This is a genomic window from Actinomycetospora aeridis (assembly GCF_037400275.1).
Lineage (GTDB): Bacteria > Actinomycetota > Actinomycetes > Mycobacteriales > Pseudonocardiaceae > Actinomycetospora > Actinomycetospora aeridis.
On sequence record NZ_JBBEGL010000012.1, the window covers coordinates 1 to 115,011 of the forward strand.

General features: G+C 73.5%; 99 protein-coding genes, 1 tRNA gene and 3 pseudogenes (1 of these 103 only partly in view). 36 read left to right on the forward strand and 67 right to left on the reverse strand.

All coding sequences use genetic code 11. The features are described from left to right. Positions 1–741, reverse strand: a pseudogene (locus tag WCD41_RS27765) (IS3 family transposase); the annotation flags it as partial. 730 nt (positions 742–1,471) lie between these two features. Continuing rightward, a complete protein-coding gene (locus WCD41_RS27770; protein WP_337718488.1) occupies positions 1,472–2,395 on the reverse strand; it encodes a helix-turn-helix transcriptional regulator in 924 nt (307 codons plus the stop codon). A gap of 158 nt (positions 2,396–2,553) precedes the next feature. On the opposite strand from WCD41_RS27770, the gene WCD41_RS27775 reads away from it, so the two are divergent. From WCD41_RS27775 to WCD41_RS27795, 5 genes are read left to right on the forward strand one after another with little or no spacing between them, the layout of a single operon-like run. Then, positions 2,554–3,591, forward strand: coding sequence for a zinc-binding dehydrogenase (locus WCD41_RS27775; protein ID WP_337718489.1), 1,038 nt, complete (start codon positions 2,554–2,556; stop codon positions 3,589–3,591). Further along, positions 3,572–4,993, forward strand: coding sequence for an MFS transporter (locus WCD41_RS27780; RefSeq protein ID WP_337718490.1), 1,422 nt, complete (start codon positions 3,572–3,574; stop codon positions 4,991–4,993). Before WCD41_RS27775 ends, WCD41_RS27780 begins: the two co-directional genes overlap by 20 nt. Continuing rightward, positions 4,993–5,298, forward strand: a complete 306-nt coding sequence (locus tag WCD41_RS27785) for a carboxymuconolactone decarboxylase family protein (RefSeq protein WP_337718491.1) — start codon at positions 4,993–4,995, stop codon at positions 5,296–5,298. The genes WCD41_RS27780 and WCD41_RS27785 overlap by 1 nt, the downstream gene beginning before the upstream one ends. A 16-nt stretch (positions 5,299–5,314) precedes the next feature. Then, entirely contained in the window at positions 5,315–5,509 is a 195-nt protein-coding gene (locus WCD41_RS27790) for an SDR family oxidoreductase (protein WP_337718579.1), read from the forward strand. Between the two features lie 20 nt (positions 5,510–5,529). Next, on the forward strand, positions 5,530–5,934 hold the full coding sequence (locus WCD41_RS27795) for a (R)-mandelonitrile lyase (RefSeq protein WP_337718492.1): 405 nt from the start codon (positions 5,530–5,532) through the stop codon (positions 5,932–5,934). A 410-nt stretch (positions 5,935–6,344) separates the two neighbouring features. Here WCD41_RS27795 and WCD41_RS27800 read toward each other — a convergent pair whose 3' ends face one another. Together WCD41_RS27800 and WCD41_RS27805 are read right to left on the reverse strand one after the other, a co-directional pair. Further along, entirely contained in the window at positions 6,345–7,091 is a 747-nt protein-coding gene (locus tag WCD41_RS27800) for a methyltransferase domain-containing protein (protein WP_337718493.1), read from the reverse strand. Continuing rightward, positions 7,088–7,636: an ArsI/CadI family heavy metal resistance metalloenzyme gene (locus WCD41_RS27805; protein ID WP_337718494.1), complete on the reverse strand. Its 549-nt coding sequence runs from the start codon at positions 7,634–7,636 to the stop codon at positions 7,088–7,090. The genes WCD41_RS27800 and WCD41_RS27805 overlap by 4 nt, the downstream gene beginning before the upstream one ends. Before the next feature lie 90 nt (positions 7,637–7,726). Between WCD41_RS27805 and WCD41_RS27810 the strand changes: the two genes are divergently transcribed. Genes WCD41_RS27810 through WCD41_RS27820 form a run of 3 tightly spaced genes read left to right on the forward strand, consistent with a single transcriptional unit; the run spans position 7,727 to position 9,670 of the window. Continuing rightward, complete coding sequence (locus WCD41_RS27810) at positions 7,727–8,155, forward strand: ArsR/SmtB family transcription factor (protein ID WP_337718495.1); 429 nt, start codon at positions 7,727–7,729, stop codon at positions 8,153–8,155. Further along, the gene (gene arsB, locus WCD41_RS27815) at positions 8,152–9,264 is read left to right on the forward strand and encodes an ACR3 family arsenite efflux transporter (protein WP_373695209.1); all 1,113 of its coding nucleotides are present in this window, start codon (positions 8,152–8,154) and stop codon (positions 9,262–9,264) included. The genes WCD41_RS27810 and arsB overlap by 4 nt, the downstream gene beginning before the upstream one ends. Next, entirely contained in the window at positions 9,257–9,670 is a 414-nt protein-coding gene (locus WCD41_RS27820; RefSeq protein WP_337718496.1) for an arsenate reductase ArsC, read from the forward strand. The genes arsB and WCD41_RS27820 overlap by 8 nt, the downstream gene beginning before the upstream one ends. A gap of 544 nt (positions 9,671–10,214) precedes the next feature. On the opposite strand, the gene WCD41_RS27825 is transcribed toward WCD41_RS27820, so the two are convergent. The 4 genes from WCD41_RS27825 to WCD41_RS27840 are packed head-to-tail and all read right to left on the reverse strand — an operon-like array spanning position 10,215 to position 14,517. Next, on the reverse strand, positions 10,215–11,393 hold the full coding sequence (locus WCD41_RS27825; protein ID WP_337718497.1) for a low temperature requirement protein A: 1,179 nt from the start codon (positions 11,391–11,393) through the stop codon (positions 10,215–10,217). A 57-nt stretch (positions 11,394–11,450) separates the two neighbouring features. After that, positions 11,451–12,521 carry a zinc-dependent alcohol dehydrogenase family protein gene (locus WCD41_RS27830; protein WP_337718498.1) on the reverse strand — a complete coding sequence of 357 codons (1,071 nt, stop codon included), beginning with the start codon at positions 12,519–12,521 and terminating at the stop codon, positions 11,451–11,453. Beyond that, the gene (locus tag WCD41_RS27835; RefSeq protein ID WP_337718499.1) at positions 12,518–13,051 is read right to left on the reverse strand and encodes a cupin domain-containing protein; all 534 of its coding nucleotides are present in this window, start codon (positions 13,049–13,051) and stop codon (positions 12,518–12,520) included. Before WCD41_RS27835 ends, WCD41_RS27830 begins: the two co-directional genes overlap by 4 nt. A gap of 11 nt (positions 13,052–13,062) precedes the next feature. Then, positions 13,063–14,517 (reverse strand): aldehyde dehydrogenase, encoded by a 1,455-nt coding sequence (locus tag WCD41_RS27840; protein WP_337718500.1) that lies wholly within the window; start codon positions 14,515–14,517, stop codon positions 13,063–13,065. Between the two features lie 138 nt (positions 14,518–14,655). On the opposite strand from WCD41_RS27840, the gene WCD41_RS27845 reads away from it, so the two are divergent. The 3 genes from WCD41_RS27845 to WCD41_RS27855 are packed head-to-tail and all read left to right on the forward strand — an operon-like array spanning position 14,656 to position 16,815. After that, a complete protein-coding gene (locus WCD41_RS27845) occupies positions 14,656–15,564 on the forward strand; it encodes an alpha/beta hydrolase (RefSeq protein ID WP_337718501.1) in 909 nt (302 codons plus the stop codon). After that, positions 15,561–15,932: a DUF2255 family protein gene (locus WCD41_RS27850; RefSeq protein WP_337718502.1), complete on the forward strand. Its 372-nt coding sequence runs from the start codon at positions 15,561–15,563 to the stop codon at positions 15,930–15,932. Before WCD41_RS27845 ends, WCD41_RS27850 begins: the two co-directional genes overlap by 4 nt. A 4-nt stretch (positions 15,933–15,936) precedes the next feature. Continuing rightward, positions 15,937–16,815 (forward strand): alpha/beta fold hydrolase, encoded by an 879-nt coding sequence (locus tag WCD41_RS27855; RefSeq protein ID WP_337718503.1) that lies wholly within the window; start codon positions 15,937–15,939, stop codon positions 16,813–16,815. On the opposite strand, the gene WCD41_RS27860 is transcribed toward WCD41_RS27855, so the two are convergent. From WCD41_RS27860 to WCD41_RS27885, 6 genes are read right to left on the reverse strand one after another with little or no spacing between them, the layout of a single operon-like run. Beyond that, positions 16,806–17,897, reverse strand: a complete 1,092-nt coding sequence (locus WCD41_RS27860) for an NDMA-dependent alcohol dehydrogenase (protein WP_337718504.1) — start codon at positions 17,895–17,897, stop codon at positions 16,806–16,808. The genes WCD41_RS27855 and WCD41_RS27860 overlap by 10 nt on opposite strands. A 23-nt stretch (positions 17,898–17,920) precedes the next feature. Next, complete coding sequence (locus WCD41_RS27865; protein WP_337718505.1) at positions 17,921–19,039, reverse strand: CaiB/BaiF CoA transferase family protein; 1,119 nt, start codon at positions 19,037–19,039, stop codon at positions 17,921–17,923. Next, complete coding sequence (fabG, locus tag WCD41_RS27870) at positions 19,036–19,770, reverse strand: 3-oxoacyl-ACP reductase FabG (protein WP_337718506.1); 735 nt, start codon at positions 19,768–19,770, stop codon at positions 19,036–19,038. Before fabG ends, WCD41_RS27865 begins: the two co-directional genes overlap by 4 nt. Next, entirely contained in the window at positions 19,770–20,933 is a 1,164-nt protein-coding gene (locus tag WCD41_RS27875) for an acyl-CoA dehydrogenase family protein (protein WP_337718507.1), read from the reverse strand. Before WCD41_RS27875 ends, fabG begins: the two co-directional genes overlap by 1 nt. Then, positions 20,930–22,858 carry an AMP-binding protein gene (locus WCD41_RS27880; protein WP_337718508.1) on the reverse strand — a complete coding sequence of 643 codons (1,929 nt, stop codon included), beginning with the start codon at positions 22,856–22,858 and terminating at the stop codon, positions 20,930–20,932. The genes WCD41_RS27875 and WCD41_RS27880 overlap by 4 nt, the downstream gene beginning before the upstream one ends. A 3-nt stretch (positions 22,859–22,861) precedes the next feature. After that, positions 22,862–23,344 (reverse strand): MaoC family dehydratase, encoded by a 483-nt coding sequence (locus WCD41_RS27885; protein ID WP_337718509.1) that lies wholly within the window; start codon positions 23,342–23,344, stop codon positions 22,862–22,864. 95 nt (positions 23,345–23,439) lie between these two features. On the opposite strand from WCD41_RS27885, the pseudogene WCD41_RS27890 reads away from it, so the two are divergent. The 3 genes and pseudogenes from WCD41_RS27890 to WCD41_RS27900 all read left to right on the forward strand — a co-directional run. After that, positions 23,440–24,119, forward strand: a pseudogene (locus tag WCD41_RS27890) (MmgE/PrpD family protein); the annotation flags it as partial. After that, positions 24,105–24,839 carry an MmgE/PrpD family protein gene (locus tag WCD41_RS27895; RefSeq protein WP_337718581.1) on the forward strand — a complete coding sequence of 245 codons (735 nt, stop codon included), beginning with the start codon at positions 24,105–24,107 and terminating at the stop codon, positions 24,837–24,839. The pseudogene WCD41_RS27890 and the gene WCD41_RS27895, both read left to right, overlap by 15 nt. Then, entirely contained in the window at positions 24,836–26,014 is a 1,179-nt protein-coding gene (locus WCD41_RS27900) for a CaiB/BaiF CoA transferase family protein (protein ID WP_337718510.1), read from the forward strand. Before WCD41_RS27895 ends, WCD41_RS27900 begins: the two co-directional genes overlap by 4 nt. Positions 26,015–26,016: 2 nt before the next feature. Here the strand turns inward: WCD41_RS27900 and WCD41_RS27905 are convergent, their stop codons facing one another. The 10 genes and pseudogenes from WCD41_RS27905 to WCD41_RS27950 all read right to left on the reverse strand — a co-directional run bounded on the left by WCD41_RS27905 (position 26,017) and on the right by WCD41_RS27950 (position 41,259). Beyond that, positions 26,017–27,222, reverse strand: a complete 1,206-nt coding sequence (locus WCD41_RS27905; RefSeq protein ID WP_337718511.1) for an acetyl-CoA hydrolase/transferase C-terminal domain-containing protein — start codon at positions 27,220–27,222, stop codon at positions 26,017–26,019. Further along, positions 27,219–28,307 carry a CaiB/BaiF CoA transferase family protein gene (locus WCD41_RS27910; RefSeq protein WP_337718512.1) on the reverse strand — a complete coding sequence of 363 codons (1,089 nt, stop codon included), beginning with the start codon at positions 28,305–28,307 and terminating at the stop codon, positions 27,219–27,221. Before WCD41_RS27910 ends, WCD41_RS27905 begins: the two co-directional genes overlap by 4 nt. An 11-nt stretch (positions 28,308–28,318) precedes the next feature. Further along, positions 28,319–29,509 (reverse strand): acetyl-CoA C-acetyltransferase, encoded by a 1,191-nt coding sequence (locus WCD41_RS27915; RefSeq protein WP_337718513.1) that lies wholly within the window; start codon positions 29,507–29,509, stop codon positions 28,319–28,321. A gap of 31 nt (positions 29,510–29,540) precedes the next feature. Further along, entirely contained in the window at positions 29,541–32,525 is a 2,985-nt protein-coding gene (locus WCD41_RS27920) for an AMP-binding protein (protein ID WP_337718514.1), read from the reverse strand. A gap of 25 nt (positions 32,526–32,550) precedes the next feature. Next, positions 32,551–33,653: pseudogene (locus WCD41_RS27925) on the reverse strand (CaiB/BaiF CoA transferase family protein). Between the two features lie 35 nt (positions 33,654–33,688). Next, the gene (locus WCD41_RS27930; protein WP_337718582.1) at positions 33,689–35,272 is read right to left on the reverse strand and encodes a class I adenylate-forming enzyme family protein; all 1,584 of its coding nucleotides are present in this window, start codon (positions 35,270–35,272) and stop codon (positions 33,689–33,691) included. Between the two features lie 15 nt (positions 35,273–35,287). Further along, positions 35,288–35,548, reverse strand: coding sequence for a hypothetical protein (locus tag WCD41_RS27935; RefSeq protein WP_337718515.1), 261 nt, complete (start codon positions 35,546–35,548; stop codon positions 35,288–35,290). Between the two features lie 29 nt (positions 35,549–35,577). Next, positions 35,578–37,515: a hydantoinase B/oxoprolinase family protein gene (locus WCD41_RS27940; protein WP_337718516.1), complete on the reverse strand. Its 1,938-nt coding sequence runs from the start codon at positions 37,513–37,515 to the stop codon at positions 35,578–35,580. 7 nt (positions 37,516–37,522) lie between these two features. Then, entirely contained in the window at positions 37,523–39,631 is a 2,109-nt protein-coding gene (locus tag WCD41_RS27945) for a hydantoinase/oxoprolinase family protein (protein WP_337718517.1), read from the reverse strand. 50 nt (positions 39,632–39,681) lie between these two features. Next, a complete protein-coding gene (locus WCD41_RS27950) occupies positions 39,682–41,259 on the reverse strand; it encodes a class I adenylate-forming enzyme family protein (protein WP_337718518.1) in 1,578 nt (525 codons plus the stop codon). Positions 41,260–41,357: 98 nt separating this feature from the next. On the opposite strand from WCD41_RS27950, the gene WCD41_RS27955 reads away from it, so the two are divergent. Both WCD41_RS27955 and WCD41_RS27960 read left to right on the forward strand, forming a co-directional pair. After that, a complete protein-coding gene (locus WCD41_RS27955; protein WP_337718519.1) occupies positions 41,358–42,242 on the forward strand; it encodes an alpha/beta fold hydrolase in 885 nt (294 codons plus the stop codon). A gap of 51 nt (positions 42,243–42,293) precedes the next feature. Then, entirely contained in the window at positions 42,294–43,100 is an 807-nt protein-coding gene (locus WCD41_RS27960) for an alpha/beta fold hydrolase (protein ID WP_337718520.1), read from the forward strand. Here the strand turns inward: WCD41_RS27960 and WCD41_RS27965 are convergent. From WCD41_RS27965 to WCD41_RS27995, 7 genes are read right to left on the reverse strand one after another with little or no spacing between them, the layout of a single operon-like run. Then, positions 43,097–43,876 carry an enoyl-CoA hydratase/isomerase family protein gene (locus tag WCD41_RS27965; RefSeq protein WP_337718521.1) on the reverse strand — a complete coding sequence of 260 codons (780 nt, stop codon included), beginning with the start codon at positions 43,874–43,876 and terminating at the stop codon, positions 43,097–43,099. The genes WCD41_RS27960 and WCD41_RS27965 overlap by 4 nt on opposite strands. Before the next feature lie 13 nt (positions 43,877–43,889). Next, positions 43,890–44,687: an SDR family NAD(P)-dependent oxidoreductase gene (locus tag WCD41_RS27970; protein ID WP_337718522.1), complete on the reverse strand. Its 798-nt coding sequence runs from the start codon at positions 44,685–44,687 to the stop codon at positions 43,890–43,892. 1 nt (position 44,688) lies between these two features. Then, a complete protein-coding gene (locus WCD41_RS27975; protein WP_337718523.1) occupies positions 44,689–46,113 on the reverse strand; it encodes an aldehyde dehydrogenase family protein in 1,425 nt (474 codons plus the stop codon). Between the two features lie 9 nt (positions 46,114–46,122). Next, entirely contained in the window at positions 46,123–46,854 is a 732-nt protein-coding gene (locus tag WCD41_RS27980) for a hypothetical protein (protein ID WP_337718524.1), read from the reverse strand. A gap of 9 nt (positions 46,855–46,863) precedes the next feature. Then, positions 46,864–48,771, reverse strand: coding sequence for a hydantoinase B/oxoprolinase family protein (locus tag WCD41_RS27985; protein ID WP_337718525.1), 1,908 nt, complete (start codon positions 48,769–48,771; stop codon positions 46,864–46,866). Then, entirely contained in the window at positions 48,768–50,798 is a 2,031-nt protein-coding gene (locus WCD41_RS27990; RefSeq protein ID WP_337718526.1) for a hydantoinase/oxoprolinase family protein, read from the reverse strand. Before WCD41_RS27990 ends, WCD41_RS27985 begins: the two co-directional genes overlap by 4 nt. A gap of 10 nt (positions 50,799–50,808) precedes the next feature. Beyond that, positions 50,809–51,009, reverse strand: coding sequence for a hypothetical protein (locus tag WCD41_RS27995; protein ID WP_337718527.1), 201 nt, complete (start codon positions 51,007–51,009; stop codon positions 50,809–50,811). 174 nt (positions 51,010–51,183) lie between these two features. Here WCD41_RS27995 and WCD41_RS28000 point away from each other — a divergent pair, with 174 nt between their 5' ends. Further along, positions 51,184–52,173 carry an AraC family transcriptional regulator gene (locus WCD41_RS28000; protein WP_337718528.1) on the forward strand — a complete coding sequence of 330 codons (990 nt, stop codon included), beginning with the start codon at positions 51,184–51,186 and terminating at the stop codon, positions 52,171–52,173. Between the two features lie 42 nt (positions 52,174–52,215). Here the strand turns inward: WCD41_RS28000 and WCD41_RS28005 are convergent, their stop codons facing one another. Genes WCD41_RS28005 through WCD41_RS28015 form a run of 3 tightly spaced genes read right to left on the reverse strand, consistent with a single transcriptional unit; the run spans position 52,216 to position 55,559 of the window. Next, on the reverse strand, positions 52,216–53,109 hold the full coding sequence (locus WCD41_RS28005; RefSeq protein WP_337718529.1) for an HpcH/HpaI aldolase/citrate lyase family protein: 894 nt from the start codon (positions 53,107–53,109) through the stop codon (positions 52,216–52,218). 15 nt (positions 53,110–53,124) lie between these two features. Next, on the reverse strand, positions 53,125–54,201 hold the full coding sequence (locus tag WCD41_RS28010; RefSeq protein ID WP_337718530.1) for a hypothetical protein: 1,077 nt from the start codon (positions 54,199–54,201) through the stop codon (positions 53,125–53,127). Beyond that, positions 54,198–55,559, reverse strand: a complete 1,362-nt coding sequence (locus tag WCD41_RS28015) for a phenylacetate--CoA ligase family protein (protein WP_337718531.1) — start codon at positions 55,557–55,559, stop codon at positions 54,198–54,200. Before WCD41_RS28015 ends, WCD41_RS28010 begins: the two co-directional genes overlap by 4 nt. A 169-nt stretch (positions 55,560–55,728) precedes the next feature. On the opposite strand from WCD41_RS28015, the gene WCD41_RS28020 reads away from it, so the two are divergent. The 3 genes from WCD41_RS28020 to WCD41_RS28030 all read left to right on the forward strand — a co-directional run bounded on the left by WCD41_RS28020 (position 55,729) and on the right by WCD41_RS28030 (position 58,514). Then, positions 55,729–56,433 carry a GntR family transcriptional regulator gene (locus WCD41_RS28020; protein ID WP_337718532.1) on the forward strand — a complete coding sequence of 235 codons (705 nt, stop codon included), beginning with the start codon at positions 55,729–55,731 and terminating at the stop codon, positions 56,431–56,433. Between the two features lie 81 nt (positions 56,434–56,514). Continuing rightward, on the forward strand, positions 56,515–57,681 hold the full coding sequence (locus WCD41_RS28025; RefSeq protein WP_337718533.1) for an acyl-CoA dehydrogenase family protein: 1,167 nt from the start codon (positions 56,515–56,517) through the stop codon (positions 57,679–57,681). Beyond that, the gene (locus WCD41_RS28030) at positions 57,678–58,514 is read left to right on the forward strand and encodes an HTD2 family dehydratase (RefSeq protein WP_337718534.1); all 837 of its coding nucleotides are present in this window, start codon (positions 57,678–57,680) and stop codon (positions 58,512–58,514) included. Before WCD41_RS28025 ends, WCD41_RS28030 begins: the two co-directional genes overlap by 4 nt. Before the next feature lie 4 nt (positions 58,515–58,518). Here the strand turns inward: WCD41_RS28030 and WCD41_RS28035 are convergent, their stop codons facing one another. From WCD41_RS28035 to WCD41_RS28050, 4 genes are read right to left on the reverse strand one after another with little or no spacing between them, the layout of a single operon-like run. Beyond that, positions 58,519–59,181: a nitroreductase gene (locus WCD41_RS28035; RefSeq protein ID WP_337718535.1), complete on the reverse strand. Its 663-nt coding sequence runs from the start codon at positions 59,179–59,181 to the stop codon at positions 58,519–58,521. An 11-nt stretch (positions 59,182–59,192) separates the two neighbouring features. Beyond that, a complete protein-coding gene (locus WCD41_RS28040; protein WP_337718536.1) occupies positions 59,193–59,984 on the reverse strand; it encodes an enoyl-CoA hydratase/isomerase family protein in 792 nt (263 codons plus the stop codon). After that, complete coding sequence (locus WCD41_RS28045; RefSeq protein WP_337718537.1) at positions 59,981–61,162, reverse strand: acyl-CoA dehydrogenase family protein; 1,182 nt, start codon at positions 61,160–61,162, stop codon at positions 59,981–59,983. The genes WCD41_RS28040 and WCD41_RS28045 overlap by 4 nt, the downstream gene beginning before the upstream one ends. Next, positions 61,159–62,889, reverse strand: coding sequence for a CoA-transferase (locus tag WCD41_RS28050; RefSeq protein WP_337718538.1), 1,731 nt, complete (start codon positions 62,887–62,889; stop codon positions 61,159–61,161). The genes WCD41_RS28045 and WCD41_RS28050 overlap by 4 nt, the downstream gene beginning before the upstream one ends. Positions 62,890–62,908: 19 nt before the next feature. On the opposite strand from WCD41_RS28050, the gene WCD41_RS28055 reads away from it, so the two are divergent. After that, on the forward strand, positions 62,909–63,364 hold the full coding sequence (locus WCD41_RS28055) for a MaoC family dehydratase (protein WP_337718539.1): 456 nt from the start codon (positions 62,909–62,911) through the stop codon (positions 63,362–63,364). Positions 63,365–63,421: 57 nt separating this feature from the next. On the opposite strand, the gene WCD41_RS28060 is transcribed toward WCD41_RS28055, so the two are convergent. Further along, complete coding sequence (locus WCD41_RS28060; RefSeq protein WP_337718540.1) at positions 63,422–64,741, reverse strand: MFS transporter; 1,320 nt, start codon at positions 64,739–64,741, stop codon at positions 63,422–63,424. A gap of 180 nt (positions 64,742–64,921) precedes the next feature. Between WCD41_RS28060 and WCD41_RS28065 the strand changes: the two genes are divergently transcribed. Further along, complete coding sequence (locus WCD41_RS28065) at positions 64,922–65,779, forward strand: acyl-CoA thioesterase domain-containing protein (protein WP_337718541.1); 858 nt, start codon at positions 64,922–64,924, stop codon at positions 65,777–65,779. A 246-nt stretch (positions 65,780–66,025) separates the two neighbouring features. Here WCD41_RS28065 and WCD41_RS28070 read toward each other — a convergent pair. After that, positions 66,026–66,099: transfer RNA gene (locus WCD41_RS28070), tRNA-Pro, on the reverse strand. A gap of 119 nt (positions 66,100–66,218) precedes the next feature. Here WCD41_RS28070 and WCD41_RS28075 point away from each other — a divergent pair. From WCD41_RS28075 to WCD41_RS28115, 9 genes are all read left to right on the forward strand, one after another. Continuing rightward, positions 66,219–67,442, forward strand: a complete 1,224-nt coding sequence (locus WCD41_RS28075; protein WP_337718542.1) for a hypothetical protein — start codon at positions 66,219–66,221, stop codon at positions 67,440–67,442. 64 nt (positions 67,443–67,506) lie between these two features. After that, positions 67,507–69,006: a mannitol dehydrogenase family protein gene (locus tag WCD41_RS28080; RefSeq protein ID WP_337718543.1), complete on the forward strand. Its 1,500-nt coding sequence runs from the start codon at positions 67,507–67,509 to the stop codon at positions 69,004–69,006. A gap of 152 nt (positions 69,007–69,158) precedes the next feature. Continuing rightward, the gene (locus tag WCD41_RS28085) at positions 69,159–70,319 is read left to right on the forward strand and encodes a hypothetical protein (protein WP_337718544.1); all 1,161 of its coding nucleotides are present in this window, start codon (positions 69,159–69,161) and stop codon (positions 70,317–70,319) included. Between the two features lie 75 nt (positions 70,320–70,394). Further along, entirely contained in the window at positions 70,395–71,963 is a 1,569-nt protein-coding gene (locus WCD41_RS28090) for a protein kinase domain-containing protein (protein WP_337718545.1), read from the forward strand. A gap of 27 nt (positions 71,964–71,990) precedes the next feature. Next, positions 71,991–74,357 carry an FHA domain-containing protein gene (locus WCD41_RS28095; RefSeq protein WP_337718546.1) on the forward strand — a complete coding sequence of 789 codons (2,367 nt, stop codon included), beginning with the start codon at positions 71,991–71,993 and terminating at the stop codon, positions 74,355–74,357. Position 74,358: 1 nt separating this feature from the next. Beyond that, positions 74,359–75,186, forward strand: coding sequence for a CBS domain-containing protein (locus tag WCD41_RS28100; protein WP_337718547.1), 828 nt, complete (start codon positions 74,359–74,361; stop codon positions 75,184–75,186). Beyond that, complete coding sequence (locus tag WCD41_RS28105) at positions 75,179–76,165, forward strand: FHA domain-containing protein (protein WP_337718548.1); 987 nt, start codon at positions 75,179–75,181, stop codon at positions 76,163–76,165. The genes WCD41_RS28100 and WCD41_RS28105 overlap by 8 nt, the downstream gene beginning before the upstream one ends. After that, entirely contained in the window at positions 76,162–79,917 is a 3,756-nt protein-coding gene (locus WCD41_RS28110) for a hypothetical protein (protein ID WP_337718549.1), read from the forward strand. The genes WCD41_RS28105 and WCD41_RS28110 overlap by 4 nt, the downstream gene beginning before the upstream one ends. A gap of 102 nt (positions 79,918–80,019) precedes the next feature. Beyond that, the gene (locus WCD41_RS28115; protein ID WP_337718550.1) at positions 80,020–82,647 is read left to right on the forward strand and encodes a helix-turn-helix transcriptional regulator; all 2,628 of its coding nucleotides are present in this window, start codon (positions 80,020–80,022) and stop codon (positions 82,645–82,647) included. Between the two features lie 4 nt (positions 82,648–82,651). Here the strand turns inward: WCD41_RS28115 and WCD41_RS28120 are convergent, their stop codons facing one another. From WCD41_RS28120 to WCD41_RS28140, 5 genes are all read right to left on the reverse strand, one after another. Beyond that, positions 82,652–83,755 (reverse strand): hypothetical protein, encoded by a 1,104-nt coding sequence (locus WCD41_RS28120; RefSeq protein WP_337718551.1) that lies wholly within the window; start codon positions 83,753–83,755, stop codon positions 82,652–82,654. A gap of 12 nt (positions 83,756–83,767) precedes the next feature. Then, a complete protein-coding gene (locus WCD41_RS28125) occupies positions 83,768–84,016 on the reverse strand; it encodes a hypothetical protein (protein ID WP_337718552.1) in 249 nt (82 codons plus the stop codon). Between the two features lie 147 nt (positions 84,017–84,163). Continuing rightward, entirely contained in the window at positions 84,164–84,331 is a 168-nt protein-coding gene (locus WCD41_RS28130) for a hypothetical protein (RefSeq protein WP_337718553.1), read from the reverse strand. 831 nt (positions 84,332–85,162) lie between these two features. Next, positions 85,163–85,528, reverse strand: coding sequence for a hypothetical protein (locus tag WCD41_RS28135; RefSeq protein WP_337718554.1), 366 nt, complete (start codon positions 85,526–85,528; stop codon positions 85,163–85,165). Between the two features lie 36 nt (positions 85,529–85,564). Then, entirely contained in the window at positions 85,565–85,963 is a 399-nt protein-coding gene (locus WCD41_RS28140) for a hypothetical protein (protein ID WP_337718555.1), read from the reverse strand. A gap of 149 nt (positions 85,964–86,112) precedes the next feature. Between WCD41_RS28140 and WCD41_RS28145 the strand changes: the two genes are divergently transcribed. Then, entirely contained in the window at positions 86,113–86,847 is a 735-nt protein-coding gene (locus WCD41_RS28145; protein ID WP_337718556.1) for a hypothetical protein, read from the forward strand. 26 nt (positions 86,848–86,873) lie between these two features. Here the strand turns inward: WCD41_RS28145 and WCD41_RS28150 are convergent, their stop codons facing one another. From WCD41_RS28150 to WCD41_RS28170, 5 genes are all read right to left on the reverse strand, one after another. Further along, positions 86,874–89,759 (reverse strand): TIR domain-containing protein, encoded by a 2,886-nt coding sequence (locus WCD41_RS28150; RefSeq protein WP_337718557.1) that lies wholly within the window; start codon positions 89,757–89,759, stop codon positions 86,874–86,876. A gap of 20 nt (positions 89,760–89,779) precedes the next feature. Further along, positions 89,780–90,373, reverse strand: coding sequence for a TIGR03086 family metal-binding protein (locus WCD41_RS28155; RefSeq protein WP_337718558.1), 594 nt, complete (start codon positions 90,371–90,373; stop codon positions 89,780–89,782). A 39-nt stretch (positions 90,374–90,412) separates the two neighbouring features. Next, complete coding sequence (der, locus tag WCD41_RS28160; RefSeq protein ID WP_337718583.1) at positions 90,413–91,795, reverse strand: ribosome biogenesis GTPase Der; 1,383 nt, start codon at positions 91,793–91,795, stop codon at positions 90,413–90,415. Positions 91,796–91,825: 30 nt separating this feature from the next. Continuing rightward, positions 91,826–92,575, reverse strand: coding sequence for a (d)CMP kinase (cmk, locus tag WCD41_RS28165; RefSeq protein WP_337718559.1), 750 nt, complete (start codon positions 92,573–92,575; stop codon positions 91,826–91,828). A 139-nt stretch (positions 92,576–92,714) separates the two neighbouring features. Further along, on the reverse strand, positions 92,715–93,458 hold the full coding sequence (locus tag WCD41_RS28170; RefSeq protein WP_337718560.1) for a pseudouridine synthase: 744 nt from the start codon (positions 93,456–93,458) through the stop codon (positions 92,715–92,717). A 62-nt stretch (positions 93,459–93,520) separates the two neighbouring features. Between WCD41_RS28170 and WCD41_RS28175 the strand changes: the two genes are divergently transcribed. Further along, positions 93,521–93,967, forward strand: a complete 447-nt coding sequence (locus WCD41_RS28175; RefSeq protein ID WP_337718561.1) for a hypothetical protein — start codon at positions 93,521–93,523, stop codon at positions 93,965–93,967. On the opposite strand, the gene WCD41_RS28180 is transcribed toward WCD41_RS28175, so the two are convergent. Genes WCD41_RS28180 through WCD41_RS28195 form a run of 4 tightly spaced genes read right to left on the reverse strand, consistent with a single transcriptional unit; the run spans position 93,964 to position 97,791 of the window. After that, positions 93,964–95,436 (reverse strand): carboxylesterase/lipase family protein, encoded by a 1,473-nt coding sequence (locus WCD41_RS28180; RefSeq protein WP_337718562.1) that lies wholly within the window; start codon positions 95,434–95,436, stop codon positions 93,964–93,966. The genes WCD41_RS28175 and WCD41_RS28180 overlap by 4 nt on opposite strands. Before the next feature lie 14 nt (positions 95,437–95,450). Continuing rightward, positions 95,451–96,050 carry an SMC-Scp complex subunit ScpB gene (gene scpB / locus WCD41_RS28185; protein WP_373695210.1) on the reverse strand — a complete coding sequence of 200 codons (600 nt, stop codon included), beginning with the start codon at positions 96,048–96,050 and terminating at the stop codon, positions 95,451–95,453. Continuing rightward, positions 96,047–96,865 (reverse strand): segregation and condensation protein A, encoded by an 819-nt coding sequence (locus WCD41_RS28190; RefSeq protein ID WP_337718563.1) that lies wholly within the window; start codon positions 96,863–96,865, stop codon positions 96,047–96,049. Before WCD41_RS28190 ends, scpB begins: the two co-directional genes overlap by 4 nt. Beyond that, a complete protein-coding gene (locus tag WCD41_RS28195) occupies positions 96,862–97,791 on the reverse strand; it encodes a ParA family protein (protein ID WP_337718564.1) in 930 nt (309 codons plus the stop codon). The genes WCD41_RS28190 and WCD41_RS28195 overlap by 4 nt, the downstream gene beginning before the upstream one ends. A gap of 247 nt (positions 97,792–98,038) precedes the next feature. Between WCD41_RS28195 and WCD41_RS28200 the strand changes: the two genes are divergently transcribed. Then, a complete protein-coding gene (locus WCD41_RS28200; RefSeq protein WP_337718565.1) occupies positions 98,039–99,268 on the forward strand; it encodes an MFS transporter in 1,230 nt (409 codons plus the stop codon). Positions 99,269–99,318: 50 nt separating this feature from the next. Here WCD41_RS28200 and WCD41_RS28205 read toward each other — a convergent pair whose 3' ends face one another. Continuing rightward, positions 99,319–99,897, reverse strand: a complete 579-nt coding sequence (locus WCD41_RS28205; protein ID WP_337718566.1) for a TetR/AcrR family transcriptional regulator — start codon at positions 99,895–99,897, stop codon at positions 99,319–99,321. Between the two features lie 162 nt (positions 99,898–100,059). Between WCD41_RS28205 and WCD41_RS28210 the strand changes: the two genes are divergently transcribed. After that, complete coding sequence (locus WCD41_RS28210) at positions 100,060–101,451, forward strand: cytochrome P450 (protein WP_337718585.1); 1,392 nt, start codon at positions 100,060–100,062, stop codon at positions 101,449–101,451. A 45-nt stretch (positions 101,452–101,496) separates the two neighbouring features. Here WCD41_RS28210 and xerD read toward each other — a convergent pair whose 3' ends face one another. Together xerD and ald are read right to left on the reverse strand one after the other, a co-directional pair. Beyond that, the gene (xerD, locus tag WCD41_RS28215; RefSeq protein WP_337718567.1) at positions 101,497–102,423 is read right to left on the reverse strand and encodes a site-specific tyrosine recombinase XerD; all 927 of its coding nucleotides are present in this window, start codon (positions 102,421–102,423) and stop codon (positions 101,497–101,499) included. Then, a complete protein-coding gene (ald, locus tag WCD41_RS28220) occupies positions 102,420–103,538 on the reverse strand; it encodes an alanine dehydrogenase (RefSeq protein ID WP_337718568.1) in 1,119 nt (372 codons plus the stop codon). The genes xerD and ald overlap by 4 nt, the downstream gene beginning before the upstream one ends. 68 nt (positions 103,539–103,606) lie before the next feature. On the opposite strand from ald, the gene WCD41_RS28225 reads away from it, so the two are divergent. After that, entirely contained in the window at positions 103,607–104,500 is an 894-nt protein-coding gene (locus tag WCD41_RS28225; RefSeq protein WP_337718569.1) for an LLM class flavin-dependent oxidoreductase, read from the forward strand. A gap of 85 nt (positions 104,501–104,585) precedes the next feature. Here WCD41_RS28225 and WCD41_RS28230 read toward each other — a convergent pair whose 3' ends face one another. From WCD41_RS28230 to WCD41_RS28275, 10 genes are all read right to left on the reverse strand, one after another. Beyond that, entirely contained in the window at positions 104,586–105,263 is a 678-nt protein-coding gene (locus tag WCD41_RS28230; RefSeq protein ID WP_337718570.1) for an NUDIX domain-containing protein, read from the reverse strand. Next, complete coding sequence (gene pyrG, locus WCD41_RS28235; RefSeq protein WP_337718571.1) at positions 105,260–106,978, reverse strand: CTP synthase; 1,719 nt, start codon at positions 106,976–106,978, stop codon at positions 105,260–105,262. The genes WCD41_RS28230 and pyrG overlap by 4 nt, the downstream gene beginning before the upstream one ends. Positions 106,979–107,063: 85 nt before the next feature. Further along, positions 107,064–107,981, reverse strand: a complete 918-nt coding sequence (locus WCD41_RS28240) for a copper transporter (protein WP_337718572.1) — start codon at positions 107,979–107,981, stop codon at positions 107,064–107,066. Continuing rightward, positions 107,978–109,171, reverse strand: a complete 1,194-nt coding sequence (steA, locus tag WCD41_RS28245; RefSeq protein ID WP_337718573.1) for a putative cytokinetic ring protein SteA — start codon at positions 109,169–109,171, stop codon at positions 107,978–107,980. Before steA ends, WCD41_RS28240 begins: the two co-directional genes overlap by 4 nt. 96 nt (positions 109,172–109,267) lie before the next feature. Then, positions 109,268–111,217 carry a DNA repair protein RecN gene (gene recN / locus WCD41_RS28250; protein WP_337718574.1) on the reverse strand — a complete coding sequence of 650 codons (1,950 nt, stop codon included), beginning with the start codon at positions 111,215–111,217 and terminating at the stop codon, positions 109,268–109,270. A 144-nt stretch (positions 111,218–111,361) separates the two neighbouring features. Next, positions 111,362–112,315: an NAD kinase gene (locus tag WCD41_RS28255; RefSeq protein ID WP_373695211.1), complete on the reverse strand. Its 954-nt coding sequence runs from the start codon at positions 112,313–112,315 to the stop codon at positions 111,362–111,364. A gap of 34 nt (positions 112,316–112,349) precedes the next feature. After that, complete coding sequence (locus WCD41_RS28260) at positions 112,350–113,171, reverse strand: TlyA family RNA methyltransferase (protein WP_337718575.1); 822 nt, start codon at positions 113,169–113,171, stop codon at positions 112,350–112,352. A 5-nt stretch (positions 113,172–113,176) separates the two neighbouring features. Further along, entirely contained in the window at positions 113,177–113,371 is a 195-nt protein-coding gene (locus WCD41_RS28265; RefSeq protein WP_337718576.1) for a hypothetical protein, read from the reverse strand. 54 nt (positions 113,372–113,425) lie between these two features. After that, positions 113,426–114,418 (reverse strand): HAD-IIA family hydrolase, encoded by a 993-nt coding sequence (locus WCD41_RS28270; protein ID WP_337718577.1) that lies wholly within the window; start codon positions 114,416–114,418, stop codon positions 113,426–113,428. Next, on the reverse strand, positions 114,415–115,011 hold the 3' portion of the coding sequence (locus WCD41_RS28275; protein ID WP_337718578.1) for a hypothetical protein. It continues 294 nt past the right edge of the window; the window shows 597 of its 891 coding nt (coding positions 295–891); the start codon falls outside the window, past its right edge; it ends in the stop codon at positions 114,415–114,417. Before WCD41_RS28275 ends, WCD41_RS28270 begins: the two co-directional genes overlap by 4 nt.

A 115,011-nucleotide genomic window follows, 5' to 3' on the forward strand; every position in this document is an offset into this window, starting at 1 on the left:
CGGTCCGGTGCGGGCGGGTTGAACCGCGGCCCACCAGGTCGCGGGCCCGTGCTTGATCGCCGGGGATGGTGGTGCGGATCCGGCGTCCGGGGCGCACGCCGGCCAGGCCCTGGGCGCGCATGAGCCGCTCCACGGTGCAGCGGGCCACCGGGATGTCCTCCCGATTGAGCTGGGCCCAGACCTTGCGAGCGCCGTAGACGCCGTAGTTCTCGGCGTGCACCCGCGCCACCTCGACGGCCACCTGCTCGTTTCGCTGCGCGGCGGGCGACGGCGCGGCCAGTGCACGTCGAGCGTCGTAATAGGTGGACGGGGCAATCGACACACCGAGTTCTCCCAGCACGGTGCAGATCGACTCGACGCCCCAACGCCGCCCGTCCGAGGTGTGGGCGGCGTGCTGCTCGATGAACCTCACGAGCGTCGCGGTGGCCGGTCGATCTCGGCCGCGAAGAAAGCCGACGCCGCCTTGAGGATGTCGTTGGCCCGCTTGAGCTCGGCGTTCTCCCGGCGCAGCCGCTTGAGCTCGTCGGACTCCTCGCTCGTCGTCCCGGGCCGGACCCCACCGTCGATCTCGGCCTGACGGACCCACTTGCGCACCGTCTCCCCGGTGCCCACCCCGAGCTTCTCGGCGACCGCGTTCATCGCCGCCCACGACGACTCGTAATCCGCCCGAACCTCAGCGACCATGCGCACCGCTCGCTCCCGCAACTCCGGCGGATAGGGCGGCTGGGACCGACGTGTCATGACCAGATCTCCTCAGACGATCAGGTCTCCGGACACGCCGGGGCGGTTCAGCAAGCGACTCGACGGGCGGCGCGGAGCGTCCTAGCGTGGCGGCTGCAACCACAGTGTCGAGCGAGTTGCACCACCAAGCCAACGGCCGGTGGCGACCATCGACCCGCGAAGTGTGTGCGTCGGGATAACAGGATTAGAACCTGCGACCCCTTGACACCCAGGACGGCGGGCAAGCGGTTATCGCAGGTCAGGTCGTGTGTAGGAGTAGAACCGCGGAGTCAACTGCGCAGGTGCTTTGCCGTGCCGCGCAGGTCGTGTGGTCCCAAACTGGTCCCAAGAGGGCCAGCTTGGCCGTCAACGTCTCAGCGAGAGTTCGCGCACCGGTCGGAGTCAGTCCCCGTCTCGGCGAGTGGCGGACGAGCTTCCTTGCCGCGGCGTGGCTCTGAACATCGAGTCGTCGAGCGCCGACTCCACGGCGGTGAGGTCGCGACGCGCCCTCGGATTCCGAGGGAGCATCTCGCTTGCGAAGCAGCCCGCGGTGACCGCGTTGGCCCACATGCCACAACGGCCGACCTCACCGGAGGAGGTCGCACCGACCTTCAACTCGTGTGAAGGGCCGCTCTTCGCATCAGCCGAGTTCGGCTCGCGATCTCGTCGTCGCGAGACGTCCGACGAGCCGTACGACGGACCCGCAGGTGGGTCTGCCGACGTCGGTGGCCGGGAGCGGAGACCGTGAGGCTCAGCCTGTGAAGGGCTGCTCCGTGCCGACGGTGTCCACGTCGTGCGCAGCGTTGGTGGCCGCCCAGGCAGCGAGCAGTGCGAGGGCGTCGGCCGAGGGGCTGGCCGGTTCGGGGCTGTAGACGGTGAGCTGCAGGCCGGGGTCGGCGGTGATGGGCAGGGTCTCGTAGCCCAGTTCGAGCGCACCGACGACGGGATGGTGGAAGCGCTTGGTGCCGGTCCGGTGCAGCCGCACGTTGTGCTTGGCCCAGCCGACGCGGAACTCCTCGCTGCGGGTGGACAGCTCCCCCACGAGGTCCTGGATGCCGCGGTCGTAGGGGTCGCGCCCGGCGGCGGTGCGCAGGTTGTTCACCGCCACGTCGGCCATCCACTCCCAGTCGGGGTAGAAGTCGTGCGCGGCGGGGTCGAGGAAGCAGAACCGCGCGAAGTTGACCGGGTGTGACGGGTCGGGGCGCTGCGGGTCGGGGTAGAGCGGGGCGTAGAAGGCGTAGCCCAGCGCGTTCGCGGCCACGAGGTCCTGGCGGGCGTTGCCCACGATCCCGGGCACGCTCAGCGCGTCGAGCAGCCGCTGGACCATCGGCCGCACGGTCGTGGCCCGCTTCGGAGGACGGCGGCGCTGGGGACTGGTCGAGACGCTGCGGTGCAGGTCGGCGAGGTGCGAGCGCTCGGCGTCGTCGAGCTGCAGCGCCGCGGCGACCGCCTCGAGCACCGACTCCGAGACGCCGCCGACCTTCCCGCGCTCGAGCTGGGTGTAGTAGTCGACCGACAGCCCCGCCAGCGTCGCGACCTCCTGGCGGCGCAGCCCCGGGACGCGACGCTTGGCCGCGTCGTAGACCGGCAGACCGACCTGGTCCGGAGTGATCCGGGCGCGCCGCGAAGCCAGGAACTCCCCCAGCTCGACGCGGTGGTCGGAGGGCTGTGACATGCCTCGACGGTACGGGGTGGACGGCGCCCGTGCGGGGTGCCGATCAGGGGGGTGCTGCCGGCACCCCCCTCGCGGCACCCCCGCAACCGCCGCCTGCCACCGGCGGCGCGCGAGGCGTTGTGTGGGGCTCGCACCACCGACGGTTCTGAGAGGAAACGATGAAGGCGACCCTGATGTACGGCGCCGGCGACGTCCGCGTCGAGGACGTGCCCGACCCCGTCATCCAGCAGCCCACCGACGCGCTCGTGCGGATCACCACGTCCTGCGTCTGCGGCAGCGACCTGCACCCCTACGGCTCGATGTCCCCCGAGAGCGGTCCGGTGCGCATGGGCCACGAGTTCCTGGGCGTCGTCGAGGAGACCGGAGCCGAGGTGTCGACGCTCAAGGCCGGCGACCTCGTCGTCGCGCCCTTCGCCTTCTCCGACGGCACGTGCGCGTTCTGCCGCGAGGGCCTGCACACCTCGTGCGTGCACGGCGGCTTCTGGGACGGGCTCGAGCAGGAGGGCGGGCAGGCCGAGGCCATCCGTGTCCCGCTCGCCGACGGGACCCTGGCGAAGCTGCCCGTCGAACCCGACTCCGCGCTCGCGCCCTCATTGCTGACCCTGTCCGATGTGTTCGGCACCGGCTATCACGCCGCCGTGAGCGGCGGGGTGGACGCCGGCACGAGCGTCGCGGTCGTCGGCGACGGCGCCGTCGGCCTGCTCGCCGTGCTCTCGGCGAAGCTGCTGGGCGCCGAGCAGATCATCCTGATGGGCCGGCACAAGGTCCGTACCGATCTGGGTCGCGAGTTCGGCGCCACCGACGTCGTCGCCGAGCGCGGCGACGAGGGCATCGAGCGGGTCCGCGAGCTCACCCGGGGCGAGGGCGCCCACGTCGTCCTCGAGGCCGTCGGGTACCGTCCGGCCTACGAGCAGTCCTACGGCATCGTGCGCCCCGGCGGGACGATCAGCCGCGTCGGCGTGCCCCAGTACGAGGAGGCGCCCGTCGGGTTCGGCAGCCTCTTCGGCGGCAACATCACCCTCACCGGCGGGCCGGCCCCCACCCGCGCCTACATCGACACGCTGCTGCCGCGGGTGCTCGACGGCACCGTGGACCCCGGCAAGGTCTTCGACCGCACCGTCGGGATCGACCAGGTCCCCGACGGGTACCGGGCGATGGCCGACCGTGAGGCGCTCAATGTCCTCGTCACCCCCTGACACCTCGAGGAGAGCGTTCACCGCGGCCGAGCACCCGCGCGATGCGACGGTCGTCGTCGCGTCGGCCGGGGTGCTGATGACCCTGGTGGCGTTCACGACGCCGCTGGCGACGCTGGTCGCGACTGCGGACGGGCTCGGCGCGGACGCCGGGGCGCAGGCCTGGATCCTCAGCGCGATGAGCCTCGGGTGCGCGGCCGGGCTCATGGCCGCCGGCGCGATCGGCGACGAGCGCGGCCGGCGCCGGGTCTTCGTGCTCGGTGCCGCCGTGCTCGCCCTGGCCTCGCTGCTGGCCGGGCTCGCGCCCGGACCGATGTGGCTGGTGCTGATGCGCATCGCCCAGGGCCTCGGCGGCGCGGCGATGATGGCCTGCGGGCTGGGCCTGATCGGGCAGGCGTACCCGACGGGCCGGGCCCGCTCGCGCGCGACCGCGACCTGGGGCGCCGCGCTCGGGGCGGGCGTCGCTGTCGGTCCCGTCCTCGCCTCCGGGCTCGCCGCCCTGGGCGGGTGGCGGCTGCCCCACCTGGTGATCGCCGCCGCCGCGCTCGTGCTGGCGATCACGGGGCGGGCGCTGCTCGTCGAGTCCCGCGCGACGCACCCGCGCCCGCTGGACGTGCCGGGCACGCTGCTGCTCCCCCTCGGCGTCGCGGCGCTGCTCGCGGGGCTGGTGCAGGCGCGCAGCGTTGGTGCCTCGGCATCGACGGTCGCGCTGCTGGTCGCGGCGGTGCTGCTGCTCGCGGGCTTCGTGCTCGTCGAGCACCGCAGCCGCACGCCGATGCTCGACCTGGCGCTGTTCCGGCGCCCGGACTTCACCGGCGCCACGGTGGCCGCGCTCGGCGCCGGGGCGGGCGTGCTCGCGCTGTCGAACTTCGTGCCGACGGTGCTCGAGCGCGGCCTGGGCACGAGCGCGGTCCTGGCCTCGGTCGTCCTGCTGGCCTGGTCGGCGACCAGCGCGGTCACCGCCTACGCCGCCGGCTGGTTCCCCGACACCGTCACCCCGCGCGCCCTGCTCGTCGGCGGGCTCGTCGGCGTCGGCGTCGGGCAGTTCGCCCTGCTCGGGCTCGACGTCGACAGCTCGCCGGCGCGCCTCGTCCCCGGACTGCTGATCGCCGGCGCCGCCAACGGCGTGCTCAACGCCGCGCTCGGCCGCCAGGCCGTCGCCACCGTCCCGCCCGAGCGCACCGCGATGGGCTCGGGCGCCAACAACACCGCCCGCTACGTCGGCTCCGCGATCGGCATCGCCGCCTGCGCGGTGATCATCACCGGCGCCGGCACCGGCCCGTCCGCCGCGATCGCCGGCTGGGACGTCGCGGTCGTCGCCACGGGCGTCGTCTCCCTGGTCTGCGCCCTGATCGCGCTCGCCACCCGCGAGCGCACCCACCACCGAGGAAGGAAGACCACCTGATGGCCCAGCACCCGCTCGACCTCGCCCCGAAGCTCCAGGAGCTCAACACCGAGGTCCTCTTCGGCGACGTCTGGGAACGCCCCGAGCTGTCCAAGCGCGACCGCAGCCTGATCACCGTCGCGTCGCTGGTCTCGCAGTACCGGAGCGAGCAGCTCGGCTTCCACCTGAACCGCGCGCTCGAGAACGGCGTCACCCGCGACGAGCTGGTCGAGGCGATCACCCACCTCGCCTTCTACAGCGGCTGGCCCACCGCGGTCACGGCGCTCACCCGGCTGCAGGAGGTCCTCGGCGAGGACGCGTCATGAATCCGGCGACGACACCATCGAGACCCCGATGGTCACGCAGATGATCGACTCCGGGGACCTCGACCGCGCCACCGCCGAGGCCAACCAGCCCATCGCACGGCTCGGCACCGCCGAGGAGATAGCCACTGCCGTTCTCTGGCTGTGCGGTCCGGGCGCCTCGTTCGTCGGCGGCGTCGCTCTTCCCGTCGACGGCGGCTACACCGCCGTCTGACCATCCCGACAGGAGCACCCATGGAGCTCGAACCCGTCTCCCCCACCGCCAAGGCGCCGGCCGAACGCTTCACCGGCGACGTCTACGTCGACATCTTCCACACCCCCAAGGAGCCCTCGCGGCTGCTCGGGAGCCAGGTCCGCTTCACCCCCGGTGCGCGCACGAACTGGCACTCCCACGCGCTGGGGCAGCTGCTGCGCTGCACCGACGGCGAGGGGTTCGTCGTCAACCGCGACGGCACCGTCATCCGCATGCGCCCCGGCGACACCGTCTGGACCCCGCCCGGCGAGGAGCACTGGCACGGCGCCACCGAGGGCAACCTGATGTGTCACTACGCCCTGCTGGAGGGCACGGGCGACGGTGACGGGACCACCTGGCTCGAGCCCGTCACCGACGACCAGTACCGGCAGACACACCGCTCCTAGCGCGTCGCGGACGCGGCGGCGGCACCGTCCTCCGAGGCGCTCGAGGCCAGGCTGGCGCCGGAGCGGTCGCCCCGGACCGGACCTGGTTCGGCGATCCGGTCCCGACCGGCTACCCGGCCATGGTCGACGAGCTCCGGCTACTGCTCGACCGCGTCGCCGGCGCCACCCCGGATGCGGAGGTCGTCCTCCGCGGGGCCTAGGCAGCACGGAACGACGCATCAGCGGCGGCAGACCGGACGTGGTCGCCGGGACCCGCCGTGCGACGAGTCGACACGGGGCGCGGGGGCGCGGAGGAACTTGCCGCTAGGGAAGTACCGCGCGGCCAGTCCTGAGGGGACCTACGACGGATGTGGTGCACGGGCGCCGGCCGGTGGCGCGGCCAGATGCTTCCTTCGCCCATCGCTCGATCATCAGGTGCGCGAGGCCTGGATGATGGCAGAGAAGACACCGCCGGCGATCTCCTGGTTGACGGCGATCGCGACCTCGGCGAGGCCGGCCTGCCGGAGCTGGGTCACGTACTCAGCTCGAGGGAGGACCCCGGTGATCGCCCCGACCGATGCCGCCGCTTCGGCGACCGTCGCGTGGTCGGCATCGTCGTCCGCGACGAGGTCAGCGACGCCGAGGCGCCCGCCGGGGCGCACCACTCGCGCGATCTCACGGAACACCGCCGGCTTGTCCGTCGACAGGTTGATCACGCAGTTGGAGATGACGACGTCGACCGAAGCGTCGGGCAGCGGGATGGCCTCGATGTGCCCGCGCAGGAACTCGACGTTGGTGACGCCAGCGTCGGCGGCGTGGCCGCGGGCGAGGTCGAGCATCTCGTCGGTCATGTCCAGCCCGTAGGCGAACCCGTCGGGTCCGACGCGCCGGGCCGAGAGCAGCACATCGAGTCCGGCGCCGGACCCGAGGTCGAGCACGGTCTCCCCGGCGACGAGCTCGGCGACCGCGAGCGGGTTCCCGCACCCCAGGCTGGCCGCTCCCGCGGCCCCGGCGTCGGCGAGCTGGGCGGGATCGTAGGCGTCCCCGCACATGCCGGCCGGGTCGGACTGCGAACAGCTCGGGGTCTGGCCGGCGCGGACCTGGCCGGCCGCAGCGGCGTAGCGGGCCCGGACCCGCTCGCGCGCCACGGCCGACCCGTCCGCGGACTCGGTGGTCACGCGACGCACCCGCAGCCGGCGACGGTCTTGGCCTCGGTCACGGTCACGCCGGGTTCAGTGGCCTGCTCGTCGTGGGAGCAGCACGCGGTGACCCCACAGCACGCGGTCTGACCGGTCGCGGCCTCGGCGCCGGCGTCGTCGGGCATGGTCGTGATGATGCCGTCGGTGCCGTAGACCTGGGAGTCCTCCTTGACGGTGTAGACCTCCCACGGCTCCTGACCCGGTCCCTGCACCCACACCTTGTCCTGGCGCGCGTAGCAACAGGTGGTGTCGTCCTCGACCTGGGTGAACAGGCCCAGCTCGGACAGTCGTGCGGTGGCATCGTCGACCTCGGCGGTCGACGCGACCTCCACGCCCAGGTGGTCCATCACGGTCGGGCGGCCGGCCTCGCCTTCGAGCAGCACCAGCTTCAGCGGCGGTTCGGCGACCGCGAAGTTGGCGTAGCCGGGGCGGCGCTTGGCGGGCTCCACGCCGAAGAGATGGGAGTAGAAGCGGATCGAGCCCTCCAGGTCGGAGACCCGCAGGGCGAGCTGCACACGGGACATGGTGGTCCTCCTCGAACACAGCCGACACCTGTTTTGACGTCGGTCGAAGCAGAGGTTGCCTCGTGGTTCGACGAGCGTCAAGATAGACGTATGCCGAAGCAGGATCAGGTGCAGGAGCGGATGCTCGCCGACCTCGCCGCGGTCGTCGGGTGCTGCGAGCCGCTGGCCCGCGAGCCGCTCTCCGCCCAGCAGTCCACCGAGCTCGCGCGGGTGTTCAAGGCCATGGGCGACCCCGTGCGACTGCGCCTGCTCTCGCTCATCGCCTCCCATGCGGGCGGCGAGGCCTGCGTCTGCGATCTCACCGACGTGTTCGACCTGTCCGGCCCGACGATCAGCCACCACCTCAAGGTGCTGCGCGAGGCCGGGCTGATCACCGGCGAGCGCCGCGGCACCTGGGTCTACTACCGGGTGCGCCCCGAGCTGCTCGACCAGCTCTCGGCCGTGCTGGTGCCCGCTGCCCCCGACAGCCCCGCCGCGATGCCCGCCGACCGCGACGCGCTGCCGGTCGTCGACGCGTGAGCAGCGAGAACCTGACCTCGCGCGATCCCGCCGAGGCCGGCGTCGTCGCGAAGCTCTCCACTCTCGACCGGTTCCTGCCGGTCTGGATCCTCGCGGCGATGATCGTCGGTCTGCTGGCCGGCCGGCTCATCCCCGGCCTCGGCGAGGCCCTGGGCGCGGTCGCCGTCGACGGGGTCTCGCTCCCGATCGCGCTCGGGCTGCTGATCATGATGTACCCGGTGCTCGCGAAGGTCCGCTACGACCGCCTCGACACCGTCACCGGCGACCGCCGTCTGCTCGTCTCGTCGCTGGTGCTGAACTGGCTCATCGGGCCGGCGCTGATGTTCGCGCTCGCGTGGCTGCTGCTCCCGGACCTGCCCGAGTACCGGACCGGACTGATCATCGTCGGGCTCGCCCGCTGCATCGCCATGGTCATCATCTGGAACGACCTCGCCCGCGGTGACCGCGAAGCCGCCGCCGTGCTCGTCGCGCTCAACAGCGTGTTCCAGGTGATCGCCTTCGGCGCCCTCGGGTGGTTCTACCTCGCGGTCCTGCCCGGCTGGCTCGGCCTGCCCACCGCCGGGCTCGACGTCTCCGCCTGGGCCATCGTCCGCTCGGTGCTGATCTTCCTCGGCATCCCGCTGCTCGCGGGCTACCTCACCCGCCGGCTCGGGGAACGCGCTCGCGGCCGCGAGTGGTACGAGACCCGCTTCCTGCCCCGGATCGGGCCGTTCGCGCTCTACGGGCTGCTGTTCACCATCGTCGTGCTCTTCGCCCTGCAGGGCGACGCCATCACCAGCCGGCCCCTCGACGTCGTCCGGATCGCGCTGCCGCTGCTCATCTACTTCGCCGTGATGTGGGCCGGCTCCTACGCCCTCGGCCGCGCCGCCGGCCTGGGCTACGAGCGCACCACCACGCTCGCGTTCACCGCCGCCGGCAACAACTTCGAACTGGCCATCGCCGTCGCCATCGCCACGTTCGGCGCCACCTCAGGCCAGGCCCTCGCCGGCGTCGTCGGACCCCTCATCGAGGTCCCCGTCCTGGTCGCCCTGGTCTACGTCTCCCTCTGGCTGCGACGCCGGCTGTTCCCCACCACCGATCCCGCGCTCGAGGAGACCCGCCGTGCCTGACGTGCCCGAGGTGCTGTTCGTCTGCGTGCACAACGCCGGCCGCTCGCAGATGGCCGCCGCGCTGCTCGCCCACCGCGCCGCCGGAAAAGTCGCGGTCCGCTCCGCGGGCTCCGCCCCGGCCGACGAGGTCAACCCCGCCGTCCGGCAGGTGATGGAGGAGCTCGGCATCGACCTCTCCCAGGAGGTCCCCACCAAGCTCACCACCGCCGACGTCGACGCCGCCGACGTCGTCATCACCATGGGCTGCGGCGACGCCTGCCCGATCTTCCCCGGCAAGCGCTACCTCGACTGGGAACTCACCGACCCCGCCGGCAAGGGCATCGACGACGTCCGGCCGATCCGCGACGACATCGACCGCCGCGTCCGCGAGTTGCTGACCGAGCTCGTCCCCGCCACCACCCTGTGACCGCGGCCGATGCCGGTGTTCCCGTGCACATCCTCCGCAAGATCGTCGAGCACGGCTCGCGGCCACGACGCCGTCCTCCGGCGCCGGCGAGCTGCTGACCGTACGTACGCGGGTCCCGGGGCGGGCCGGCACTGCGGGCGGTGTCGCTCGTGCCCGCCTGTCTGGTCCCGAAGTGGTCCCGAACGATCGACAGGAAGATCCACTCGATGATCGGCACCCAGACAGACAAGGACCCCTCTGACCTGGAGGGATGCCCAAGTCGGAGGGGTCCGTCGTGTGCGTCGGGACGACAGGATTTGAACCTGCGACCCCTTGACCCCCAGAGGCTCGGATCGCGCCCACCACAGCTGCTACCAGCGACAACAGCGGCGCCCGACGCCGCAGAACTCGCACCACGGGCACCGAGCCGCAGGGTTTCGCACCACGACTCGCACCACGCCAGAGATCAACAAGTGCATGCCGAGAGCACCCAGCCGGATGGACTGGTGGCGTTCCGGCTGGCCGGGGTCGTCCGCGAGGTCTGCCTGGACGAGCCAGTCCCGACTCAGGCAGACGTCGAGGGACTGCTCGAGCTCAGCTCGGTGACGGCTGCGAGCGCGAGGACGACACCGAGCACCACGAGTCCGATGACCAGCGCCGGCAGGGCGTGCCCGACGAGCAGACCGAGCACGCCGACGAGGACGAGCACTCCGGCGGCGAGGTAGCGCGCGCGGGCCACCGCGCCGCTCCGCGATCGGAGGAACAGCACGTTGCCGGCGAGGTAGAGCAGCGGACCGCCGATCGAGGTGAGGACGAGTCCCGGCTCGGTCTCAGGGTGCGTGAGGTGCAGCTCGATGGACACGGCGAACAGGATCGCCCCCGCCACCATCAGGCCGTGGGCGTACGGGAACGCACCGCGCAGGGCGGCCGTGCTGCGGTCGCCGTGGCTGGCCGTGGTGTCGTCACCGGCGAGCGCGAAGTAGGACCACCACAGCCCGAACAGCCCGACGAAGCCGAGTACGGCGATCAGCACCGCGTACGCGTCGATCGACGGAAGCTCGGTGATGGTCAGCCCCATGATCAGGATCGACTCTCCGAGCGCGATGATGAAAACGAGACGGCTCCGCTCGGCGAGGTGCTCGGCGTCGGCGGGCCAGGTGTCCATCGGGGTGGAGCCCAGGCCCGGGACCCGGAACTCGACACGGGGTCCAAGGATGTCGATCGCCACCGCGACGGCCCACACCACGAGACGCGCACCGGCCGGCAGGAACGCGCCGGCGAGGAACAGCGCCGACGCGATCGCGCTGTAGACGAGCAGGTTGCGGTAGTTGCGCGACAGGACATGGCCGCGCAACGTGATCCACATGAAGGCTGGCCGACCGACCTGGGCGACGGCGTAGCAACCCGCGAAGACCAGACCCCCGCCACCGAACGCGGACGGCAGGGCCAGCGCCATGCCGAAGGCGGCCAGCATCAGCACCGCGTTGAGGATCCGCACCGCGCTGCGGCGAGGATCGAGGTAATTCATCGCCCACGTGGTGTAGTTCCACACCCACCACACCGCCGCGAAGAGCAGGGCGGTCTCAAGGGCGCCCAGGGCGGTCAGGTGCGCCAACAGCGTGTGCGAGACCTGGACGATGGCGAAGACGTAGACCAGGTCGAAGAACAGCTCGATCGGCGCCACCGTGGCGTGGCCCGCACCCTCCGGCCGCAGCAGCTGTGGCCGGCCTTCCTGCGTCGTCATCGGGCTCCTCGCAGCGGCGGTCCTGTGCGGGAGCGGAGAGTAGCGAGCACCACGGCGTCAGAACTCGATGACCGCCTTGCCTCGCTCCTGCTTGTCGAACACCCGGTAGGCCTCGTCGGCCTGGTCGATACTCCAGCGGTCGGTGAAGAGCTTGTCGACGTCGATGCCGTGGTCGGCCACGAACCGGGCGCATTCCGCGAGCCCGACGTTGGAGAACGTGTACGTGCCGTAGATCGTGATCTGCTTGATCACGATGTCGGGGGCGACGTCGAGGGTGAGCTCGCCGCCGAGGCCGACCATCGCGGAACGGCCCCACACGGCCAGGCACCGTACGGCCGCCGCCCGGGCGGGCGGCGCGCCGGAGCACTCGATCGACACGGTGGCACCACGGCCGCCGGTCAGCTCCTTGATCGCCGCGACGGCGTCGGTCTGTGCGGAGTTGACCACGTGGTGGGCGCCGAACTCGCCGGCCCGCTCCAGCTTGGCGTCGGCGACGTCGACGGCGATGACCGTCGCGCCCATCGCCGTCGCGAACTGCACACAGGACTGGCCGATCGGCCCGATCCCGAACACGGCCACGGTGTCGGCGGCCGTGACCCCGGTGCGGCGCAGCGCGCCGTAGGCCGTGCCGGTCCCGCAGGCGATGGCCGCGCCGGCCGAGAAGCTGATCGCCTCGGGCAGGTGCACCAGAGTGCGGGCCGGGGCGAGCATGTGGTGCGCGTGGCCGCCGTGCGCGGTGGCTCCGTAGATCGTCGCGCCCTGCGGGCACATCTGCGTCCAGCCGCTGCGGCAGAGGTCGCAGTGCCCGCAGCCGTCGTAGTGGAACTGCATGACACGATCGCCGACCTTGAAGGCGCGCGGGTCGACGTCGGCACCGACCTCGGCGACGACACCGCACGGTTCGTGGCCGGCGATAATCGACGGCACGCCCTCGACCCCGCGCTCGTCGAAGCTCTTGAAGCCCAGCGCCTTCAGCGCGGCACCGGGCGGGTCGCGGTAGAACTTCAGATCGCTGCCGCACAGGCCCGACGCCTTGATGTCGATCACGACGTCGTCCGGGCCCGGCTTCGGGTCGGGGAAGTCCATGACCTCCAGCTGCTTGTCGCCGGCGAAGACGACGCCCCTCATCGGGTGCCCGCCATCATGGTCGCGACGATCAGGACCGGCTCGTCGGTGCGGTTGCTCCAGATGTGTTTCACCCCGCGGGTCACGAACGTGTCGCCCTCGCGCAGCAGCGTCTCGCCCGTCTCCATCACGGCGTACAGCTCGCCCTTGATGACGGTCACGACGTCGACCGTGTCGGTCTCGTGCCACACCCCGGCCGCGCCGTCCTCGGCGCCGCCGTGGGAGTCGCCACCACCGAAGTCGTCCAGGGAGGCGGCGTAGGCCGCGGCGTCGAACTCGCTGTCGGGCGGGAAGCTCGCCAGCCGGACGACCAGGCCGCTCTTCGGCGGGTCGATGACCGGGTTCTCGCCGAGCGTGGACGCGGCGCCGACTTCGGCGGGAACGGCATCGACCTGCCAGGTGTCCATCACCGTGAACCCGGGGGCGGCGATCCGTGTGGCGGTGTTCCCGTCACTGACGATGGTCGACTTCCCGCTCTCGTCGAGTCCCGAGACGACGACGCGCGCCTGGGCTTCGAGGTGCTTGCCTGCCATGTCGGTCTCCTTCAGCTGCTCAGGATCAGGTCTCGCGGGAGACCCACGGACTTGAGCTCGACGTACGCGTCGAACCCTTCGGGACCGGCCTCCCGGCCGATCCCGCTGGACTTGAAGCCGCCGATGGGCGCGTGGAAGCCCACCGGGCTGCCGTTGACCTCGACGGTGCCGGTGCGCAGGCGGGACGCGACGGCGACGCCGCGGCCGGGGTCGGCGGTGAACACCGACCCGTTGAGCCCGTAGGTGGAGTCGTTCGCGATCGCGACGGCCTGGTCCTCGTCGTCGTAGGCCAGGACCGAGACCACGGGCCCGAAGATCTCTTCTTGGGAGATCGTCATCTCCGTGGCGACGTCGGCGAAGATCGTGGGCTCGACGAAGAACCCGTCGTGGAGTCCGGCGGGCCGCCCGCCCCCGGTGACGAGCCGCGCGCCCTGGTCGCGACCGGCCGCGATGTAGCCCTCGACCCGTGCGCGCTGACGCTCGCTCACCATCGGGCCGATCTGGGTGGCCGGGTCCATCGGGTCGCCGACGGGCATGCTCGCCACGACCGCCCCGAAGGCGTCGAGGAACTCCTCCTGGCGCGACCGGGGCACGACGACGCGCGTCTTGAGGCTGCACACCTGGCCGCTGTTGCGGAAGGAGCCGATGCGCAGCGACTCCGCCGCGGCCGCGACGTCGGCGTCGTCGAGCAACACTGCGGCCGACTTGCCGCCGAGCTCGAGCGTCACGCGCTTGAGGTCGTGCCCGCAGAGCGAAGCGATCCGGCGCCCGGCGGCGGTCGAGCCCGTGAACGCCACCTTGTCGACCCCCGGGTGCGTCACGAGGTGCTCGCTGACCTCGCGATCGGCCGGGACGACGTTGACGACCCCCTCCGGCAGCCCGGCCTCGGCCAGCAGCTCGGCGAGTAGGTAGGCGTCGAGCGGGGTCTCCGGGGCCGGCTTGAGGACGACGGTGCACCCCGCCAGCAGGGCCGGGGCGAGCTTCATGACCGAGATGAGCAGCGGCGCGTTCCAGGGCACGACCGCGGCCACGACGCCGACGGGCTCGCGCAGCACGAGCGCGCGGCCGGTGACGGCCTCGCGCTCGGAGCGCCAGGGGTAGTTCGGCGCGAGCTCGAGAAAGCTGTCGAGGAGCACCTTCGGCCCGGCGGCCTGCATCGAGCGCGACAGCGTGATCGGGCAGCCCATCTCGCTCGTCACGAGGCCGGCGATCTCGTCGGCGCGCTTGCCGAGGAGCTCACTGAGACGACCGAGGACCTCGGCCCGCTCGTCCACCGTGCGGCGTGGCCAGTCCCCGAGATCGAACGCCCGCCGAGCGGCCGCGACGGCGTCGTCGACGTCCGCGGCGGACGCCGCCGGCACGCGCGCGATCACCTCACCGGTGAACGGAGAGGTGACCGCGAGCAGGTCGCTCCCCTGCGGCTCGACCCACCGTCCCCCGATGAAGAACGTCGAGTAATCCTGCACCGCTTCATCCCCTCGCTGTGACCCGAACCACTGACGGCAACGTATCGTATAAAATACTTTGCGTCTAGGCATGGAGGTCCCGGCTCCGTGGAACCCCGTGCACGACCCACGTCAGACGACATCGAGGAGTGACCAGCCGTGGACGCCGTCACGTTCGCCAACGGATCGATCACGATGGCCGGCAACCTGTTCCGGCCGGACGGGTTCGAACAGGGACACCGGTACCCAGCGCTCGTCACCGTCCACCCCGGCGGAGGGGTCAAGGAGCAGACGGCGGGCCTGTACGCGGAGAAGATGGCCGCGCAGGGGTTCGTGACCCTGGCGTTCGACGCCTCCTACCAGGGCGAGTCCGGCGGCGAACCGCACTTCCTGGAGGACCCCGCCGCCCGGGTGGAGGACGTCCGCGCGGCGGTGGACTACCTGCAGTCCCGTGACGACGTCGACCCCGAACGCATCGGCGTGCTGGGAGTCTGCGCCGGGGGCGCCTACGGCGCGAACGCAACCATGACCGACCACCGCGTCAAGGCCCTCGCGACCGTGAGCGCCCTGAACATCGGCACGGCGTGGCGGCAGGGCTGGTTCGGTGCCGACCCCGCGACCGCGGCCGTCCCTGCCCTCGACGCGATCGCCCAGCAGCGCACCGCCGAGTGCGCCCACGGCGCCGAGGTCGCCACCAGCGCGTACGTCCCCGCGGAGCCGGACGAGAACACCCCGTACGACATGGTCCAGGCCAGCGAGTACTACCTGACGCCGCGCGCCCAGCACCCGAACGCGAAGAACACCTACCTGGCGACCAAGAGCATTCCGAAGATCATGGCGTGGGACGGGTTCCACCTCGCCGAGGACCTGCTGACCCAGCCCGTGCTCATGGTCGCCGGGTCCGACGCGGGGTCGCTGTGGCACACCACCGAGCTCCACGCCCGCCTGCGCGGCGACAAGAAGCTCGTGATCGTCGACGGCGGCACGCACATGGACTTCTACGACGTCCCGAAGTACGTCGACCGCGCCGTCGCCGAGGCGACCCCGTTCTTCACCGAGCACCTGTGAGCTGGTCGGAGGACGACCTGGCGCAGGTAGCGGGTTCCGAGGAGCTGGAGATCACCAGCTACCGCGACGACGGATCGTTGCGGCGCTTGACCCCGATCTGGGTGGTCCGGGTCGGCGACGACCTCTACATCCGGTCGGCGTACGGGAGCCAAGGCGGCTGGTTCCGCCGCGCCACGTCCCGCGGCGTGGCCCGGGTGCGCGCGGGCGGGGTCGAGACCGACGTGACGCTCGAGCCGGTCGCCGACGAGGCGGTCCGGGAACAGGTCGGCGAGGCCTACCGGTCCAAGTACGCCGGCCAGCCCGGCGCGCTGCGACCGATGCTCGACGACCCCGCGGCGGGCTCGACCACCCGTCTCGTCCGGGAGTGACTCGGTGAGCACGAATGCCCCCGCGATCAACGAGCTGCGCGTCGAGGGCGCGGCGGGGATCGATCTGGCCGCCACCCGGTGGAACCCTCCCTGCGCAGCCCGGGGCACGGTCCTCTTCCTGCACGGCGGCGGGCAGACGCGGCACTCGTGGCGGCGGACCGCGCAGACGCTCGCCGACGACGGCTGGACGACCGTGGCCGTCGACGCGCGTGGTCACGGCGACAGCGACTGGTCCCCGGACGGCGACTACGGGCTCGGCGTGCTCGCCGACGACCTGCGCGCCGTCGTCGCGGCGCTCGGGGTCCGGCCGGTCCTGGTCGGGGCCTCGCTGGGCGGGCGGACCGCGCTCCTCGCCGAGGGTGAGGGCCCGAGCCTGGCTGCCGGGCTCGTACTGGTGGACGTGACCCCGCGCGTCGACCGGACCGGCGTGGACCGGATCCTCGACTTCATGCGCAGCGGCCTCGACGGCTTCGCGTCGCTGGAGGATGCGGCCGACGCGATCGCCGCCTACGACCCGTCCCGGCAGCGCCCGGCGCACCTTGACGGGCTCCGGCGCAACCTGCGGTGGCGCGATGGGCGGTGGTTCTGGCACTGGGATCCGCGCTTCGTCGCCGGTGACGCACCGACGCCCGAGCGGCCCGGTCGCGCCGACCCCGAACGGGCGTGCGCGGCCGCGGCCCGCGTCGTCGTCCCGACCCTGCTCGTCCGCGGTGTGCAGTCCGAGGTGGTGAGCCCGGAGGCGGCGGCGGAGCTGCGAGAGCTGATCCCGCACGCCGAGCAGATCGACGTCGACGGCGCGGGCCACATGGTCACCGGCGACGACAACGACGTCTTCACCACCGGCCTGCGGGCCTTCCTCCAAGGCACGGCGGATCAGTCGTAGACGACGACCCCGCGGACGTTGAGCCCGGCGTGCAGGTCCCGGTATCCCTGGGCGATGTCGTCGAGCGCGTAGGTGCGGGTGACCATCTCGTCGAGCTTCAGCTTCCCCGCGCGGTACAGGCCGAGCAAGCGCGGCACGTCCCAACCGCCGTTGGTCGACCCGAACAGCGACCCCTGGATGCGCTTCTGCGACAGGGTGAGGTCGAAGAGCTCCAGCGGGGTCTGGCTGACTGCATGCTGCCCGACGGCCGTCACCACCACGGTCCCCGCCCGGCGGATCGCCGCGAGCGCCTGACCGATGTGTTCCGGCTCCAGTACCCCGACGGTGATGATCGCGGCGTCGGCGCCCTGGCCGTTCGTGCCCTGCTTCGCGAGCTCGGTGGCCTCCTCGATCGACGCGGCGGTGTGCGTCGCGCCGAACTCGAGCGCCTTCTCCCGCTTCAGGGCAACGGGGTCGACGGCGATGATCGTTCCCGCTCCACCGTGCGCCGCACCCTGGATCGCGCTCGCCCCGATGCCGCCCACACCCATGACGATCACCGTGTCGCCGGGCCGCACGTCGGCGGAGTTGACCGCCGAGCCCCACCCCGTGCTGACCGCACAGCCGATCAGGCAGGCCTTCTCCAGCGGGATGTCGTCGTCGATCTTCACGACCGACGCCAGCGAGACCGTGGTGGTCGCGGTGAACGTCGAGATGCCGCACATCTGCCCGACCGGTCTGCCGTCCTCGACCTGGTGCAACCGGTAGGAGCCGTCGGTCCAGCGCGGGCCGGCAAGGATGCCCTTGGCGAGGTCGCAGAGGTTCTGCCGTCCGGTGGAGCAGAAGCGGCAGTGCCCGCACGACGGGATCGCGGAGAAGACGACGTGGTCTCCTTCGCGGATGCCCTTGTCGTTGTCGAAGACCTCGATGACGACCCCGGCTCCCTCGTGCCCGAGGGCAAACGGGCAGGTCCCGACCGGCAGGTCACCGGTGACGTGGTGGTCGTCGGAGTGGCAGAGGCCCGAGGCGACCATCCGCACCTGGACCTCGTCGCGGCGCGTGGCGTCGAGCTCGAGGTCGACCACCTCCAGTTCCCCGGGCACCTGCCGGATCACCGCTCCGCGTGTCAGCACGGGGCCCACGCGCGCAGGAGGTCGGCGAGCTCGACAGTGGCCGGGGACGGCGCGGCCGGTGCCCTGCACCCGGTGGTGTCGAAGCGGGGCGCGGGCATCGGGTGCAGGATGCCGTCGACGTCGCGGAAGACCTCACGCTCGGTGTTGTGCGGGTGCTCGGCCGCCTCGTCGAAGGTCAGCACGGGGCTCACGCACGCGTCGGTCCCGGCGTACACCGCCGCCCACTCGTCGCGGGTCCGCGTCGCCAGGGCGTCGGCGATGAGCTCGCGCAGCCGCGGCCACGCCGGGCGGTCCTCCTGTTCGGGCCACCCGTCGGTGTCCACGCCGAGGCCCTTGACGAACTCGGCGTAGAAGTCGGGCTCGAGGGCCCCGACCGCCACGTAGCGGCCGTCGGCGCACCGGTAGGTGTCGTAGAACGGCGCCCCCGAGTCGAGGTCGTTCGTCCCGGGCTCGTCGGAGTAGAGCCCCGCGGCGCGCAGTCCCTGGATCTTGGTGGTCAGGACGGCGACGCCGTCGAGCATCGCGGCGTCGAGGACCTGGCCCTGCCCACAGGCCCGGGCGGCGAGGACGGCGGAGACGATGCCGAAGGCCGCCATGAGCCCACCGCCGGCGTAGTCGCCGAGCAGGTTGATCGGCGGGGTCGGCGCCTCGCCCCGTCGGGCCATCGCGTGCAGCGCTCCGGACTGGGCGAGGTAGTTGATGTCGTGGCCGGCCTGGTGCGCCAGGGGGCCGGACTGGCCGTAGCCGGTCAGCCGCGCGTACACCAGCGCCGGACACCGCCGACGCAGCTCATCGGGTCCCAGCCCCAGGCGCTCCGCGACACCCGGCCGGTAGCCCTCGACGAACACGTCGGCGGCGTCCACGAGGCAGCGGACCCCTTCGACGCCGTCGGGCGACTTGAGGTCGACGGCCGTGGACGTGACACCGCGGTTGGCGAGGTCGTGCTCCGGGGCCATCCCGTCGGTCTGGGTGAGCGCGCGGCTCTGCCGGTTCGGGGGACGGACGACGCGGACGACGTCTGCCCCGAGGTCGGCGAGCAGCATGCAGGCGAACGGCGTCGGCCCCATGCCGTGCAGGGCGACCACGCGCACCCCCGCCAGCGGCCCGGTCACAGGCCGCGCCCCCCGGTCACCTCGATCACCGCGCCGGTGACGTAGGAGGCCAGCGGCGACGCGAGGTAGACCACCGTGCCGGCGACCTCCTCCGGGGTCCCGGCGCGACCGAGCGGTACCTCGACCTCCTTGGCCGCGAAGATCTCCGGCTTCATCGCCTCGGTCATCGCGGTGCGGATCAGACCGGGCTGGACGGCGTTGACCCGCGCCCCGGACGGGCCGAGCTCCTTGGCCGCGGCCTTGGTCAGACCGACCAGCCCGGCCTTGGCCGCGCTGTAGTTGGTCTGGCCGGGGTTGCCGACCTTCCCCGACAGCGACGAGATGTTCACGATCGCACCCCCCTGCTGGCGCCGGAACAACGGCGCCACGGCGCGGGTACCCAGCCAGGCACCCTTGAGGCTGGTGTCCACCACCAGATCGAAGTCGGACTCGGCGAGCTTGGCGATGTAGCCGTCCCGGGTGACGCCGGCGTTGTTCACGAGCAGGTCGAGGCGCCCGAAGCGCTCGAGGGCCACGTCGACCATCGCTGCCTGGTCGGCCTCGGACGTGACGTCGCAGGCGGTCGCGTCGGCGCCGTCGCCGAGCGAGTCCGCCGCCTCCTTCGCCGCGCCGGCGTCCAGGTCGGCCACGAGCACGCGGCCGCCGGCCCCGACGATGGCCGCGGCGATGGCCAGGCCGATGCCCTGCGCGGCACCCGTGACGACGGCGACCTGACCGTCGAGGAGCCCCATCAGTAGGCCCGCGGCAGCTTGAGGACCTGGTTCGACACGTAGTTCAGCACCATCTCCTGGGAGAACGGGGCGTTGCGCAGCAGCCGGACCTCCCGCCACAGCCGCTCCACGTGGTACTCCTTCGCGTAGGCGTAGCCGCCGAAGGTCGACAGGGCGCGGTCGCAGGCCTCGAAGCCGGCCTCGGCGCCGAGGAACTTCGCCGCGGCGGACTCCGGCCCGCACGCCTTGTTCTCGTCGAAGAGCCGGGCCGCGTTCATCGCGACCATCTCGGCGGCCTCCAGGCGGATCCAGGAGTCGGCGAGCGGATGGGCGACGGCCTGGTTCTGGCCGATGGGCCGGTCGAACACCCGGCGGTCCTTGGCGTACTGGCTCGCCAGGTCGAGCGCGGCACGGCCCAGGCCGACGCCCTCGAGCCCGACGACGGTGCGCTCCGGGTTGAGCCCGTCGACCAGGTAGTAGAAGCCCTTGTCGACCTCACCGACGACGTCGGCGTCGGCGACCTCCAGCCCGTCGATGAACAGCTCGTTCGAGTCGATCGCGGCCCGGCCGAGCTTGTCGATCTCGCGGATCGTGATCTTCGAGCGGTCCATGTCCGCATAGAACAGCGTCATGCCGTGCAACGGCTTCTCCTCGGTGCGCGGAGAGGTGCGCGCCAGGAGCAGGATCTTGTGGGCGTTCTGCGCGTTGGTGATCCAGACCTTCTGCCCGTTGATCACCCAGCCGCCGTCGATCTTCGTGGCCTTCGTCGTGATCCGCGAGGTGTCGACGCCCGCGGTCGGCTCGGTGACCCCGAAGGCCATGAGCAGCTCGCCGGAGGCGATCTTCGGCAGCACGCGCTGCTTCATCTCCTCCGAGCCGTGCCGCACGATCGGCGCGGGCGGGAAGACGTAGAAGTGGATCGCCGAGCCGCCGCTCATCCCGGCGCCGGAGCCGGCGATCTCCTGCATCATCACCCCGGCCTCGGTGAGCCCGAGCCCGATCCCGCCGTACTCCTCGGGGATCATCGCGCCGAGCCACCCGCCGTCGGCGAACGCCTTGACGAACTCCCACGGGTACTCGTGCTTCTTGTCCTTCTCGCGCCAGTACTCCCAGTCGTACTTGCGGGAGAGCTCGCGGACGGTCTTGCGGATGAGCTCGAGGTCACCCTCATCGGTGGCGCTCATGATCGTGCCTCCTCCAGGGTCGGGATGTCGTCGAGGGACGTCGAGGCGTCCAGCGAGGAGAGGTCGCCGGGCGGCGTGCCCAGGTGTCGGGCGCGGATGGCGCGGCGCATGATCTTGCCGTTGGTGGTCTTGGGCAGGCCGCGGACGACGTGCAGCGCGGGGGCGAACGAGCGACCGACGTTTGTCACGGCTGTGGCGGCCACGTCGGCCTGTTCGGCGTCGTCGCTCCGCAGGACGACGAAGGCGACCACCCGCTGACCGCGCGCGTCGTCGGGCACCCCGATGGCCGCGGCCTCGGCGATCCGCGGATCGACCAGCAGGGCGGCCTCGATCTCGGCCGGTCCCACGCGCCGTCCCGAGACCTTGATGGTGTCGTCGGAGCGGCCGTGGATCCGCCACACGCCCGCGTGATCGACGCTGGCGAGGTCGCCGTGCTGCCAGATGCCGTCCCAGCGATCCCAGTAGGTGGCGAGGTAGCGCTCGCGGTCGCCCCAGAAGGCGTGGGTCATACCGGGAAAGGTGGTGCGGACGACGAGCTCCCCCACCTCGTCGATCACGGGCCGGCCTTCGGTGTCGACCACCGCGGCATCGACCCCCGGCAGCGCGGCGGTGAAGGTCGCCGCGTCCATCGGCAGGAACGGGTAGCTGATGAGCATCCCGCCGCCGACCTCGGTGCCGCCGGAGAAGTTGATGATCGGACGGCGCGAGCGGCCGACCGTGCCGAACAGCCAGTGCCACGTCGGTTCGTCCCAGGCCTCGCCGGTGGAGACGAACGCCCGCAGGGTCGCGAGGTCGGTGCGGGGCGCGCCGTCCGCGGCGAGGATCGCCCGCGCCGCGGTCGGGGCGATGCCCTGGACGGTGACCCCGTTGCGCTCGACGATCTCCCACATCCGGGTCGGTCGCGGGTGGGTGGGCACCCCTTCGGTGAACACCACCGTCGCGCCGAGCTGCAGCGGTCCCACGATCAGCATGGGCCCGACCAGCCAGCCGAGGTCGGCGATCCAGGCCACGACGTCGTCGCTGCGGACGTCGAACCCGTAGGCGAAGTCGACCGCCGTCTTGACCGCGAACCCGGCGTGGGAATGGACGATGCCCTTGGGCAGACCCGTCGTGCCCGAGGTGTAGACGATGCAGAGCGGGTCGTTCGACCCGGTGTCGGCCATCGCGACCGGCGCGGGGTCGGCCGGGAGCTCGTCCCAGGAGACGTCGCGGCCGGGCTCCATGGCGACCTCGTCGCCGAGATGACGCACCACCACGACGTGGCGCAGCTCCGGCGCCGACGCGGCCGCGGCGTCGGCGATCTCCTTGAGCGGCACCCGCTTGCCGCGGCGGGTCGTGGCGTCGGCGGTGACCAGGGCGACGGCACCGGACTCTCGCAGCCGGGTCCCGAGTGCCTCGGGCCCGTAGCCGGTGAACGCGGGCACCGACACCGCCCCGAGGTAGGCGATCGCCAGGAAGGCGACCGTGGCCTCGGGCACGACGGGCAGGTAGAGCACCACACGGTCACCGCGGGCGACCCCGAGCGCGGCGAGGTTCGCCGCGCACCGCCGGACCTCGGCGTCGAGCTCGGCGTAGGTCAGGCTGCGTCGCCGGCCGGCATCGCCCTCGTAGACGACCGCCTCCTTGCCGCCCGAGGGACCGTCGACGTGGCGACCGGCGCAGAGGCTGGCCACGTTGATCCGGCCGCCGGGGAACCAGCGCGGGAAGGGCTTGCCCTCGGACTCGTCGAGCACCCGGTCGAACGGCTCGGAGAAGGCGATGTCGAGGTCGTCGACGACCTCGCGCCAGTAGCGCTCGGGATCGGTGACCGACGACCGGTGCAGGTCGCCGAGGTCGTCGTAGCCGTACCGCGCCACGGCGTCGAGCAGGCGGCTGCGCTCCCGCTGCGCGGCGGTGGGAACCCACGCGGGCTCGGTGCTGACCACGGGTCAGGCCTGCGCGCCGGCGGTCTGCTGCTCGGCCGCCGAGCGCTTCTGCATCAGGCCCATCCGGGTCGCGTCACAGACGATCTCGTCGCGCTGGTTGATCCCGAGGTGGCGGAAGGTGACGATCCCGGAGTCGGGCCGGCTCTTGGACTCGCGCCGGTCCACGATCTCGGTCCGCACGTGGACGGTGTCGCCGTGGAAGACCGGCTTCGGGAACTTGACCTCACCGAAACCGAGGTTGCCCAACGTGGTGCCCTGGGTCGTCTCCGGAACGGTGATGCCCGAGACCAGACCGAGGATGAACAGGCTGTTCACCAGCCGCTGACCGTAGATCGACCCCTTGCTGTACTCCTCGTCGAGGTGCAGCGGCGCGAGGTTGAGCGTCAGGCTCGAGAACAGGACGTTGTCCATCTCGGTGACCGTCCGGCGCGTCGGGTGGTCGACCACGAGACCGGGCTCGAGCTCCTCGAAGTACAGACCGGGCATGGCTCGCGCTCCTTCGTCGAACGGGTTCCAACGAGATGCACAATATATTATCTTCGTAGGGCACGCCAGGGACGACGAGAGCGAGGGACACCCAGATGACCGACGAGACCCCACCCGTGGAGGCCGCTCTCGCGCACCTCGTCGCGACCCTCGACGCGGACGTGCTCTCCCCCGCGGTGCTCGACGGCGCACGACGCCTCATGCAGGACCAGCTCGGGCTGCAGGTCGGGTGCGAGGCGCTCCCGTGGAGCCGCGCCGTGGTCGACCTGGCGCGGGGGAACCGCACCCCGGGGAGCTCGCGCGTGGTCGTCAGCGGCGATGTCATGGGCGCGGGCGACGCGGCGTTCGTCAACGCCACGCTCGGGCACAGCTTCGAGTACGACGACGCGCACCGCGCCAGCTCGAGTCACCCCGGCAGCTGCGTGGTGTCGACCGCGCTGGCGATCGCGAGGAGGACGGCGCCTCGCTGCGCGAGGTCCTCCTGGGCGTCGTCGCCGGCTACGAGGCCTACACCCGCATCGGCGTGCTGGCCGCGCCGGACCTGCTCGAACGGGGGTTCCACCCGCACGCCCTGCTGTCGCCCTTCGGTGCGGCCGCGGTCGTCGCGGCCATGCGGGGCTACGACGTCGAGCAGACCACGCACGCCCTCGCCATCGCGATGAGCCACTGCGCGGGCACCACCGAGTACACCTCGTCGGGCGGGTCGGTGAAGCGGTTGCACGCCGGGATCGGCACCCGCAACGGGATCCGCGCGGCCGAGATGGCCGCCGCCGGGATCACCGGCCCGCGGGCCTACCTGACCGGCTCCAAGGGCTTCTTCCCGGTCTACAAGGGCCGGGAGATCGCGGCCGACGCCGCCGCCCGGTTCGCGCCCGACCGGCCCTTCGAGATCACGAAGGTCTGGATCAAGCCGTACTGCTGCTGCGGCTGCTGCCACGGCTTCGTGGACGGGGCGCGGACGCTCACCGACCGGGCCGCGGAGATCGACGGCGTCGAGCTGCGCATCCAGTCCGGCGGCGACGTCGTCGTCGGCAACCGGAACGCGAACGCCTACGCCCCGCACTCCATCGAGAGCCTGCAGTACAGCCTGCCCTTCCAGTTCGCCCTGGCGGCGACCGGTCACGGCAACGGATTCACGACCCACCACGACTACCTCGAGGGTCGGCTGAAGCTCACCGACGACAGCGAGGTCGCCCAGCTCGCCCGCCGGGTCCGGATCACGCCCGACCCCGGGCTCGACGCCGGCTATCCCGGCAAGTGGGTCGCCGACATCGACGTGGGCTTCACCGACGGCACGCGCACCCACCTGTTCGTCGAGGACTCGGCGGGCACGGCCGAGAACCCGATCTCCCGGGCGGACCTCGACGCGAAGTTCCGGGACCTGACGGCGGGGCGCCTCGGGCCCGAGCGCAGCGAGGAGCTGCTCGCGACCATCACCGGCGGCGACCTCGACGCCCCGGTCTCCGTCCTCGCCGACCAGCTGGTGGTCCCGTGAGCCGCGTCCCGCAGAAGCCGCTGGCCGGCATCCGCGTCCTGGAGGTCGGCGGCTACATCTCGATGCCCATGGGCGGCGCGCTGCTCAGTGCGCTCGGCGCCGACGTCATCAAGGTGGAGTCGACGGCGGGCGACGACTTCCGCCGCAAGGACAACGACCGCAGCCCCTACTTCGCGCAGGTCAACGCCGGCAAGCGCAGCCTCGCCGTCGACCTCAAGACCCCCGAGGGTCTCGAGCTCGTCAAGGAGCTCCTCCCGACGACCGACGTCCTGTTCGAGAACATGCGGCCGGGCAAGCTCGCCGCGCTGGGGCTGGGGCCCGACGTGTGCACCGCACTGGCACCCGACCTGGTGTTCGCGTCGGTCAACGGCTTCGGCGACGGCGGCCCCCTGCGGGACCGCCCGGCGTACGACACCATCGGGCAGGCCTACGGCGGCATCTACTCGCTGCTCGGCGAGCCCGGTCAGGCACAGCTCTCCGGCACGATCTTCGCCGACGTCATCACCGGGCTGACCAGCGCGGCCGGCATCCTCGCCGCGCTCGTCGGTCGCGGCGCCACCGGCGCGGGCGTCCGGGTCGACACGTCGCTGTACGAGGCCGTGAGCGTCCTGACGACCGACGCCCTGAGCCAGTACGTCGACACCGGCGCGGATCCCAGCCGCACGACCCGGCACCCTCAGGCCCAGAACTTCTGCGCGCCCACGGCGTCCGGCGAGAACATCGCGGTCCACCTGTCCTCCTCGGAGAAGTTCTGGCGCAACCTCTGCGCGGCCATGGAGCGCCCGGAGCTCATCGAGGACCCGCGGTTCACCCCGTACCGGCACCGCGAGGCGAACTACTTCGAGCTCGTCCCGATCGTCGAGGCCGAGTTCGCCCGGCGGTCGCTGGACGAGTGGGAGGAGCGCCTGACCCGCTTCGACGTCCCGTTCGCCCCGGTGCAGACCATGGCCTCCTACGTCGCGCACCCGCAGACCGAGTGGCTGGAGCTGTTCGAGCCCGGCAGCAACGGCACGACGCTGCTGCGCCCGCCGTGGCGGTTCGACGGCGCCCGCCCCGACCGCGGCCGCCCGACCCCGCGGATCGGCCAGCACACCCGCGAGATCGCGGGCGAGGTCTACGACGACGAGCAGGTCGAGAAGCTGATCGCCACCGGCGTGCTCGGCGCCGAGGGCTGACCTCAGGCCGGTCGAGCGGCTCCGAGTGCCGCGCGGTGGTCCGGGTGCGCGATCGCCACGAGGCGCTCGAGGCGTTCCGAGACCGTGCACGCCCGGAGGTCGGCGGCGCCCCACTCGGTGACGACCACGTCGACGTCGCTCTTCGACGAGGTCACGACACCGCTGGAGACGCGGGCGACGATGCGGCTCGCGCCGGTCGGCGTGACCGACGGGAGGGCGACCACCGCGGCGCTCGCGTCCCCGCCGCGGTGCGCCGCCCGAAAGAAGTCGGCCTGGCCGCCGACGCCGCCGACCAGCCGGTCACCGATGAACTCCGCCCCGACCTGGCCGAGGAGGTCGACCTCGAGCGCCGAGTTCACCGAGACGAACGGTGCGCAGCGCTCGACGGCGCCCGCGTCGGCGCCCGGCGCGAACTCCACGCCGTCGTGGCCGTCGAGGAAGGCGTAGAGCTCGGGCGAGCCGAGAGCCATGCCGGCCACCACCGTGCCCGGACCCTCGGCGAGGGCGCCTGCGTGCGCGAGCTCGAGCAGCCAGTCCCCCACCAGGCCCGAGCGCACGCGCAGGCCCCGCCGGCCACGCAGCTCGGAGGCGACGGCGTCGGGGAGCCCACCGATGCCCATCTGGATCACCGCGTGGTCGGGCACGAGGTCGACGACGGCGGCCGCGACCGCCCGGTCCGTCGCGCTCGGCGGACGGGCGGCGGCGCTCGGCAGGGGTCGTCGCGACGGCACGGCCTCGGTGATACGGGACCGGTGGAGACGGGACCGCGAGCGAGTGCGCGGCATGTCCTCGTGGATCTCCGCGAGCACCACGCGGGCCCGCTGTGCGGCGGCGGCGACGTAGTCGACCGCGGCGCCAAGGTCGTGGTAGCCGTCGGCGTCGGCCGGACCCACCTGCAGCAGGACGACGTCGACCGGCAACTGGCCGGACGTGACGTGGTCCTCGATGCGGCTCAGGTGCACCGGGAGGTAGTCGAGCACGCCGGGGGCGAGCGTGCGCAAGGCACCGGCCGCGGCGTAGCCGACCACGCGGGGGTGTCCCGGGGTCGCCCGTCGCCACGCGTCGCTCGTGACGTACCCGCACACCGCCGTGACGGCCTCGACGGTCCGGGCGGCGTCGACGAGCTCGTCCACCAGCACCGGTGGCTCGGCGACGGTCTGGCCGATGAGGACCGTGTCGCCCGGACGGAGGTGCTCGGCGACGGTCACGGCGCCCAGCCGGCGAGCACGTGGTCGAGCGGGATCGGGTCGGCCATCGGCGCGGGGAGGGCGGGCGGCGTCGCCGAGAAGCGCGGGGCGGGCCCGGCCTGGTGGGCGCCGTGCGCGTGGACGATGCTGCCCCGCGCCGCGATCTGCGGGTGGTGCGGAGCCTCGCTCCAGGACAGCACCGGCGTCGTGCAGGCGTCGAGGTCGGCGAACACGGCCTCCCACTCCGGCCTGGGCCGCGTGGCGAACACCTCCTCGAAGCGCGCGGCGAGCCGCCCCCAGGCGTGGCGGTCGTCGCGGTCGGGGACGTCGGCGGGGTCGAGTCCGAGTCCGTCGAGGAGCTGGGCGTAGAACTTCCGCTCGATGGCGGCCACCGCCATGAACCCGCCGTCGGCGCAGCGGTAGGTCCGGTAGTACGGGGCGTGCCCGTCGATGACGTTGGACTCCCGGGCGTCGACCCAGCGGTCCTGCGCGAGCAGCGACCACACCTTCTGGGAGAGCCCGACGACACCGTCGATCATCGCGGCGTCGACGACCTGTCCGCGCCCGGTGCGGGCCGCGTGCCACAGCCCGGCCAGGACGCCGGTGAGCAGCAGCATCGAACCGCCGCCGTAGTCGCCGACCATGTTCAGCGGCGGGGGCGGGCACGCGTCGGCGGCGCCGAGGGCGTGCAGCGCCCCGGTCAGCGAGAGGTAGTTGAGGTCGTGGCCGCCACGGTCGGCCAGCGGGCCCTCGCGCCCCCACCCGGTCGCGCGCGCGTAGACCAACCGAGGGTTGACCGCCAGGAGCTCGTCCGGCCCGACGCCGAGACGCTCGACGACCCCGGGCCGGTAGCCCTCGAGCAGCACGTCGGCGTGCTCGACCAGGGCGCGCAGCGTGGCCCGGCCCTCGTCGGTCTTGAGGTCCGCGTCGACGCGACGGCGCCCGCGCAGCATCGGGTCGGACGCGTCGGGGCGCCCGATCTGCTCGCCACCGAGCCGGTCGATGCGCACGATGTCGGCGCCGAGATCGGCCAGGTACATGCCCGCGTGCGGGCCGGGCCCGACCGCCGCGAGCTCGACGACCTTCAGTCCGTCCAGGGGTCCCACGTCAGGCCTCCTCACGCCGCCGAGAACAGGGCGGCCATGCCCTGGCCGCCACCGATGCACATGGTCTCCAGCGCGCGCCGCCCGCCACGGCGGCGCAGCTCGTGCAGCATCGTGGTCAGGATTCGCATGCCGGTCGCGCCGATGGGGTGTCCCAGCGAGATGCCCGAGCCGTTGACGTTGAGCCGGTCCGGGTCGTGCCACCCCCAGGCGGCGAGCACCGAGAGGACCTGCACCGCGAACGCCTCGTTGATCTCGACGAGGTCGAGGTCCTCGAAGGTCGCGCCGGTCCGCGCGAACAGCTTCTCGACCGCGGGCACCGGTCCGATCCCCATGACCGCCGGGTCGCAGCCGGCCGCCGCCCAGCCCTCCAGGAACCCGAGCGGCTCCATGTCGCCGAGCGCGTCCTCGGCCACCACCAGGCAAGCCGCCGCGGCGTCGTTCTGCTGGGCGGCGTTGCCCGCGGTGACCGTGCCGCCCGGAATGATCGTGCGCAGCTTCCCGAGAGTCTCCGGCGTGGAGTCGGGCCGGACGCCCTCGTCGCGAGCGACGACCACCGGCTCGCCACGCCGCTGCGGCACGCTCACCGGCACGACCTCGTCGGCGAAAGCCCCGCGCTCCCACGCGGCCGCCGCCCGACGCTGGCTGCCGGCGGCGAACTCGTCGGCCTGCTCCCGGGTGATGCCGTAGCGCTCGGCGAGGTTCTCCGCGGTCTCGATCATCCCGCTGATCGCACCGAAGCGGTGCTCGGGCTGCGAACGCTCCCGACCGCGGTCGAGGCGGTCGTAGAGCGACACGGTGCCGGCCCGCGAGCCCCAGCGGGCCGTCGTCGAGTAGTACTCGATGTTCGACATGCTCTCCACGCCCCCGACGAGCACCACGTCGGCGGCACCGGTCTGCACCATCATCGAGCCCGTGACCAGGGCCTGGAGCCCGCCGCCGCACCGACGGTCGGTCTGCAGCCCCGGCACCGAGATCGGCAGGCCGGCGTGCAGCGCCGCCCACCGCCCGACGCACGGTGTCTCGGAGTTCGCGTAGGACTGCGCGAACACCACGTCCTCGATCCGCTCGGGGTCGACCCCGGTCCGCTCGATCACGGCGTTCACCACCGTGGCCGCGAGGTCCTCCACCGACACGCCCCGCAGCGCCCCGCCGAAGGCCCCCACCGGGGTGCGGACGGGGGACACGATCGCAGCACGTCGCATCCACGCATCATATATAATCTATGGGCGCGCGTCACGCACGCGGCAGCTCCTCGTACGTCTCCCCGTCGGCCGCCAGGCACCAGACCGTCACGTTCCGGCGCGGGGCCGGGACCCCGCCGCGGCGCAGCGACGCCACGTCGGGACGCGCCCACGTGGTGGTGGGGATGCGGACGGACTGGACGAACGCGGGCCGCTGCGCCCGGGGCAGGACGCGGACGGCGCGGGCGAGCGCGTCACCGGTGATCCGGGCGCCGGGTAGCGGGCGCACGGCGCCGACGAGGACCTCGTTCCCGTCGTTCCTGTCGTCCCCCACCCCGTAGGCCGTGGCCAGGGCGACCCCGGGGACGGCCTCCAGCGTGCCGCTGACCACCGACGGCAGCACGGGGCCGTCGGCGGTGGTGATCAGGCTGCGCACGTGGTCGACGAACCACAGGTCGCCGTCCTCGTCGCGGGTGAACAGGTCGCCGGTCGCCAGCCAGCTGTCCCCGGGCTCTACCAGGTTGCGCAGCGGGACCACGTCCTGGCGGGCAGACCCCCGACCGCGGACGACCAGCAGGCCCACCTCGCCGGGCGCGCTCGGCCGGGCGTAGCCGTCGGCGTCGGTCACGATTCCCCGGGAGACGGAGCCTGCGGAGCTCGACCCATGGGGTCCGGAGGCGAGCGCGTAGTCGACCACCCGCACCTCGGGGGTGCCTGGCAGCGGCCGCCCCACAGAGCCCACCTTCTCCCCGCTCGGGTTGGCGAGGATCGCCTCGCCCTCCGCCGAGGCGTACACCTCGACGACCCGCGCGGGCGCGAACCGCTCGGCCACGCGGCGCCACAGCCCGCGGGGCAGACCGGAGCCCATGAAGACCCGGATCGGGTGGTCGGGCTCGTTCGCGTGCGGCGGCCGGTCGGTGATCGCCCGCAACGACGTCCAGGTGTAGGAGACGTGGGTGGCGCCGTACCGGCGGACCTCGCTCCAGAAGGTGTCCGGGTCGGGATCGCTCGCGAGGGCCAGCCGGGCGCCGGAGGCGATCGCGCCGGCCATCGCATGCAGGATCGCCGACGAGTGGTGGAGCGGCGCGACCGAGTAGACGGTGTCGGTCGCGGTGAGGCCCGCGGCCTCGGCGGCGCCGCGGGCCGACAGCGCCCAGCGACGGTTCGTGATCAGCATCTCGCGGGTCCCCGCGCCGGAGCCGGTGAACAGCACGAACGCGAGGTCCTCGGCGTTCCGCGGGTTGGGGCGGTACCACGCCGGCACGCGCACCCGGTCCGGGTCGATCGCCTCCATGTCGATCACGTGTCCCGGAAGGTCGTCGCGGTTCGACCCCGCTCCGAGAACCGAGCACGGCAGGTCCGTGACCGCGGTCACGGGCACGTTCTCCGGATCGGTCACCAGGCGGGTGACCCGGCCGAGCGCGAGCTCCCGGGCCAGCTCGCCGTCGGGCCGCAGCAGCACGGCGGTCGCTCCGAGGCGGCTGATCGCGGCCAGCGCGCTGAGCAGCGACGGGCGCGACGCCATCCGCACGCCGATCCGCTCCCCCGGGCGCATCCCGAGCCCCAGCATCACGGCCACGATGCTGTCGACGCGGCGCTTGAAGTCGCCGTGGCGGATCACCCGGTCGCCGAAGGCGTAGACGATCGCGCCCGGATCCCGTCGCGCCGCTTCGTCGAGCAGGAGCCCCAGCGAGATCCGCGTCTCCGACCCGACGTCGCCCAGCTCGCCGAGCCGCGCGAGCTGGTCGACCCCCGCCCGGACGAGATCCTCCGCGCCGCGCACGGCCCCGACGGCTCCGGAGATCGCGCTGACCGCGGTGCCCACCGAGAGATCGGCGGCGGTCCCGAACCATCGCCGTATCCCGCTCAGGGCGTCGGCGTCCCACTCCTCCACGCGGTCCGCGGGCACCAGCGCGGCGGGGAGCTCGCCCTGCCCGTCCCGCCAGTGGATCCACCCGCCCACTGTCGGCCACGTGAGCTTGCGGGCCCGCGCGCCGCCGATGATGCCGAAGTGCCCGATCGGGACGTTGAGCTCGTAGACCTCGGCCCGAGGTGCCGCCCTCCGGATCGCGCGGACCGCCGGGGGCGTCGCGAGCAGGTCGGCGCTGCCGACCACGGTGAGGATCGGGACGTCGATGTCGGCCAGCGACACCAGCCGGTCGCGGAAGACGAAGCCGCCCTCGAGCATCCGGTTGTGGACCATGAACTGCTCGAGCAGCTCGGCGAAGGCCGGCCCGGCGTACGCGGTCCAGCCCTGCCCGTCGAGGTACATCCGCAGGCGCTCCCGGGGCAGCAGGCGCTCCCGGTCGTGCAGGTTCGCGTACCACTGCGCCTTGCCCTGGGCGACGCCGATCGGGGTGAGCATCTGGGTCGCGGCCCGCATCGCCCAGCCCGGGATCGAGATTCGCCGGGCGAGACCCGAGGCGAGGTACGCCCTGGCGAGCACCGCCGCGTTCTCGGGCGACATCGGGACGCCCATCGGCGCGCGGGTGTCGACCGGCGACCCGAAGGTGATCAGGGAGTCGATGTTCGCGCCGCGCCGGTAGGCGGCGACCTGGTAGCAGAACATGCCGCCCTGGGACTGCCCGCCCAGCACGACGTCGCGCCCGGTGGCGGCGCTGACCTCGTCGACGGCGTCGCTCAGGGCGAGGGCGTGGTCGGTGAGGGTGCGCTCCAACCCGCCGGGTTCGCGCTCGGGCCACCCGAAATCGATGGTCCAGACGTCGATGCCCATCCCGTGCAGGGCCGCGACGGCGCTCGTGTCCGGCGAGATGTCCCAGACGTCGCCGGAGATCATCAAGGCGTGCACCAGCAGCATCACCGGCGCATCCGGGGGCACGTCGTCGGGGAAGTAGCGGCGCAGCTTGTGGACCCGGTGGGTGCTCACCACCTCGTAGGGCGAGTACTGCTCGTCGGTGACGAAGCCACCGTGCGCGAGAACGTCCGTGGCGTTGACGGCGGTGGCCCCGACCCGACGTAGCAGCCCCAGGACGGACGAGGCTCCGGGCAGGTCGTCGAGCGAGGGCAGCGAGGGCACGAGTCGGCCTTTCGTGATGGTCGGGTCAGCCGGAGCGGGCCGCGCCGCTCTCGATCAGCTCGGCGGCCGGGAGCCCGGCCTCCGCCAGCACGGCGACGGTGTGCTCGCCGGGTCGCGGCGAGGGTCCGGGCGGGGTCGGCGGGGACGCGCCGAACCGCGGCGCGGTGCCGGGCTGGATGCGCCGGCCGTCGGTCAGGACGCTGCGGCGCGCCGCCAGGTGCGGGTGTCGCGCGGCCTCGCGCAGGCCGAGCACCGGCGTCACGCACGCGTCGGAGGACGCGAAGTGCGCGGCCCACTCGTCGCGCGTGCTGGTGCCGAACGCCGCGGTCAGCAGCGCACGCAGGTGCGGCCACCGGGCGCGGTCGTGCTGGTCGGCGGGGTCGAACCCGTCGATCCCCAGCTCCCGCAACAGGGTCGCGAAGAACGTGTTCTCCAGGGCCCCGACCGACACCCACCCGCCGTCGGCGGTCTCGTAGACGGCGTAGAAGGGAGCGGCGCCGTCGAGGTCGTTGGTGCCCCGGGCCTCGTTCCAGGCCCCGGCGCCCAGCATCGACCAGGTCGCCGCCAGCAGGTGGGTCGTGCCGTCGACCATGGCTGCGTCGACCACCTGCCCCTGCCCCGTGCGCGACACCGCGAACAGCGCGCCGAGCACGCCGATCACCAGGTAGGCGCCGCCCGCGCCGTAGTCCCGATCAGCGGCAGCGGGACCTGGGGCGGCCCGCCCGCGGTCCCGAGGGACCCGAGCACGCCGGCCACCGCCAGGTAGTTGACCTCGTGGCCGGCGGTGTCGGCCAGGGGTCCGTTCTGGCCCCACCCGGTCATCCGTCCGACGACCAGGCCGGGACGGCGCGCGAGCAGCACCTCCGGCCCGAGGCCGAGGCGCTCCATGACGCCGGGGCGGAAGCCCTCGATCAGGACGTCGGCGTCCTCGATCAGGGTCAGCAGCGCCGCGTGGCCCGCCGGGTGCTTGAGGTCGAGCACGATCGAGCGCTTGCCGCGGTTGAGCACGTCCTGCTCGGGCGGCGCGGTGCGCATCTCGGCGGCGACGGGACGGTCGACACGGACCACGTCGGCGCCCATGTCGGCGAGCGACATGGCGGCGAACGGGGCCGGGCCGATGCCGGCCATCTCCACCACCCGCACGCCGGTCAGGGGGCCCGCGGTCACACCCGACGCTCCTGCCCGGCCCAGAGCCGCTCGCGCAGCGACACCTTGTCGACCTTCCCGGTACCGCCCTTCGGGAGCTCGTCCACGGAGATCACCTGCTTGGGGACCTTGTAGCCGCCCAGGTGCTCCCGGCAGTGGTCGATCACCGCGTCCGCAGTCGGGCCGCGGTCGGGGTCGAGCGCGACGAACGCGGTCACGGCCTCTCCCCACCGCTCGTCCGGAGCGCCGAGCACCGCGACCTCGCGGACCCCCGGGATGGCCGACACCACGTTCTCGATCTCGCGGGGGTACACGTTGAACCCGCCGGTGATGATCATGTCCTTGCGGCGGTCGAGGAGGAACAGGAAGCCGTGCTCGTCGACGTACCCGACGTCGCCGGTGTAGCACCACCCGTCGCGGAACGTCTCGGCCGTGGCGGCGTCGTTGCGCCAGTAGCCCGGCCCGACGTGCGCGCCACGGGTGGCGATCTCGCCGGTCTCCCCCGCCGGCAGCGGCCGGTGGTCGGCGTCCACGATCGCGACCTCGGCGTGGGCGCCCGGGCGGCCCGCCGACGCCAGCCGGGGCAGCCCGCGGTCGTTGGTGTCGGTGACGTGGTCCTGCGGCGCCAGAGCCGAGATCGGCATCTGGGCCTCGCTCGCCCCGTAGAGCTGGTGCATGGTGTCGCCGAACCAGCGGTGGGCCTTCTCGGCTCGGTCGGGCTGGATGGCCGAGCCGGCGTACGGGACGACGGTCACCGCCCCCACCCGCCCGGTGGGCGCCGACCGCCGCTCGAGCTCCTCGATGACCATCGAGATCATCGTCGGTACCAGGGGCAGCACGGTGATCTCCCCCGACGAGGCCCGGTCGACGACGCGGGCCGCGTCGAACGCAGGCTCGAAGACGTTGAGCCCGCCCGCGGCGGTGACGGCCTCGTTGATGCCGCCGCTGAAGTGGCTGATCGGCGCGGTGTGCAGCGCGACGGCCCGCTCGCCCAGGACGCGGAGGGCCGGGAGCTCGTGCGCGATGCCGCGCATGCGGGCCCCGGCGTTGTCGTGGGTGACCTCGACGCCCTTGGGCCGACCCGTCGATCCCGAGGTGTAGAGGATCGCGGCGAGATCGGTGCCGTCGGGCAGCGGCGCCTCCTCGTCGCGGCCCGCCGCCACCAGCTCAGCGAACCCGACGGCGCCCTCGGGCGCCGCCCCCGGTCCGATCGCGACGACCGTCCCGACCTCCGCCGGCAGCCAGGCCCGCCCGTGGGCGCCGAGCCAGCGAGCGTCGGCGAACAGCACGGACGGTTCCGCGTCCGCCGCGATCTGGGTCAGCTCGGCGGTGTGCAGGCGCGGGAGCAGCGCGACCCGCGCGAAGCCCCCGATCGCGACGGCCCGGTCGACCACGGCCCACTCGGTGCTGTTCGGCGCGACGATCACGACGCGGTCACCACGGGCCAGGCCGAGCCCGCGCAGCGCGGAGGCGAGGCGCCGCGCCTGCACGCCCACTTCGGCGTAGGTGAGCTCGCCGCGGTCGTCGCGCACGGCGGGTCGGTCGGCGAACTCGGCGAAGGTGCTCGCGTACATCCGCCCCAGCGGCACGAGGTCGGACATGGTCGTCACGACGGATCAGCCGACCCGGGACGCGGGCCAGTCGCGCGTCGGCGAGCGCCAGGCCGGCCACATGTCCTCGGGCTCGCCGCGGGTCACCGACAGGCGGGTGAAGCAGGCCTGGCACTTGACGACCATGCGGGGGCCGAGGTGGTTCGACACGGGATAGCGCGCGACGTCGCGGCTGCCGCACGACGGGCACTCGGCCTCGACGGGGGTGCGCTCGACCGAGACGCGCGCGGTCTGGGGACGGGGGAACATGAGGCGGTCGGTGGCCATGGTGTGCTCCTGCTCGGGTCGGCCGGGTGTCAGACGGTCCATTCCAGGGGTGCCGCGATCGGGACCTCCCAGGTCCCGGCGTCGCGAGCGGCGGCCAGCTCGGCGCGGCGGGCCTCGGTGGCAGCCGCGTCGACCACCCCGTCGGTCCCGCCGTCGGCCAGCACCACGCCGTAGGTCAGCCGGGCGCCCTCGACGCTGACCAGCCGGTTGCGGATGTCCTGGCGCACCCGCTCGGGGTCGCGGGTCAGCGGGTCGCCCCACCCTCCGCCCCCGCCGATGATCAGGCGGATGGCGTCGCCTGCCTTGATGACGAGGTTGGAGAACTTGCCCGTCGTGTAGCGAGCGCCGCGGCCGAACTCGCCGTGCACCGGGTCGGGGCGGCCCTGCTCGTCGAACACGCCGAACAGCGGCTCGGCGCCGCGCAGGTTCATCGGGTCGCCGTGCGCGGCGAGGTCGAACCCCGCGATGTACCAGCCGACGGCGGGGGCGCCGGGTCCGCCGCCGTTCGCCCCGGCCGCCCCGCGGCGCAGCCGGTCCGCGACGACTGTGACCAGCGTGTCGGACTCGGCGACGATCGTGTAGACGGAGCCGAGCCCGCCCCGGAAGCGTCCGGCCCCGGCGGTGTCGATCAGCATCTCGTGCTGCGCCACGACCAGCGGGCTCTCGATCTCGACGTGCTCCTGCACCGAGGTCCGGCAGTTGCCGATCGGGGTGACGCAGAAGGAGACGCCGTCCTCCTTCCAGGTGCCGCCCCAACCGCCGCCGGCGAGCCCGTAGGCACCCCAGGGTGTGCCCTCGTGCCCGGGACGGGTGTCGATGCCGCTGAAGCCGATGTAGACCGCCGTGCCGGTGTCGCAGGCGAAGGACTCCTCGGTGGCCTGGCCGAGCGCCTGGGTCACCACGTTGATCACGCGCGGGCCGATGTCGGCGTGGCTCGAGCAGCTCGAGGGTGGCAGCGTCTGCACCACGCTGCCCGCGGGCAGCAGCACGTCGATCGGCTTCAGGGTGCCGCTGTTGACCGGCGTCGAGGGGTCGACCATCAGCTTGACCGCCTCGATGCAGCGTCCCGCCTCGCACCAGGCGGTGCTGCTGTTGCCCAGGGGCTGGCGGGCCGAACCCGAGAAGTCGATCTCCATCGAGTCGCCGCGGACCTTCACCATGGCGCGGACCGGGATGAGCTCGTCGGTGACGCCGTCCTCGTCGAGGAGATCCTCCGCGGTGTAGTCCCCGTCGGGGATGGCGGCGATCCCGCGGCGCATGCTCGCCTCGGTGGCGTCGATGGCGTACCGGCCGGCGGCCCGGACCTGCTCGAGACCGCCGCGCGCGACGAGGTCCTGGAGCTGGCGCTCGCCGACGACCAGACAGCCGTGCAGCGCGCGCAGGTCGCCGAGCACCAGGTGCGGGACGCGGTTGTTCTCCAGCAGGAAGTTGAACGTCGGGCGGACCGCCACGTCGTTCGCGTAGAGCAGCGTCGGGGGGAGCTTGAGCTGCTCCTCGAAGTGGGATGTCGCGCCGTTGGAGAAGCCCCCGGGGATCGGGCCGCCGAGGTCGACCAGGTGCGAGGTGGACTGCAGCAGGAACTCGACGCGGCCGTTCACGAACACCGGCCGGAACAGGTTGACGTCGGCCTGGTGCAGCGAGCCGCGCCAGGGGTCGTTGGTGAAGACGACGTCGCCGGGCTGCATCGTGTCGATGTCCCAGTCGTCCATGAGGAAGTTCGCGATGTGCGGCGCGACGAAGGCGTGCTGCATGCAGCCCTCCCAGAGGGCGGCCACCTCCCAGCCCTCGTCGGTGCGCATGTGGATGACGACGGTGCAGTCGAGGATGTCGCGGCAGATCGGGGAGAACGCGCTGCGCATCAGCGAGTCGAGCATCTCGCGGGCGACCTCGATGAGGCCGTAGCGCAGGATGTCGAGCTCGACGTCCGAGCCGGCGGGCGCCGGAGTCGCGGGGGTCGCGGTGGTCATGGGCTCCTCAGCTCTCCGGCTCGATGATCAGGTTCAGGTCGTCGTCGACGCGGGCGGTCCGCCCGGGCAGGACGACCGTCGTCGCGAACTTCTCGGTGACCAGGGCCGGGCCGGACACCTGCTCGCCGGGCGCGAGGCGTTCCCGCACGTAGACGGACACATCGGTGACACCGGAGGCCCCGGGCAGGACGAGCGCCGCCGTGCGCAGGAACGCGTCGCCCTCGTCGGGGGCGAGCTCGAAGCGGCCCTGTTCACGGGGGATCACCGCCGTCACCTCGACGGTCGACACCACGACGGGGATCTCCCGTGCGGCGAAGCCGTAGTGCTCGTCGTAGAAGGCGTGGAACGCCGGCACCAGCTCCTGCACGCGCTCGGCCGTGAGGCTCTCGGGCGGGATGGGCATCCGGTTGTCCCAGGTCTGGCCGCGGTACATCGCGAAGACCGCCCGTTCGAAGCGAAGCCGCTCGACGTCGGCGCCCTGGCTCTTGAGCTCGTCGTGGACCCGGGCCTCCAGGGTGGCGAAGGCGGCCTCGATCGCCTCGGTACCGCCCGGGTCGAGCGGTGCCATGATCGACTGTGCGCGGGTGACCCGGAGGTCGGTGCGCAGCAGGCCCAGCGCCGAGAACTGCCCCGGGCTGCGCGGCACGATCACCTCCTGCGCGCCGAGGATCTGCGCCACGCGGTCGGCGAGCATGGGGCCGGCCGAACCCGACGGCTGCAGCGCGAACTCACGCACGTCGAGGCCTCGGTAGACCGAGATCGTGCGGACCTTCGCCGCGATGTCCTGGCAGGCCACCTCGTAGGCCGCGGCCGCCAGCTCGGTCGCCGACATCCCCCACCGGTCGCCGGCCTTCTCCAGCGCGGCCCGCGACGCCTCGACGTCGAGCTCGATGGCCCCGTTCGCGAACAGATCCGGCTGCAGGACCCCGAGGACGGCACACGCGTCGGTCAGGGTGGGCTCGGTCCCGCCGCGGCCGTAGCAGACCGGCCCGGGGTCCGACCCGGCCGAGGCCGGCCCGACGGCGACGTTGCCCAGGGAGTTCGGGCGGATCAGGCTCCCGGCACCGGAGCCGATGCTCTCCACGTCGACCAGGGGCATGGTCAGCGTCAGGCCGGTCTCGAGGGTCCACAGGTCGGTCAGCGGCGTCTGGCCACCGCGGATCGCGGCGACGTCGGTGCTGGTCCCGCCGACGTCGATCGTCAGCAGGTTGGGGGTCGCGCCCTCGTTCGCCAGGCGGATGCTGCCGCTCACCCCGCCGACCGGGCCGGAGACGAGCTGGAACACCGGTGCGCGGCCGGCGTCGGCGACGGTCGCCACGCCGCCGTTCATCATCATGATCCACAGCGTGCCGACGAAGCCCTGCTCGGCCAGACCGGTCTCGAGGCGGTCGAGGTAGCCGACGACCCGGGGGCCGACGTAGGCGTCGAGCGCCACCGTGGTGGTCCGCTCGTGCTCCTTGGTGACCGGGTAGAGCGCGGAGGTCTGGACGTAGGCGCCGGGGATCTCCTCGGCGACGATCTCGGCGGCGCGCCGCTCGTGCTCGTCGTTGGTGTAGGAGTTCACCAGGCACACCGCGACCGACTTCGCGCCCTGCCGGGCCAGCTCGCGGGCGGCCTCGCGCACCGAGTCCTCGTCCAGCGAGGCGAGGACGGACCCGTCGTAGCGCATCCGCTCGAGGACGCCGAAGCGCCGCTCCCGGGGCACGATCGGGCGTTCCTGGTGGGGGCGCAGCCAGGTCGGGTCGTAGAACCGTTCACCGAACTCGCGGTGCATGCGCCCGATGTCGAGCAGGTCCTGGTGCCCGCGCGTGGCGATCAGCCCGGTCCGCTCGCCGGCCCGGCTGAGCAGGGCGTTGATGCCCACCGTGTGTCCGTGGACGATCTCGGCGACCTCGCGCGCCCCGAGCCCGATCGCCGCGATGCTCGCCAACACGCCCTCCTCCTGGCGAGGGGTCGAGAGCACCTTGCCGTCGCGGACCTCCCCGGTCCCGCGGTGCAGCCCGATGATGTCGGTGAACGTGCCCCCCACGTCGATGCCGACCACCCAGGCGGGGTCGGCCAGGTCCGGGTGGGTCGTCATGAGCGCCTCCAGCGTGAACGCGTCGTCGTTTGACATATCATGTTTTTGATGTGATCGAGAACCGCCGCAGCCGGCGACGGCACCGGTCAGTGGGCGGGCTGCTGGTCGCCGACGGCGACGTACTGCTCGCGCAGGACGTACTTCAGGACCTTCCCCGAGGCGTTGCGCGGCAGCTCGTCCCGGCGGGCGAAGTACTTCGGCACCTTGTAGCCCGCCATCCGCTCGCGGCAGTAGGACCGCAGCGCTGCCTCGTCCAGGTCGACGTCCGGTTCCAGCACCAGGACCGCACAGCCGACCTCGAGGTACTTCGGGTCGGGCACGCCCACGACGGCGGCGTCGCTGATGCCGGGGTGCTCGGTCAGCACCTTCTCGATCTCGGCCGGGTACACGTTCTCGCCGCCGCTGCGGATCATGTCCTTCGCCCGGCCCGCCAGCGACAGGAAGCCGTCGGCGTTGACCAGGCCGAGGTCACCGGTGTGGCACCAGCCGTCGGTGAAGGTGTCCCGGTTCGCGTCCGGCCGCTGCCAGTAGCCCCCGCACGTCCCCGGGTTGCGGACGAGGATCTCGCCGACCTCGTCGATCCCGGCCGGTCGGCCCGCGTCGTCGACGACCCTGGCCTCGGCGAGCGGGAGCGGGCGTCCGATGCTGCCCAGCTGGGCGTCGAAGTCGCCGTCGTCGAGCGTCGTGCAGATCGCGCCGCCCTCGGTCAGCCCGAAGACCTGGCTCAGCCGCACGTGCGGCATGCGGCGCCGCACCTCGCCGACCGTCCAGGGCATCATCGTGTCGCCGCCGATGATCAGGTGGTCCAGCGAGTCTGGCAGCCGCGCCTCGAGGTCGTCGAAGCGCAGCATCTCGCCCAGCATGAACGAGAAGAGCAGGCAGTCCGTGACCCGCTCGGCGGCAATCACGTCGAGCAGGTGGGAGATGCTGAAGCTCCCCGAGCGCAGGCAGACCGCGGTGCCGTGGGCGAGCAGGACCGGCGCGGTCACGGCCTCGAAGCCACCCGCGTGGTAGAGCGGCCCGGGGACCAGGGCGACCGTGCGCTCCGAGAACCGCCACTTCAGTGCCTGCATCGTCGCGGTGCCGACGGTGTTGGCGTGGCTCAGGAGCGCACCCTTCGGCAGGCCGGTCGTGCCCGACGTGTAGAGCAGGGCGATCGGATCGTCCGGCGCGATCGCCGGGACCTCCACGAGCGGGGATCGCCCCTGCAGCGCCTCGACGGGGAGCGCCCACTCCGGCAGGTCGCGGTCCGACGGGTCGCCGTCGGGCAGCACGACGACGGTCTGCGCGCCGCTCTCCTCCCGGACGGGCTCGAGCCGGCCGAGCAGGCTGGCGTGGATGAGCACCGTGCGGCATCCGGAGTCGGAGAGGATGAAGCGCAGCTCCGGCGCGGCCAGCCGGAAGTTCAGTCGCACGGCGATCACGCCGAGACGCATCGCCGCGAAGTAGAGCGGCAGGTACTCCGCATCGTTGTAGAGCATCAGCCCGAGGCGGTCGCCCTTCGTCAGCCCCAGCTCGCTCAGGGCCCGTGCGTAGGACAGGGACCGGTCCCTCAGCTCCCGGTAGGTGAGCCGGTGGTGTCCGTCGAAGCTGACCGCGACGTTGTCCCACCCGGCGGGCGGGATCGGCTCCACCGCGCTGTCCAGGACCCAGTTGAAGCTCACGACGTCTCCTCTTGCGGTGATCCACCTCACCGTTAATCGTATATAATGTGAAGTACGCAGCCGCTCAGGTCAAGGGCCGCGGATCGAGGAGGAGCAGCGTGCGCCGAACCGTCGCGTCCGTCACGGCCGCCGCCGCCGGATGGGGCATCCGGACCGAGCAGATCGCGCGGAGAGCGATCGGGTCCGGGTCGGGGCGACACGGGGTGCACGCCCACGTCGGGGGCGACGGGCCACCCCTGGTCCTGCTCAACGGCATCGGTGCGAGCGGGCTGGTGTGGCCCCGCGCGTGGGTGGACGCACTGGAGCGGACCCACCGCGTGATCCGCCTCGACGCCCGCGGCACGGGGTGGTCGAGGGCGGCCGCCGTGCCGTTCACGATCGCCGACCTCGCCGACGACGTGGCCGCCGGGCTCGACCGGATGGACCTGGAGACCGCGACGGTGCTCGGCCTCTCGATGGGCGGGATCGTCGCCCAGGAACTGGCGTTGCGACACCCCGGGCGCATCGATCGCCTCGTGCTGGTCTCGACCATCCCGCCGGCGCCCGCGCACGTCCCGACCGTGCTGTATCCGGGGCTCTACGGACCGATGATGCGGGTCGCCGGGAGCCGGCTCGGGGTCGATTGCCGCACCCGGGCCGAGATGCTGGCGCGGTTCTACCTCCGCACGTCCTCGCGCTCCTTCGCCCCGGACGCGGCGCTGGTCGACGAACTCACCGAGCAGCTGCTGCGCCGCGGGACGCCCGCGGCGAGCGTGGTCGCGCAGGCACGCGCGATCGTCGCCTGGCGCGATCCGGCACGACTGCGCGGCATCGACCGGCCGACGACGGTGGTCGCCGGCCGCGACGACCCGGTGGTCACGCCGCGCAACAGCGCACTGCTCGCCGCGCTCATCCCCCACGCTCGGCACGTCGAACTCGCCGGGGTCGGCCACCTCGTCCCGTGGGAGGCGCCGACCGAGCTTCGACGTCTGCTTTCTCAGTAAAATATATGATGCTAGATTGAATCGAGCATCTGCCGAGTCCGAGGAGCGCACATGGACCTCGCACAGGACGTCGTGAGCGGCGGGCTGCGCCTGCACACCCGGCGCCGACCGGGACCGGTCGGTCCGCCGCTGGTCCTCATTCACGGGATCGGCGGCTCGATGGAGTCGTGGACGCCGCTGCTCGAGCACCTGCCCGACCGGGACGTCGTCATGGTCGACTGCCCGGGCGTCGGACGTTCGGAACGGTCGACGCTGCCGATCCGGGTTCCCGCGATCGCCGACCACGTCGTGGGCGCGCTGCGCGAGCTCGGCGTCGAGCGGGCGGACGTGCTCGGGTTCTCGCTCGGCGGCGTGGTGGCACAGGAGATCGCGCACCGCCATCCGGCGCTCGTCCGCAGGCTGGTCCTCGTCGCGACGATCTGCGGTGTCTGGGCCCGTCCGCCCGGCCTCGCGGTCCAGCGCGCGCTGATGTCCACCCGTCGCTACCGGAGCCGGGAGGCCGCCGCCCGCGAGATCCCCATCCTCGCCGGCGGCCGGACGGCCCGCGACCCTGACGTCCTCGCAGCGATCCTGGCCGATCGCGAGGGCCACCCCCCGAGCCGTCTGGGCTACCACTTCCAGCAGCTCGCCGTGCTGGGATGGACCAGCTTCTGCTGGCTCCCGACGCTGCCTCATCGGACGCTGGTCCTCCACGGTCAGGACGATCCGGTCGTGCGCGTGGCCAACGCGCGGCTCATGGCGTGGCGCCTGCGCCACGCGACGACGGAGGTCGTTCCCGGTGCGGGCCACATGGTGCTGTTCGACGAGCCGGAGAAGGCCGCGCCCATCCTCGAGGCGTTCCTGGCGGGCACGCCCTAGTCCCGGTCCGGGCGCGCGAACCCGGTGACGCCGCGGTCCAGCGCCCCGGAGACGTCGCGGTAGCGCCGCAGCTCGTGGAGCTCGAGCAGCAGGGCCTCGGAGAGCGGAAGCTCCGTGCCCCGCCGCACCAGCGCCTTGGTGGCGCGCAGCGCGTGCCCGTCGCGCCCGGCGATCTCCGCCGCCCGGGCCAGCGCGGTGTCCAGGAGCTCGCGATCGGCGACGAGCTCGTGCGCGATCCCCCAGTCGACCGCCTCGGCACCGGTCAGCCGACGCCCGGTGAGCAGGGCGTAGAGCCCTCGGGACCGGCCGACCTTGCGGGGAAGGCGCTGGGTGCCTCCGGCCCCCGGGACCAGGTTGCGCCGGATGTGCTCGTCGCCCACGCGGGCGCCCTCGGCGACGAGCACGACGTCGCACGCCAACAGCATCTCCAAGCCCCCGGCCACGGCGTGACCGTGCACCGCGGCCACGACGACGAGCGGAGAAGCCTCCAGGCGGCGGAGCAGTCCTCCGAGGTCGTCGAGGAACGCCGCCATCGCCGCGTCGTCCCCCAGGACCTCGGACTCGACCCACCGCAGGTCGGCGCCGGCACAGAACGACGACCCCGCACCGGACAGCACGACGACCCGGGTCGCCGGCCACTCCGACTCCAGCCCGTCGATCGCAGCGCGCAGGCGCGCCACCGTCGGGCCGTCCAGCGCGTTGAGGCGCTCGGGCCGCGAGAGCGTGAGGGTGGCGACACCCTCAGCCGCCCGGCCCAGGAGGATCTCCTCGCTCATCCGCGCGGCCCCGTCAGTCGAGAGCGATGGTCGAGGCGTCGACGACGGCACCGCCCCCGTCCGCGACGAGCACGTGACCGGTGACCATGGAGGCGTCGCCCGAGGCCAGGAAGGCGCAGCAGGAGGCGATCTCCTCCGGCTCGGCGACCCGGCGCAGCGGCACGTGCGCCGCCATGAGCGCGTAGGCCTCCTCCAAGCCGATCCCCTCGCGCTGCGACAGGTAGCTCATGGCCCCCTCCCCCAGCGGCGTGCGGATCCATCCCGGGCACACCGCGTTGACCCGAACGCCCTTCGGCCCGTAGTCGCGGGCGAGCCACCGCGTGACGCCGATGATCGCCGCCTTCGCGGCGGTGTAGCCCACGGTCCCGGGCGGGCCCGCGATCAGGCCGGCGGTCGACGCGACCAGCACCAATGAGCCCTGCGCGTCGACGAGGTGCGGGAGCACCTCACCGGCCAGGTGGTAGGTGCCGTGCAGGTTCACGTCCAAGGCGCGCTCGTAGGCGTCGGCGTGCTTCGGGGCGGCCGTCCCGGCGATCGCGGCGCCCTGGGCGGCCACCACCGTGTCCAGCCCGCCGAGCCGAGCGACGGCGTCCGCCACCACCGCGCGCACCGCCTCGCGGTCGGTCCCGTCGGCCGGCAGCGCGAGCGCCCCGGTCTCGTCGGCCAGCGCGGCGAGCCCGTCGGCGTCGATGTCGGTGACGACGACCTTCGCGCCGTCCTCGACCAGCCGCCGGGTCGTCGCCGAGCCGAGTCCTCCAGCCGCGCCCGTCACGAGGGCGAGCTCGGGTTTCCTGCGTCGCTGCGTCACCACGTCACACTCCTGGTCCGAGGACGATCTGCTTGAGCTCGGTGAACTCCTGGACGCCTTCAGGTCCGCACTCGCGTCCCCAGCCGGAGCCCTTCCGGCCCCCGAACGGGGCCGTGACGGTCGGCCCGAAGGTGTTGATCGCGACCGACCCGGCCTCGATGCGGGACGCGACGTCGAGCGCGACGTCGCGGTCGGTCGTGTAGACGGTCGCGGCCAGCCCGTAGCTCGTGTCGCCGGCCAGCCGGACCCCGTCGTCGAGGTCGGTGAAGGTCTGGACGACTGTGACCGGCCCGAACACCTCGTGCTGCGCGAGGTCGGCGTCGCGGTCGAGGCCCGTGACGAGGGTCGGCTCGTAGAAGAAGCCCGCCCTGTCGGGCTCCCGGCCGCCCACCTCGATCCAGCCTCCCGCGACCCGGGCCCGGCCGACGAAACCGGCGGCGCGTGCGACGCCCGCGGCGTTCAGCATCGGCCCGATGCGCGTGCCAGGGTCGAGGGGGTCGCCGACGCGCAGCGCCTGCCACGCCTCGCGCAGACGCCCGACGAGCTCGTCGGCTCGCCGCTCGGAGACGAGGACGCGGGAGAGCAGCGCGCACACCTGGCCGGCGCCCCCGGTGGCGCCGGGAACCAAGGACTTGAGCACCGCGTCCAGCGGTGCGTCGTCGAGGACCAGCGCCGGCGACTTGCCGCCCAGCTCGAGGTGGGTGCGGGCGAAGCGGGCCTTCGTGGCGTCGACGATCTCCAGGGCTGCGGTGCGCCCGCCGGTGAGGCTGACCATGTCCACGCGGGGGTCGGCGGTGATCGCCCGCCCCAGGTCGGCGCCGCCGCAGAGGATCGACAGCGCGCCCTCGGGCAGGGTCTCCGCGCACGCGGCGACCACGCGCAGGACCAGCTGCGACTCCGGCGCCGCCTTGACGACCACCGGGCACCCGGCGAGCAGTGCCGGCACGACCTTCGTCGCGACGGTGACCAGTGGGCCGTTGAACGCCATCACCGCCCCGACGACCCCGGCCGGCTCGCGGCGGACGATGGTCTCGCCCAGCGGCGATGGGCGGACGTCGTCGCGCAGCGCGTCGGCCGCGCACTCCAGCGTGGCGGTCCACGATCCGACGGCGCCGAACCGGTGCAGCGTGCGGCTGTACCGCACGGGCATGCCCGCCTCGGACGCCCAGAGCTCGCCGATCTCGTCGAGCCGGCCCTCCATCGCCGCACAGAACCGCCCGACCGCCGCGACGCGCTCGGCGACCGGCAGCCGGCTCCACGACGCGCGACCGACGGTGTCCGCCGCTGCAAGGGCGGCCTCGGCGTCCTTCTCCGAGGGCAGTGTCACCTCGGCGACCGGCTGCTCGGTGGCGGGCGAGATCACCGCGTAGGGCTCGCCGGTGGCCGGTTGCCACCGGCTCCCGACGAGGATGTCGTCCGCGTGCGGCACGTCGATCATTCAGGTGGCCGCGTGGAACGGGCTCGCCGGCCTCATGAACATCGAGCTGAACGGCGGGTTCATGAAGTCCGGGATCGACATCTCGCCGGAGATCAGCATCTGCTTGATCTCCTCGCGGAACGCCGACGGGTCGCCGGCGATCTCGTAGAGGGCGAGGTGCCCGAGGTCGGGGACGCGGACACCGGGCAGCGGCTTGACCGGCGAGGACTCGAACCTCTGGGCGCGCAGCATCCCGGTCGCGCCGAGGATCTGCGGGATGTGCTCGCCGTCGTACCAGCGGGCGAACGTCCCGTCGGCCACGGCGTCGGCGGCAGGTTTGCACCACGCGAAGAACAGGTGCCGGTCGTCGAGGGCAGTGGAGTCGTCCGCCTTGTCCCAGCTCGCCCCGTACTGCGGCTCGCTCACGGGCGCCAGGAACAGGGCGTCGAAGGGCTGGTTCATGAAGTCCGGCAGCACCATCGCGCCGGACATCAGCATCTGCTTGACCTCCTCGCGGAAACCCGCGGAGCTGCCCTCGATCTCGTAGAGGGCGAGGTGGCCGAGGTCGACGGGGACGACGCCGGGCAGGTTCTTCGTGTCCCCGAGCAGGAACCGTTGGGCGCCGACCATCCCGGTGGTGTCCATGACCTGCGGGATGTGCTCGACGTCGTACCAGTGCGCGTAGGTCTCGTAGTCGCCGGTGTAGGTGCTCCACGCGAAGAAGAGGTTGCGCTCGGTGAACGTGGGGGGCATGGGTTCCTCTCAGGCGCTGCGCAGCGCGGCCGTCGCGGCCTCGTCGATGCGCAGGTTCTCGGGGTCGAAGTGCGGGTCGCCGACGACGACCACGCCGTAGTCGCGCGCGGCCCCCTCGACGCTGACGTACTCGTCGCGGACGTCGGCGAGCACCTTCTGCGGGTCGCGGGTGAAGGGGGTGCCCCAGCCACCGCCGCCGTTGGTCAGACAGCGCAGCACCGAGCCGGCCGTGGTCCGCCAGGCCTTCTCGCCGCCGAAGTGGTGGTAGGTCCCGTGCTCGGGGTCGAGCGCCTTGGTCGCCGGGTCCAGCACGCCGGCCACCGGGGTGCTGCCGGCGTAGACGTCGTCGCCGGTCCCGACCAGGCCGGTGCGCTCCCCGTGCGGCGGGAAGATCCACATGGCCCCGTTGGGGCCGGGCCGGCCGTCGTTCGCGCCGACGCCGCTGGGCTCCTTGGTGCGGAACGGCGAGAGGTACTGCTCGGCGTCGGTCAGCCAGAGGCTGTCCTTGAGGTTGGCCGCGCCGCCGCGGTGGCGGCCCGGGCCTCCCGTGTCGATCGCGTGCTCCTTGCGCAGCACGACCACCGGCGAGTCGTGCTCGATGGTCTCGGTCGCCGGGTCGAGGTTGTTGAGGTTGAACAGCACGGTGTAGCTGTCGCCGTCGCCGTCGCGGGTCGCGCCCCAGGGCCCGTGCTCGCCGCCGCACTGCGTGGCGCTGGTCCAGAACGACCCGTCGGCGCGCAGCCCGCTGGCGTTGTGGGTGTTGGTCGAGCCGTAGTCCCCGCCCACGGCGTTCTCCCCGAGCACGGGGTTCAGCGCCCGGAAGACGGCGGCGATGAGCGTCCCCGACGCCTCCCAGAACATCATCGGCGCGCCCTCGGGCGGCAGGGCGGTCACCAGCGTGCCCGGCGGGGCCACGAGGTCGACGTGGCGCCAGGTTCCGGAGGTGAACGGGATCTCGGGATCGAGCAGCATCGTCAGGGCCACGCCGAGCGCGGTCTTCGCGTCGGTGATCCCGCAGTTGATGCAGGTGCGGGCCTGCCCGGAGGTGCCGGAGAGGTCGGCCTCGATGTCCTCGCCGCGCTTCCGGAGGGTGACCTCGACGGTGTAGGAGCGCGAGGCGTCGAGGCCGTCGGCGTCCAGCGTCGCGCTGCCGTGGTAGTCGCCGTCGGGGACGGCGGCGAGCGCGTCGCGCATCCGGTCCGCCGAGGTGTCGCAGGCGTAGACGAGCGTGCCCAGTACCGCGTCGCGGCCGTAGCGTTCGATGTTCTCCCGGACGAGCCGCTCCCCGAGCTGCAGCTGCTGGTGCATGCTCTTGAAGTCCGGCAGCAGCATCGCCCCGAAGCGCGAGTTGTCGAAGATCAGGCTGAACGTCGACCGCACCGGCTCGTCGCCGCGCCACATCAGGATCGGCGGGATCACCAGACCGTTCTCGTAGACGTTGGCCTTGGTCGCCGAGAAGCCGCCGGGCACGGTGCCGCCCATGTCGAGCTGGTGGGCGCAGATGTTGACGAACGCGACGATCTCGCCGTCGACGAACACGGGGCGCGTGAACAGCACGTCGTTGACGTGCCGGCCGCCGCGGTTCGGGTCGTTGCAGATCAGGACGTCGCCGGGCCCGAGGTTGTCCGCCCCGTACTCCTCGACGGCGTTGCGCACCGCGTCGGGCATCGAGCCGAGGAAGACCGTCAGGCTGTTGCTGACCACGGCCATCCGGTAGTCCTGCTCGGGCGGGCCGCTGATGGTGCACGCGAAGTCGTACCAGTCCCGGATGATCGGCGAGAACGCTTCGCGCAGGAACGCCGTCGACATGTGCTCCACGGCGTACTTGAGCCGGTTGCGGATCACCGAGGCCGTGAAGCGGTCAGCGTGGTAGGTCGCCTCGAAGTCCTCGTCGGACATCTCGCGGATGCGGGTCATCGTGCGCTCCTGGTGATCACGAGCTCGCCGTGGCGGCCGACGGTCAGGTGCTGGTCCGCACCCACGTGGGTCGTGGAGAGCCCCTCGTCGATGACCGCGGGACCGTCCAGCTCGTCGCCCGCCCGCAGGTCGGTGCGTCGGTAGACCGGGGCCTGCTGGTCGGTGTCGGTAAGGAACCGCAGGGTGGCGGTCCGGGCCGGGGCCAGGTCCTCGCCCGCCGCCCGGACGGGCAGCTCGGGGTAGTCGACCTTCGGCGTCTCGATCAGCGCGCGGACCCGGAAGGTGACGCCTTCGACCGGCACCATGTCGAAGCGGTTGCGCGAGCGCTCCTCGTAGGTCGTGTGGAAGGACGCGATCATCGTGGCGACCGCGTCCGCGTCGATGGTGCCGTCGGGCACGGGCACGATCGGGGTGTCCCAGCTCTGCCCCATGAGGTGGCCGTCGAAGCTGCGCTCGAGGCGCACGGTCGCGCCGGACTCGAGCCGCTCGCGCACCTGCTGCTCCATCTCGGCGAAGAGTTCGTCGATCCGGGGCGCGACCTCGGGGCCGAGGATCATGTAGGCGCTGCGGTTGAGGGTGAACACCTGGTCGGTCGAGAGCAGGCCCAACGCGGAGAACAGGCCCGGGTTCGGCGGGACGATCACCTGCTTGCAGTGCACCTCGTCCATCGCGGCGGGCAGCAGCATCGGGCCCGCCGCGCCGTAGGCGATGAGGGAGTAGTCCCGGGGGTCGACGCCGTTCTTGATCGCGACGTTGACGACGCCCTCGGCGATGGTGTGCACGGCCATCTCGTGGGCGTGGCGCACGCGCTGGGCGAGCGTGAGCTCGCAGTCGAGGCCCTCGAAAGCCTGCTGCGCGAGCTCCGGCCGCAGGGTGAGGCGCCCGCCGGCGAAGCCGCCGGGGTCGATGAGGCCGATCATCAGGCAGGTGTCGGTGGTGGTCGGTGCGGTGCCCCCGCGGTCGTAGCAGGCCGGGCCGGGCGTCGAGCCCGCGCTGTGGGGGCCGACCTGGACCTCGCCGTTGCGCCCGATCGAGACGACGCTGCCCCCGCCCGCGCCGATCGCCGTGACGTCGTTGGCGAGGGCGTTGACCACGAGGTCGTGCTCGAGCTCGAAGGTCGTGTTGACGAACGGCTCGCCCGCGGTGACGACGCTGATGTCGCAGGACGTGCCCCCGACGTCGGCGCACAGCAGGTCGGTCTCCCCGATCAGGGAGCCGAAGTGGGCGCTCGCGACGGTGCCGGCCGCCGGCCCGGAGAACACGATCCGGAACGGCTGCTCCATGGCGCGGTGCGCCGGGACGAGGGTCGCGGCGCAGTCCGCGAAGTGCAGCCGCCCGGCGAAGCCCAGATCGGTCAGACCCTTCTCGAGTGTGGCCGCGTAGTCCGAGTAGATGATCTTCATCAGGGCGTCGACGACCGTCGTCGACGCCCGCGTGTACTCCTTGGCCAGCGGCGAGACCTCGCTGGAGATCGAGCACGGGACGTCACCGAGGACCTCGCGCACCAGCTCGCGCAGGCGCTCCTCGTGGGTGTTGTCCACGTAGGCGTTGATCAGGCAGATCGCGACGCCGACGACCCCGCAGCGGCGCAGCACCTCGAGCTCGGCGCGGGCCTGGTCCTCGTCGAGGTCGAAGAGCACACCGCCGTCGGCCGTCACGCGCTCGCGAATCCCGCGGCGCAGGTAGCGCGGCACGAGTGGACGGGAGGCGTCGCCGAAGCTGCGCCGCCAGCCCGGGTCCAGGATCGCCTCGGCCGGCCGCCAGACCCGGCCCATGTCGAGGATGTCGCGGTGCCCCTCGGTGGCCAGGAAGCCGATCTTCGGGAGGTTGCGGGTGATGACGGCGTTCAGCCCGTGGGTGCTCGCGTGGTTGAACACGGGCGCGTCGCCGACCCCCAGCAGCGCGGCCCCCTCGAGCACCGGCGCGGCCACGTCGGTGTAGTCGGTCGAGACCTTCGCCGTCTCGATCCGCCCGTCCCGCAGGGCGACAACGTCCGTGAACGTGCCGCCCACGTCGACTGCGATCATCGGGCCCCTCCTAGATCAGGTCGGACAGCAGCTGGATGGGTCCGAGACGCGGTCCGTGCTCGCGGCTCACCGAGCACAGGCAGCGCTGACACTTCACGACGTCGAACCAGCCGCCCTCGGAATTGACCGGGTAGCGGCGGAGCTCGGCGGCGCCGCACCGCGGGCAGTCGCCCTCGACCGGTGCGCGCTCCTGGACGGGTGCCTCTGTCATGCACCGGGACGCTAGGGCCGACGAGAGCCGGGTCACCATCCCGTGAGCGCTGGCTTCAGTCCGCCAACCGAAGCACGTCACAGCCTCGGCGGTCGCCCCCTGGAAAAAATATTATGTGGTAGGATAGGGTCTCTGGCTCACGACAGCGGCCGGCCCGAGCGCCTGCGAGGAAGCATGCTCGACGAGACGACGAGGCCCGGCGACGCGAGTCCGCTCCGCTTCCGCACCGACGACCTCGACGTGGCGCGCGAGCGGATCACCGAGACGTTCGCCGACCACGAGGTCCGCGTCGCCGACGGCCGCGCGCTCGACTTCCGGCTCGACCTCGCGCCCGCCTCGCGCGTGGTCCTCGGCAAGCTGGGCTACGGCGCCGACGTGACGATCGACGGCCCCCCGATGCAGCGCTGCTACCACGTGAACCTGCCGATCGCCGGCTCCTGCGACGTGCGCCAGGACGGCGCCGAGGGCGCCGTTCGCGCCGGGACGACCGGCAACGTGTTCGGTCCCGACGCCCCGTTGACGATCCGCTTCGCGCCGGATGCGACCCAGTACGTCGTCAAGCTGCCCAAGGAGATGCTCGAGGCCCACGCCGCGAAGCTCGTCGGCCGGCCGCTCGACGGGTCCATCCGTTTCGCGCTGACGTTCGACGTCCGTGGGGGCCCGGGCCAGGCGCTCCTCTCGACCGCCGGGTTCCTCTACGCCGAGCTGGCCCGCCCCGGGGGCCTCGCGACGATGCCGACGGCGCGTCACGAGATGGAGTCGGCGCTGATGACCCAGCTGCTGATGACCATCCCGAGCCAGCTGACCGACCAGCTCCACCCGTCGGCGTCGCCGAGCGCCCGCACCCGGGTGCGCGAGGTCATGGAGTACCTCGACGCCCATCCGGAGGGCGACGCGAGCACGGCCGACCTGGCCGACCGCGTCGGTGTCAGCGAGCGCGCCCTGCAGGCCGGGTTCCGCGAGGTCGCCGGCATGTCCCCCATGGCGTACCTGCGCGGTGTCCGGCTCGACCGCGTGCACCTCGAGCTCTCGACCCGCGGCGGCGCGGTCACCGACGTCGCCGCGCGCTGGGGGTTCTTCCACCCCGGCCGGTTCGCCCAGCAGTACCGCGCCCGATTCGGCGAGCGCCCCTCCGACACCGCGCGGTGCGCTGCGCGCATGTGAGCTGTTCGGAGTGCTGGAGCACTCCGAACTGCTCACATGCCGTTAGGCACCGGCTGCGATGGCGTCGGCGAGGGCGACGATCCCCTCGGCCGTCTTCGCGTGGGCGAGGTCGATGTGCTGACCCTCGAAGTCGACGGCCCCGCTGCCCTCGGCCTCGGCCTTGCGGAAGGCGTCGATCATGCGGCGGGCGTGGTCGACCGCCTCCGGCGACGGCGTGAACACCTCGTTCGACACCGCCACGTGGGACGGGTGGATGCACACCATCCCGCGATAGCCGAGTCCACGGGCGTCGAGCGCGAAGCGCCGGAAGCCGTCGAGGTCCTTGATGTCCTGCCACACGCCCGTGACGGGGTGGTGCAGCCCGGCGGCGCGAGCCGCCAGCACGATCCGGCTGCGCAGGTACAGCGTCTCGAGACCTTCCGGGGTGAACTCGAAGCCGAGCTCCCGCCCGACGTCGGCGCTCGGTCCGGTGGCCCCGAGCAGGCTCGACACCCGGGGGCTCGCGGCCGCGATCTCCTCGCAGTGCGCCATCGCCACCGCGGTCTCGAAGCTGATGATCAGGCCGACCGACCCGGCCGCGAGGCCCTCACGCGCCTCGAGGTGCGAGACGACGGCGTCGATGCGGACGATCTCCTCCGCGCTGAAGACCTTGGGGAGGAAGAGCCCGGCGAGCCCCTCGGCCAGCACCGCCTCGACGTCGACGCCGAACAGGCCCGAGTCCGTGCTGTTGGGGCGCACCCAGAGGTCGGCGCGGACTCCCTCGGCGCGCAGGCGCCCCAGCGTCTCCCGCACGGTCGTGCGTGCGGCGTCCTTGTCCGCGGCCGGGACCGAGTCCTCGAGGTCGAGGATCACGGCATCGGCCCCGGAGGCGACGGCCTTGTCGCCCCAGCTCGCCTTGTGGCCCGGGACGAAGAGCATGGATCGGTAAGGCTTCATGCCATGCACAATATATTATTTGGCTTCGTTAAGTAAGCCCGCGCCGAGCCGGACGCCGTCCGCAGCGGCCGCCCGGGCCACCAGACCGCCGAACCTGCACGATGTCGCCCCGCCGCCCAGGACCGTCGCCAGCTCGTCGACGGGCCAGGTCACGAGCACGCCGTGCCGGGCGAGGTAGAGCCCCACCTCGCCGACACCGTGACGGGCCGGCCGGTCGAGCCACGCGCGGGCAAGCAGGTGGTGGCACCGGCCCACGAGGTGGTCGAGCCTGCGCAAGGGATCCTCGAGGGTCAGCACGTCGACCAGCAGCGACGCCCCGTCGCCGGCACCGGCGACGACGATGCCGCCCTCGGCCCACCCCGGCACGAAGACGGCGTCGGTGACGCCCAGCGCCTCGCCGCACGGCGGCGAGCCCGCCCGGTCGCGCCAGCGGTGCAGGACGCCCGACTCGCTCGCCACCGCGACGAGGTCGGCCACCTCCTCCGGCACCGCGGCCCGCGCGGGGACGCCGGTGGCCCACCCCACGAGGACCGTGCACGCCCGCGCGAGCTCGGCCTCGCCAGCCCGGCCGCCCAGCCGCCCGGGCGGCGCGCAGACGTCGAGCAGTGCGAGCGCCCGGCTGACCACGTCGCCGACGACGTCACGGCCCGACGGGCGGGGCGGACGCAAGCGGGGCGGGTGGAGGGCGCGCCCGGCCGAACCGGGCCATGGTCCGGCGTCGATCCAGCCGGCGGCGCTCGGTCGCCAGCGCAGCGCCTCGCGGCGCCGGGCGGGATCGAGCGCAGCGTGGCTCGGAAACCGGCCGGCGAGCTCGTGGACGCGGCCCGGCGAGGCGAGCCCGAGGCGGTGCGCCCCGGTCAGCGCCCGGTAGGGCGGGGCGTGCTGCACCACGAACCCGAGTCGGGCGCGCACCGCCGCCTGCACCTGGGCCGCATGGCCCGGACCCGCGTGCCGCGGGGAGCGCATCGGTCGACGGCCGCGCAGCGCCTCGGCCAGGACGTCGTGCACGGCCGCACGCCCGTCCGGGGTCGCGAGCCCCGACCGGAACCAGGCCCCGAGCGCGCCGTCCTGGACGTGCGACGCGAGCGTCACGAGCCCGCCCGCTCGACCAGGGCGACCTTGACGTGGTCCGGGCGCTTCAGCGTCCCCTCGGGCACCAGGTCGACGGCGGTCTTGACGTTGAGGGCGGACCGGATGGTCGATTCGATCGAGGCCCGCAGTTCGCCGTGGCGCTCGGCGGGCAGGTCCGCTGCGTGCTCGACGACCACGGGCAGCGGGCGCTGCGTGGAGTGGCCGTCGAAGTCGGGCCGGATGCGCATCTCCCCCGTCGTCGACGGCGCCATCCCGCCGACCAGGTCGCGGATCGCCGAGGGGAACACGTTGATGCCGCGCACGATGAGCATGTCGTCGGTGCGCCCGACGCAGCGCACCTTGTAGCCGGTTCGCCCGCACGCGCAGTCGGTGCCGGTGACGACGACCTGGTCACGGGTGCGGAAGCGCAGCAGCGGCGAGGCCTGCCGCCGCAGCGCGGTGTAGACGAGCTCGCCCTCGGCGCCCGCGACCGGATCGAGCACGGTGCCGTCGGCCGGGTCGATCAGCTCCGCGACCATGAGGTCCGGCGAGAGGAAGTGCATCCCGTCGGCCGCCTCGCACTCGCCCCAGTAGGTGCACGCGATGTCCGTGCCGCCGAGCATCTCGCGGACGGTCGCGCCCCAGAGCCCCTCGAGCTTCTCGCGGACCGCGGACAGGCCTCCGCCGGGCTCCCCACCGACGCTGATCGATCGGACGCCGAGGTCGTGCGCCTCGCGGCCCAGGACGGCGGGCGCCTGCTCGGCGAGGTGGGTGAGGAAGTAGGGCGTGCCGATGACGGCCTCAGGGCGCTGGTCGGCCTGGACCCGCAGCAGCCGTTCCACGCCGGCCTCGGCGCCGATCGGGATGTCGACGATCCCCATGTGCTGGAGGATCTGCACCACCGGCAGGCCGCCGACGAACCCCTTGCTCATCCCGAAGGCGTGCAGCAGCCGATCACCGGGCCGGAAGCCGTTGGCGTAAAGGGCGCGGGCCCCGAGCTCGCACCAGGTGATCACGTCGTCCGCGGTGAGCCCGACGTACGACGGGCTGCCCGTGGTGCCGGACGATGCCTGGATCTGGACGACGTCGGCGGGGTCGGCAGCGAGGTGGTGCCCGAGCGGCGGCGCGGCGGCCAGGCTGTCGCGCAGCTCCTGCTTCTCGGTGAACGGCAGATCGGCGAGATCCCCCACCGTCCGCACCCGAGCGGGATCGACACCGTTCTCGTCGAACTTCGCCCGGTAGAAGGTGCTGTGCGCGGCGAGATGAGCGATCTGTTCCCGCAACCGCTCGTCCTGGACCTGCCGCGCATGGTCCGCCGGCAGGACTTCCGCCCAGCTCCAGTGGCTGCCCGAGGCCGGTCTGCCCGCACGCACGTCCATGGTCCGCACCTTCCGTTGGCGACCATCTGAATATAAAATGCACAGTACGTCGCATCAAGGAGTGGGCGCGTCGAGGAGGCTACGACTCCCGGGACGTTGCTACACTCCGCAGTCGACGAGGCAATCGGACAGCGGCGTCTGCCATATGATGTTCGATACGGGAGATGTCATGGTTGACGAGGTGGTCAGGATCCCGGACCGCGACAGCAGGCGTCAGCAGCTGCCCGAAGAGGTCGCGACGTACGTCCGCGAGCAGATCATCTCGGGCAAGGTCCGACCCGGCGACTTCCTGCGTCTCGAGCCGATCGCGGAGGCCGTTGGCGTCAGCAACACCCCGGTGCGCGAGGGGCTGCTCTCCCTGCGCAGCGAAGGCTTCGTCGAACTCGTTCCGCGCCGCGGATTCGTCGCTGCCGCCTTCACCGAGCAGGACGTCCGCGACCTGTTCTGGGTGCAGGCCCAGCTCGCCAGCGAGCTGGCCGCCAGGGCCGCCAAACGCATCACACCCGAGCAGCTCGAGCGTCTCGACGCCATCCTCGCCGAGCACGACCGCGCAGAGGACGTCGACGACACCGATCGCATGGCCGACCTCGGACACGCGTTCCACCGGGAGATCAACCTCGCGGCCGACTCGCGCCGGCTCGCGCTCCTGCTCGCCGCGGCCGTCAAGCACCTGCCCAACCGCTTCTACGCCTCGATCGAAGGGCACGTGGAGGGCGCGCGCCGCGACCACCCCAAGATCGTCGAAGCCCTGCACCGGCGCGACGTGCGCAAGGTGCGCTCGCTGATGAGCCAGCACATCCTCGCCGGTGCCGACCGCCTCGTCGACGAGCTCACCAAGCGCGGCGTCTGGGCCGACGAGGAGACCGCCTCCTGAGCGAGGCCCGCGCACGCTGACCAACCTCGCGACCTCGGCGACGATCATATATTATGTTCGAAGTCGAGAGGGGTGGTCGCCGTGTCGGAGCTGCTGTCGTCCGAGGAACGCTTCGTGGTGGAGACGGTCCGGGAGTTCGTGGACCGTGAAGTGCGTCCGCAGGTCAACGAGCTGGAGCACGCGAACACCTATCCGGAGAAGTTCATCGAGCAGATGAAGCAGCTGGGGATCTACGGGCTGGCGATCCCCGAGCCGTGGGGCGAGGCGCCGGTGTCGATGCCCTGCTACGCGCTGGTCACCGCCGAGCTCGCCCGCGGCTGGATGAGCCTCGCGGGCGCGATGGGCGGGCACACCGTCGTCGCGAAGCTGCTGGTCGAGTTCGGCACCCGCGAGCAGCAGGACCGCTACCTGCCGCGGATGGCGACCGGCGAGCTGCGCGCCACGATGGCGCTCACCGAGCCCGGCGGCGGTTCGGATCTGCAGGCGATGACGACGACCGCCCGTGCCGGCACCGACGGCGGCTACGTGGTGAACGGGTCCAAGACGTGGATCAGCAATGCGCGCCGGTCCGGTTTGATCGCGCTGATGTGCAAGACCGACCCGGCCGCCGAGCCCAAGCACCGGGGGGTGTCGATTCTGCTGGTGGAGCACGGCCCCGGCCTCGAGGTGTCGAAGGACCTCTCGAAACTGGGCTACAAGGGCGTCGAGACCTGCGAGCTGACGTTCACCGACATGCGGGTGCCCGCCGACGCGCTGCTGGGCGCGGTCGAGGGCAAGGGCTTCGCGCAGATGATGAAGGGCCTGGAGACCGGCCGGATCCAGGTCGCCGCCCGTGCGCTCGGCGTCGCCACGGCCGCGTTCGAGGACGCTCTGCGCTACGCCCAGGAGCGCGAGGCGTTCGGCAAGCCGATCTGGCAGCACCAGTCGATCGGCAACTACCTCGCCGACATGGCCACCAAGGTCACCGCCACCCGCCAGCTGATCCTGCACGCCGCCGAGAAGTACGACGCCGGGCAGCGCGCCGACATGGAGGCCGGCATGGCCAAGCTGTTCGCCTCCGAGACCGCCATGGAGGTCGCCCTCAACGCCGTCCGCGTGCACGGCGGCTACGGCTACTCCACCGAGTACGACGTCGAGCGCTACTTCCGCGACGCCCCGCTGATGATCGTCGGCGAGGGCACCAACGAGATCCAGCGCAACGTCATCGCCTCCCAGCTGGTCAAGCGCGGCGGGCTCGACCAGCCGTGAGCGAGCTCGCCGACGCCGTCAGCGGCTGGAACCCGGCGCCCGAGACAGCCTCCGACTCGCTACGGCGGTGGCCGACCGACGCGCTCGCCGCCCTGCTCGACCAACCACCGCCCGCCGGCGACGACCTCCCGCCGCTGTGGCACTGGCTGTTCTTCCTCGACCACCCGCGCACCGACGAGCTCGGCGTCGACGGGCACGTCGCCTCCGGGCACTTCCTGCCGCCGGTCCCCCGGCGCCGACGGATGTTCGCCGGTGGGCGCGTCGAGCTCCACCGGCCCCTGCGCATCGGGACCGCCGTCACGCGCACCACCAGCGTCACCGACGTCGTGCCCAAGACCGGCCGCAGCGGCCCGATGCTGTTCGTCACCGAACGCCGCGAGATCGCCGACGCCAATGGGCTCGCCGTGGTCGAGGAGCAGGACATCGTCTACCGCCAGGCACCCGCGGACGCCGTGCCCCCGAAGCCACCCGCTCCCCGACCGCTCGGCGACGACCACGTGCCCGAGGGCCGGGTCGGCATCGTGCCCGACCCGCCGCTGCTCTTCCGGTACTCGGCGCTGACCTACAACGCCCACCGCATCCACCACGACGAGACCTACGCGCGCGAGGTCGAGGGCTACCCCGGCCTCGTCGTCCACGGGCCGCTGCTCGCGCTGCTGCTGCTCGAGCCCGCCCGCCGCGCCGGCCGATCCGCCGACATCGCCGCGTTCTCCTTTCGGCTGCGCCGACCCGCCTTCGCCGGCACCCCGGTGGTCGTGGACACCGAGCCCGAGCTCACCGCCGGCCCGGTGGGCGGCGAGCCGTCGGTCACCGGGGCGGTGACCTGGCGCTGAGACGTCAGCGGTCGACGACCGTCACGGCGTCGGCGACGTCGGCGCGCTCGGTGCGGAAGCCGTTGACCGGGTCGGCCTCGTCGGCCCAGCCGAGCGAGACCGCGCACACGACGAGCCGGTCCTCCGGCAGGTCGAAGAACTCCCGTACGTGGCCGGAATGGACCGCGATCGCGGCCTGCGGGATCGTCGCGACCCCGCGCTCCCGGGCCGCGGTGAGCAGGTTGGCGACATAGCCACCGCAGTCGATCGCACCGTAGGTGCCCTGCAGGCGGTCGGTCGTGATTACGGCGACGTGCGGCGCGCCGAAGAACGAGAAGTTGCGCATGCTCTGCGCGTCGCGGGCCGCCTTGTCCTCGCGGCCGATGCCGAGGGCGGCGTAGAGCGCGAACCCGGCGCCGCGACGCCGATCCCGATAGACACCCCGGTACTCGGCCGGCATCTCGAGATCCGGGCTCGGCGGGTTCTCGCGGACGTGGGCGGTCAGGCTCTCGGCGAAGCGCTTCGTGGCCGGACCGCGGGTCAGCAGCACCTGCCACGGCTGGGTGTTGCACCACGAGGCGGTCCGCTGCGCGACACGGAAGATGTCGGTCAGCAGGTCATCGGGCAGCTCCTCGTCGCGGAACGCGCGGCAGCTCCACCGCGATCCCAAGAGGTCCTCGAACTCCATGCGTCGTCTCCTCAGAACTGCGGCGCACGCCGCTCGCGGTGCGAGGCCAGTCCTTCGTGGACCTCGGGACCGCCGAAACCGTAGAACTCCAGCGCCAGGGACTGGTCGAAGATCGCCCCGGCCACCTGCCGATACCAGTTGTTCAGCGACTGCTTGGTCCAGCGGATCGCGCTCGGCGCGCCGTGCGCCAGCTCCACGGCGACCTCGCGGGCCGTCGCCTGGAGCTCGGCGTCCTCGACGCACAGCGAGACCAACCCGATGCGCTCGGCCTCCTCGCCCGAGAGCGGACGACAGGTCATGAGGTAGTACTTCGCCTTGGCCATGCCGCACAGCAGCGGCCAGCAGATCGCAGCGTGGTCGCCCGCGGCGACACCGAGCCGGGTGTGCCCGTCGATGATCTTCGCGGTGCGGCTCACCACGGAGACGTCGGCGAGCATCCCGGCGACGAGGCCGGCCCCGACCGCGGGCCCGTGGATGGCCGACACGACCGGCTTCGAGCAGTCGATGACGTTGTAGACCAGGTCGCGGGCCTCGCGCATGGTGCGTGTGCGGGCGTCGAAGTCGGTCGCGAGCTTCTCGACGAGGTCGAACGAGCCCCCGGCCGAGAAGCCCTTGCCCTCACCGCGCAGCAGCACGACCCGCATGGCGTCGTCGGCGTCGAACGCCCGCCAGACCTCCGCGAGCTCGGCGTGCGCGGCCTCGCTCACGGCGTTGAGGTTCGGTGCGTCGAGCACCAGCTCGACGATCCCGTCGTCGTCGGGGCCGTCGATGCGCAGGTTCGGGAACCGCTGGTAGGGGGTCATGCGCCGGCCTGCTTGACCAGTTCCCGGCCGACGATCAGCTTCTGGATCTCGCTGGTGCCCTCGTAGAGCCGCAGCAGCCGCACGTCGCGGTAGAGCCGCTCCACGGGCATCTCGCGCATGTAGCCCGCGCCGCCGTGGACCTGGACCGCAAGGTCGGCGACCTTCCCGGCAGCCTCGGTGCAGAACAGCTTGGCCGCCGAGGGGCCGACCCGGCGATCGGAGCCGTCGAGGTAGCGGGCGGCGGCCTCGCGGGCGCAGGCCTTGCCCGCCATCACCAGCGACGCCTGCTCGGCGAGCATCGCCTGCACCAGCTGGCGCTCACCGGTCGGCACCCCGCCCTGGCGGTTCACCACCGAGTAGGCCACCGACTCGTCGAGCGCGCGCTGCGCGAGCCCCATCGCCAGCGCCGAGATGTGCACCCGGCCGCGGGCGAGCACCGACATCGCCGCCCGGAAGCCGGTGTCGATCTCGCCGCTGACCAGGGCGTCCGCCCCGACCCGGACCCCGTCGAAGGTGACCTCGGAGGACGTGGCGCCCTCCTGGCCCATCTTGCGGTCCTTCGGCCCGACGATCACACCGGGTGCCGTCGTCGGCACCAGGAACACCGCGATCCGCCCATCAGACTCTCCGGTCCCCCGCACCTTCGCGAAGGTCACCAGCAGGTCCGAGAGCGGCGCGTTGGTGATGTAGCGCTTCTGCCCGTCGATCACCCACCCCCCGTCGGCGCCGTCGGTCCAGGTCGCGGTGGCCCGCATACCCGACGGGTCCGACCCGGCCTCGGGCTCGGTCAGCGCGAACGAGGCGATGCACCGGCCCTCGGCCATCGGCTCGAGCCACTGCTTGCGCTGCTCGTCGGTGCCGTAGCCGACCAGCACCTGCCCGGCGATGCCGTTGTTGGTCCCGAACAGCGAGCGGAACGACAGCGCGGTGTAGCCGAGCTCGAACGCCAGCTCGACGTCCTGGGTGATCACCAGCCCGAGCCCCCCGTACTCCTGCGGCAGGGCGTAGCCGAACAGTCCCATCTCGGCGGCCTGGCGGCGCAGATCGTCGGGGATCGCGTCGGTCTCGGCGATCTCGGCCTCCCGCGGGACGACCGCCTCGCGCACGAACTCCCGCACCTGATCGCGGATGTAGGCGAAGTCTTCGTCGGCGACGACCTGCGTTGTCGGTGCGCTCATGGCCGTTCCTTTCCGTGGTCGGCGGCTTGCCTGACCCGACGGCCGAGGAAGAGGCCGTCAGGGTCGAACGAGCGCAGTGCTTCGACGTCGTCCGGTCCCACTTCGCGCAGGTCTCGGACGTGGTCGGCGGTCTTCAATGCCCAGCCGCACCGCGCCCGGGCGTGCTCGATCCGTTCCTGCCGGGGCTCGGGGCCGGGCGCGACGGCGGCCAGAATCAGCTCACCGCCCAGCTTCTCGAGGACGCCGAGGTCGGTGACCACCGCGCGGACCCGGTCGCCCGGGCTGGTGATGTAGTCGGTGTCGGCGACGAAGCGGCGCGGGCTCATCGTGCCGACCACCAGGGTCTCGTCGGCGCCGGTGACGATGTCGTTGGCGCCGCCGGAACCGACGAGGTGCGTGCCGTCGTCGGTGCGGGTGGTGTTGATGTTCCCGTGCCGGTCGACCAGCGCGGCGCCCACGCAGGCGACCGTGCGCGTCGTCGGGCTCGTCACGAAGGACCCGAGGACCTGCTCGGTGTCGAGCAGCATCGAGCTGGTCGGGAAGTTGGCGAAGCTGAATGGGTACGGGTCGCCCGGGGCGGGGTCGTAGCCCCAGAGACCCAGTTCCGCGATCAGGGCGATACGGGAGCCTGCGGCGCGACACCGGCCGACGCCATCCCACGCGGCCAGGTTCGCGAGCCCGGCGCCGGCGAGTACCGAGTCGGCTCCGGTCGCGGCGATCCGCTCGACGAGCAGGTCCGCGAGCCACACCGCGGCGCGCTCGGTGGGCGACGGCGGCTCGTCCGACGGCGTCGTCGCCGGCGAGCGGGGTGTCGTGGCCCGCGCGACGAGCGCGTCCAGGCGATTCCTCCCGAGTTTCGCGAGGTAGGCGTCGTGGTCGGCGGGTTCGAGGACCCACTCGCGGATCCAGGCGTCGAAGTCGTCTCGCCGGCTCGCGTCCCGGACGTCGATCCAGAACGGGATGTCCTCCGCGTAGCCCCGCACCGGGAGCGCCATGCCCTCCGGGCCGGGAAAGACCCCGCCGGGGTGAGCCCCGAAAGGTGCCTCGACGACGGCGAGCACCCGGTGCGCCGGGATACGCACCAGCCCCGACCACGGGCGCAGGTCGTCGACCACCCGCTCCACGGTCGCGAGAACCCCGCGCCGCGCCGCGAGCGCTCCCACGAACCCCTCGAACACCGGCGGCGCGACAGCCAGGTTGCCAGCGCGGTCAGCGACAGCGGCGTGGAGCACGGCGACGTCCGGGACCAGAGGCGCCACGAGCCTGACCCGGCCGAACGCCGTGTCGACCTCGGCGTAGGCGTCGTTGTCGGCCATCGACGAGCCGCGCACGGAGTTCGTCACGACCGCCGGCACGCCGGTCGCCGCAGCCCGCAGCCGCTGGATGAAGGTCAGGAACGACCAGTGCTCGACCTCCAGCTCCCGGAACCCTTGCTGGTAGACCGGGTTGGGAGTGAAGACGGGGAACGAATCCCCGGAGTAGACCGAGACGACCTTGCGCAGGCACCCCGACCGCACGAGCGCCGTGCCCAGCGACGACAGGCTCGCCATGATCAGCGTGAAGCCCGACGGCCTCCCCCAGTGCTGGCGAGCGACCTCGCGGACAAGAGCGCTCCACCGGCTGTGACCCATCACGACGTGGATCGCGTCGCCGTCCCGGACGTGGTGCGAGACGGCGTCGGCCAGCCCACAGAACTCCGTCTCGGTCGCACCCTCTCCGCCGGTCATGTCAGATAATATATTTTGCATGCTAGCTCTGCGCAACGTCACAGACGTCCGAGAAGCTCTCGGCCGTGAGATCGGTCCCGGGGAATGGATGATCGTCGACCAGGACCGGGTCGACGGGTTCGCCGAGGACACCGGTGACCACCAGTGGATCCACGTCGACCCGGTGCGGGCCGCGGCGGGGCCGTTCGGCACGACGGTGGCCCACGGGTTCCTCACCCTGTCGCTCGTGCCGGTCCTCGCGAACGGCATCCGGCGGTTCGAGGGCGCGACGGCCGTGAACTACGGGCTGGAGAAGGTCCGCTTCCCCTCGCCGGTGCCGGTCGGCTCGCGCCTCCGGGCCAGGTTGGTCATCGCATCGGCCGACGACTTGCCGGACGGTGGGCTCCAGCTCCTGACGCGGGTGACGGTCGAGCTCCAGCACGTGGTCAAGCCGGCCTGTGTGGCCGAACTGCTGACCCGCATCTCCTTCGAGTGAGTCCGGAGCCGTCGACGACCGCGCCCGATCAGGACGCGTCGTCGACGGCGCTCCCTCTCAGGCGGCGTCCGAGTCCGGGAACCGGATGAAAGCCAGGGCCACGAGGCAGATGACCGCGGTGAGCGCCACGTAGATCGCCACGGACACCGTCGTGCCCGTCGCGGCGAGCAGGGCCACCATCGTGAACGGCGCGAGCCCGCCGCCGAGGATGTTGGCGAGCTGGTTGCCGAGGGAGGCCCCCGAGTAGCGCATGCTCGGCGGGAACATCTCGGCGAACATCGACGTCGCCGTGCCGTACATGGCACCAATGGAGACCTGCGCGATCGACAGCCCGAGCAGGATCAGGCCGAAGCTGCGTGTCTCCACCAGCGGGAAGGTGACGAAGGCCCAGACCCCGGCCAGGGCCGCCCCGCCGGCGTAGACGGGCTTGCGGCCGACGAGGTCGGAGAGCCAGGCGAAGCCCACCGTCGCGGCCGCGAACGCGAGCATCGAGAGCATGATCGCGGTCAGCATCGTGCCGCGGGGAATCTCCAGCTCCCGCACGCCGTAGTCGAGGCTGCCGGTGACGATCACGTAGAAGAACACCGACGCCACAAGGTAGGTCGCGATCGCCAGCAGCATCTGGCGCGGCCGGCGCAGGACCTCGATCACCGACGAGCGGGGGCGCGCCCCGTCCGAGGCGATGGCGTTCTCGGCCTGCTTGAAGGCCGGGGTGTCTTCGATGAAACGGTGCAGGTAGTAGGCGACCGGGAACATCAGGAACGTCAACAGGAACGGGATCCGCCACCCCCAGGATGCGAACTGGTCCGCCGAGGTGGAGGTGCTGATCAGCAGGAAGACCAGCGTCCCGCTGATCATGCCGATCGACACTCCGAGCTGGGGCAGGGCGGCGTGGAGGCCCCGACGTCGCGCCGGTGCGTGCTCCAGAGCGATGAGCGTGACGCCCGCCCACTGGCCGCCCATCGAGATGCCCTGGAAGACCCGCAGCACCGCCAGCAGCACGGGTGCGAGCAACCCGACGCTCGCGTAGGTCGGCAGGAGGCCGATCAGCAACGTCGCGACGGCCATCAGCATGAGAGCGCCGACGAGGGCGGGCTTCCGGCCGTAGCGGTCACCGATGTGACCGAAGACCACCGCGCCGACGGGACGTCCCGCGAACCCGACCGCGAACGTCGCGAACGCGGCGAGGACGCCCGCCACCGGGCTCACGGCCGGGAAGAACAGCTTCCCGAAGACCAGCGACGCCGCCGTTCCGTAGATCAGGAAGTCGTAGAACTCGATCGACTGCGACGCGATCGCCGCCGGCAGGACCCTGCGGGACCGGGTCGTCGTCCGTGCGGGCTCCACCTCTGTCCGGGCGTCGTCGTGAAGCGTCATCGCCTGCCTCTCCTCCGGCACCCAGAGGGCGCCCCGGCACCACCCGCGGAAACCGTCCACGGCGACAAGCCGGACGATCCGGCCATGTTAAATATATGATGCTCAGGCGACGGTCGAGATCACAAGACCGAACTCACGGCTCCCCGTCAGGGCCGGGGGGTCACGTGGGAGGTTCAAGCCATGTCATGTGCCGGCACGCCTGTCGACCACGGCCAGCCCGCGGCGTTCTTCCGGGTCGACGGCGGCCTGTTCGTGCCGCTGCCGCGAGCGACCAGCGGCTGGGGCGGGCCGGACGGCGCCGGACAGCTCCGGGGCACCGCGGTCAGCGGCCTCCTCGCGCGGGCCGCCGAACGCGCCGCACACGAGCTCGAGGGCGCCGAGCGCTTCCGCCCCGTGCGGTGGACGCTGGACCTCTTCCGCCCCGGCGCGATGGTGCCGAGCACGGCGCAGGCCACGATCGTCCGGGGCGGGCGCCGGCTACGCCTGATCGACGCGGTCCTGCTCCAGGAGGGGACGACCGTCGCCCGGGCGACCCTCCTGCTTCTGGCCACCGGCGGGCCGTCCTCGGGCACAACGTGGGCCGGTCCGCTCCCCGACACCCCGGAGGCCCCACCGGCAGACCTCGAGCCCGACCCCGTCGAACCGATCCTCTACCGCAGCGACGACGGCTGGTCGGACGACCCCCGCGCCCACACCAACGACGCGCGCAAGGCGGTCTGGTTCCCGGCCGCGCCCCTCGTCGAGGGCGAGGACCCGACCCCCTTCGAGCACGTCGCGGTCCTGGCCGACGCGGCGAACCTGACCAGCAGCTGGGGCACCCGCGGCGTCGAGTTCATCAACGCTGACGCCACCCTCACCCTCACCCGCCTGCCGGCCCACGGCGAGGGCGTGGGCATGATCGCCACCTCGCGCGTCGAGTCCGACGGCCTGGCCACCGGCACCACGACCGTCTTCGACCGCCACGGCCCCCTCGGCAGCGCGGTCGTCTCCACGCTCGCCAACGGCCGCCACGCCGTGGACCCATCGCGGGCCCGGTGAGACGCACGAGAGCGCACGCACACAGCCGTGTCTCGTCGCTCACCGCGCCTCTGCATCGTCCGCACGAGCACACACCAGAGGCTCTGTCGGCGACGCAACGACCGTCGATTCCGGGGCGGTTCGACACGCGTGCCGGCGTGCCCTAGCGTCGCTCCCGCGAGTTCATCGCGCCCCTGTCGGACGAGTCGCACCACGACCCGCACCACGCAAACGGGCCGATGGAGATCCATCGGTCCGTGAAGTGCGTCGGGACGACAGGATTTGAACCTGCGACCCCTTGACCCCCAGTCAAGTGCGCTACCAAGCTGCGCCACGTCCCGCACCGTCGACGCCCTCGAGCGCGACCAGGCAAGGCTACCCCACGGGGCGCCCTCGACCGATCGGGGGGACGGGCCGACCCGGCGCGGGGGCGCCGGGGCCGTGGTGTACGCAGGGCACCGTGGGGGATTTCGTCGTTTTGTCATCGAAGCGCCGCCGCGCGCTGCTCGCCGTGACCGCCGTCCTGGCGTTCGTGCTGGCGGGATGCGGCTCGATCGGGGTGCAGGCCGACGCGCAGGCACCGGTCGATGCCGGGCAGCGGGACCCGCTGCGTCAGCCGTTCGCGTCGGACAGCATCTGGAACACCCCCATCGGCAGCGGAGCGGTCTTCGTCCCGGCCGGGCTGCAGCCGCTGCCGGGAGGCCGGGACACCGGGCGCGTCCCGCAGATCGACGACGAGGCCATCATCCTGAGCCCGGACGCGCCCGAGACACCGATCCAGTTCAGCGAGGGGGGATTCGGGGGTGACCGGTGCGAGAGCGACCCCACCCGGGTGCTGCGGACCGCGCCGATCCCGGCGAACTACGTCCTGCCCAGCGACAACAAGAACCAGAGCACCGCGATCCTCGCCGCCGACCGCCGCACCGTCATCAACGTGCAGCCGCTGGCCCGGTGCGCCGCGGGCGGGCCGGCGACGAGCTACGTCTACTTCCCCGACGCCGACCTGTACGGCCCGGGCATCGACGGCTCGCACGGCGGGTCGGGGCTCTCGGCGCTCGGTGGGTCGATCCGGCTCGGGGAGCTCCGCCCCGGCCAGGAGGGGCCGCGGCACGTCATCAAGGTGAACGTCTACGGCCGGGGTGAGCTGGCCCGCTGCTCGGACTCGGCCGGCTGCTCGCGGTGGCCGGCACGCAAGGGCGACCGTGCCGGCCCGACGAACTACGGCACCGTCGGGGACGTCCGGAACCCCGCGATGCGGATGGGCGCGCTGCTCGCGCTGCCGCCGTCGGTCGACATCGGGGCCATCGGACTGACCACCGAGCCCGGCCGCCAGCTCGCCTGGACACTGCAGAACTACGGCGCCTACATCGTCGACGACACCAACGGCCCGCAGTTCGCGCTCAACGCCGAGGTCGGCCCGGCGGGATCGATGCGCGAGCAGTTCCGCGGCGACTGGGGTTACGACCTGGAGGTCGACTCCGAGGTGACGGACAACCCGTGGGCCGAGGACGTCAAGCGGATCCGTCCGCTGCTCCACGTCGTGGACAACAACGGTCCCGACAGCGTCGGCGGTGGCGGGACGCCCCGCCAGCCCCTCCTGCCGCCGCTGGGCGACCCGCCTCCGCGCACCGTGGTGCAGCCGCCGCTCGAGGCCCAACCGGCGGCACCGCCGCTGGTCCGCTGACCGATCTCCCGCTCCGCCCGGGAGCGGATGCGGTGATCGGGTGGCACGCGCCATAGTGGGCGGTGTGGCTGCGACGACGCTGACGGCGGCGAACCTGGCGGACCTGCCCGCGGAGGTACCGGGCCCGACCTACGACCGCGACGCGGTGTCGGTCGGCATCGTGCACTTCGGGGTCGGCGGCTTCCATCGGGCGCACCAGGCGATGTACCTCGACGAGCTCATGCAGCAGGGCAAGGCCCTGGACTGGGGCATCTGCGGGGTCGGGGTGCTCGAGGCCGACCGGCGGATGGCCGAGGTGACCGAGGCGCAGGACGACCTCTACACCCTCGTGCTCAAGCACGCCGACGGTCGCCGCGAGGCGCGGGTCATCGGCTCGATCGTCGACTTCCTGTTCGCGCCGGAGGACCCCGACGCCGTCCTGGACCGCATGGCGGACCCGGCCACGCGGATCGTCAGCCTCACCGTCACCGAGGGCGGTTACCACAAGAACGCGAGCACCGGCGAGTTCGACGACCGCGACCCGGCGATCCAGGCGGACATCGCCGCCGCGGAGGGTGCCGCGCCGCAGACCACCTTCGGCTACGTCGTCGAGGCCCTGCGCCGGCGTCGTGACGACGGCACCGGCCCGTTCACGGTGATGTCGTGCGACAACATCCAGGGCAACGGGCACGTCGCGCACGCGATGATCACGGCCTACGCGCGGCGTCGGGACCCCGAGCTCGCGAACTGGATCGAGGCCAACGTCCCGTTCCCCAACTCCATGGTCGACCGGATCACCCCGCGCACCACCGACGAGGACCGCGCGGAGCTCGAGGCGAACAGCGGGATCGTCGACGCCTGGCCCGTCGTCTGCGAACCCTTCACGCAGTGGGTGCTCGAGGACCGCTTCGCCGCCGGGCGCCCGCCGTTCGAGGACGTCGGGGTCCAGGTCGTCGAGGACGTCGAGCCCTACGAGCTGATGAAGCTGCGCCTGCTCAACGCGAGCCACCAGGCGATCGCCTACCTCGGCTACCTGGCGGGTTACCGCTACGCCCACGAGGTCGCGGGCGACGAGCTGTTCGCCGGCTTCACCCGCGCCTACATGGACCGCGAGGCGACGCCCACGCTCGCCCCCGTCCCCGGGGTCGACCTCGACGACTACAAGGCGACGCTGATCGAGCGGTTCGCCAACCCGGAGATCCGCGACACCCTCGCGCGCCTCGCCGCCGAGAGCTCCGACCGCATCCCGACCTGGCTGGTGCCGGTCATCCGCATCAACCTGGAGAACGGCGGCGAGATCGACCGCTCGGCCCTGGTCGTCGCCGCCTGGGCCCGCTACGCCGAGGGGGTCGACGAGGACGGCGAGGCGATCGAGGTGGTCGACACCGGCCGCGCCGAGGACCGCATCGCCGCCGCCCGCCGCTACCCCGACGAGCCGCTGGCGTTCCTCGCCGACCGCGACCTGTTCGGCGGCCTCGTCGACGACGAGCGCTTCACCGCCGCCTACCGCGCCCACCTCGATGCGCTGCACGAGCAGGGCGCGCGGGCCACGGTCACCGACGTCGACGCGCGCCTCCCCCGGTGATCGCGCTCTGACGTCCCGGAAGCGCCCGACCGGGACATCGGGAGCCGCCCCGCACAGAGTTCACATGCAGTAGCGAACTACGGCAGACGTCACGGCACCCCACGCAGCAAGCTGCTCACCCAGTTCTCGGGTGGCTTGGTGGGGGGCACTTGATGACCGACGGGTCGAACGACGCCGCGGTGACCGGACAGGGGCGTCGTCGTCCGCGTGACGGCGACGCGCCGGCGTCCGGCCACGGCGCCGCGACCCCGCCGGTGGCGACGAGCCCGCCCGACGCGATCCGCCGCACGGGGAGTCAGCCGACGGCCGAGGCCGCGACCAGCATGGTCGGCATCCCCGCCGCGGGACGCCGCGCCGCCGGGCCGCCGACCCCGGCGCGTCCGGTGCCGGCGGCGCCCGCCCAGCCCGCGGCGGACGAGGCCGCCACCAGCATGGTGGGCGTCCCGGCCGACGCCACGGGCCTCGGTGTCCGGAAGGGCGGCGGGCAGGACCCGGGCTCCGTCGACGCGGCCACCAGCGTCGTCCCGACCACGCCCGCGGCCGACGCCACCGGGCTCGGCCAGCGCCGGGCCGCCGGGTCGGCGAGCGCAGCCCCCGTCGACGGCACCGGACTCGGCGCGCGTCGCAGCGCAGCACAGGTGCCCCCTGACGCCACCGGACTCGGACAGCGCGGACGGGTGACCGGGCCGCCCTCGGGGCCGTTCACCGGCCCGCCCTCGGCCGGTGTCGGCACGACCGGCCCCGGCCACCGCCCGCCGGCCGGTGCGCGCCCAGCACCCGGCGGCCACGAGGACATCGTCCGCTTCGGCCCGGGGATGCCCGCGTCACCGCCCCCGCCCGCCACACCCACCTGGCACCGTCCACCCGCCGAGGGCGCCGCACCGACCCCGGCCCGGCCGCGTCGGAAGCGCCGGACGCCGTTCGTCGGCGGCCTCCTCACCCTGCTCGCCATCGCCGGCGTGCTCGCCTGGCTGTTCCTGCGCCCGACCACCCCGGTCGGCATCCAGGGCGTCACGGTGGCGGCGGACCCGGCCGAGGCCGGCTGCGGCGCCACCGTCGTCCTCGTCGGGACGGTCGCCACCGACGGCACCGCCGGCACGTTCCGCTACCGCTGGGAACGCAGCGACGGGCAGATCACCGAGCCGCTGACGCAGAGCGTCGCGTCCGGCGCGACCAGCACCGACGTGCGGCTGCAGTGGACGGTCAGCGGCGAGGGCACCTTCGACGGCTCGGCCACCCTGCGCGTCCTCGACGGCGTCCCGGCCACGCCCCAGGCCGCCGAGGGCACGGGCGGGTTCACCTATGCCTGCTGATCTCCGTTCTCCCTCGCTCCCCCACCCCCCGACGTCCCCCGCCCCCGCGGCGGCCCGGAGAGGAGTTCCCCAGCCATGACGGCGATCGCGAGCCCCTGGACGATCCCCGGTTACCGGGAGATCCGCGAGCTCGGCAGTGGCGCGACCGGCACCGTCGTGCTCGCCGAGCACGAGAGCGGCACCCTCGTCGCGATCAAGCACCTCTCCCCCGAGCTGTTCGCCGACCCCGGCTTCCGCGCCGACTTCCGCGCCGAGGCGGAGACGCTCGTCGCGGTCGCCGACCCGCACGTCGTGCGTCTGTGGGAGTACGTCGAGAGCGGCGCCGGCGCCGCGATCGTGATGGACCTCGTCAACGGCGTCGAGCTCAAGAAGATGCTCGAGGAGCACGGCCCCACTGAGCCCGAGGCGGCGCTCGCCGTCCTGTCCGGGTCCCTGCGCGGGCTCGCCACCGCCCACGACCGCGGCGTCGTGCACCGCGACTACAAGCCGGCGAACGTGCTGGTGGACGCCGACGGGCAGAGCCTGCTCACCGACTTCGGCATCGCCGGGCGGGCGGGTGCCGACGTGCTCAGCGCGGGGACGCCGCTCTACATGGCGCCCGAGCAGTGGTCCGACGGCGTCGCGACGGTGCGCTCCGACCTGTACGCCGCGACCGCCTGCTTCGTCGAGTGCCTCACGGGCCTGCCGCCGTACCCGTCGAGCGACCCGGAGATGCTGCGCCGGCAGCACGCCATGGCCCCGATCCCCGTCGACGGCATCCCGGAGCCGGTGCGCGGGCTCGTCTCGCGCGGCATGGCCAAGGACCCCTTCTACCGCCCGGTGAACGCCGCGGCGTTCCTCGCCCAGCTCGAGGCCGCGGCCGTCGCCGCCTACGGCCCGGACTGGGAGGAGCGCGGACGCCGGAAGCTCGCCGAGCGGGCCGCCCTGCTCGCGCTGCTGTTCCCCCTCGCCGCGGCCCCGATCGGCGCCTCCGCCATCGCGACCACGACCCTCGGCGCCGCCGGGGCGGGCTCGCGACTCGGCCTGAAGATCGGGCTCGGCGCGGCCGCGATGGCGCTGCTCGTCGGCGGGATCATCGTCGCCAGCTCGGGGGGCGTGCCCTCGATCGGGCTCACGACCTCGACGTCGAGCAGCACCGGCGCCACCACGGGCGAGGGGGCCACCGGAGGCGGCGGCACCGTCCCGGGCAGCCCGGGGACCCCCGGCGGAGCGGGCGGGACGGCCACCGGCGGCGGGCAGGCTCCGGGGACGCCGGGGGCACCGGGAACCCCCGGAACAGCAGGCGGGCCCGCGGCTCCGGGGACACCCGGCGCGCCGGGAACGGCACCGGTCGGAGCGCCGGGCGCGATCGTTCCCCCGGGTACGCCGGGCGCCGGCCAGGTCGCCCCGGCCCCCGCTCCCGTGCCCTACCCCGCCCCGATCGCGACGCCGGCGCCGCTCCCGCAGCCGCCGTCGGGGTCCGGCTCCGGCTCGGGCTCCTCGTCGTCGGGCTCGAGCTCCTCGGGGTCCTCGAGCTCCTCGGGCTCGTCCGGCTCGTCGTCGTCCGGGTCCGGCGGTGGCGGTGGTGGTGGCGAGCCCGACGTCAACACCAACTACGGCGGCTGCGCCTGCGGCAACGGCGGCGACGACCTCGTCGTCAAGTAGCGCCCGGACACCAGCGAGGAGCCGACCGTGCTGTGCTCTGCGTGCCACATCCACGTCCGGCGCGACTTCCCGTACTGCCTGCGGTGCGGGACGTTGCGCAAAGGTGCGAGCGTCGCCGCCTTCGACGCCCCGATCCTCGCCTGGGGACCGGAGCGCTTCGCCGTGCAGGCCGAGACCGTCACGATCGGCCGGGAGGCCGGCAACGACGTCGTCATCGACCACCCGAGCATCTCCCGCCGCCACGCGCGGATCACCCGGACCAAGCAGGGGTTCCTCCTCGAGGACCTCGGCTCCTCCAACGGGACCGCGCTGCGGCCGCTGAGCCGCCCCGAGCAGGAGCTCGCCCCGAACACCCCGGTCGTCCTGCCCGACGGCGCCACCGTCTTCATCGGTGACGTCGAGGCCCTCTTCGAGCAGCCGCGCTCGACGAAGATCGGGTCGCGGACGAAGCTCGGCAGCGATCAGCCCGGCGCGGCCGGGACGATGCTGGGCGTCGCGGCGGGCTCCGCGCCGTCGATCGAGGCGCCCCAGGCCACCGAGCCGCTCGACGCCCGCCCGCGACGCCGCTCCGGGTGGGCGCTCAAGGAGATCCCCGGACGGCGCGGCTCGTGGGTGCTGCGGTCCACCGCCACCAACCAGTACCTCACGCTCGACGAGCGCGACGTCTTCCTCTGGGAGCGCCTCGACGGCGAGAACACGATGCGCGACCTGCTGTTCGCCTACTTCGAGCAGTACGGCGAGCTGGCGCTGCCACGCATCGAGTCGACGGTGCGCTCCTTCTCCGACGCCGGGCTCGTCCGGGGCCTCAAGGACGACGCCGAGGAGCTGTCGGCCTGGCGCCGGTTCGGGAAGTGGCTGGTCGCGCACCTGATCAAGATCGAGCTGTCGATCAAGAACATCGACCCGCTGATGGAACGGCTCTACCACGGCGGGATGTGGCGGTTCTTCTCGCCGTTCGCCGTGTTCCTGACGTGGTTCGTGACGATCGCCGGGCTCGCGGCCTTCGTCTACGGCTCGCGGGAGACCCAGCTGTTCGACTTCGGCGGCGCCGGGATCGTCGGGCTCGTCGTCACGACGGCGGCGTACGTCGTCGCCACCGCCATCCACGAGGCGGCCCACGCGCTCGCGGTGAAGTCCTACGGGCGCCGCGTCAACCGCGGCGGCTTCCTGCTGATGATGGGGATGCCGTTCGCCTTCGTCGACACCTCGGACATGTGGTTCGGGACCTCGTACTCCCGCATCGTGGTCGCGATCTCGGGGCCCCTGACGACCCTCGGGCTCGCCGGGGTCGCGTCGGGCGTGGCGGTGGCGTCGCCGAACCCGACCGTCTCCGGCGTCGCCTACACGCTGGCGGCGGGGCTCTACCTCAACACCCTGTTCAACCTCATCCCGCTCGTCCCGCTCGACGGCTACCAGGCGCTCGCCGACGCCCTGCGCACCCCGCGCCTCAAGGAGGAGGCCTCGGCGTACTTCCCGAGAGGCCTGATCTCCGACGTCAAGGCCCGGCGCCGGCCCGGTCCGAAGCAGGTCGGCCTGCTGATCTTCGGCGTGCTCGCGTTCGTCTGCCTGTGGGCGATGCTCGGTATGTCGATCCTCATGTGGGAGTCGCGGCTCGGGGACTTCGCCCGGCAGTACGTACCGCAGCCCTGGCTCACGGTGGTCGTGGTCGGCGGACTGCTGCTGATCCTCTTCCCGGCCTGGTTCCCGCGCGTCCAGAAGCTGGTGCGCCGGATGAAGGCGCGGAGGGCGAAGAAGGCCGAGCCCGCCGAGTCGGCGGCTCCGGCCGCGCCGGCGCCGGTGGGCAGCGAGACCCGCGGGGTCCCGACGCCCGATGCCGCCCCGGCTCGCCCGGACCCGGCGCCGACCGCACCCCCGGCGACCGCACCCCCGGCGACCCTGCCGCCGCCTCCCCCGCCGACCCCGGCGAGGGGGACGCCTGCCGCCGCGATGGCTCCCGGTCACCCCGGCGGCCCGTCCGGACCGCCGTCCGGCCCGCCCCGAGGACGGCCACCGCGACGCCCCGCGCCCCCGCCGATGCCCACCGGCCCCCAGCCGCGGATCGACGCCAGGCCTCCCACCGGTCCGCAGCCACGCGTCGGTGCCCCACCGCCGACCCAGCCACCGGCACCGGCACCGGCACCGACCCAGCCCCCGGCACCGGCCGTCGCCGCCACGTTCCTGCCCCGGCGCGATGCCGCCCCGCCACCACCGCCCCCGCCACGATCGACCCCGCCAGAGCCCGAGCCCGAGCTGCCCGATCCGCCCGCCGAGACGCCGGAGGCGGGCACGTCGAAGCCCCGCCCGACGGACTCCACCTACCTGCCCGGCCGCACGGACGACCGCCCGCCGGCGCGACCGAAGGCGACCGACTTCACCTACCTGCCGAGGAGATGACGTGCTGATCGACGAGGTCATGACCCGCTATCCCGACTCCGTCCGCCTCGGCAGCACCGTGCGCCACGCGGCCGAGCTGCTCTCCGCCTCCGGTGCCGGGATGCTCCCGGTGCTCGACGCCGAGGACCGCTTCGTCGGCGTGCTCACCGAGACCGATCTGCTGGGCGCGGTCCTGCCCGACGCCGCGGAGATCGCCGCGGCGGGCAACACGCTGGACAACGCGTTCGAGGCGTTCGTCGCCAAGGGCCGCGACCGGGCCGATCAGCCGATCGACGCCCTCGTCGTCCGGGCTCCCGTGACGATCGCCCGCGGCGTCGAGGTCGCCGCCGCCGCCGTGGTGCTCCTCGAACGCGACCTGCGACGCATCCCCGTGCTGGAGGGCCGCCGGGTGGTCGGCACCGTCTCGCGCACGGATCTCTGCCGCGCCGTTCTCGCCCACGCCGCCTCGGGGCCGGCGGCGACCGCCCCGGCCTCCGCGGGCGCGCCTGCGACGACGCCGGCGACACCGACGACGCCCGAGACTCCGGCCCCCGCCGCGGCCGACCCCGCCGCGCCCGCACCCGCCGCCGCCTCCCCCGCGGTCGCGCGCGCCGCTGCCGCCCGCGCGGCAGCCGCCCGCGCCGGTGCCCGCCGGCCGGCCGGGGCACCTGCCCAGCGCCGCACGCCCGACGCCGCGCGCACCGCGGTACCGGCGGCAGCAACGCCGACAGCAGCACCAGCGGCGGCGGCCGCGTCGACGACCTCGGACGCCGCCGCCCGCATGGCCGCTGTCCGCGCGCGTGCGGCGGCGGCGCGCAGCGCCGCGAGCGCCGGGACCTCCCGTGGCTGACAAGGTGCGGGTCCGGCTCGCCGTGCGTGACCCGGAGGGCGTCGCTGCGCGGCCGTGCGTCGTCAACCTGCCCGTGCACCTGGGCCGGGACCCCGCCCGCGCCGAGATCGAGATCGCCGACCGCATGGTGTCCCGCCGGCACGCCCGCCTCGAGGCCGACGGCGACGCGATCGTGATCGTCGACCTCGACAGCGGCAACGGCACCTGGATCGGCGACGAGCAGGTCACCCGGCGCGTCCTCGCGCCCGGCGACGAGATCACCGTCGGGACGAGCACGGTGGCGTGGACGGCGATCCCGCGTCCTCCTGTGCCCCGAGCGAAGCCGTTCCCGCCGGCGATCCGGCGCAGCGCGCCGGCGGCGAGCGACCCGGCGGCGCCGCCGACGTTCGGGACCGCCTGGGGCGTGGTCCTGCATGAGGGTCGGCTGCGGGCGATCCCCTTGCGGGGCCTGTACGCGGCCTGGGTGCACGCCGCCAAGCGGGTGGCCGAGCTCGGTGACCTGCTCGCGGTGGAGGACGCGGCCCCCGCGGCCCGCCTCGACGCGCACGACGCCCTCAACGCCGCGACCGACCGCCTCCTGGACGGCACGCTCTCCCGCCTCGGGTCGCTGACCTTCGCGTTCTGCGCCACGGACCGTCCCCTCGACGCGTTCGCCTCCCGCGTGCCCCGCATGCGCCGCCTCGCCGACCACACCCGGGCCCGGGACGGCGTCGCCGCCCTGCGCGGGCGCCTGCACACCGCGGACGCGGACCCGACCTCGCAACTCGTGGCCGTCGAGGACCGGCGTCTCGTCGAACGCGTGGTCGCCGCCCTGCGCGGTGGTGTCGCCGCCTTCCAGCAGCACGGTGCCGCCGTGGTCGAGGAGGCCGGCACCGAGCTCGAAGCCGCACTCAAGGCCGTCTTCGTCGCGTTCGTCGAGCGCGACCAGCACGTCGCCGCGCACCTGCGCGTCGCGACGGCCCCGGGAGGATCGTCGTGACCGAGTCCCTCAAGACCGTCGTCGCCCGCATGGCGAGCGACCCCGCCTTCGCCGCCCGGGTGAAGGAGGACCCCGACGCCGTCGCGGCCGAGTACGGGCTCGACCCGGGCGCGCTGGCGCCGCTGGTCGGCGCGCGTGTCGACACCCGATCGCGCACCCACCAACGCCTCGAGGAACGGCTCTCCCGGTCCGCGCTGGTCTTCGGCGGCGACATGGGCGGCGGGGACTCCGGGGGCGATTCCGGCAGCGACTCCGGGGGCGACGACTCCAGCAGCTCGAGCAGCAGCAGCGACGACTCCGACAGCTCCGACAGCAGCGACTCCGACAGCAGCGGGTCGGGGCGTGAGTCCGACAGCAGCTCCGACTCCGACGACCGCAGCAGCCGCAGCGAGTCCGAGAGCCGGTCCTCGGAGCAGGCGGAGTCGCGGTCCGGGACCGGGTCCGACGACGACTCGACGTCGTCGGAGCAGACGACCCGCGAGCCCGACCGGTCCGCTCAGCAGCCTGCCCAGCCCCAGGGACAGGCGCCGCCGGCCACCGAGCCCGGGCCGGCCGCCGCGGCTCCCACGCCCACGGAACCGGCCGTGCCCGCCGGCACCGAGAACGGCGCGCCACCGGCCGTCGCCGGTCCCGTCGCCAGCCCGTCGGACGCGGCCGCGGACGACGACTGGTTCAGCCTGCTCGCGGGCGACGACCGGGACGGCACCGACGACGGCCGCCCTGCCGACGAGACCCCCTCGCGGGCCGAGGGCGACACCGGCGGCCGGACCTTCGAGGACGCCCTCTTCGGGCGGGACGCTGACACCGACCAGGACGCCGGCGACGACGCCGACCAGGACCTCGAGCAGGACCGGGCGTTCCTCGCCGACGACGACGCGCGCGGGGACGGTCTCGACGACGTCCAGGACATCGCCGACACGGGGGTGGCCGGGCCGGTCATGGCTCCCGGAACGATCCCGAACTCCCCGCTCGGCTACCCCCAGTCCGGCAACGAACCGAACGGCACCTACCACGGCGGCGCGGTCCGCGAGCAGGTGATCACCGCCGACGACGGCACCCGCCAGACCGTCATCACCTACGACGACGGCACCACCGGGATCCAGACGGAGCGACTCAACGACGAGGGCGACACCGTCCTGGACACCAGGCTCTCCGACGGCACCGAGATCTCGCAGATCTTCACGCCCCCCACCCGGGTCGAGTTCGTCACCGAACCCGACAACACCGTCACCGCGCGCCACATCGACTTCTCGTCGGGAACGATGAACGAGACGGTCATGCCGAACGACGGGACCAGCCAGGAGGTCTCCTGGTCGGGCGAGTTCACCGAGCCGGTGCCGGGCTCCGGGCTGTTCACCATCGACACGAACGACGAGAACGGCGACTTCGCCGGGCTGATCAGCGTCACCGCCACGGAGGACGGCGGCGCCGTCGCCTTCAGCATGGACGCCGACGGCCGGTCGGTGACGGCGCGGCTCGACGTCAGCGAGGTCGAGAACGCCGACGGGACGACGAGCCGCGTCTACCTGTTCCCGGACGGCCGCACCGAGACGTTCACGTTCAACGACGCCGGCATCCCGATCGCCCACGAAGGCCACGACCCGCTCCCCGGGATGGGCGACCGGCCGCCGCTGCAGTTCCCCGTACCCGGGGCGAACGTCTACCACGGTGGGGAGATCGGCAGCGTCGAGACCGGCACCAACCCCGACGGGTCGACCACCCACCTCGTCACCTACGCGGACGGCAACGCGGTCGAGGTGACGCGCGAGTTCACGCCGGACGGCATCGTCGACCGCTGGGTCTCGCCCGAGGGCACGCAGGTCTTCCACGTCGTCGGTGACGGGCGCGGCGCCGAGCTGCTGACCGATCCCTTCGGCAACACGACCACCCGCAACTGGGACTTCGACACCCTCCAGGAGCACGAGATCCGGACCGACGGCACCGTCGTCGACACCGACTGGAAGGCGGTCGACGGGGTCGCGGGTCCGGGTGACGCCCTGTTCACCACGCAGACGGCGGGGTTCGACGGCATCGCTTCGGAGGTCACCTCCGTCACCGCGACGGCCGACGGCGGCGCCCGCGCGGTCGTCGTCACCGAGGACGGGAGCTCGGAGACGGTGCGCCTCGACGTCCAGGAGATCGACAACATCGACGGGACGCAGACCCGGATCTACACCTTCCCGAGCGGACGCACCGAGGCCTTCACGTTCGACAGGGCCGGGGCTCCGATCTCGCACGAGGCGTGGCCCGAGCCGGGGCCGATCATGCCCATGCCCGTGTTCCTGGAGAACGCGACGATGCCCGCCGACGGCGGCGGGATGCCGACCCTGGCGCCGGGCCACCACCCCGGCGGCCTCACCCCGGGCGGGTTCGACATCGACGGCACGGGCGGGGAGACCGCCGGCGCCGAGGGGATGGAGGGCGACGGTCCGCAGCCGGACGGCTCGATCATCGAGACCTCCGTCGACGAGGACGGCAGCACCACCACGACGACGACGTTCCCGGACGGCACGCGGACCGACGCGGTCTTCGCACCCGACGGCACGTCGACGACGACCACCGTCGATCCGACCGGGCTCACCCGGATCACCGAGACGAACCTCGACGGCTCGCTGTCGCGGACCCTCGTGCAGCCCGACGGCACGGCCACCAGCGAGACGCAGATGCCCGACGGCACCACGGCCAGCGAGTCGGTGGCACCGGACGGCACCACGACCGGCCGGGAGGTCTTCCCCGACGGCACGGTCCGTACCGAGGTCTTCGACCCCGCGAGCGGCATCACGACCGATCGCATCACGACCCCGGACGGCACGACGAACGTGATGATGCGCGAGGCGGACGGGGGGTTCACGACGATGTCCCGGTCGCCGGACGGCACCTCGTCGTCGTCCTCCTTCGAGGCCGACGGCGACGGCCGCGGCAGCGTCATCTTCCCGAACGGCGACACGGAGTTCTTCGAGATCGACGGGGAGACCGGCGAGAAGACGGTCACCCGCAACGCGGTCTCGGGCTTCACCTCGACCGACCACTTCCTCCCGGACGGCACCATCATCAGCTCGTCGGGCTTCCCGGGTGGCGACACGACGGTCGACACCTTCGACGCCGCGGGCGTGCTCATCTCCCACGAGGTCGTCGGACCCGACGGTCGCCCGGTGCCCGGCTCGGAGCCGGTCGTGCCACCGGTCGCCCCCGAGCTCGACGGGCTGCTCGGTCAGCTGGTGGGCGGCCTGTCGATCGGTCAGGCCGGCAGCGAGGAGACGGCTCTCGAGCTCGCCCCCGAGACCGACCCCGGGACCGGCGAGGCAGGACGCTGGATCCCCGGGTTCGCCGGCCCGGTGTGGCTTCCGGCCGGCGCGGAGTTCGGCGGCCCGGACGGCGCCGAGCCCGGCGTCGAGTACGACCCCACGGTGCCGGACGTCGAGCCCGGCGACGAGAGGTCGTGGGACACCGGCCGGGAGTACGAGTACTCGGCGGCCTGGGGACCGGTCACCTCGCAGGACGCGCAGGCCGGTTACGCCGCCGCGGACGCCGACTCGGGCGACTCGGGCTCGTCGGAGAGCACGGAGGACGTACCCGGGACCCTGGGTGAGTACGTCGACCCACCGCTCACCCCGATGCCCGATACGGAGCCTGAGACGGAGGTCGACCCCGACGACGCCGGCTGGTTCCCGCCGCCCGCCGCGCCGACCGGCATCGGGGCCATGGCGAGCGCCTTCGCCCAGGCGGCCACCGAGGTCGTGGGCCAGGCGTAGCGACTCCCCCACGCAGCACACCCTGGCTTCACACATTCGGGGGTGTTGCGGCAGACTTCCGGACCCACCCCATCCATCCGTTTCCGGAGGACCCGGAGGACCGTGGTGCCCCCGAGTACCGCCCCCGGCCGGTCCTGGCCGTTCACCGGACGCGACGCCGAACTGCGGGCCGTCGCGTCGGCGTTGGAGCGCGACGGCGCCGTGGTCGTCGCCGGCGTCGCCGGGGTCGGCAAGAGCCGGCTCGCCCGCGAGCTCGTCGGTCGCCTCGTGCCCGACGACCGCGCGGCGGTGGCGACGGCGACCGCGTCGGCGCGGGACATCCCCCTGGGCGCCTTCGCGCCCTGGTTGAACGGGCACGACGCCACGGCCGGCAACGGCGACGCTCCCGTGTCCGCGCTGGCCCGCGTCGCCGCCACGCTGCGCGCCGGCGGGCCGCGCACCATCCTGCTCGTCGACGACGCGCACATGCTCGACGCGACGTCCGCGACGCTGCTGCACGAGCTCGCGATGGAACGTGCCGTGCGGGTCGTGGCGACCGTGCGGACCGGGGAACGCTGCCCCGACGCCGTCACCGCGCTCTGGAAGGACGGCGCGGCGACACGGATCGAGATCCCGCCGATGGACGAGCGGGCGACCACCCTGCTGCTCCGGTCGGTGCTCGGCGGTCATCTCGACGCCCGCGGGGCACGCCGCCTGCACGAGGTGACCCTGGGCAACGTCCTGTGGCTGCGGCACATCGTGGAGGGCGAGATCGCCGCGGGCCGTCTCGCCCTTTCGGGGTCCGGCTGGGAGTGGGACGGCGACCCGGTGCTCTCCCCCGCCCTCGAGCACCTGATCGACGCCCGGATCGGCACCCTCGACGAGCAGGAACGACGCGTGCTCGATCTGGTGGCGCTCGGCGAGCCGCTCGGGCTCACCATGCTCACCACGCTCGCCGACGCCGAGGCCGTGGAGCGCATGGCCGAGCGGGGGCTCGTCGCGGTGGAGACCGACGGCCTGCGCACCGAGGTCCGCCTCGGCCATCCCCTCTACGGCGAGGCCGCGCGGGGTCACCTCAGCATCCCTCGGGCCCGGCGCATGCGCGGCGAGCTGTCGCGGGCGCTGAGCGGCACCGGCAACCGTCGCGCCGGCGACGAGCTGCGCCGCGCCGTGCTCGACCTCGACAGCGACATCGCGAAGGACCCGGCGCTGCTGACGCTGTCGGCGTCGCAGGCGATGGGCCTGACCGACTTCGTGCTCGCCGAACGCCTCCTGCGCGCTGCCGTCGACGCGGGCGGCGGCTTCGACGCCCAGCTGAGCCTGGCGTTCCTGCTCGGCTGGCAGTTGCGGACCGAGGAGACCGTCGCCGCGCTCGCCCGGGCCATGGACATGGCCACCACCGGCGACGACCGGATGCGCGCCTTCCTGGTGCGCGTGCAGATGCTGTTCTTCGTGCTCGACCGCCGGGAGGAGGGGCTGGCCGCCATCGAGGCCGAGGAGGTCCACTCCCCGGGGCGGCCCGAGACCGCGGTGTGCCGGATGGTGCTGCGCGCGGTGGGGGGCGACGTCGCCGCGGGCGTCCGGGACGCCCTGGCCCTGCTGGACAGCGGCATCGGGAGCCCGCAGGTCCTCAGCTGGACGTGCTGGGCCGCCTCGTACGTGCTGGCCCTGCAGGGCGGCGACTCCGAGCGGGTCCGGACGATCGTGGCGCGCGGCATGGACGCGGCGAGGCTCGCCCCGGAGACCGCAGTGATGCTCGGCAACATCGGCTTCGGCGAGCTGATCGACGCCCTCTACGCCGGGACGCCGGAGGTCACCCAGGACCGGCTCGCGTGGGTCCGGCAGCTCACCGGTTCCCAGAGCGCCACCTGGAGCGGGCTGTTCGAGGGCAGCGTCGCGGTCGAGACCGGCCGCCCGCGCACGGCCGCGCGACTGCTCGAGAGCGTCCTGACCAGCTTCCCGGGCCACGGCGGCGGATGGTCGTCGTGGCTCCACGGCCGGCTCGCGCAGGCCCACGCGATGCTCGGCGAGACCACCGCGGCCGCGGCGTCCGTCGACACCGCGGTGCGGGTCCACCAGGACGGGATCCTGGTGTTCGACGGTGAGGTCACCCTCGCCCGCGCGTGGATCGCCGCCGCCCGCGGGGCACGTCACGAGGCCGTCGGGCACGCCGTGAGCCTTGCCGAGGACTCGCACCGCCGGGGTGCGTACGCCGCCGAGGTCGCGGCGCGGCACGTCGCGGTGCGGCTGGGCGACCGGGAGCAGGCCGACGCCCTGGGCGCCCTGGCCCGTCGCCTCGGCACGCCCCGGGCCGCCGCGACGAGCGCCCACGCCCGGGCCCTGGCGTCCCGCGACGCCGGTGGCCTGCTCGAGGCCGCGGACGCGCTGGAGGCGTGCGACCTCGTGCTGGCCGCGGCGGACGCCGCGGCGCAGGCCGCGGTGATCGCACGCGAGCAGGGCAGGCTGCCCGCCGCCGCGAGCGCCGTCGAGCAGGCCGAGCGTCTGGCCGCGAGCTGCGAGGGCGCCCGGACCCCGGCGCTGGAGGCCGCTCGGGCCCCGCTGCCCATCAGCATCCGCGAGCGGGAGGTCGCGATCCTCGCCGCCGAGGGCCTCACCAACCGCGAGATCGCCGCGCGGCTGCACGTGTCGGTGCGCACGGTCGAGAGCCACGTCTACCGGGCGTGCTCACGCCTCGGCGTCCCCGACCGCGCGAGCCTGGCGGCGGCGGTCGTCGGGCGCACAGTGCCGTAGTCGACTACCGCAGACACCCCCGTCCGATCTCGCGATCCTCGCCCGGAAGGTCCGACTCCGGGGGGACATCGATGACCGGGACTCCGCTGCGCACCGCGCTCGAACGCATGGCCGTCGACGCGGAGTTCGCGCGTGGCGTCCGCGAACGTCCCGACGCCGTGGCGGCCGAGCTCGGTCTCGACGACGAGGCGATGGCGACCCTGCGCACCCTCGTCGTGGACACCGCGGCGCACGCGCCGGCGCGGCTCGAGGAGCGCCTCTCCCGTTCGGCGCTGTTCTTCGGCGGCGACGTCGGCGCCGACGGCGGTGGGAGCGACTCCGGTGGCAGCTCGGAGAGCAGCAGCTCCGAGGACAGCAGCTCCGAGAGCAGCAGCTCCGAGAGCAGCAGCTCCGAGAGCAGCAGCTCCGAGAGCAGCAGCTCCGAGAGCAGCGACTCCGAGGACAGCGACTCCGAGGACAGCGACTCCGAGGACAGCGACTCCGAGGACAGCGACTCCGAGGACAGCGACTCCGAGGACAGCGACTCCGAGGACAGCGACTCCGAGGACAGCGACTCCGAGAGCAGCAGCTCCGACTCCGACACCGACGACGACACCGACGACGCTCCGGCGTCCGAGCGCGAGCGGCAGACCGACGACCAGGAGTCCTCGAGCACCGCCACCGCGCGCGACGGCTCGTCCGCGCCGACCGGGAGCGACGGCGACGAGCGCGCGACACCGTCGCCGACGCCGCCCGCGCCGACCCCGTCACCGGACGTGGCCGTTCCGGCCGTGCCGACGGGCGAGACAGCGAGCAGCCCCGCGGTCGAGGAGCCCGTACCCGTGGCGACCGCGGAGACGGAACAGACGGCGCAGACGACCCCGGCGGCAGCCCCGGACACCGACGGCGAGACCCCCGCGACCACCGACGGCCTCGCGGACGGCCCCGCCGACGGTGCAGCGCCCGTCGGCCCCGTCATGAGCCCGGCGCCCACACCCACCGGCGCCGTCCCCACCGAGATGTACGTCCGGCCTGCGGTGACGCCGGCGGTCGCGGCCGCGGTGGCCGGCTCGACAGCGGGCCTGCACGGCGGCGTGGTCGCCCAGGAGGTCGGCGCCGACGGCAGCACCGTCCGCTACACCTACGGCGACGGCACGACCGAGACCGCGCAGCGCGCCACCGACCCCGCGACGGGCGAGCTCACCGATCGCATCACGCGGGCGGACGGCACCGTCTGGACCCACACCTGGGACCCGGCGCTGGGTGCGGCGACCGGGACGTGGACGACCGTCGCGCCCGACGGGACGACGACCGTGCTCGGCGAGTGGGGCGGTGAGGCGCTCTCGCACACCGAGCACCCCGACGGGGCGACCGTCGACGTCCGGATCACCGCTCCGACCCCGGACAACGACAACCTGCTGTTCGCGATCGACGAGACGGCCGCGGACCTGACCCAGAACTACGTCGAGGTCCACCTGGTCCCGGGCACGGACCTCGCGACGCTGCAGGTCGTCGGGCCCGACGGATCCGTGACCGGCTACGGCGGCGCGACCGTGCACCACACCGACAACCCCGACGGCTCGCGGACCACCACCGTCGTCCTCCGTGACGGCGACACCGTCTCGGTCACCCACCGCGACGGCCACGTCGTCGACCACCGCACGGTGACCCACGACGGCTCGACGGTGCCCGGCGAGCGCGACATCACCGACGACCTGCCGCCGGCGGTGCAGCAGGTCGTCGACGGTTCCCTGACGGGCGCCCACGGTCAGGTCGTGGGCCACCAGGTCGTCTCCGAGGGAGTGTCCGGCACGACCGTGCGCGTCACCTACGCCGACGGCACCACCAGCGACCTGGTCCGCAGCACCGACCGCCTCACGGGCCTCGTCACCGACCGCAGCACCGAGCCCGACGGTACGAGCGTGCAGCTGCTGTGGCGTCCCGGCGCCGACGGGACGATGGAACCCGACCGCACGACGGCGACCCATCCGGACGGCACCGTCGTCACCACCTACCACCAGAACTCCGCCGACCGCTCGTACACCGAGGTCACCGAGCGGCCCGACGGCACCCGCAGCGAGGTCGTCGCCTACTCGACCTACGTCCGCGACGACGTCAGCGGCGGCTGGAGCCTCTACCGCGTCGAGGACACCGACGCTGCGGGCCGCACCACCGTCTCGTCCTACGGCTGGGGTGTCCCCGGGGTCGACGGTGCGTCCCTCACCGTCCAGGCGCCGGACGGCACCCGATCGGTGACCCCGGTGTGGATGGGCTCCCGCGACGTCGGCACCACGACGTACGCGGTGATCGTCCGGCCCGACGGCACGACCGACACCTTCGGCAACGATGAGGACCGGCCCCGCTTCGACCGCTACAGCGGCCCGGGCCACGCCCACTGGACCACCGCACCCGCGCCGACCGGCGAACAGACCGGCGCGCCGGCCGGCGGGGAGGGCGCCACCGCCCCGCCGACCGCCCCCGTCAGCGGCCCCGGCCCTGGTACCGGGCCCGGCACCGACACCGAGCCGGCCGGGAGCTACCACGGCGGCGTCGTCAGCAGCGTGCCGACGACCCTTCCCGACGGCAGCCAGTCGGTGCTCGTCACGCGCGGCGACGGCACGACGGTCGACGTCACGCGCACGACCGACCCGGCCACGGGCGTCGTCACCGAGACCTGGGCCGAGGGCGACGGCACCACCGTCGAGCGCACGCAGGAGGCGGGCGCCGAGACCACCGTCCGCACCTCCCCCGACGGCACCGTCGCGGCCGCGGTCGCCGGCGAGAGCTTCGCCTCCGAGCTGACACGTCCCGACGGGAGCTGGACCCAGGGCGAGTGGGGACCGAGCGAGTCCCGACCCGACCAGGTGTTCCGCACCGTCGACCGTCCCGGAGGCGGCCTCATGGTCGACACCGTGGTCCGGGCGAGCGAGGGCGGCGGCTACGTCGCCACGATCACGTCCTCCGACGGCGGGGTCGAGACCGTGCGGCTGACCACGCAGGACGTCGCCAACCGCGACGGCTCCACGACACGGATCTTCACGTTCCCCGACGGCGACACCGACGCCTTCACGATCGCCGCCGACGGACGGGCGGTCCACCACGAGTCCCACCACGACGACGGCTCGGCGACGAGCTGGGCGGCGGCGCCGGTGCTCCCGACCGTCGAGACGTCGGTCGACCCGGCCACGGGCGCCACCGTGACCGTCACCCAGGAACCGGACGGGGAGCGGACCACGACGACGGTGGCCCCCGACGGCGCGCGCACCGAACGCACGGTCGCGCCGGACGGCAGCTGGTCCGAGGAGTCCGACGACGGCCGCGGCACCGTGACGACCACCCTCGGCGTCCCGGGTCAGGTCCCGCAGGTGGAGACCCGGTACCCGGACGGCTCGTGGACGTCGAGCTACGGCGACCCCGACGGGGGCACCACCGAGATGGCCGGTCGCGCCGACGGGTGGTTCACCCAGACCGACCGGGAGGCCGACGGTGCCTGGTCCCGGGTCGTCGTCGAGCCGGACGGGAGCCGCACCCGAGTCCTCCGGCGAGGCCGGCGAGGACCCGGACACCACCCCGGGCGACCTCATCCGGCCCGACGGCAGCGCCGTCCTCGCGGACGGCAGCATCGTCACGATGCGCGACGGGCCGAACGGCGGGCTCGTGCAGGTCACCGTCGCTCCCGACGGCACGCGGACGACCGTCGACTACGGCGCGGACGGGATGGGCCTGCGCACGACGGTGGTGCACCCCGACGGGACGGCGACCCGCGAGTACCACGAGGCGGACGGTCGCAGCTCCACGGTGCGGGTGGTGGTCAACGACTACGGGGACGTCGTGGAGATCCCGAACCCGGGCAACTACGGCCACGCCGGGAGCGCCGACAACGCCGGCGACGCCCGCAACGAGGGACACGCGGGCAGCCCACCGGAGCCGAAGCCCGTCGAGGAGAACGTCCTGCTCCACCACGGGAACCTGCAGATCTTCCGGTACCACGACGGCCGGGTCATGCTCTTCGCCTCGTGGGAGAACGATCCCGAGGTGTTCCACGAGACGTTCCCGCCGGGTGCCGACTGGAAGAACGCGGTGATTCACGCGACCGAGCCCGTGCAGGTCTACGACGGCGTGGGGACCTACCACTACGAGCAGCAGGTGACCTACGGCGACGGTCGCATCCGGACCCACGAGTTCGGGGGCGTCGAGCCGATCTGGAACGACTGGTTCTGACCCCCGACCGGCACGGGGCCGGTCGACTACGGAACGGCGAACCGTGCTCGTTCCTCGGGACTCAGGGGGCGGGTGACGCGTGCGGCGGCGAGCGCCTCCAGTTCCGCACCACTGCGACAGACCTCGCACTCGAAGACGAAGGCGTTGCCGGCGCTCGAGGCGGCCGCGATCCGGTGGCCGGTGCGGTCCACCGCCACCGCGGTCACGTCGCCCCCGGGGACGTCGTAGACGGCCGCTTCGTCTCCCGTCCGGGCGTCCCAGACCCGGGCGGAGCCGTCCATGGCACCGCTGACGATCAGTGCCTCCGGCGAGGCGTACTCGACGTCCGTCACGAAGCCCTGATGGCCCAACAGCGTCAGCACCCGGTGACCGTCGTCGAGGTCGATGACCTGGACCTGGTCGCCGACCGCCAGGGCGACCTGGGTCCCGCCCGGATCGACGGCGAGGTCGAGCACGCCGTCACCCGCGTCGGCGGCGACGCGCACCTCGCCGGAGCCGAGGTCCCAGACGTGGACGAGCCCGTCGGCTCCGCCGACGACCACCGAGCCGCCGCCAGGAGTGAACGATGCGGTGTAGATGCCCCGCGGCGAGAGGATGCGCTCGCCGACCACCCGACCGCTCGCCACGTCGATGAGCCGGCTGACGCCACGACGCTCGGCGGTGACGAGTTGCCGACCGTCGGGAGAGAAGGCGACATCGTCGATCGGTCCGCCGACATCCGGAGGACGGGCGACGACGCCGGCGATCTCGCGATCCCAGACGACGAGGCTCCCCTGCTGTGCGCTCGTGACGATGAGCCTGCCGTCGGGGCTGAACCGCGCGCGAGTCAGCCGACCCTGTGTGGACAGGGTGCGAGCCGCGAGACACCCGGGGTCCCGCGGAGGGGTCAGGCACGCGGTCCCGAGCGGCAGTTCTGCTCCGGACCGTCCGTCCCACGCCCGCGCCATCCCGCTCTCCGACGCCGTGAGCACGGTGGCCGCGTCCGGCGAGAAGTCGACGCCCGCGGGGGGCAGGGTGTCGGTGCCGCTCAGCGGGAGTTCGACGGGTTGATCCGGCAGGGCCCAGAGGCGCACGGCCCCGGTCCCGTGCCCGGTGACGACACGGAGGCCGTCCGGCGACATCTCCCCCCGGGTGGCGGAGCCTGCGGCACCGCGGGTCTCGATCAGCACGCGGGCGTCGGCGACCCTCCAGACCCAGAGATTGCCGTCGAGGCCGGTGACGACGACTCCGGTGCCGTCGACGGAGAAGCGGGCGTCCGTGGCGGGCGCCCCGGGGGCCAGGAGCCTGCGCGGTGGTTGCCCGACACGGAACAGGTCGGCCTGGCCGGAGACCTGGGCGACCACGACGGCGCCCCCCGCGCGGTCGAGGGCGACGACGAACGCCGAAGGGAGCGCCAGGACGGGTGCTCCGTCGGTCGTCCTGCGCAGCGACGCGGCGCCGTCGTCGGCGGCGGTCAGCGCGGTCGACCCGTCCGCGGAGAGCTGCGAGGTCGACACCGGGGCGTCGTACGGAGCGAGGACCAGGGGCGCCACCGCCTCGATGCGGCCCACCATCGCCTCGCCGTATTCGGTGCCGACGAGCAGGGTGGAGCCGTCGGCCGACAGGGCGACCGACCGGACCGGAGCCCGTGCCCAGCCCACGGTGATCGACGGGGCGCCGGACGAGGTCCAGGTACGGACCGTGCCGTCCGACATCCCCACGGCGATGACGCGGCCGTCCTCGCTGGTGGTCGCCTCCGTCGCACCCGTCTCGACGAGGACGGCGCGGAGGACCAGCACGCCGGTCGTGGGATCGACGGACCAGAGCACGGCCTTGCCGGCGTCCGTCGTCGCCACCCCGGTCGGCGCCGAGCGTGCCGCGCTGAGGCGCTGCACGGCTCCTGGCCCGACCCCGAACGACCCGCGCGGCCCGCCGTTCGAGGCGTCCCACGCGGCGACGCCGCCGTCGCGGCCCGAGGTGATCACGAGCGCGCCGTCGGGAGACCAGGCGACCCCGGACACCGCCGCCCGGTGGGCATCGGCGCCGGCCCGGACCCGGGACCGCTGGAGTGCGGCACGCAGGGCGTCCGTCGCCTGGCTGGTCGGGGCGGTCGACCAGGCGAGGCGAGCCAGGAGCACCGAGCGCTCGGGGTCGACGTCCAGCTGGGTCTGCGCGGCTGCCGCGAGTGCCCGGGACTCGGCCTGATCGCGTTGACGGACCGCTTCGGAGCGCTGGAGGAGAGCAACGCCCGCGAGCACCGCCAGGAGGACGACCGTCGTCAGCGCGACGACGATCGTGGTGCGGAGCCTGCTGCGTTCGGCTCGACGGCTGGCGGCGACGAGCTGGACCTGCTGGGGAACGGCCGACGGCTCAGTGCCGCCACGCATGAGCCAGTCCTCGGCGGCGCGGAGATCCTTTCCTCGCAGGAGCAGGGAGCGGTCCCGGTCGCGTGTCTCCCATCGCAACGCCCGGGAGAGCCAGTGGGTGTGCTCACGCACCCGCTCCGGGTCGGTGTCGATCGCCGAGAGGATGGCGGCGACCACGTCATCGGGAGACCGACCCTTCCTGGCGTCGATCCACTGGAGGGCGCCGAGCTCGTCGGGCGGGTTCTCCACGTCTCCCACGCCGACGGGCACGAGCCGCTTGCCGAGCTCGACGGCGCGTTCGAACTCGTGTCGACACTCGGACGACTTCAGCCAGGCCGGACTCAGGCAGCAGACCACCGCGTCGGCCGCTTCGATGGCCGTGCCCAGCTCGGTGCGCCACGGCGCCGCCGGCGGGATCGAGTCCGCGTCCATCCAGAAGGTGCGACCGGCGGCCTTGGCCCGGTCGACGAACGGGATGACGGCCTCGGCGTCGCGGCGCGAGTAGGAGACGAACGCGTCCAGTGATGCGGGCGTGGGACTCGGCGACGGCCCGGTCGTGTCCGCCATCCCGCCCCCCGCGCGGCGCCCTACCTCGTGCTGGTGATTGTCGAGGTCCCGCCGTCGGCCGTCAAAGTCGCGTCTCGACCGGCGAGGGCGAGGACGCGCTCGAGCTCCGTTCCGCTCGTGGTGTGCACGACGGGGCCGTAGAGCCCGGTGCGCGCGTCCTGGTCGGCGTGCTCGAACTGCGCGACGAACCCGGCGACGATCGCGACGTCCTCGTCCCGCACCGCGATCTTCGTCCCCACCGACTGCGCCAGGTCCCAGCCGTGCAGGACGAGCTCCTCGAGGGCGACGACGCCGAGCTCCGCGGTGGGCATCGTCAGGCCGCCGGCGCTGCCCGCGCCCTCCCACGCGGACGGCTCCGACCACGCGGCCGCGAGCTCGACGAGGCGGTCGTCGAGCACCGCGCGCCAGTCGTCGGTCAGCTCGTGGGGCGCCCCGCCGGCCCCGGGTGCCTCGTGCCGCGCCACGCCGATGAAGTGCGTGGCGAAGGCGAGGAGGTGACCGAGCAGGTCGCGCACCCGCCAGTCACCGCACGGCGTCGGACGGTCGAGGTCGCCGTCGCCGACGTGCGCGGTGATCCGGGACAGCTCCCGGGCCGCGGGACCGAGATCGTGCATGGTGATCACCTCTCAGGACTGGATGGTCCTGGAAAGGTATCAGCGTTTGCGGCCGCCGCGCTGGCCCTTCTCCCGCACGCGCACGTTGATCTGCACCGGCGTGCCCGTCAGCGGGAACGTCTCGCGTAGCTTGCGCTCGAGGAAGCGCCGGTAGCCGGCCTCCAGGAAGCCGGAGGTGAACAGCACGAACGTCGGCGGCCGGTTCTGCGCCTGCGTGGCGTAGAGGATCTTCGGCTGCTTGCCGCCGCGGACGGGCGGTGGCTTGGCCGCGACGATGTCGGAGATCCACTGGTTGAGCTGGCCGGTGGGCACCCGGCGGTCCCAGTTCTCCAACGCCGTGCGCATGGCCGGCGCGAGCTTCTGCACCGACCGGCCCGTGCGCGCGGAGATGTTGACCCGCTCCACCCAGGGGAAGCGCACGAGCGCGCGCTCGAGCTCGCGGACCATGGCGTAGCGGCGGTCCTCGTCGACGAGGTCCCACTTGTTCATGGCGAGCACGAGCGCCCGGCCGGCCTCGGCGACCTGGGAGGCGACGCGCAGGTCCTGCTCGCTGATCGGCTCCGAGGCGTCGAGCAGCAGCACCGTCACCTCGGCGGCCTCGATCGCCGCCTTCGTGCGCAGCGAGGCGTAGTACTCGGTGCCCGACGCCTGGCCGACCTTGCGGCGCAGGCCGGCGGTGTCGACGAACTTCCAGACCTCGCCGTCGATCTCCACCAGCGAGTCGACCGGGTCGGTCGTGGTGCCCGCGACGGCGTCGACGACCGAGCGGGTCTCGCCCGTGAGCTGGTTGAGCAGGCTGGACTTGCCGACGTTCGGCTTGCCGACCAGCGCGACGCGCCGTGGCCCGCCGGTGAGGTCGACATCGTCGCGCGGGCTCTCCGGCATCGCCTCGAGCACGATGTCGAGCAGGTCACCCGAGCCGCGCCCGTGCAGCCCGGACACCGGGTGCGGCTCGCCGAGCCCGAGGCGCCACAGCGCCGCGATCTCGCCCTCGCCGCGCGAGTCGTCGATCTTCGTGGCGGCCAGGATCACCGGGCGGTCCGAGCGGCGCAGGGTGCGCGCGACCGCCTGGTCGACCGCGGTCGCGCCGACCTGGCCGTCGACCACCAGCAGGATCACGTCCGCGGTGGCCATCGCCGTCTCGGCCTGCGCCGAGATCGCGGCCTGCATGCCCTTGGCGTCGGGCTCCCAGCCGCCCGTGTCGAGCAGCGTGAACCGCCGCCCGTTCCACAGGGCGTCGTAGGCGACGCGGTCACGCGTCACGCCCGAGACGTCCTGGACCACCGCCTCGCGGCGGCCCAGGATGCGGTTGACCAGCGTCGACTTGCCGACGTTGGGGCGTCCGACGACGGCGAGCACCGGCTGCACCGGACGCGCGTCGTCGCTGTGGTTGCCCGTGTCCGTGTCGCCGTCGGCGAGCACAGCGGGCCCTTCCTCGTTCAATCTGTGTCCCTAGTGAGAGCCGACTCCTGCGTCGGCGAAGCCGACGATCATATCCCGGTCCCCGGCGAGGCCCTGCAGCCGGTCGAGCACGCCGTCGATGTCCAGGGTGGAGGTGTCGACCTCGACCGCGTCGTCGGCGGGCCGCAACGGCGACGCCGCCCGCGAGGAGTCCAGCTTGTCGCGCCGGGCCAGGTCGGTCCGCGCGTCCGGCGCGTCCGCCCGCCCCGCGGCGCTGTCCTCGGCGGTGCGCCGCCCCGCACGGACGAGCTCCGACGCGGTGAGGAACACCTTGAGCCCGGCGTCCGGCAGCACGACCGTGCCGATGTCGCGCCCCTCGACCACGATGCCGGCCCCGTCCTCGATCGCCTGCGCGGCGATACGCCGCTGCTCGTCGACGAGGTGGGCCCGGACCGCGGTCAGCGCCGACACCGCCGACACCGCACCCGTCACCGCCGTGCCCCGGATCTCGGCCGCGACGTCCTCGCCGTCGAGCTGCACGCGCGGCTCGGCCGGGTCGGTCGACACGGTCACCCGCGCGCCGAGCGCCACGGCGACGAGGTCGTCGGCGCCGTCCGCGTCGGTGGCGGCGACGTCGAGCGCGAGGCCCGAGCGCAGCACCGCGAGCGTGACCGCCCGGTACATCGCCCCGGTGTCGAGGTAGCGGGCATCGAGTCGCATCGCGAGCCCGCGGGCGGTGGTCGACTTGCCCGTCCCGGAGGGCCCGTCGACGGCGACCACCCCGCGCAGCGTCCCGTCCATGACCCGTGTGCCTCCCGAACGTCGACCACTCTGCGTTCGGAAGACCATTGTGCCCTGCGCGCCCGCCGAAATGTCAGCGGAGTGGCGCCGCAGACGTTCAGTGTCCGTAACGCCACGCACTCGCCGGCTCGAGAGGGGGTCAGAGCCCCACGGCGTGGTACAGCGAGGCGACTTCGTCTCGGCCGAGCTTACGGAGCGTGCCCGGGCGCTGCTCGCCGAGACGGACGTCGCCGACGGCGGTGCGCACGAGGCGCTGGACCGGCTTGTCGACGGCCTCGAGCATGCGCCGCACGATGTGCTTGCGGCCCTCGTGGAGCACGAGCTCCACCATCACCCGCGCGCCCGAGCGGTCGATGACCTTGAAGCTGTCGACGGCCGCCGGGCCGTCGTCGAGCTCGACACCGGCGCGCAGCTGGCGCCCGAGATCCTTCGGGATCGGCGCCCGCACCTCGGCGACGTAGGTCTTGGGCACCTCGTAGGACGGGTGCATCAGCCGGTTGGCGAGCTCGCCGTCGTTGGTCAGCAGCAGCAGGCCCTCGGTGGCCGCGTCGAGCCGCCCGACGTGGAACAGGCGCTGGCCCTCGGCCTTCTCCAGGACGATGTCGCCGACGCAGCGCCGGCCCTGGTCGTCCCACATCGTCGAGAGCATCCCCTCGGGCTTGTTCAGCGCGAGGTGCACGGTCTCGGTGTCGGTGACGATCCGCGACCCGTCGACGTGGATGACGGACGTCTCGGGGTCGACCCGGATGCCCATCTCCTTGACGACCTTGCCGTCGACCTCGACGCGGCCGTCCCGCATGAGGATCTCCGCCTGCCGCCGGGACGCCACCCCCGCCTCCGCCAGCACCTTCTGCAGGCGAACGCCCTCACCCGACCCGCTCACGCCGCTCCTCCGCTCGACCGGTTCTCCAGCGTACGCAGCCCGTCTCGTCACATCCGCGGGCCGTGGTGCGACCTGGAGGTGAAGACCCCGACGACCACGACGACCCGGAGGGCCGCACCATGCTGGGACGCAAGACGTTCACCGCCGAGGAGATCGACCACGCCCGCACCGCGGTGCGCGCCGAGGTCGCGGCGCTGCGGGCGCACGACGACCCGGCGCTGGCCAACGCGCTGCTGCTCGCCCTCGACCGCCGCTTCGTGCACCGCATCCGGGCCACCTCCGGCAAGGACACCAACCCCGTCACCGAGGTCGAGCTCCTGGCCGAGTCGCTGCTCGAGCACGGCGGCGTCATGACGCCGAACAAGGTCATCAAGTACGACCCGGCGCGCGCGGTCCTCGGCCTCGCGCCCGGGGACACCATCGCGCTCGACGCGGCGTCGCTCGAGCGCCTCGCCGACGCGTTCCTCGCCGAGCTCGCGGTGCGGTTCGGCGAGGTCGCACCGGTCTAACGGACCCCGTCCCAGACGGCCTGCTCCGGACCGTCCGGACCGGCGACGTCGGTGTCGAGGGCGTCGAAGCGGCGCGTGGTCGGCGCGTCCGCGGTGTAGCCCGGCCAGCCCGGGTCGCCGTCGCGGGCGAACGCCACCCACGCCGTGCGCATCCGCGCGGCCAGGGCGCGGGTCTCCTCGGTGTCGGGCACGGCGAACGCCCCGGTGTCGACGCGGCCGACGGCGTCGAAGACGAACGGCAGCTCGCGACCGTGGCAGGCGTCGACGCCGTCACCGGAGCCCCAGGCGAACGCGTAGCGCCAGGTCCGGCCGGTGTGGGCGTCGGCGAGACGGCGGGTGGGGACGCCGAACATCCAGTCGGTGCGGATCGCGTCGTGCAGCTCGGGCGGCGTCGTCCCGCGACCCGCGTCCCGGTAGGCGGCGACGACGGCGTCCGGGTCGGGGTGCAGGCGCACGACCGTGGCGTGCAGGACCTCCGCGTCGGCCTCCGGCAGGCCGAGCGTGCGGCCGATCAGGCTGTAGAACGCCATCTCGTCGGCGTTCGACCCCACGAGCAGGTCGACGTCCACCGCCGCGCCGGCCGCGACGGCGTCGACGGGCTGCCCGTCGAGCAGGTCGCCGTCGACCACGGGGCCGAGCGCCCCGAGACCCATCAGCGGGTCGCGCAGGCCCTGCACGGCCAGGTCGGGCGGGCTGCCGGCGAGCCGGCCGACCGCCGCGACGAGCGCGTCGTCGGGCACGTCGACGAGGCCGGCAGGGTCGACGCCGAGGCCGTCGGCGAGCGCGCGAGTCGTCACGGCGGCCTGGGCGGGGGCGAGGACGTGCGAGCCGCCGCCGCTCTGCACGATCGCGCGGCGGAACAGGCCGGGCGGGGCGGCGGCGAGCAGGTCGGCGACGCTGAGCGCGCCGGCGGACTCGCCGAACACCGTGATCCGGTCGGGGTCACCGCCGAAGGCGACGGCGTTGTCGCGGACCCACTGCAGCGCGGCGATCTGGTCGTGCAGCCCGCGGTTGGCGACGACGCCCGGGATCGCGGCGAAGCCGGGCACGCCGAGCCGGTAGTTGATCGCGACGACCACCGCGCCCTCCTGGGCCAGCCGGGTGCCGTCGTAGACCGTCGCCCGCGAGGCGCCGATGGTGAACGCGCCGCCGTGGACGAACACCATGATCGGGAGACCGGCGCCGTCGACGGGGGTGCGGACGTCGGCGGTGAGGTGGTCGTCGCCGGCGATCCAGCCCGGCCCGGTGATGGCGGTGACGTCGGGCATGCCCGGGCCCAGGGGCAGCTGCGGCGCGGTCGGGCCGGGGGTCGTCGCGTCACGCTCGCCGTCCCAGCGCGCGGGCTCGGGGCGGGCGAAGCGCCGCTCCCCCACCGGCGCGGCGGCGTAGGGCACGCCGAGGAAGGAGGCGACACCGTCGTCGACGACACCGCGGACGGCACCACCCGTGGTCGTGCGGATCTCAGCCACGGCGCAGGGGTCCCCTATTCGTCGATGTCGTCCACATCGGGCAGCAGCGGGGCGATCGGCGGCAGCTCGTCGATCGACTGCAGGCCCAGGCGCTCGAGGAAGAGCTCGGTGGTGCTGTAGAGCGTCCCGCCGCCGACGTCGGTGCCCGCCTCGACGATCAGCCCGCGCGCGGCGAGCGTCCGCATCACGCCGTCGACGTTCACGCCCCGCACGGCCGCGACCCGGGAGCGCGTCACCGGCTGGCGGTAGGCGACGACGGCAAGGGTCTCCAGGGCCGCGCGGGTGAGGCGGGTGCGCTGCCCGTCGAGGACGAAGCGCTCGACGTAGGGGGCGAAACGGTCGCGGCTGTAGAGCCGCCAACCCTCGCCGGTCGCACGCAGCTCCATCCCGCGCTCGCGCTCGGTGTACTCGGCGGCCAGGGTCTCGAGGGCGTCCTTCACCCGCGCGACGGGCTGGCCGAGGACGTCGGCGATCTGGTCGGTCGGCGCGGGTGCGTCGACCACGAGCAGCACGGCCTCGAGCGCGGCGACGAGCTCGGTGTCGGAGGCCAGGGACTCCTCGATCTCCTCGAGGGGGTCGAGGGGGTCGAGGGGGTCGACCTCGCCGTCGCTCACTCGTCCTCCCCGGTCGCGCTCGCGCTGCCCGCGTCACCCCCGGGCGCCCAGCGGACGCGCAGCTCGGCGAAGGCCTCGGGCTGGTCGAGGGCGACGTCGCGGGCACGGTAGAGCTCGAGCACGGCGAGGAAGCGTCCCACGACCTCGATGCCCTCGGAGCAGTCCGCGACGAGCTCGGCGAACGTCGCCGCGCCGCGCTCCTGCAGGCGTCCCGCGAGGATCGTCATCTGCTCGGGCACCGACACCGTCGAGGCGTGCAGGTGGTCCAGGCCCACCGTCGGCGGCGGCTTCGGGCGGAACACTGCCGCCGCGAGCTCGGCGAACCCGTCGGCGTCGACGCCGAGCTGCACCGGCGGGAGCATCTCGGCGTACTTCGGCTCGAGCGTGACCGCCCGCGGGTAGCGCATGCGCGCCGCGCCCTCGAGCTCGCGGAACAGCGCTGCCACCTGCTGGTACGCGCGGTACTGCAGCAGGCGCGCGAAGAGCACGTCGCGGGCCTCGAGCAGCGCGAGGTCGTCCTCGTCCTCCACCTCGGCCTGCGGCAGCAGACGGGCGGCCTTGAGGTCGAGCAGGGTCGCCGCGACGACGAGGAACCCGGTGGTCTCCTCGAGGTCCGCGTCGTCGCCGAGCGCCGCGGTGTAGGCGATGAAGTCGTCGGTGACCCTGCTGAGGGCGACCTCGGTGACGTCGAGCTCGTGGCGCCCGATCAGCTGGAGGAGCAGGTCGAACGGGCCGGTGAAGTTGTCCAGGGTGACCTGGAACCGGCTCCGTTCCGGAGCTTGCAGGGCTTCGGGGGCTTCCGGGGTGAGGGTCACCGGGCGATGACCTCGCGGGCCAGGGCGCGGTACGCCTCCGCGCCGGCGGAGCGCGACGCCCAGCGCGTGATCGGCTCGCCCGCGACGGTGGTCTCCGGGAAGCGCACGGTGCGGTTGATGACGGCGTCGAAGACGAGCTCGCCGAACGCCTCGACGACGCGGGTCATCACCTCGCGCGTGTGCAGGGTGCGCGGGTCGTACATGGTGGCCAGGATGCCGGTGATCTCCAGCTTGGGGTTCAGCCGGTCCTGCACCTTCTCGATCGTGTCCATCAGCAGGGCGACCCCGCGCAGGCTGAAGAACTCGCACTCGAGCGGGATGAGGACACCGTCGGCGCACGCCAGCGCGTTGACCGTCAGCAGTCCGAGCGAGGGCTGGCAGTCGACGAGGACGTAGTCGTACCGGTCGAGCACCGGCCCGATCGTGCGGCCGAGGGTCTGCTCGCGGCCGACCTCGGTGACCAGCTGGACCTCCGCCGCCGAGAGGTCGATGTTCGACGGCAGCAGGTCCATCCCCTCGACCGTGGTCGGGCGGATGACGTCGTCGATCGTCGTGCCCTTCTCCATGATCAGGTTGTAGATCGTGGTGCCGAGCTGGTGGGGCTGGACGCCGAGGCCCACCGACAGGGCGCCCTGCGGGTCGAAGTCGACGAGCAGCACGCGGCGGCCGTACTCGGCGAGGGCCGCGCCGAGGTTGATCGTGGACGTCGTCTTGCCGACGCCGCCCTTCTGGTTGCACATCGCGAGGACCGTCGCCGGGCCGTGACCGTCGAGCGGACCGGGCACCGGGATGTGGCGTCGCGGACGCCCCGGGGGCACCTCGCCGGTGCTCTCCACCGTCGTGTCCACGGGGGTCGGCGACGGCTCGGTGGGCCCGTCGGCAGGCTCGTCCTGGGGTGACCAGAGGACCGGCTGCGGGTTCGACATCGCGGTGTCCCTCCCTCGCGTGCCCGGCCGTGTGCTCGTACGACCAGCCTAGGAGGCGCGTCCGGCGCCTCGGCGCGCGACTCGCCGAGCAGGTCGCGCCGCACCAGCGTGCCGTCACCCACGGCCACGCGAGCTGTCCGTTCCGTCACGATCTTCCGATGAACGGAAGGGACGGGGACGTCAGGGCGTGACCGCTCGCATACTCCGCGCTCACCCTCGCCCGCCGTCGACCACGAGGACGTGAGCGATGACGATCGGACAGACCGCCCCCGCGGGTCCCCGCGCGGCCTCCGCCGGCTGGGTCCGCCCCCTGTGCTGGTCGGTGGTGGCCCTGGAGGGCTTCGACCTCGTGGTCCTGGGCGTCGTGCTGCCCGTCCTGCTGCGCGACCCGGCCTGGGACCTCGACCCCGCCGGCGCGTCGGTGGTGGTCACCGTCGGCCTGCTCGGCGTCATGGTCGGGGCGCTCGCGGTGGGGCCGATCGCCGACGTGATCGGGCGCCGGGCCACGATCATCGCCACGGTCGCCGGCTTCTCGGTGCTGACCCTGGCGTGCGCCTTCGCCCCGAACCCCGAGGTGCTGGGCGTGCTGCGCTTCCTCGCCGGGCTCGGTCTCGGCGGCGTCCTCCCGGTCGCGCTCGCCCTCGTCGCCGAGTACGCACCGCCCGGCCGCGGCAGCAGCGCGACGACGATCCTCATGACCGGCTACCACGTCGGCGCGGTGCTGACGGCGCTGCTCGGCATCCTGCTCATCAGCCCGTTCGGGTGGCAGGCGATGTTCGTCGCCGGTGCGATCCCGGCGATCGTCCTGCTGCCGCTGATCGTGATGCGCCTGCCCGAGTCCGCGGAGTACCTGCAGCGCCGCGGGGCGAAGGACTCGAGCTGGCGCCGCGAGCGCCGCAACCCCCTGGCGACGCTCTTCCGCGACGGCCTGGCGCGCCCGACGATCGCGTTCTGGATCGCCTCGTTCATGGGCCTGCTGCTGGTCTACGGCCTCAACACCTGGCTGCCCGAGATCATGCGCTCGGCCGGCTACGAGCTCGGTGCCGCCCTGGCCCTGCTGCTCGTGCTCAACGTGGGCGCGATCCTCGGGCTCCTGCTCGCCGGCACCGTCGCCAACCGCATCGGCGTGCGCCCGGCGACCATCGCGTGGTTCGCCGCGGCGACGCTCTTCCTCGCGCTGCTCTCGATCCGGCTGCCCGGGATCGGGGTGTACGTGAGCGTGCTGCTCGCCGGCATCTTCGTGTTCTCGGCGCAGGTGCTCGTCTACGCCTACGTCTCGCAGCTCTACCCCGCCGAGGGGCGCGGCACGGCGCTGGGGACGGCCAGCGGCGTCGGACGCCTGGGCGCCATCACCGGCCCGATCCTCGGCGGCGCGCTGCTCCAGGCCGGCGTGGCCTACCCGTGGGGCTTCTACGCCTTCGCCGTCGTCGCCGCCCTCGGCGCGGTCGGCGTCGCGCTCGTCGGCCGCGCCCCCTAGTTCGTCCGGCGTATGTGAGCGATCTTCGGTGCTATAGCACCGAAGATCGCTCACATGAGGAAGCGGACCACCGCCGTCGCGATCTGGTCGGCGACGACGTCGGGGGCGTGCAGCGGGAGCACGACGTGGCTGATCGTCAGGCGCGCGGCGATCTCGGCGGCCGCGCTCGCCGTCGCCGCGTCCAGCTCGGGGCGTCGGCGCTGCAGGAACGCGGCCGCCCGGTCCCGCGCGGCGGTGATCAACGGTTCGGCCTCGCTGGTCAGCAGCGGCAGCAGTTCCTCGGCGCCCTGGCCGGTGAGCAGCACGCGCAGCAGCGGGTCGCGGGCGACGGTGTCGAGCGTGGTGCGCACGGCCTCGACCCACGCCCGGTACAGGTCGTCCTCGCCGTCGAGCGCGGCCTCGAGGCGGGCCAGGAACTCCTCGGTGCGGCGCAGCACCAGCGCCGCGGCCAGCCCCTGCTTGCTCGCGAACTCGTTGTAGAGCGTCTGGCGGCTCACGCCGATGCCGTCGGCGACGTCCTGGAGCCGCAGGCCCCGCCACCCGCCGGCGACGAGCAGCTCGGCCGCGCGCTCGAGCGCCTCGTCGCGGACGAGGCTCCGGGTGCGGTCGGCAAAGGTCCGGGCGGGCATCATCGGAGCGTAGACGCTGATGCGGCGTGCGTCTCCTCCGTGGACACAACGATGATTCGTGTCTAGCGTGCCGACACAGCACGTCCCGGCGTCCTGGAGGTGGCCGTGTCCCTGGTCCGCACCGCGACGGGCGAGCGCCTGTCGTCCGTCGTCCTCACCCCGATGCCGGCGGACGTCGACCGGCGCCTGCTCGACAGGACGCGCCCGCAGCGGATCGTGCCGCTCGCACCGCCGCCGCCGGGGTCGGGCCTCGAGGCCGTCCCGGGCGACGCGGGCCCGCCGGTCATCGGGCACACGCTGTCCTACATCCGCTACGGCAGCGCCTTCACCCGCGCCCGCCACGCCGCGCTCGGCCCGGTCTCGTGGTGCGGGTTCGTCGGCGAGCACGTGGTCATCGCCGCCGGCCCGGACGCGACGCACGAGGTGCTCACCAACCCCGACAAGGCCTACTCGCAGGACGGCTGGCGCTTCCTCGTCGACGACTTCTTCCACCGCGGCCTCATGCTGCTCGACGGCGACGACCACCGCGTGCACCGCCGCGTCATGCAGGAGGCGTTCACCGCGCCGCGCATCCGCGGCTACGTCGACCGCACGGTCCCGGTGCTGCGCGAGGAGATCCCGACCTGGCCCCGCGGGCAGCAGGTCCGCATCTACCCGATGCTCAAGCGCCTGACCCTCGACGTCGCCACCCACGTGTTCATGGACGACCGCTCGGGCCCCGAGGCCGACGCGGTGAACCAGGCGTTCATGGACTGCGTGCAGGCGGCGAGCTCGATCGTCCGGCGAGACCTGCCCGGCACGCGCTACCGCGCCGGCCTGCGGGGGCGCGCCCTGCTCGAGCGCTACTTCCGCGCGGCCCTGCCGGCCAGGCGGGCCGGCGACGGCGACGACCTGTTCTCCGTGCTCTGCCGGGCGACGACCCCGGAGGGCGAGGCGTTCACCGACGACGACGTCGTCAACCACATGATCTTCCTGATGATGGCCGCGCACGACACCTCGACGATCACCAGCGCGGCCGCGGCCTACTACCTGGCGGCGAACCCGGAGTGGCAGGAGAAGGCGCGGGCGGAGTCGCTGGCCCTCGGTGACGGACCGCCGGACCTGGCCGCCCTGCAGTCGCTGACGACCCTCGACCTCGTCATCAAGGAGGCGCTGCGCCTCGCCGCGCCGGTGCCGGTCGTCATGCGCCGGACCGTGAAGGACACCGCGCTGCTGGGCCACCACGTGCCCGCGGGCCAGCTCGTCATGGCCGCCGGCGCCACCAACCACCACGACCCGGCGATCTGGACCGACCCCGACGTCTTCGACCCCGAGCGCTTCGCCGAGCCGCGCCGCGAGGACAAGGCCCACCGTGACGCGTGGATCCCCTTCGGCGGCGGGGTGCACAAGTGCCTGGGCATGCTGTTCGGCTCGCTCGAGGTGACGGCGATCCTGCACGAGCTACTGCGGAACCACCGCATCACCGTCGCCCCGGGCTACCGGCCGCGCTGGGACAACACCTCGCTGCCCGTCCCCGCCGACGGCCTCCCCCTGCGCCTGGAGCCGCTGGGCTGACCGGCCTATGTGAGTGAAATTGTGGGCTATAGCCCACAATTTCACTCACATACGGGCGCGCGGGTGCGCCATCGCGAAGACCTCGCGCAGGGTGTCGACGGTGACCTGGGTGTAGATCTGCGTCGTCGTCACCGAGGCGTGGCCGAGCAGCTCCTGCACGACGCGCAGGTCGGCGCCGCCATCGAGCAGGTGCGTTGCGAACGAGTGCCGCAACGTGTGCGGGGAGATGTCGCCGGTGATGCCGGCGCGGTCGGCCGCCTCGCGCAGCGACGCCCACGCGCTCTGCCGGGACAGCCGCGCCCCCCGCGCGTTGAGGAACAGCGCCGGCGTCCCCCGCCCCCGCGTCGCGAGCCCCGGCCGCGCCCGCACCCGGTACGCGTCGAGCGCGGCCAGCGCCGGGCGCCCGATCGGCACGATCCGCTGCTTGCCGCCCTTGCCGGCCAGCCGCACCGAGCGCTGGGTGGCGTCGACGTCGTCGACGTCCAGCCCGACGGCCTCGGAGATCCGCGCGCCGGTCGAGTAGAGCAGCTCGAGCAGGGCACGGTCGCGGACGCCCCCGAGGTCGTCGGCCTCGCCGCCGCGCGCCTCCAGCAGCCGGTCGACGGTCGTCACGTCCAGCGCCTTCGGCAGCCGGCGCGGCGGCGACGGCGGGTGCACCTCGCGCGCCACGTCGACCGCCACCATGCCCTCGGCGAGCGCGAAGCGGTGCAGGCCGCGCACGGCGACGACGGCCCGGGTCGCCGACGCCGTCGCCAGCGGCGCCCGGCCGTCGGCGCCGGTGCGCAGCGCGACGAGGAAGTCGCCGACGTGCCGCTCGGTGACGTCGGCGAGGTCGGTGACACCGACGCGCTCGAGGTGCTCGAGGTACCGCCGCAGGTCACGCCGGTAGGACGCGAGCGTGTTCTCCGCCGTGCCCCGCTCCACCAGCAGGTGGTCGAGGTAGACGGTGACCGCCGCGTCCGGCGTCGTCACCCCGGCAGCACCTCCCCGAGCGGACGCACCGGCAGGTCGTGCGCCGCGCCGACGGCCTCCGAGGTCAGCTCCCCGTCGACGACGTTCACGCCCTTCGCGAGCGCCGGGTCGGCGGCGACCGCGTCGGCGAGGCCACGGTCGGCCAGCGCCACGACGTAGGGCAGCGTCACGCCGGTCAGCGCGCGCGTCGACGTGGTCGGCACCGCCCCCGGGACGTTGGCGACGCAGTAGAAGATCGAGTCGTGCACCCGGTACGTCGGCTCGGCGTGGGTGGTCGGGCGGGTGTCGGCGAAGCAGCCGCCCTGGTCGACGGCGAGGTCGACGAGCACCGAGCCGCTGCGCATCGCGGCGACGAGCTCGTTCGACACCAGCACCGGCGCCTTCGCCCCGGGCACCAGGACCGCCCCGATCACGAGGTCGGCCTCGCGGCAGGCGCGCTCCACCTCCGGTGTGCTCGACAGGACCGTCCGCACGCTGCCGGAGAAGATCTCGTCGACGCGACGCAGCGCCCGGACGTTGACGTCGAGCACCTCCACCGAGGCCCGCAGGCCGACCGCGATCGTCGTGGCCGCGAGCCCCGACGTCCCGGCACCGAGCACCGCGACGCGGCCCGGGCGCACCCCGGGCACCCCGCCGAGCAGCACGCCGCGGCCGCCCTGGGCGTTCTCCAGGTGGTGCGCGCCGACCTGCGGGGCCATGCGGCCGGCGATCTCGCTCATCGGCGCGAGCAGCGGCAGTGCCCCGTCCTCGGTCTGCACCGTCTCGTAGGCGACGGCCGTCGCGCCCGCGTCGAGCAGCGCCTGCGTGCACTCGCGTGACGCCGCGAGGTGCAGGTAGGTGAAGAGCACCTGCCCGCGACGCAGCCGGTGGTACTCCTCGGGGACGGGCTCCTTGACCTTGAGCAGCAGGTCGCTCGCGGCCCAGACGTCGTCGGCGGTGTCGAGGACGGTGGCGCCCGCGTCGCGGAACGCGTCGTCGGCGATCGCCGAGCCGATGCCCGCCCCGGCCTCGACGAGCACCTCGTGGCCCCGCCGCACGAGCTCGGTGACGCCGATGGGCGTCAGCGCGACCCGGTCCTCGTGGTCCTTGACCTCCCGCGGCACACCCACCTTCATGGCGGGACCATAGCCGGGTCCGGCGCCCCGCCCGACCCGCCGCGCGCGGGAGGGACAGACTGATCACCGTGCGACTCGGGACCACACTGCCGCAGTTCGGGGACGCCGCCGACGAGGTCGGCCGGATCGGGGAGTTCGCCACCCGCGCCGAGGAGGCCGGCGCCGCGAGCCTGTGGGTCGGCGACCGCCTGCTCGCCGCCGTCGACCCGCAGGTCGGCTACGGCGGCACCGACACGATCCCCGTCGAGTTCCGCCGGGCGCTCGACCCCTTCGCGCTGCTCGCGGTGGCCGCGACGACGACCTCGCACGCCACGCTCGGCACGAGCGTGCTCGTCGGGCCGCTCTACCCGCCCGCGGTGCTGGCCCGCTCGCTCGCGACCATCGCCGCGCTCGCGCCCGGACGGCTGCTCGCCGGGCTCGGCATCGGCTGGTCGCCCGAGGAGTACGCGGGCGCCGGGCTCGGGTTCGACGCCCGTGGCGCACGGCTCGACGAGCTGCTCGACGGCCTCGACACGCTCTGGTCGACGACCCCGGCGCCGTTGACGGGGTCGCGGTTCCCCCTGCCCGCCGTGCACGTCGAGACCCCGGAGCCCCGCCCGTCGGTCTACCTCTCGGCGTGGAGCGAGGCCGCGCTGCGCCGCGTCGGGCGCCGCGCCGACGGGTGGCTGCCGGTCGGGCGCCTGCCGAGCGACGACCTCGACGGCCAGGCCCGCGCTCTGCTGCGCTTCCGCGCCAACATCGACGCCGCCGCGACCGAGGCCGGCCGGGACCCGGCGGACGTCGGGACCGCGCTGCGGGTCAACGTCGCCGCGGGGCCCGGTGCGGCGGAGATCGCCGACGGCGTCCGGCGGCTGGTCGACGCGACCGGCTTCACCGACGTGTTCGTCGACCCGATGTACGTGGCGCCGGGCGTCGACGCGGGCCTGGACCTGCTGGCCGAGCTCGTCCGCCGGACGGCCTAGTCGTCGCCGGACCCGGCGGTGGTCAACGGGGAGTTCGGGCGCCTAGAAGCAGCGAACAGCACGTTCGCTGCGACGACCCCGCGCGTCAGTGCCGCGCGGACCGGCGCGCCGCGAACTCGCGCGGACGGTCGAGCCACTCCGCGTCGACGGGGCGTGCGGCCGAGCGGCCGTCGCGCACCGCGGCCGCAGCGAACACCCCCGCGACGCACGGCCCGTTGACCAGCGCGCCGGACATCGCCCCGGCGACGAGGTCGTCGAGCGGGATCCGGCGGATCACGAGGTCGGCCTCCTCGTCGTCGCCGCTGGCCGGGCGCTCCACCGAGCGCAGCCCGCGGGCGAGGAACACGCGCACCGACTCGTCGGCGAAGCCCGGGCAGCCGACGATGTCGACGAGCGTCGACCACTCGTCGGCCTCGATCCCGACCTCCTCGACCAGCTCGCGCTGCGCCGCGACCACCGGCTCCTCGGACGGGTCGTCGAGCAGCCCGGCCGGCATCTCCCAGATGCGGCGGCGCAGGGCGGGCCGGTACTGGTAGATCATGACGAGCCGGTCGTCCTCGTCGAGCGCCGCGATCGCGACGGCCCCGAAGTGCTCGACCTTCTCCCGCCCGGCGATCCGCCCGCCCGGCATCCGAACGTCGTCGCGCCGCAGCGCGAAGATCGGACCTTCGTAGATCGTCTCGTCGCCCACGACGGCGAAGTCGTGCGGCGGCTGCCCGTGGTGCGGGTCGGCGAGCGAGTCGGGCGTGCGCGGCGCCGTCACGTGGTCGCGCCGGCGGGCTCGTCGAGCACCGCGTCGACGGCGTCGGACGTATCGGTCTCCAGGTCCAGCCGCTGCGACGCGACGTGGCGCAGCGCGGCGGACACGAACGCGCGGAACAGCGGGTGCGCCCGGGTCGGCCTGCTCTTGAGCTCGGGGTGGGCCTGGGTGCCGACGAAGAACGGGTGCTGGTCGCGCGGCAGCTCGACGAACTCGACGAGCGCCTCGTCCGGCGAGGTCCCGGAGAACACGAGCCCGGCCTCGGCGAGCCGGTCGCGGTAGGAGTTGTTGACCTCGTAGCGGTGACGGTGGCGCTCGGAGATGCGCCCCGTGCCGTACGCCGCGCGCGTGATCGTCTCGGGGGCGAGCACGGCCGGCCAGGCGCCGAGGCGCATGGTGCCGCCCATGTCCCGCTCGCCGGCGACGACGTCGGTCTGGTCGGCCATCGTGGAGATCACCGGGTGGGGCGTGTCCTCGTCGAACTCCGCCGAGTTGGCGCCCTCGAGGCCGGCCATCGCGCGCGCCGCGTGGATCACCATGCACTGCAGGCCGAGGCACAGCCCGAGCGCCGGGATGCCGCGGCGGTGCGCGTGGTCGAGCGCGCCGACCTTGCCCTCGATGCCCCGGATGCCGAACCCGCCGGGCACGAGGATGCCGTCGACCCCCGCGAGCGCCGCGGCCGCGCCGGCGGGCGTCTCGCACTCGTCGGAGCCCACCCAGCGCACGGCGACCCGCGCGCGATGGGCGAACCCGCCGGCGCGCAGGGCCTCGGTGACCGAGAGGTACGCGTCGGGCAGGTCGACGTACTTGCCGACGATCGCGATCTCGACGGTCTCGGTGGGGTGGTGCACCCGGTCGAGCAGGTCACCCCAGACGGTCCAGTCGACGTCGCGGAACGGCAGGCCCAGCCGGCGGACGACGTAGGCGTCGAGGCCCTCGGTGTGCAGCACCTTCGGGATGTCGTAGATCGACCGCGCGTCCGGGCAGGCGACGACGCCGTCCTCCTCGACGTCGCACATGAGGCTGATCTTGCGCGTCATGTCCGCGGGGATGTCGCGGTCGGCGCGCAGCACCAGCCCGTCGGGCTGGATGCCGATGTTGCGCAGCGAGGCCACCGAGTGCTGCGTCGGCTTGGTCTTCAGCTCGCCCGAGGGCGCGAGGAACGGGACCAGCGAGACGTGCAGGAAGAAGCAGTTGTCACGGCCGACCTCGTGGCGCAGCTGGCGGGCCGCCTCGAGGAACGGCAGCGACTCGATGTCGCCGACCGTGCCGCCGACCTCGGTGATCACCACGTCGGGCGCGGGGTCGGCCGTGCGCATCGCGAGGACCCGCGACTTGATCTCGTCGGTGATGTGCGGGATCACCTGGACCGTGTCGCCGAGGTACTCGCCGCGCCGCTCCTTGGCGATGACGCTCGAGTACACCTGCCCGGTCGTCACGTTCGCCCGCGCCGAGAGGTCACGGTCGAGGAAGCGCTCGTAGTGACCGATGTCGAGGTCGGTCTCGGCGCCGTCCTCGGTGACGAAGACCTCGCCGTGCTGGAACGGGTTCATCGTCCCGGGGTCGACGTTGAGGTAGGGGTCGAGCTTCTGCATCGTCACGCGCAGCCCGCGCGCGGTGAGCAGCTGACCCAGGCTCGACGCCGTCAGCCCCTTGCCGAGCGAGGAGGCCACGCCTCCGGTGACGAACACGTGCTTGGTCGTCCGGGCCGGCTGCATCAGGACGCTGCGATCCGAGGGGAAACTCCGCCATCCACGGGGCTTCAGGGTAACGGACCGCGTCCCCGCCCCACCCGAGCGACCCTCACCCGGTCGCGGGCTGCGGCGTGAACGTGCCCGCCGCCGGGCCGTACACCCCGGTCCGGCCGTCGGCCTGCTCCCGCAGCGCCAGCACGGCCGAGACCCGCGAGGCGGGACCCTCGAGCGCGTCGACGGTCGAGAGGCCCGTGCGCAGCGCCGGGTCGCTCCGGACCGCGGTGACGGCTCCGGAGCCGGAACGCCCCGCGAGCACCGCCCCGGCACCCACCCGGTCCATCTCGCCGGCGATCCGGGCGAGGACGGTGTCGCGTGCGGGGTCGGCACCGCCGCCGGTGACGACGAGCGCGAGCTCGCCGGGCGTCGGGTCGATCGCCTCGGAGGTGCGGACGTACCCGGCGTCGGAGAGCGCCCGCAGCGCCGTCGTCACCTCGGGGCCGGTCGTCTGCTCGGTGGCGGCGCTCGGCCGGGCCACGAGCAGCGACCCGAGCAGCGACCCGGTGAGCGTACCCGTGTCGGTGGTGGTCGGCAGCTGCGCTCCGGCGGGCAGCAGCCGCGGCACGAGGGCGCGCAGCTCCTCGGCCCGGTCGGGCGCGACGGCGGCGTCGGTGAGGGCCACGGTGCCGGTGATGCGACCGCCGGCCCGGTTGACGAGGTCGGTGACGGCGTCGAGGTCGGACGGGTCCGCGCCCGGCGCCGCGACGAGCGCCACGCCGCGACCGGGCAGCACGCCCGCCACCGTCGACGGCGCGCCGGCCCCGACCAGGCGCTCGGTGGCCAGCAGCTGGGCCCCGACCGCGTCGCGCTCGCCCCGCATCTGCACGACCTCGCCGGCGAGCTGGTCGCGGTCCGAGGTCAGCGCACCGAGCACGCGGCCGGACAGCGCCGACGCCCCGAGCACGATGCCCAGCGCGAGCGCGAGCAGGACCGCCGCGATCGACACGACGTGGTAGCGCAGCGACATCATCCCCCGACCCCCTGGGCGGCGGCGAGGGCCGCCGCCCATCCCTCACGCACGAGCATCACGATGGCTTCGGCGAGCCCGCTGGCGAGCAGCGCCGTCGCGCCGACCGCCATGACGGCCAGCAGCAGGAGGAGCACCGCGCCGGTGGTCACCCGGTGGCGGTGCAGCGCGGCGACGGCCGACGCGTCGACCAGCGTCGGGCCCAGGCGCAGCCGCGTGAGCAGCGTCGACGGGTTGCTGCCCGAGCGGCCGCGGTCGAGGAACCCGGACAGCGTCGCGTCGAACCCGCACGCGACGACGAGCGAGGCGCCGTGGCGCTGGGCGAGGATCAGCGCCATGTCCTCGGGGTTGGCCGACGACGGGAACCCGACGGGGTCGATGCCGGCGTCCTGCAGGCGCGCGAGCCCGGCGATGTGCCCGTCGGTGTCGGCCGGGATGACGACGTCCACGGCCTTCCGCGCGAGCTCGGAGTCGATCTCCAGCGCGGTGCCGACGACGACGGCCGGTGTGAAGCCGGCGGTGCGCAGCGCCTCGGCGCCGCCGCCCACCCCGACGAGCACCGGCCGCTCCTCGCGGACGAAGTGCTTGAGGCCGCGCAGCTCCTCGACGCGGTCCGCGCCGCCGGCGACCACGAGGACCGTCCTGCCGTTCATCGCGGTCTCGAGCCCGGGGACGCCGACGCCGTCGAGCAGCATCGCGCGCTCGCGGCCCATGAACTCCGTGGTGTTCGCCGAGAAGGCCTCCAGCTGCGCGGCGAGGCCCGAGCGCGCCTCGGCGAGCTGGTCGCCGACCGTTTCCGGGGTCTGGGAGAACCCGCGGGCCACCTCGACGTCACCGACGAACACGCCGCCGTCGTGCAGCCGCACCTCCACGCCGTCGCGGACGCGGCGCAGCACGCCCTCGCCGACGTCGTCGAGCAGCGCGATCCCGGCGTCGGTGAGGATCTCGGGGCCGAGGTTCGGGTAGCGACCGGAGATCGACGGCGAGACGTTGACGACGCCGGTGACGCCCGCGTCGACCAGGGCGTGCGCGGTGGCGCGGTCGAGGTCGACCTGGTCGATCACGGCGATGTCGCCGCGGCTCAGGCGGCGCAGCAGCTCCGGGGGCACCTCGCCGCCGGAACGCCCGCCGAGGCGTGCCGTGCCGACGACGCCCGCCGGCGCCTCCTTCGTGCGCCCCCGTGGCCACTTCATGACCGCCACCCCGCACCCGCGTCGCGACCCATGCCCTCGATGGTCGTCGGCGCGGGGCCGGGGACGGAGGCGACGCGCCGAGGAGGCGCGACACGGTCACCCGGCCCGGCGACTCCGGCGGCGTCCGTTACTCCGCGTGGTCGCACCGCGGCTGATCGGCGTCGGCGCGTCGGCGTCGCCGCCGGCGTCGTCCGCGGCGGCCGCCCGGTCGGCCGACGCCGCGGCGAGCAGCTCCTCGGCGTGGGCACGCCCGGTCTCGGTCTCCTCGGTGCCCGCGAGCATGCGGGCCAGCTCGACGGTGCGCTCGGCGTCGTCGAGCGTGCGCACGGCACTGCGTGTGACGCCGTCGGTGTCGTCGGCGTCGGCCAGCCCGCCCTTGTCGACCACGAGGTGACGGTCGGCATAGGCGGCGACCTGCGCGAGGTGGGTGACGACGACGACCTGGTGGGTGCGGGCGAGGCGCGCGAGCCGGCGCCCCACCTCGACCGCCGCCCGCCCGCCGACCCCGGCGTCGACCTCGTCGAACACCAGCGTGGGCGTGGTGTCCGCGCCGGCCAGCACGACCTCCACCGCGAGCATCACCCGCGAGAGCTCACCACCGGAGGCGCCCTTGTGGACCGGCAGCGCGGGGGCACCGCGGTGCGGGGTGAGCAGTAGTTCGACCTCGTCGACGCCGTCGGGCCCCGCGACCACCGGCCGGCCGTCGACCTCGAGCGCGGCCGCGTCGCTCGGCGCCGCCTCCTTCACCCCGACGGAGAGCTGCACCGAGGCCGCGCCCATCGCGAGGCCGTCGAGCTCCGCGGACACGGCGGCACCGAAGCGCTCGGCGGCCTCGCGGCGCGCGGCCGACACCGCGGACGCGTGGCCCGCGACCTCGCCCCCGAGCTGGTCGGCCTCGGCGGCCAGCGCCGCGAGCGCCTCGTCGGAGGTGTCGAGACCCTCGAGCTTCGCGCGCGCGTCCTGCGCCCAGGCCAGGACGCCGTCGACGTCGGCGGCGTACTTGCGCGTGAGGCCCTTGAGCAGGGCCTGGCGGGCGAGCACGTGCTCGAGGCGCTCCGGGTCGGCCTCGAGGCGCTCGAGGTAGTCGGTGAGCTCGGCGGCGGCGTCGCCGAGCAGCGCGGCCGCCTCGGCCAGGCGGGGATCCAGGCCGGCGAGCGCCGGGTCGTCACTACCCTGCAGGCGCCGGCGCGCCTCCCCCAGCAGCCCCACGGCGTCCGGGTCCTCCCCGGCGCCGTCGGGCGGGCCGGCGAGGGCGGTGAGGGCGGCCGCCGCGGCGGCCCGCAGGTCGTCCACGTCGGCCAGCCGGCGGGCCTCGGCGACGAGCTCGGCGTCCTCACCCGGCCGGGGGTCGACCGACTCGATCTCGGTGAGCCCGTGCCGCAGCATGTCGGCCTCGCGGCTCATCTCACGCGCCTGGTCGCGCCGGCGCGTCAGCTCCGTGACCGCGCGCCGCCATGCCGTGCGCGCGCGGCGGTAGGCGGCCAGGGGCTCGGCCACCGCGGCGCCGGCGAACCGGTCGAGCACCGCGCGCTGCTCGGCCGCGCGCAGCAGCCGCAACGCCTCGTGCTGGCCGTGGACCGCGAGCGCGGCGTCGGTGACGTCGCCCAGCACGGCCATCGGGACCGAACGCCCACCGAGGTGGGCCCGTGACCGGCCGTCGGCCGAGACCGTGCGCGCGGCGATGAGGCTGCCGTCGTCGTCGAGCGCGGCGCCCGCGTCGGAGGCGAGCCGCAGGGCGGAACGTGGTGTGCCGTCCTCCGTCTCCTCGCCCGCCTCGGCCGTCTCGGCCGTCTCGGCCGTCTCGTCGTCGGTGGCGGCGTCGTTCTCCGTCGGCGGCAGCAGGAACCGGCCCTCGACCGTGGCCCGTGACGCTCCGCGGCGCACCCGCGACGAGTCGGCGCGGCCGCCCCCCAGCAGGTGCAGCCCCGTGACCACCATCGTCTTGCCGGCACCGGTCTCGCCGGTCACGACGGTGAGCCCGGGGTGGAGATCGAGGGTCGCGTCCTCGATCACCCCGAGTGCCTGGATCCTCAGCTCGGCGAGCACGGGCCTCACGATAACCACGACCCCCGACGCTCCGGGGCCGAACACGCCGATCCGGTCGAACACATGGTCGAACGGTCGGTGTCGGGCGGTCGACGGGAGAGGGTGGGAGACGCCGGCGGAGCGGAGCCCGACCCCTCGAGCGGGTCAGCCCCGGCGGCCCCGCCATCCCTGCACGGGGAGCCCGAACTTGCGGACGAGCCGATCGGTGAACGGCTGCACGCGCAGCCGCGCCAGCAGCACGGGGTTGCGGCCGCGGACCACCTCGACGCGCGAGCCCGGCGGCAGCTCGATGGTGCGCCGGCCGTCGCAGACGAGCACGCCGGCGTCCCCGCGGCTCGACACCTCGAGGGCCACCGAGGAGTCCGGCGAGATCACCAGCGGCTTCGCGAACAGCGCGTGCGCGTTGCTCGGCACCAGCAGCATCGCCTGCACCTCGGGCCACACCACCGGCCCGCCCGCCGAGAAGGCGTAGGCCGTCGAGCCCGTCGGGGTCGCGCACAGCACCCCGTCGCACGCGAACTCCGAGACCGGCCTGCCGTCGACCTCCAGCACGACGTCGAGCAGGCGCGCCCAGTTCATCTTCTCGACGATCGCCTCGTTGAGCGCCCAGGTGCGGCCCAGCTCGGTGCCGTTCTGGTGGGCGACGACGTCGACCGTCATGCGCTCCTCGACGCGGTAGGTGCGCCCGACGACGGCGTCGAGGACCTCGTCCAGGTCGTCCAGGTCGGCCTCGGCGAGGAAGCCGACACGCCCCAGGTTGACCCCGAGCATCGGCACCCGCGCGTGCCGGGCGAGCTCCGCCGCGCGCAGGAGGGTGCCGTCGCCGCCGAGCACCAGGACGATCTCCATGCCGAGCGCGGCGTCGGACTCCGCGGTCACGGTGCGCGGGCGCTGCGCCTCCGGCAGGTCGTCGAACAGCCCCTCGTCGGTGGAGTACTCGTCGGGCAGGATGCGCAGCGCGAAGCCGGCGTCCGCGAGACGGCGGGCGGCCTGCGACGCCACCTTGCGCGTCGCCTCCCGGCCGGTGTGCACCACGAGCAGGGCGTCGCGCGTGCCGTGCGCCTGCCCGTTCGCCACACCGGTGGCGCCTGCCTCCACGAGCCCCTCCGTCACCGACGTCCTCCTGTCGTCATCACTGCGGGCCCTCGTCCACGGCCCGGCGCACGAGCGTCTCGTCGTCCGCGGCGGGGTCGGGGTCGCCGCGACCGAACCAGCAGAAGAACTCGACGTTCCCCGACGGTCCCGGCAACGGGCTCGCGACGACGTCGCGCAGCACCAGGCCCCGGACCCGGGCGGCCCCGACGACGTCGAGGACCGCGGACGCGCGCAGCGCCGGATCGCGCACCACCCCGCCCGCCCCGAGACGATCCTTCCCCACCTCGAACTGCGGCTTCACCATCGGCACGAGGTCGCCCTCCGGCGCGGTGCACGCCACGAGGGCGTCGAGGACCAGGCGCAGCGAGATGAACGACAGGTCGGCGACGACGAGGTCCACCGGTCCGCCGATGGCCTCGGGCGTCAGGGAGCGGACGTTGACGCGGTCGTGCACCGCGACCCGCGGGTCGGTCTGCAACGCCCACACCAGCTGGCCGTACCCGACGTCCACGGCCACGACCTCGCGCGCCCCGTGGCGCAGCAGGACGTCGGTGAACCCGCCCGTCGACGCGCCCGCGTCCAGGCAGCGGCGGCCGTCGACGGCCAGCCCCCGGAACCGCTCCAGCGCCCCGAGCAGCTTGCCCGCGCCCCGCGACGCCCAGCCGGGGTCGTCGACGTCCTCGCGGACGACCACGGCCGCCGCGGTCTCCACGGCGGTCGCGGCCTTCGTGGCCACCGTGCCGCCGACCGTCACCCGACCGTCGGCGATCAGCCCGGCGGCGTGGTCGCGGGAGCGGGCGAGGCCGCGTCGGACGAGCTCGGCGTCCAGCCGGAGCCGGCGCGCGGTGGACCGGGCCACCGGGCTCAGGTCCGGTCCACGTCGGCCAGCACCGCGACCAGGGCCTCGTGCACCGCCTCGAACCGGGTCGCGTGCTCGGCGGCGTCGAAGTCGTCGCCGGTCCCCTCGCCGGTCCCCTCGCTGTGGCCGTCCGGAAGGGCGGCGACGGCGTCCTGCAGCGCGGCGAGCGCATCGCCATCGGCGTGCGGGGGCACGGTCACGGCGTGGTCCTCCCCGGCGTCGGCCCGGTTGCTGTCGCCGTCCACGCTAACGCGTCAGCCGGTGACCAGCCCGAGCGCGCTGATCACCTTCTCGGCGCCGTCGCCGTCGGCGCGGACGGCGTGCCACCCGTCGTCGGACGCCCAGGCGGCCCGGCAGAGGGCGCGGAGCGCGGCGGTCGGGTCGTCCCCGCCGCCCGCGAGCACCAGCGCGCCGTCCTCGCGGCGGGCGCTGAAGCCGTCGGTGTCGCCGTCGTCGACGGCGGTGGGGCCGAGGTCGCCGTCGACGACGCGCAGGTCGGCCGCGAGGTAGGTCGGGCGCTGCTCGGCCGGCGCGGCGAGGAGGTCTGCCGCCGTGGACACGCCGGTGAGGACCAGCAGGCTCTCGGCGCCGACGGCGTGGCCGCCGGCGATGTCGGTGTCGAGCCGGTCGCCGACGACCAACGGGCGCCGAGCCCCGGTGCGCGTGATGGCCTGCTGCAGCAGCGGCGCCGCGGGCTTGCCGGCCACCATCGGCTCCCGCCGGCACGCCGTGCGCAGGACCGCGACCATCGACCCGTTGCCCGGCAGCAGACCGCGCTCGTTCGGCAGGGTCGGGTCGACGTTGCACGCCACCCAGACCGCGCCCCGGTTCAGCGCCAGCGCCGCCTCGGCGAGGATCCGCCAGCCCGTGTCCGGCGAGTGGCCCTGCACGACGGCGACGGGGGCGTCGTCCTCGGCGCGCACCGGGTCGAGGCCCACCAGACGGATCTCCTCGGCCAGCGCCTCCGTGCCCACGACCAGCACCTTCGACCCGGCCGCGACCTGGTCGGCGACCACGGCGGCACCCGCCTGCGCGCTGGTCACGACGTCGCTCGTGTCGAGCGTCAGACCGAGCTCGCGCAAGTGGCCCGCGACCTCGTCGGGGCCCCGGGAGGCGTTGTTGGTGACGTAGGAGACGGTCGCCGACGCCCGCACCGCCTCGAGGCTCTCCACCGCGCCCGGGATGGCGTCGGGGCCGCGGTAAACCGTGCCGTCGAGGTCGACAAGCAGCGCGTCGTGGTCGCTCACCCGGAGAACCTCGGGGCCTCGACAGCCCCCGACGGGGTGTCGTCGGTGCCGTCGTCGGCGTCGTCCTCGGCGTCGTCGGCGTCGTCGGCGTCGTCGGCGTCGTCGGCGTCCTCGGCGTCCTCGGCGTCGTCGGCGTCCTCGGCGTCCTCGGCGTCCTCGGCGTCCTCGGCGTCGGCCTCGTCGGCCGCCGGGTCCCCGACCCCGAGCATGATCGCGCGCTCCTCGGCGTCCGTCTCGCCCTCGGCGTCGATGCGGGCGGCCTCGAGGAACGCCCGGACCGCGTCGTCGGTCCGCCCGGCCGCCTGGAGGGCCTCGCCGTAGGCGTAGAAGAGGCGCGGCACCCACGGATCGTCGCGGGACGCGTCGAGCTCGGGCACCTGGAGCCCGACCACGGCGGCGTCGTCCTCACCGAGATCCCGTCGTGCCCCCGAAACGACGATGAGGAGCTCCACCGCGTCCTCGGTGGTCAGGTCGCGGGCCTCGGGGCTGCGCGACAGCTCGATCGCCCGCTCCGGGCGCCCCAGGGCGCGCTCGGCGTCGGCCATGACGGGCAGGTGGCCGTCGCCGCCCATCCGCCGGCTCGCGCGCAGCTC

What these genes read in the sequence shown, in the direction of transcription:
- WCD41_RS28020 (WP_337718532.1), top strand. Translation starts at nt 55,729, where the DNA reads ATGGTTGACGAGGTGGTCAGGATCCCGGACCGCGACAGCAGGCGTCAG.
- WCD41_RS27915 (WP_337718513.1), bottom strand. Translation starts at nt 29,509, where the DNA reads ATGCGACGTGCTGCGATCGTGTCCCCCGTCCGCACCCCGGTGGGGGCC.
- WCD41_RS28015 (WP_337718531.1), bottom strand. Translation starts at nt 55,559, where the DNA reads ATGGACGTGCGTGCGGGCAGACCGGCCTCGGGCAGCCACTGGAGCTGG.
- WCD41_RS27965 (WP_337718521.1), bottom strand. Translation starts at nt 43,876, where the DNA reads ATGAGCGAGGAGATCCTCCTGGGCCGGGCGGCTGAGGGTGTCGCCACC.
- WCD41_RS27785 (WP_337718491.1), top strand. Translation starts at nt 4,993, where the DNA reads ATGGCCCAGCACCCGCTCGACCTCGCCCCGAAGCTCCAGGAGCTCAAC.
- WCD41_RS28155 (WP_337718558.1), bottom strand. Translation starts at nt 90,373, where the DNA reads ATGCACGATCTCGGTCCCGCGGCCCGGGAGCTGTCCCGGATCACCGCG.
- WCD41_RS27810 (WP_337718495.1), top strand. Translation starts at nt 7,727, where the DNA reads ATGCCGAAGCAGGATCAGGTGCAGGAGCGGATGCTCGCCGACCTCGCC.
- WCD41_RS28060 (WP_337718540.1), bottom strand. Translation starts at nt 64,741, where the DNA reads ATGACGCTTCACGACGACGCCCGGACAGAGGTGGAGCCCGCACGGACG.
- WCD41_RS27835 (WP_337718499.1), bottom strand. Translation starts at nt 13,051, where the DNA reads ATGGCAGGCAAGCACCTCGAAGCCCAGGCGCGCGTCGTCGTCTCGGGA.
- WCD41_RS28065 (WP_337718541.1), top strand. Translation starts at nt 64,922, where the DNA reads ATGTCATGTGCCGGCACGCCTGTCGACCACGGCCAGCCCGCGGCGTTC.
- WCD41_RS27775 (WP_337718489.1), top strand. Translation starts at nt 2,554, where the DNA reads ATGAAGGCGACCCTGATGTACGGCGCCGGCGACGTCCGCGTCGAGGAC.
- WCD41_RS27985 (WP_337718525.1), bottom strand. Translation starts at nt 48,771, where the DNA reads ATGACCCGCATCCGCGAGATGTCCGACGAGGACTTCGAGGCGACCTAC.
- pyrG (WP_337718571.1), bottom strand. Translation starts at nt 106,978, where the DNA reads ATGCAGCCGGCCCGGACGACCAAGCACGTGTTCGTCACCGGAGGCGTG.
- WCD41_RS28210 (WP_337718585.1), top strand. Translation starts at nt 100,060, where the DNA reads ATGCCGGCGGACGTCGACCGGCGCCTGCTCGACAGGACGCGCCCGCAG.
- WCD41_RS28000 (WP_337718528.1), top strand. Translation starts at nt 51,184, where the DNA reads ATGCTCGACGAGACGACGAGGCCCGGCGACGCGAGTCCGCTCCGCTTC.
- WCD41_RS28135 (WP_337718554.1), bottom strand. Translation starts at nt 85,528, where the DNA reads ATGAGGCCGCCTCCGGGACGGTCGACGGTGCGGAACACCTGGTCGGGT.
- WCD41_RS27980 (WP_337718524.1), bottom strand. Translation starts at nt 46,854, where the DNA reads ATGCCCCCCACGTTCACCGAGCGCAACCTCTTCTTCGCGTGGAGCACC.
- WCD41_RS28045 (WP_337718537.1), bottom strand. Translation starts at nt 61,162, where the DNA reads ATGAGCGCACCGACAACGCAGGTCGTCGCCGACGAAGACTTCGCCTAC.
- WCD41_RS27805 (WP_337718494.1), bottom strand. Translation starts at nt 7,636, where the DNA reads ATGTCCCGTGTGCAGCTCGCCCTGCGGGTCTCCGACCTGGAGGGCTCG.
- WCD41_RS27960 (WP_337718520.1), top strand. Translation starts at nt 42,294, where the DNA reads ATGGACCTCGCACAGGACGTCGTGAGCGGCGGGCTGCGCCTGCACACC.
- WCD41_RS28195 (WP_337718564.1), bottom strand. Translation starts at nt 97,791, where the DNA reads ATGTCGAACCCGCAGCCGGTCCTCTGGTCACCCCAGGACGAGCCTGCC.
- WCD41_RS27885 (WP_337718509.1), bottom strand. Translation starts at nt 23,344, where the DNA reads ATGCCCGGTCTGTACTTCGAGGAGCTCGAGCCCGGTCTCGTGGTCGAC.
- WCD41_RS28090 (WP_337718545.1), top strand. Translation starts at nt 70,395, where the DNA reads ATGACGGCGATCGCGAGCCCCTGGACGATCCCCGGTTACCGGGAGATC.
- cmk (WP_337718559.1), bottom strand. Translation starts at nt 92,575, where the DNA reads ATGGACGGGACGCTGCGCGGGGTGGTCGCCGTCGACGGGCCCTCCGGG.
- WCD41_RS27935 (WP_337718515.1), bottom strand. Translation starts at nt 35,548, where the DNA reads ATGGCCACCGACCGCCTCATGTTCCCCCGTCCCCAGACCGCGCGCGTC.
- WCD41_RS28050 (WP_337718538.1), bottom strand. Translation starts at nt 62,889, where the DNA reads ATGACCGGCGGAGAGGGTGCGACCGAGACGGAGTTCTGTGGGCTGGCC.
- WCD41_RS28035 (WP_337718535.1), bottom strand. Translation starts at nt 59,181, where the DNA reads ATGGAGTTCGAGGACCTCTTGGGATCGCGGTGGAGCTGCCGCGCGTTC.
- WCD41_RS28040 (WP_337718536.1), bottom strand. Translation starts at nt 59,984, where the DNA reads ATGACCCCCTACCAGCGGTTCCCGAACCTGCGCATCGACGGCCCCGAC.
- WCD41_RS28130 (WP_337718553.1), bottom strand. Translation starts at nt 84,331, where the DNA reads ATGTCGCGCTCGCCGGGCACCGTCGAGCCGTCGTGGGTCACCGTGCGG.
- WCD41_RS28055 (WP_337718539.1), top strand. Translation starts at nt 62,909, where the DNA reads ATGCTAGCTCTGCGCAACGTCACAGACGTCCGAGAAGCTCTCGGCCGT.
- fabG (WP_337718506.1), bottom strand. Translation starts at nt 19,770, where the DNA reads ATGGGGCTCCTCGACGGTCAGGTCGCCGTCGTCACGGGTGCCGCGCAG.
- WCD41_RS27795 (WP_337718492.1), top strand. Translation starts at nt 5,530, where the DNA reads ATGGAGCTCGAACCCGTCTCCCCCACCGCCAAGGCGCCGGCCGAACGC.
- WCD41_RS28005 (WP_337718529.1), bottom strand. Translation starts at nt 53,109, where the DNA reads ATGAAGCCTTACCGATCCATGCTCTTCGTCCCGGGCCACAAGGCGAGC.
- WCD41_RS27830 (WP_337718498.1), bottom strand. Translation starts at nt 12,521, where the DNA reads ATGAGGGGCGTCGTCTTCGCCGGCGACAAGCAGCTGGAGGTCATGGAC.
- WCD41_RS27875 (WP_337718507.1), bottom strand. Translation starts at nt 20,933, where the DNA reads ATGAGCGCCACCGATGAGGGTGACCTCGAGCTCATCCGCAAGACCGTC.
- WCD41_RS27945 (WP_337718517.1), bottom strand. Translation starts at nt 39,631, where the DNA reads ATGTCAAACGACGACGCGTTCACGCTGGAGGCGCTCATGACGACCCAC.
- steA (WP_337718573.1), bottom strand. Translation starts at nt 109,171, where the DNA reads ATGAAGTGGCCACGGGGGCGCACGAAGGAGGCGCCGGCGGGCGTCGTC.
- WCD41_RS27940 (WP_337718516.1), bottom strand. Translation starts at nt 37,515, where the DNA reads ATGACCACCGCGACCCCCGCGACTCCGGCGCCCGCCGGCTCGGACGTC.
- WCD41_RS27895 (WP_337718581.1), top strand. Translation starts at nt 24,105, where the DNA reads ATGGCCGCCGCCGGGATCACCGGCCCGCGGGCCTACCTGACCGGCTCC.
- WCD41_RS28150 (WP_337718557.1), bottom strand. Translation starts at nt 89,759, where the DNA reads ATGGCGGACACGACCGGGCCGTCGCCGAGTCCCACGCCCGCATCACTG.
- ald (WP_337718568.1), bottom strand. Translation starts at nt 103,538, where the DNA reads ATGAAGGTGGGTGTGCCGCGGGAGGTCAAGGACCACGAGGACCGGGTC.
- WCD41_RS27770 (WP_337718488.1), bottom strand. Translation starts at nt 2,395, where the DNA reads ATGTCACAGCCCTCCGACCACCGCGTCGAGCTGGGGGAGTTCCTGGCT.
- WCD41_RS28205 (WP_337718566.1), bottom strand. Translation starts at nt 99,897, where the DNA reads ATGCCCGCCCGGACCTTTGCCGACCGCACCCGGAGCCTCGTCCGCGAC.
- WCD41_RS27780 (WP_337718490.1), top strand. Translation starts at nt 3,572, where the DNA reads ATGTCCTCGTCACCCCCTGACACCTCGAGGAGAGCGTTCACCGCGGCC.
- WCD41_RS28085 (WP_337718544.1), top strand. Translation starts at nt 69,159, where the DNA reads ATGACCGACGGGTCGAACGACGCCGCGGTGACCGGACAGGGGCGTCGT.
- WCD41_RS28200 (WP_337718565.1), top strand. Translation starts at nt 98,039, where the DNA reads ATGACGATCGGACAGACCGCCCCCGCGGGTCCCCGCGCGGCCTCCGCC.
- WCD41_RS27930 (WP_337718582.1), bottom strand. Translation starts at nt 35,272, where the DNA reads ATGTCCGACCTCGTGCCGCTGGGGCGGATGTACGCGAGCACCTTCGCC.
- WCD41_RS28240 (WP_337718572.1), bottom strand. Translation starts at nt 107,981, where the DNA reads ATGATGTCGCTGCGCTACCACGTCGTGTCGATCGCGGCGGTCCTGCTC.
- WCD41_RS27825 (WP_337718497.1), bottom strand. Translation starts at nt 11,393, where the DNA reads ATGACGACGCAGGAAGGCCGGCCACAGCTGCTGCGGCCGGAGGGTGCG.
- WCD41_RS27990 (WP_337718526.1), bottom strand. Translation starts at nt 50,798, where the DNA reads ATGATCGCAGTCGACGTGGGCGGCACGTTCACGGACGTTGTCGCCCTG.
- WCD41_RS27995 (WP_337718527.1), bottom strand. Translation starts at nt 51,009, where the DNA reads ATGACAGAGGCACCCGTCCAGGAGCGCGCACCGGTCGAGGGCGACTGC.